The 100,071-nt window shown below is 67.5% G+C and carries 64 protein-coding genes; 34 read left to right on the forward strand and 30 right to left on the reverse strand.

The genetic code is table 11. From position 1 onward, the window contains the following. The 11 genes from IE126_RS20705 to IE126_RS20755 all read left to right on the forward strand — a co-directional run. Positions 1-4,815, forward strand: a 4,815-nt coding sequence (locus IE126_RS20705; protein ID WP_189382065.1) for a non-ribosomal peptide synthetase, incomplete at its 5' end; no start/stop codon positions are given. Next, positions 4,812-8,861, forward strand: coding sequence for a non-ribosomal peptide synthetase (locus IE126_RS20710; RefSeq protein WP_189382066.1), 4,050 nt, complete (start codon positions 4,812-4,814; stop codon positions 8,859-8,861). The genes IE126_RS20705 and IE126_RS20710, both read left to right, overlap by 4 nt. Further along, on the forward strand, positions 8,858-17,164 hold the full coding sequence (locus IE126_RS20715; RefSeq protein WP_189382067.1) for a non-ribosomal peptide synthetase: 8,307 nt from the start codon (positions 8,858-8,860) through the stop codon (positions 17,162-17,164). The genes IE126_RS20710 and IE126_RS20715 overlap by 4 nt, the downstream gene beginning before the upstream one ends. Continuing rightward, positions 17,161-18,429 (forward strand): class I SAM-dependent methyltransferase, encoded by a 1,269-nt coding sequence (locus IE126_RS20720; RefSeq protein WP_189382068.1) that lies wholly within the window; start codon positions 17,161-17,163, stop codon positions 18,427-18,429. Before IE126_RS20715 ends, IE126_RS20720 begins: the two co-directional genes overlap by 4 nt. Further along, a complete protein-coding gene (locus IE126_RS20725) occupies positions 18,426-19,097 on the forward strand; it encodes a 4'-phosphopantetheinyl transferase family protein (RefSeq protein ID WP_189382069.1) in 672 nt (223 codons plus the stop codon). Before IE126_RS20720 ends, IE126_RS20725 begins: the two co-directional genes overlap by 4 nt. Next, positions 19,094-20,695: a cyclic peptide export ABC transporter gene (locus IE126_RS20730; RefSeq protein WP_189382070.1), complete on the forward strand. Its 1,602-nt coding sequence runs from the start codon at positions 19,094-19,096 to the stop codon at positions 20,693-20,695. The genes IE126_RS20725 and IE126_RS20730 overlap by 4 nt, the downstream gene beginning before the upstream one ends. Then, entirely contained in the window at positions 20,695-21,426 is a 732-nt protein-coding gene (locus IE126_RS20735) for a thioesterase II family protein (protein ID WP_189382071.1), read from the forward strand. The genes IE126_RS20730 and IE126_RS20735 overlap by 1 nt, the downstream gene beginning before the upstream one ends. Beyond that, on the forward strand, positions 21,423-22,808 hold the full coding sequence (locus tag IE126_RS20740; protein WP_189382072.1) for an amidase: 1,386 nt from the start codon (positions 21,423-21,425) through the stop codon (positions 22,806-22,808). The genes IE126_RS20735 and IE126_RS20740 overlap by 4 nt, the downstream gene beginning before the upstream one ends. Before the next feature lies 1 nt (position 22,809). Next, complete coding sequence (locus tag IE126_RS20745) at positions 22,810-23,007, forward strand: MbtH family protein (protein WP_229825740.1); 198 nt, start codon at positions 22,810-22,812, stop codon at positions 23,005-23,007. A 121-nt stretch (positions 23,008-23,128) separates the two neighbouring features. Beyond that, a complete protein-coding gene (locus IE126_RS20750; protein ID WP_189382073.1) occupies positions 23,129-24,808 on the forward strand; it encodes a GMC family oxidoreductase in 1,680 nt (559 codons plus the stop codon). Further along, positions 24,793-26,418 carry a long-chain fatty acid--CoA ligase gene (locus IE126_RS20755; RefSeq protein WP_189382074.1) on the forward strand — a complete coding sequence of 542 codons (1,626 nt, stop codon included), beginning with the start codon at positions 24,793-24,795 and terminating at the stop codon, positions 26,416-26,418. The genes IE126_RS20750 and IE126_RS20755 overlap by 16 nt, the downstream gene beginning before the upstream one ends. A gap of 12 nt (positions 26,419-26,430) precedes the next feature. On the opposite strand, the gene IE126_RS20760 is transcribed toward IE126_RS20755, so the two are convergent. After that, entirely contained in the window at positions 26,431-26,874 is a 444-nt protein-coding gene (locus tag IE126_RS20760; RefSeq protein WP_189382075.1) for an RrF2 family transcriptional regulator, read from the reverse strand. A 53-nt stretch (positions 26,875-26,927) separates the two neighbouring features. On the opposite strand from IE126_RS20760, the gene IE126_RS20765 reads away from it, so the two are divergent. Further along, positions 26,928-27,992, forward strand: a complete 1,065-nt coding sequence (locus tag IE126_RS20765; protein WP_268245835.1) for an NAD(P)H-dependent flavin oxidoreductase — start codon at positions 26,928-26,930, stop codon at positions 27,990-27,992. Continuing rightward, positions 27,989-28,648, forward strand: coding sequence for a 5-formyltetrahydrofolate cyclo-ligase (locus IE126_RS20770; protein WP_054304412.1), 660 nt, complete (start codon positions 27,989-27,991; stop codon positions 28,646-28,648). The genes IE126_RS20765 and IE126_RS20770 overlap by 4 nt, the downstream gene beginning before the upstream one ends. Before the next feature lie 153 nt (positions 28,649-28,801). On the opposite strand, the gene IE126_RS20775 is transcribed toward IE126_RS20770, so the two are convergent. The 9 genes from IE126_RS20775 to lysA form a co-directional block, all read right to left on the reverse strand. After that, positions 28,802-30,370 carry a D-aminopeptidase gene (locus IE126_RS20775; RefSeq protein WP_189382077.1) on the reverse strand — a complete coding sequence of 523 codons (1,569 nt, stop codon included), beginning with the start codon at positions 30,368-30,370 and terminating at the stop codon, positions 28,802-28,804. 7 nt (positions 30,371-30,377) lie between these two features. Next, positions 30,378-30,893, reverse strand: a complete 516-nt coding sequence (locus IE126_RS20780) for a L,D-transpeptidase family protein (RefSeq protein WP_189382078.1) — start codon at positions 30,891-30,893, stop codon at positions 30,378-30,380. A gap of 13 nt (positions 30,894-30,906) precedes the next feature. Continuing rightward, positions 30,907-31,884: an ABC transporter ATP-binding protein gene (locus IE126_RS20785; protein WP_189382079.1), complete on the reverse strand. Its 978-nt coding sequence runs from the start codon at positions 31,882-31,884 to the stop codon at positions 30,907-30,909. After that, entirely contained in the window at positions 31,881-32,876 is a 996-nt protein-coding gene (locus IE126_RS20790; protein WP_189382080.1) for an ABC transporter ATP-binding protein, read from the reverse strand. The genes IE126_RS20785 and IE126_RS20790 overlap by 4 nt, the downstream gene beginning before the upstream one ends. Before the next feature lie 3 nt (positions 32,877-32,879). Further along, complete coding sequence (locus tag IE126_RS26070) at positions 32,880-33,386, reverse strand: ABC transporter permease (protein WP_229825752.1); 507 nt, start codon at positions 33,384-33,386, stop codon at positions 32,880-32,882. Beyond that, complete coding sequence (locus IE126_RS26075) at positions 33,296-33,742, reverse strand: ABC transporter permease (RefSeq protein WP_229825742.1); 447 nt, start codon at positions 33,740-33,742, stop codon at positions 33,296-33,298. Before IE126_RS26075 ends, IE126_RS26070 begins: the two co-directional genes overlap by 91 nt. After that, positions 33,742-34,677 (reverse strand): ABC transporter permease, encoded by a 936-nt coding sequence (locus tag IE126_RS20800; RefSeq protein WP_189382081.1) that lies wholly within the window; start codon positions 34,675-34,677, stop codon positions 33,742-33,744. The genes IE126_RS26075 and IE126_RS20800 overlap by 1 nt, the downstream gene beginning before the upstream one ends. 104 nt (positions 34,678-34,781) lie before the next feature. Next, positions 34,782-36,353, reverse strand: coding sequence for an ABC transporter substrate-binding protein (locus tag IE126_RS20805; protein WP_229825743.1), 1,572 nt, complete (start codon positions 36,351-36,353; stop codon positions 34,782-34,784). Between the two features lie 131 nt (positions 36,354-36,484). Then, entirely contained in the window at positions 36,485-37,801 is a 1,317-nt protein-coding gene (gene lysA / locus IE126_RS20810; RefSeq protein WP_189382083.1) for a diaminopimelate decarboxylase, read from the reverse strand. A 117-nt stretch (positions 37,802-37,918) separates the two neighbouring features. On the opposite strand from lysA, the gene IE126_RS20815 reads away from it, so the two are divergent. Continuing rightward, positions 37,919-38,851, forward strand: coding sequence for a LysR family transcriptional regulator (locus tag IE126_RS20815; RefSeq protein WP_189382084.1), 933 nt, complete (start codon positions 37,919-37,921; stop codon positions 38,849-38,851). Between the two features lie 18 nt (positions 38,852-38,869). On the opposite strand, the gene IE126_RS20820 is transcribed toward IE126_RS20815, so the two are convergent. From IE126_RS20820 to iolD, 9 genes are all read right to left on the reverse strand, one after another. Continuing rightward, on the reverse strand, positions 38,870-39,649 hold the full coding sequence (locus tag IE126_RS20820; RefSeq protein ID WP_054304404.1) for an ATP-binding cassette domain-containing protein: 780 nt from the start codon (positions 39,647-39,649) through the stop codon (positions 38,870-38,872). Continuing rightward, the gene (locus IE126_RS20825) at positions 39,649-40,770 is read right to left on the reverse strand and encodes an ABC transporter permease (protein WP_054304403.1); all 1,122 of its coding nucleotides are present in this window, start codon (positions 40,768-40,770) and stop codon (positions 39,649-39,651) included. Before IE126_RS20825 ends, IE126_RS20820 begins: the two co-directional genes overlap by 1 nt. Positions 40,771-40,852: 82 nt before the next feature. After that, positions 40,853-41,797, reverse strand: coding sequence for a sugar ABC transporter substrate-binding protein (locus IE126_RS20830; RefSeq protein WP_054304402.1), 945 nt, complete (start codon positions 41,795-41,797; stop codon positions 40,853-40,855). 61 nt (positions 41,798-41,858) lie between these two features. Continuing rightward, positions 41,859-42,968, reverse strand: coding sequence for a phytanoyl-CoA dioxygenase family protein (locus IE126_RS20835; RefSeq protein ID WP_189382085.1), 1,110 nt, complete (start codon positions 42,966-42,968; stop codon positions 41,859-41,861). A gap of 192 nt (positions 42,969-43,160) precedes the next feature. After that, complete coding sequence (locus IE126_RS20840) at positions 43,161-44,294, reverse strand: Gfo/Idh/MocA family protein (RefSeq protein ID WP_189382111.1); 1,134 nt, start codon at positions 44,292-44,294, stop codon at positions 43,161-43,163. A gap of 17 nt (positions 44,295-44,311) precedes the next feature. Next, complete coding sequence (locus tag IE126_RS20845) at positions 44,312-45,376, reverse strand: sugar phosphate isomerase/epimerase family protein (RefSeq protein ID WP_189382086.1); 1,065 nt, start codon at positions 45,374-45,376, stop codon at positions 44,312-44,314. A gap of 1 nt (position 45,377) precedes the next feature. Then, positions 45,378-46,190 carry an SDR family oxidoreductase gene (locus IE126_RS20850; RefSeq protein ID WP_189382087.1) on the reverse strand — a complete coding sequence of 271 codons (813 nt, stop codon included), beginning with the start codon at positions 46,188-46,190 and terminating at the stop codon, positions 45,378-45,380. Continuing rightward, positions 46,187-47,080 carry a myo-inosose-2 dehydratase gene (gene iolE, locus IE126_RS20855; protein WP_189382088.1) on the reverse strand — a complete coding sequence of 298 codons (894 nt, stop codon included), beginning with the start codon at positions 47,078-47,080 and terminating at the stop codon, positions 46,187-46,189. Before iolE ends, IE126_RS20850 begins: the two co-directional genes overlap by 4 nt. A 4-nt stretch (positions 47,081-47,084) precedes the next feature. After that, positions 47,085-48,956: a 3D-(3,5/4)-trihydroxycyclohexane-1,2-dione acylhydrolase (decyclizing) gene (iolD, locus tag IE126_RS20860; protein ID WP_189382089.1), complete on the reverse strand. Its 1,872-nt coding sequence runs from the start codon at positions 48,954-48,956 to the stop codon at positions 47,085-47,087. A 106-nt stretch (positions 48,957-49,062) separates the two neighbouring features. Here iolD and iolG point away from each other — a divergent pair, with 106 nt between their 5' ends. The 6 genes from iolG (at position 49,063) to IE126_RS20890 (ending at position 55,395) form a co-directional block, all read left to right on the forward strand. Next, positions 49,063-50,070 carry an inositol 2-dehydrogenase gene (gene iolG / locus IE126_RS20865; RefSeq protein WP_189382090.1) on the forward strand — a complete coding sequence of 336 codons (1,008 nt, stop codon included), beginning with the start codon at positions 49,063-49,065 and terminating at the stop codon, positions 50,068-50,070. 2 nt (positions 50,071-50,072) lie between these two features. Next, on the forward strand, positions 50,073-51,503 hold the full coding sequence (locus tag IE126_RS20870; protein ID WP_189382091.1) for an NAD-dependent succinate-semialdehyde dehydrogenase: 1,431 nt from the start codon (positions 50,073-50,075) through the stop codon (positions 51,501-51,503). Positions 51,504-51,513: 10 nt separating this feature from the next. Beyond that, positions 51,514-52,323, forward strand: coding sequence for an HpcH/HpaI aldolase family protein (locus IE126_RS20875; protein ID WP_189382092.1), 810 nt, complete (start codon positions 51,514-51,516; stop codon positions 52,321-52,323). After that, positions 52,323-53,288, forward strand: a complete 966-nt coding sequence (locus IE126_RS20880; protein ID WP_189382093.1) for a hydroxyacid dehydrogenase — start codon at positions 52,323-52,325, stop codon at positions 53,286-53,288. Before IE126_RS20875 ends, IE126_RS20880 begins: the two co-directional genes overlap by 1 nt. Then, positions 53,281-54,402: a Gfo/Idh/MocA family protein gene (locus IE126_RS20885; protein WP_189382094.1), complete on the forward strand. Its 1,122-nt coding sequence runs from the start codon at positions 53,281-53,283 to the stop codon at positions 54,400-54,402. The genes IE126_RS20880 and IE126_RS20885 overlap by 8 nt, the downstream gene beginning before the upstream one ends. A 117-nt stretch (positions 54,403-54,519) precedes the next feature. Next, positions 54,520-55,395 (forward strand): MurR/RpiR family transcriptional regulator, encoded by an 876-nt coding sequence (locus IE126_RS20890; protein WP_054304390.1) that lies wholly within the window; start codon positions 54,520-54,522, stop codon positions 55,393-55,395. 27 nt (positions 55,396-55,422) lie between these two features. On the opposite strand, the gene IE126_RS20895 is transcribed toward IE126_RS20890, so the two are convergent. Next, positions 55,423-56,142, reverse strand: a complete 720-nt coding sequence (locus IE126_RS20895) for an aspartate/glutamate racemase family protein (RefSeq protein ID WP_229825746.1) — start codon at positions 56,140-56,142, stop codon at positions 55,423-55,425. Next, positions 56,139-56,786: a flavin reductase family protein gene (locus IE126_RS20900; RefSeq protein ID WP_229825748.1), complete on the reverse strand. Its 648-nt coding sequence runs from the start codon at positions 56,784-56,786 to the stop codon at positions 56,139-56,141. Before IE126_RS20900 ends, IE126_RS20895 begins: the two co-directional genes overlap by 4 nt. Before the next feature lie 145 nt (positions 56,787-56,931). Here IE126_RS20900 and IE126_RS20905 point away from each other — a divergent pair, with 145 nt between their 5' ends. From IE126_RS20905 to IE126_RS20940, 8 genes are all read left to right on the forward strand, one after another. Then, positions 56,932-57,618, forward strand: a complete 687-nt coding sequence (locus IE126_RS20905) for a GntR family transcriptional regulator (protein ID WP_189382095.1) — start codon at positions 56,932-56,934, stop codon at positions 57,616-57,618. 255 nt (positions 57,619-57,873) lie between these two features. Continuing rightward, complete coding sequence (locus IE126_RS20910; RefSeq protein ID WP_189382096.1) at positions 57,874-59,439, forward strand: ABC transporter substrate-binding protein; 1,566 nt, start codon at positions 57,874-57,876, stop codon at positions 59,437-59,439. A gap of 67 nt (positions 59,440-59,506) precedes the next feature. Continuing rightward, a complete protein-coding gene (locus IE126_RS20915; protein WP_054304386.1) occupies positions 59,507-60,478 on the forward strand; it encodes an ABC transporter permease in 972 nt (323 codons plus the stop codon). A gap of 4 nt (positions 60,479-60,482) precedes the next feature. After that, a complete protein-coding gene (locus IE126_RS20920; protein WP_054304385.1) occupies positions 60,483-61,415 on the forward strand; it encodes an ABC transporter permease in 933 nt (310 codons plus the stop codon). A gap of 3 nt (positions 61,416-61,418) precedes the next feature. After that, positions 61,419-62,621: an amidohydrolase family protein gene (locus IE126_RS20925; protein ID WP_189382097.1), complete on the forward strand. Its 1,203-nt coding sequence runs from the start codon at positions 61,419-61,421 to the stop codon at positions 62,619-62,621. Beyond that, a complete protein-coding gene (locus IE126_RS20930) occupies positions 62,618-64,108 on the forward strand; it encodes an amidohydrolase family protein (protein ID WP_189382098.1) in 1,491 nt (496 codons plus the stop codon). Before IE126_RS20925 ends, IE126_RS20930 begins: the two co-directional genes overlap by 4 nt. Further along, the gene (locus IE126_RS20935) at positions 64,105-65,097 is read left to right on the forward strand and encodes an ABC transporter ATP-binding protein (RefSeq protein WP_054304382.1); all 993 of its coding nucleotides are present in this window, start codon (positions 64,105-64,107) and stop codon (positions 65,095-65,097) included. The genes IE126_RS20930 and IE126_RS20935 overlap by 4 nt, the downstream gene beginning before the upstream one ends. Next, positions 65,094-66,083: an ABC transporter ATP-binding protein gene (locus tag IE126_RS20940; protein WP_054304381.1), complete on the forward strand. Its 990-nt coding sequence runs from the start codon at positions 65,094-65,096 to the stop codon at positions 66,081-66,083. The genes IE126_RS20935 and IE126_RS20940 overlap by 4 nt, the downstream gene beginning before the upstream one ends. Before the next feature lie 244 nt (positions 66,084-66,327). Here IE126_RS20940 and IE126_RS20945 read toward each other — a convergent pair whose 3' ends face one another. Both IE126_RS20945 and IE126_RS20950 read right to left on the reverse strand, forming a co-directional pair. Next, entirely contained in the window at positions 66,328-67,416 is a 1,089-nt protein-coding gene (locus tag IE126_RS20945) for a ParB/RepB/Spo0J family partition protein (protein ID WP_189382099.1), read from the reverse strand. After that, positions 67,413-68,720: an AAA family ATPase gene (locus tag IE126_RS20950; protein ID WP_189382100.1), complete on the reverse strand. Its 1,308-nt coding sequence runs from the start codon at positions 68,718-68,720 to the stop codon at positions 67,413-67,415. The genes IE126_RS20945 and IE126_RS20950 overlap by 4 nt, the downstream gene beginning before the upstream one ends. A gap of 532 nt (positions 68,721-69,252) precedes the next feature. On the opposite strand from IE126_RS20950, the gene IE126_RS20955 reads away from it, so the two are divergent. Then, positions 69,253-69,927 (forward strand): hypothetical protein, encoded by a 675-nt coding sequence (locus tag IE126_RS20955; RefSeq protein WP_189382101.1) that lies wholly within the window; start codon positions 69,253-69,255, stop codon positions 69,925-69,927. 6 nt (positions 69,928-69,933) lie between these two features. On the opposite strand, the gene IE126_RS20960 is transcribed toward IE126_RS20955, so the two are convergent. Genes IE126_RS20960 through IE126_RS20970 form a run of 3 tightly spaced genes read right to left on the reverse strand, consistent with a single transcriptional unit; the run spans position 69,934 to position 73,735 of the window. Beyond that, complete coding sequence (locus tag IE126_RS20960; RefSeq protein ID WP_189382102.1) at positions 69,934-70,554, reverse strand: HAD family hydrolase; 621 nt, start codon at positions 70,552-70,554, stop codon at positions 69,934-69,936. Beyond that, a complete protein-coding gene (locus IE126_RS20965) occupies positions 70,551-73,010 on the reverse strand; it encodes an ATP-binding protein (RefSeq protein WP_189382103.1) in 2,460 nt (819 codons plus the stop codon). Before IE126_RS20965 ends, IE126_RS20960 begins: the two co-directional genes overlap by 4 nt. Further along, complete coding sequence (locus IE126_RS20970) at positions 73,007-73,735, reverse strand: response regulator (protein ID WP_054304375.1); 729 nt, start codon at positions 73,733-73,735, stop codon at positions 73,007-73,009. Before IE126_RS20970 ends, IE126_RS20965 begins: the two co-directional genes overlap by 4 nt. Positions 73,736-73,991: 256 nt before the next feature. Here IE126_RS20970 and IE126_RS20975 point away from each other — a divergent pair, with 256 nt between their 5' ends. Genes IE126_RS20975 through IE126_RS20985 form a run of 3 tightly spaced genes read left to right on the forward strand, consistent with a single transcriptional unit; the run spans position 73,992 to position 78,300 of the window. After that, entirely contained in the window at positions 73,992-75,023 is a 1,032-nt protein-coding gene (locus IE126_RS20975; protein WP_189382104.1) for an ABC transporter substrate-binding protein, read from the forward strand. A gap of 54 nt (positions 75,024-75,077) precedes the next feature. Then, entirely contained in the window at positions 75,078-77,231 is a 2,154-nt protein-coding gene (locus tag IE126_RS20980) for an ABC transporter permease (RefSeq protein ID WP_189382105.1), read from the forward strand. Between the two features lies 1 nt (position 77,232). Beyond that, on the forward strand, positions 77,233-78,300 hold the full coding sequence (locus tag IE126_RS20985) for an ABC transporter ATP-binding protein (protein WP_229825749.1): 1,068 nt from the start codon (positions 77,233-77,235) through the stop codon (positions 78,298-78,300). Position 78,301: 1 nt separating this feature from the next. Here IE126_RS20985 and IE126_RS20990 read toward each other — a convergent pair whose 3' ends face one another. The 4 genes from IE126_RS20990 to IE126_RS21005 all read right to left on the reverse strand — a co-directional run bounded on the left by IE126_RS20990 (position 78,302) and on the right by IE126_RS21005 (position 80,889). Then, on the reverse strand, positions 78,302-79,597 hold the full coding sequence (locus IE126_RS20990; RefSeq protein WP_189382106.1) for a type II toxin-antitoxin system HipA family toxin: 1,296 nt from the start codon (positions 79,595-79,597) through the stop codon (positions 78,302-78,304). Further along, on the reverse strand, positions 79,587-79,934 hold the full coding sequence (locus IE126_RS20995) for a helix-turn-helix transcriptional regulator (protein ID WP_229825750.1): 348 nt from the start codon (positions 79,932-79,934) through the stop codon (positions 79,587-79,589). Before IE126_RS20995 ends, IE126_RS20990 begins: the two co-directional genes overlap by 11 nt. Positions 79,935-80,056: 122 nt before the next feature. Beyond that, complete coding sequence (locus IE126_RS21000; RefSeq protein ID WP_189382107.1) at positions 80,057-80,350, reverse strand: DUF2218 domain-containing protein; 294 nt, start codon at positions 80,348-80,350, stop codon at positions 80,057-80,059. Positions 80,351-80,373: 23 nt separating this feature from the next. Beyond that, positions 80,374-80,889, reverse strand: coding sequence for a hypothetical protein (locus IE126_RS21005; RefSeq protein ID WP_189382108.1), 516 nt, complete (start codon positions 80,887-80,889; stop codon positions 80,374-80,376). Between the two features lie 410 nt (positions 80,890-81,299). On the opposite strand from IE126_RS21005, the gene IE126_RS21010 reads away from it, so the two are divergent. After that, complete coding sequence (locus tag IE126_RS21010) at positions 81,300-92,741, forward strand: non-ribosomal peptide synthetase (protein ID WP_189382109.1); 11,442 nt, start codon at positions 81,300-81,302, stop codon at positions 92,739-92,741. Further along, the coding region (locus tag IE126_RS21015; RefSeq protein WP_189382110.1) for a non-ribosomal peptide synthetase at positions 92,738-100,071 on the forward strand (7,334 nt) is incomplete at its 3' end. The genes IE126_RS21010 and IE126_RS21015, both read left to right, overlap by 4 nt.

The following is a 100,071-nucleotide window of genomic DNA, read 5'->3' on the forward strand; positions in this document are numbered from 1 at the left end:
CTGGTGCAGCTCGGCGTCGGCCCCGAGACGCGGGTGGGCCTGTGCTGCGAACGCTCGTTCGAGATGATCGTGGGGCTGCTCGCGGTGCTGAAGGCGGGCGGCGCCTATGTGCCGCTGGACCCCGAACACCCCGACGACCGGCTGGCCTATATGCTGGAAGACGCGGCGCCGGTGCTGGTGCTGGCCCAGAGCGCGCAGGCTGCCCGCCTGCAATCCCTGACCCCCGCCCCGGTGCTGACCCTCGCCACCCACCCCGATCCCGCCACCGGCGAGACCGAGGCCCGCTCCCTCCCCGAAACCCCGCCGGAAACCCGAACAACCCCCCAAAACGCCGCCTATGTCATCTACACCTCAGGCTCCACCGGAAAACCAAAGGGCGTCTGCGTCGAGCACAGGGCGGCAGTGCGGCTGTTCAGCACCACTGAACCGCTGTTCGGTTTCGATGAAACCGATGTCTGGACACTGTTCCATTCCTTCGCCTTCGACTTCTCGGTCTGGGAGGTATTCGGGGCGCTGGTTTATGGCGGGCGTCTGGTCATCGTGCCGCGCGTGGTGACACGCGATCCGGGTGCCTTTGCGGATCTGATGCTGCGCGAGGGGGTGACGGTGCTGAGCCAGACGCCCTCGGCCTTCCAGCAACTGACCGCGCATTGCGCGCGCCAGCCCGTGCCGCCGGCCTTTGCGCTGCGGCATGTGATCTTTGGCGGTGAGGCGCTGAACCGCGCCGCACTTGCGCCGTGGTTCGCGGCTTATGGCGACCGGCAGCCGAATCTGGTGAACATGTATGGCATCACCGAGACGACGGTGCATGTGACGCATCTGGAACTGAACGCCGATACGGGTCGGCCTTCTGACATTGGGGTGGCGCTGCCCGATTTGCAAATCCGGCTGCTGGATACTGCTTTGCAGCCGGTGCCGCCCGGTATTCCGGGCGAGATCTGCGTGGCCGGGCCGGGGGTGGCGCGCGGTTATCTGAACCGCGCCGATCTGACGGCCGATCGCTTCGTGCCCGATCCCTGGGGCGCGCCGGGCAGCCGGATGTATCGTTCGGGCGATGTGGCACGGCAGCGGGCGGATGGCGGCTTCGATTATGTCGGGCGGGCCGACGCGCAGGTGAAGCTGCGCGGCTTCCGTATCGAGACGGGCGAGATCGAGGCGGCGCTGGCGGCTTTGCCGGGCATCGCGGCGGCCTGTGTGCGGCTGCGGGGCGACCGGCTGGTGGCCTGGCTGGCGAGTGGCACGCCGCAAGAGCCGTTGGCCCTGCGCATGGCGCTGGCGCGGGATCTGCCGGATTACATGCTGCCCGCCGCCTTCGTGGTGCTGCCGGACCTGCCGCTGACCACCAATGGCAAGGTCAATGTGGCGGCGCTGCCGGACCCCGAGCCTGCGGCGGCAGAGCCGGATGTCGTGCCGCCAGAGGGTGCGGCGGAACAGGCTTTGGCCGCGATCTGGGCCGAGGTTCTGGGGCGCGACTCTGTGGGTGCGCTGGATAATTTCTTTGCCAGTGGCGGCGATTCCATGCGGGCGGTGACTCTGGCGGCCCGCGCGGCAGAGGCGGGGCTGCCCGTCACGGTCGAGGCGATCTTCCGTCACCAGACGCTGCGCGGGCTGGCGCGGGCGGTGGGCAGTGCGGCGCCGGTGGTGGAGCATCTGCCGCCCACCGATCTGCCCGCGCATCTGGAAACCGCATGGCCGATGACACGGCTGCAACTGGGGATGCTGTTCCATGGTGAGGTGGCGGCCGAGGCGGCGGTGTATCATGACGTCTTCAGCTTCCGCCTGAATCTGGATTGGGACGAGCCCGCTTTCCGCGCCGCGCTGGCGGCGCTTGCCGCGCGGCATCCGGTGTTGCGCAGCAGCTTTGACCTGCATGGGCCGGAGGGGCCGATGCAGCAGGTGCACCGGGAGGTCGCGCTGCCGCTGGCGGTCAGCGATCTGTCGGGCCTGTCGGAGCCTGACGCCGGGGCCGCGATTGCGGCGGATATTGCCGCCGAAAAGGCGCGGCCCTTCGCGATCGGCGCCCCGCCCCTGCTGCGCCTGATGGTGCATCTGCGGGGTGCTGCGGATGTGCAGATCACGCTCGGGTTCCACCATGCCATTCTGGACGGGTGGAGCGTGGCCGCCATGCAGGTGGAGCTGATGCAGCTTTGGCAGCAGGCGCGGGCCGGTCACATCGCAGGGCTGCCACCTCTGGCGGCGACCCCGGCGCTGGCGGCGGTGGCGGAACAGGCGGCGCTGCACGCGCCCGGGGCGCGGGCCTTCTGGGCGGCACTGCTGGAGGATGCCGAGGTGCTGCGCCTGCCGCCGCCCGCCGCTGACCTGCCGCCGCGCCGGGTGGGGCTGCGCTTCGGGCCTGAGGTTCTGGCTGATCTGCGCGCGCTGGCCGACCGGCTGGGTCTGCCGCTGCGCAGCCTGTTGCTGACCGCGCATCTGAAGATGCTGGCGCTTTGGGGGGGGACGGCGGATGTGGTGTCCGGCCTCGTGACCCATACACGGCCCGAGGCGCGCGATGCCGAAAAGATGCTGGGCCTGTTCCTCAATACCCTGCCGGTCCGGCTGCGGCTGGGGCAGGAAAGCTGGCAGGATCTGGCCCGCGCGACCTTTGCGGCCGAAGTGGATCTGGCGGCGCATCGCCATTACCCGCTGGCCGCCATCGTCGAGGCGAATGGCCATGTGCCGCCCTTCGATGTGATGTTCAACTTCATCCATTTCCATGTGCAGGACGCGCTGGCCGGAATGGCCGGGGCCGATGGCACGCCCGCGCTGCGCGGCATGACGGCTTTCGAGGCGACGAATTTCGCGCTCGGGGTGCATGCGGTGCTGGGAGGCGACGGGCTGGTGGTGGATTTCGCACATGATCCGGCGCGGCTTGACGCCGGTCTGGCGGGGCGGATGGCCGAAAGCTATGGCGCGATCCTGCAGGCCATGCTGGCCGATCCGGCCGCGCCGCATCGCGCGGCGGCGCTGATCCCGGCAGAGGACCGGGCGCTGCTGGCCCGGTGGAACCGGACCGAAACGCGCTATCCTCAGGCCGGGCAGACGCTGGTCGGGATCATCGAGGACCGGATTGCCGCAGAAGGCGACCGGATTGCGCTGCGGTTCGGGGGCGAAAGCCTCGGCTTTGCTGCGCTGAATGCGCGGGCAAACCGGCTGGCCCATGCCTTGCGGGCGCGGGGTGTCGGGCGGGACAGCCTCGTCGGGCTGGCGGTGGACCGTTCCTTCGAGATGATGGTGGCGGTGCTGGCGATCCTGAAGGCGGGCGGGGCCTGGGTGCCGCTGCCGCCCGATTATCCACCCGCGCGGCTGGCGATGATCCTTGAGGATGCGGCGCCGGTTCTTGTGCTGGCGCAGCCGCATCTGGCCGATCTGCCGGGGGTGGAGGTCATGCTGATCGGGCCGGAGCACGCGCCGCAAGACATGCCCGACCACAACCCCGAGCCGCTGGCCGGACCCGGGGATACCGCCTATGTCATCTTCACCTCCGGTTCCACCGGACGGCCCAAGGGGGTGGCGGTGCCGCATCGGGCCATCGTCAACCGGCTGCTGTGGATGGCGGCGGCCTATGACCTTGGCCCCGAAGACCGGGTGTTGCAGAAAACCCCGCTGGGCTTCGACGTCTCGGTATGGGAGCTGATCCTGCCGCTGATGACCGGGGCGGTCATGGTCATCGCGGAACCGGAAGGCCACCGCGACCCCGCCTATCTGGAGCGGGTGATCCGCGACGAGGCGGTGACCGCGCTGCATTTCGTGCCGCCGATGCTGGAGGCGTTCCTCGACCGTGCGGCGCCGCACGCGCTACCCTCGCTGCGCTGCGTGGTCTGTTCGGGGCAGGCGCTGCCGCGCGCGACGCAGGCCGCCTTCCACCGGGCGCATCCGGGGGTGGGGCTGCATAACCTTTATGGTCCGACCGAGGCGGCGGTGGATGTGACGGCCTGGACCTGTGCGGCCGGGGATGCGGGCGATCAGGTGCCGATCGGCCACGCCATCGCCAATGTGCGGATGTATGTGCTGGATGCCGCGCTGGACCCGGTGCCACCGGGGGTAGCGGGGCATCTCTATATCGGCGGGGTCGCGCTGGCGCGCGGCTATGTCGGGCGCCCCGATCTGACGGCGGCGGCCTTCCTGCCCGACCCCTTCGGCGCGCCCGGCGCGCGCATGTATCGCACCGGCGATCTGGCGCGCTTCCGCCCCGACGGGGCGCTGGATTACCTTGGCCGGGCCGACGATCAGGTGAAGATCCGCGGCTTCCGGGTGGAGCCGGGCGAGGTAGAGGCCGCCTTGCGCGCGGCGGGGGCCGATCAGGCGGTGGTTCTGACCGCGCCGGGGCCGGATGGCACGATGCGCCTGCTGGCCTGGGTGGCGGGGGAAGCACCACCTGACACCCTGCGCGCGGCGCTGGCGCGGCACCTGCCCGCGCATATGCTGCCCGAGGCGATCACGCCGCTGGCCGCGCTGCCGGTGACGGCCAATGGCAAGGTGGACCGCAAGGCCCTGCCCATGCCCGAGGCGGCTCCTGCTGCCCCGCGCATCGCCCCGCGCAGCCCCTCCGAAGCAACCATCGCCGCAATCTGGGCGCGGCTTCTGGGCCAGCCGCAGGTGGGTGTGACCGACAGCTTCTTTGCCATCGGCGGGCATTCCATCCTTGCCCTGCGCCTGCTGGCGGAGCTTCAGCGCGAAACCGGCGTTGTGCTGTCGCTGCGGCTGTTTCTGGCCGATCCCACAGTGGCGGGGCTGGCCGTTGCCATGGATGCCATGACGGGGCTGACCGCCCCGCCCGAAGACGACACTGCCGAGACGGAGACGATCCTGCTATGACCATCGCCGATATTCTGCGCGAGGCCCAAGGGGCCGGGGTCCGCCTCTGGCTGAAGGACGGCGCGCTGGCCGTGACGGCGCGCGGCGGTGTGCCGCCCGCGCTGCTGGAGCGGATTCGCGCCCAGAAAGGCCAGATCACCGACTGGCTGGCCCGGTTGGCCGAGGATGCCGCGGCGCAGGAAGAGGCCATCCTGCCCGGCCCCCCCGTGGCGGCGGAGCCGCTGGCCTTCTCGCAGTCGCGGCTCTGGGTGATCGAGCAGATGGAGGCGGCGGCGGGGCTTTACACCGTGCCCATGGTTCTGGCGGTGACCGGCGCGCTGGACCGTGCGGCCCTGGCCCGCGCGGTTTCGGCGCTGGTGGAGCGTCACCATGCACTGCGCACGGTGTTTCGCGAAAGCGATGCGGGCACGCTTCAGCACCTGTTGCCCGCCGCGCCGGTGGACCTGCACTTTACCGATCTGTCACAGGCGGTGGATGCGGCGGTGCAACTCGGTGCGCTGGGGCAGGCCGAGGCGCGGCACCGCTTCGACCTTGCAGCCGAGCCGATGCTGCGCGCCCGTCTGGTGCGTCTGGCGGCCGAGGAGCATGTGCTGTTCCTGACGCTGCATCACATCGCCACCGACGGCTGGTCGAACGCGATCCTGCTGGAGGAGCTGGCGCAGCTTTACGCAGGTCATGCGCTGCCCGCCCCTGCGGTGCAGTTTGCCGATTATGCCCGCTGGCAGCGCCGCCTGCTGGCACGGCGCGGCGCGGCACTGGCGGATTGGTGGGCCGAAACGCTGGCCGGGGTGCCGGATGTCCACGACCTGCCGACCGACAAGCCGCGCCCGCCGGTTTTGGGCAGCGCGGGCGCGCGGCTGGTGGAGAAGCTTGACCCCGATCTGGCGCTGCGCCTGCGGACCTTCGCGCGCGCCGAAGGTGTCAGCCTGTTCACCCTGCTGCATGCGGCCCATGCCGCGCTGCTGCACCGCTGGACGGGGGCCGACGATCTGGTGATCGGCACGCCGGTCGCCGGGCGGGAGCGGGCGGAACTGAAAGGCCTCGTGGGGTTTCTGGTCAATACCGTGCCCTTGCGTGCGCGCCCCGCGCCGGACCTGCCGTTCCGCGCCTTCCTGAAGGATTGTGCCCGCCGTGTGGCCGAGGCGTTTTCGCATCAGGATCTGCCCTTTGAACTGATCGTCGAGCGCCTGAACCCGCCGCGCAGCCTGTCCTGCGCGCCGCTGGTGCAACTGGCCTTCTCGCTCAGCCAGCCGGAGCCGGAGGTGCCTGCGCTGCCGCAGGGTCTGCATTTCCGCCCGCTGGATCCCGATCTGACCCCGGCGAAATACGAGGTGTCGCTGGCGGTGCTGGACGGGGCCGATACGATCCATCTGGACTGGACCTATGCCACCGACCTGTTCACCGCCGAAGGGATTTCCCGGCTGAACCGGGGCTTCCTGTCGCTGCTGGAAGGTGTGGCTTCCGCGCCGGAAACGCTCCTGGGCGATCTGCCGGTGGTTTCCCCGGCCGAGGCGGAGCGGCTGCTGGATCTGGGCCGGGGCGAGGTGATCGCTCTGGACGATCCCCCCGCGCCCTTCCGCCAGTTCGAACATTGGGCGGCCGAAACGCCCGGGGCGCTGGCGCTGATCGACGGCGATTGCCGCCTGACCTATGCCGAGGTGAACGCCGCCGCCAACCGGCTGGCGCGGCATCTGCACCGGCTGGGGCTTGGCCCGGACGATCCCGTCGGCGTGGCCACCGGGCGCTGTGCGGAAATGGTCATTGCCCTGCTGGCGGCGAACAAGGCCGGGGCCGCGCCCGCGCAACTGCCAGTCGATGCCCCGCCGGAACGTCTGCGCCGCATGATCGAGGATTGCGGGGCAAAGCTGGTGCTGACCATCCGTGCGCGGGCTGCGGAACTGGCGCTGCCCGATGCTCTGGCCGTGGACGACGATGCCGCATGGCAGGCAAACAGCCCCGAGAACCCCGAACTTCCGCAGGGCGAGATTGCCTATATCGTCTTTACCTCGGGCACAACGGGCCAGCCCAAGGGGGCGCTGAACACCCATCTGGGTCTGCATAACCTCTGTCTGTTCCAGACCCGGCTGAGCAGGATCACCCGCCGGTCGCTGCATACCGTTTCCGCCAATCCGGCCTTTGATGCGATCATCTGGGAAATCTGGCCCACGCTGACCGTGGGCGGCACGCTGGGCTTTCAGCCCGATGCGGTGCTGCGCGACCGTGATCTGTTGCAGGCGGCGACCGACCGGCTTCAGCCCACGCATTTCTGGCTGCCAACCGGGCTGATGGAGGCGATGTGCGCCGCCGGACTGGACCTGCCTGCCTCGGTTGAATGGGTTTCGACCGGCGGCGACCGGCTGCAAGGCTATTGCCTGCCGCGCGACCGGGGGTTGCCGCTGCTGAACATCTATGGCCCGTCCGAAGCCTCGGTCTTTACCGTGCATCATGTCCTGGGTCCGCAGGATATCGAGCCGCCGCCGATCGGGCGACCGAACAGCAATACCAACTGCTATATCCTCGATGCGCGCGGCCATCTGGTGCCCGAGGGCATCGTGGGCGAATTGTGCCTGTCCGGCCCCTATGTCGGGCCGGGCTATGCGAACCGGCCCGAACTGACGGCGGAACGCTATGTGCCCAATCCTTTCGCCACGCCGGGGCACGAGATCCTGTATCGCACCGGCGATCTGGCGCGCTGGCGGCCCGACGGGCTGATCGACTGCCTGGGCCGCAACGACTTTCAGGTGAAGATCCGGGGCTACCGGATCGAACCGCAGGAGGTGGCGGCCGAGTTGCTGCGCCAGCCGGGCATCCGCGCGGCCTTTGTCGATCTGGCAGTGCGCAGCGACAAACGGCTGGTGGCCTTCTGTGTGGCGGCACCGGGGCAGGACCGTCACAGCCTTCAGGAACGCGCGCAAGCCGCGCTGGCGCAGGTCTTGCCCAGCTACATGCTGCCCGACCGTTTCGTCTGGCTGGATGATCTGCCGCTGACCGAACGCGGCAAGGTGGATCGCCGCGCGCTGGCGGATCTGGATGGCGGCGGGCCGCGTCAGGTGAATACCGCCAGCCCGCGCGATGTGATCGAGCACCGGCTTTACGACATCTGGTCGGGGGTGCTGCTGCATCCCGACATCGGCCTGCGCGACAATTTCTTCGACATTGGCGGCAATTCCCTGTCGGCCATCAAGACCGTGCACCAGATCAACGCGGCTTTCGGCACGACGCTGGCCACGACCGAGATCATCGCACACCCCACCATCGAGGCGCTGGCCACCCTGATCCGGGGCGGCAAGGGGCGGTCACATTCGGTCAATCCGGTCTGCTTCCGGCCCGGCGACGGGCGGGCGAACGTGATCTGCATTCACCCGGCGGGCGGCACGGCCTACGGCTATCTGTCGCTGGCGCGGGTCTTGCCCGCACATCTGGGCGTCTGGGGCGTGCAGTCGGTCGGCGTGGACCCGGACGAGTCTTTCCTGCCCGACATCGGCGCCATGGCCGATCACTACATCAGGCTGGTCGAACATCTGCTGGACAGGCCCTGTGTGCTGACCGGCGCCTCTTTCGGCGGTTTCGTCGCCTATGAGATGGTGCGGCGGCTGGAACAGCGCGGCATCACCCATGTCACCGCCGTTTTGCTGGATGCGATGGGCACCGACGATCCTTCCGTGCGGGAGGATACCCGCACCTCGGATGCGGCAGAGTTCCGCCAGAAGCTGATCACCTATAACGGCATGTATCCGGGCATCGAGGATGCACAGGTCACGCAGTACCATGCGCTCTACAACCACAACACGCTATGTTCGCGTCAGTGGGAGTTCAGGCCGACGCGCGGGCGTGTCGTGCTGGTGCAGGCCATCGACGGGCGCAACCGGATGCAGCTGCGGCTGCTGCGGTTCTTCTGGCAGTTGCGGGCGCAGGGGCCGTTCCTGTTCAAGGTTACCGGCGGCGATCATTCCACCCTGCTGGAAGGTGCCGATGTGGAACGTATCGGGCGGATCATCGTGCAGGTTCTGGACGGGCGGCTGCTGCCGCCGGAGGGGATGAAATGAGCGCGCTGGTTCTTGCCTTCCGCGAAAACGTGGCCCGCGCGCCGGGGCATCCGGCCATTCTGGGCGGCCCGGATTATGCGGCGCTGGATGCGGCATCCGACAATTTCGCCCGTCATCTCTGCGCGGCAGGGCTGCGGCCGGGGCAGGTGGTGGCGCTGCGCATGGCGCGTTCCACCCGGCTGGTCATCGCCATTCTGGGCGTGCTGAAGGCGGGCGGCGTGGTCTTTCCGGTTGGCACCGCGCAGCCGCCCGCGCGGCTGGCGATGTTGCTGGAGGAAGCGGGCGCCGCGCTGGTGCTGACCGACGCCGGGCTGGCACCGTTGCCGAAAGGCGCCTGGCTAGGGATGGAAGCAGCGGACTTTGACGCGCCTGCCGGGGATCTGCCCCTGCCGGCGCTGACCCGCGATCCGGGGCAGGCGGCCTTCCTGTTTCACAGCTCCGGCACCACCGGGCGGCCCAAGGTCATGGCGATTGCCGAACCCGGCCTGCTGCGCATGGCGCGGCGACCGGAATATTGCGAAATCGGCCCGCAGTCGCGGGTGGCGCATCTGGCGAACCCCGCTTTCGACGCGCTGAGCTTCGAGATCTGGGGCGCGCTGCTGAACGGCGCGACGCTGGTGCCTTTCGACGCGGCCGAGGTGCTGGACCTCGACCGTTTCGCGGCGCGGCTGGTGGCGGACGGGGTGACGACGGCGTTCCTCACCACCTCGTATTTCAACCTTCTGGCCAGCGAAAAGCCCGAGGCTCTGCTGGGGCTGCGCGATGTGCTGTTCGGGGGCGAGCAGGCAAATGCCGGGCTGCTGCACCGGCTGCTGGTCGCACATCCTGCGACCGGATGCCGGTTGACCAATTGCTATGGCCCGACGGAATGCACCACTTTCGCGCTGTGGCACCGCATCGACCCGGCGCTTTGGGCGCGGGCGGATCATCCGGCCACAGTGCCGGTGGGGCGCCCGCTGCGCGAAACCACGGTTGCGATCCTGAACGACGCGGGCGCGCCGGTGCCGGAAGGGGACTGGGGCGAGATCTGGCTGGGCGGTTCGGGTCTGTCTCTGGGCTATCCTGGCCGGGCCGAGGAAACGGCGGCGCGGTTCCGGCCGGGGCCGGACGGCACGCGGCTGTTCCGCACCGGGGATCAGGGCCGGGTCATGGCGGGGGTTGTGGAATGCGGCGGGCGGCTGGACGATCAGGTGAAGCTGCGGGGCCAGCGGATCGAACTGCCGGAAATCGAGGCGCAGCTGCTGGCCCTGCCGGGGGTGGAACAGGCCGCCGTGCTGCTGGAGGATGCGCAGCTTGTGGCCCATGTCGCGGCCCCCGGTCAGACCGCCGCCGCGCTGCGGCTGGCGCTGGCCGAACGGCTGCCCGGCTATATGCTGCCCGCCCGGATTGCGTTGCATGACCGGCTGCCGCTGACCGAGAACGGCAAGACCGACCGCGCCGCCCTGCGCGCCCTGCCGCTGCCCGAGGGGCTCAGCTTCGTGGCGCAGGGCGGCGACAGCCTGTCGGCGGCGCGGCTGATGCTGCGCCTGCGGGCCGAGGGGCGGGCGGTTGACCTGTCCGACCTGTTGTCTGACCGCCCGCTGGAGGCGGTTCTGGCAGAGGCCCGCCCGGTCGAGGCGGAGCCGCTGCCCGCGCCGCAGGAGGATTACCCCGCCGCCGCGGAACAGCGCAGGCTCTGGCTGATGCAGCAGGTCTTGCCCGGCTCCACCGCCTATTCCATCCCGCTGCGGTTCGATTTCGCCGGGGCCATCGACGAACCGGCAATGCAGGCGGCGCTGAATGCGCTGCTGGCGCGCCATGCCGCGCTGCGTTCAGCCTTTGTCGAAACCGGCGCCGGGTTGCGTGTGCACATCGCGCCGCCGCGCGCCGTACCGCTGGAACAGGTGGCCGAGGCCGAGGCGTTCTTCGCCCGGCCCTTCGATCTGACCGAAGGCTGTCTGCTGCGCGCCGGGGTGACGGGGCAAAGCCTGCTGCTGTGCCTGCATCATATCGTGGTAGATGGTGCGGGGCTGAACCTGTTGCTCGCCAATCTGGCGGCGCTGTATCGCGGCGAGGAGCCTGAGGCGGCGCCGGGCGATTATTCCGCCTATCCGGCGCTTCAGGCCGCACGGCAGGCCAGCACGGCTTACGCCGCGATGCGCAAGGCGCGCGTGACCGACCTCTTGGCCGCGCCGGAACCCGAGGCCGATGCTTTCTATGCGCCCGAGGCTGCGACGGGCCGGATGCTGGGCTTCGATCTGTCGCCCGAACTGACCCACCGCCTGAAGACGCTGGCCGCGCGGCGGGGGCAAACGCTGTTTTCCCTGCTGCTGGCGGGCTTTGCCCTGTGCCAGTGGCGCATGGGGCTGGGGCGGCATCTGTCCATCGGCCTGCCGGTCGGCCTGCGCCCGCCGGGGTTTGACGCTACGGTGGGGATGTTCGTCAACACTCAGCTTTGCCGCTTTCGCATCGACCCCGAGGCCGCGACCGGCGACTGGCTCGCCTCGGTGGAGGCGGAGGTTGCGGCAATGCGCGCCGCGCATGACCTTGCCTATGACCATGTGGTCGAGGATCTGCGGGCGGCCGGGCAGCGTGGCGGGCTTTTCGACACGATGTTCGTGCTGGAAAACACCGAATACCGCCTGCCCGGCGTGCAGGCGCGCTTCCGTTACCCCGAAAAGGTGGTGCCGCGCTTCCCGTTGACCTTGTTCGTGACGCCCGAGGGCGCGGGGCTGTCGTGCCAGATCGAACACGATCTGACCCGCTTCGACCACGATTTCGCGCAGCAGATGGCGCAGGTCTATCCCGAGGTGCTGGCGGCGCTGGTGAACCTGCCCGCGCGGCTGGAGGATTTGCGGCCCGCGCAAGACCTGCTGGCCCGGATCGAGGCTGACCGCCGCGCCGATCCGCAGGCGATTGCCGCGACCCATGGGGGGGAACGGATCAGCCGCGCGGCGCTGGATCTGCGGGTGCAGGGGATTGCGGCACGGTTGCAGGCGGCAGGCGTGCGCCCCGGCGATCTGGTCGGCGTCTCGCTGCGGCCGGGGATCGGGCTGGTGGCGGCGGTTCTTGGCATCCTGCGCGCGGGCGCGGCCTATGTGCCGCTGGACCCGGATTATCCCGCCGACCGGCTGGCCATTGCCATCGAGGATACCGGCCTTGCCCATGTCATCACCGATGGCGCGGCGGCGCTGCCCGCCCATGTGACGCCCCACCCGCCCGAAGGCAGCGGCACCGCGCCGCTGCCCGCGTTCGACCCCGACCGCATCGCCTATGTCATCTTCACCTCGGGGTCTACCGGGCGGCCCAAGGGCGTGCCGATCCCGCATCGCGGGCTGGGCAATTACCTCGATCACGTCGCGGGGGCCTATTTCGGCTCTGGACCGCTGATGGCGGGGGTGGTCAGCACCTCGCTGAATTTCGACGCTACGGTGACCTCGCTTCTGGGGCCGCTGGCCGCCGGGCGGCGGGTCGACGTGCTGGCGGGGGAACTGATCCCGGCGCTGGCAGCGAAGGCCTTCGGCGCGGCGCCGCTGCTGTTCAAGGTCACGCCCGCCCATGTCGCCGCCCTGCTGGCGCACGGGCAAGGGCGACGGGCCGACACGCCGCATCTGTTCATCGTCGGGGGCGAGCAACTGCCCGCGCCGACGGTGGCGCGGCTGCTGGATCTGCTGCCGGCTGCGCGGGTGGTCAACGAATATGGGCCGACCGAAACCGTGGTGGGCTGTGCGGTGGCCTGGGCGGAAAGGGGCAGCCTCCCCGAACATGGCGGCGCCATGGTGATCGGCCGCGCCATCCGGGGCATGCGCCTGTCGGTGCGCCGCGCCGATGGCAGCCCGGCGGCATGGGGCGAAACCGGCGAGCTGGTGATTGGCGGGATCGGCGTCGCGCCGGGTTATCTGCACCGCCCGGACCTCAGCGCCGAACGCTTCCGCCCCGATGCGGCGGGCGAGATCAGCTATCATACCGGCGACCGGGCGCTGCGGCTGCCCTCGGGCGATCTGGTGTTTCTGGGCCGCAATGACGACCAGATCAAGCTCAAGGGCTACCGGATCGAGCCGGGCGAGATCGAGGCCGCGATCCTGCATCGCCCGGATGTCGCGGCGGCGGCTGTGGTGGTGCGGGGCGAGCATCTGCTGGCTTATATCGCGCCCGAAGGGGTGGATCGTGCGGCGCTGGAGGCGCATCTGGCGGCGACCCTTCCCGCGCATATGCGGCCTGCGCGTCTGATCGCCTGCCCGGCGCTGCCGCTGTCGCCCTCTGGCAAGGTGGACCGTGCGGCGCTGCCCGCGCCGGAGGTGGCGACACCTGCCGCCAAGGCGCCCGTCACGCAGACACTGGCGCATCTGTCACAGGTCTTTGCCGAGGTGCTGGGGCAGGAGATCCCGCCTGACCTGCATTTCTTCGATGCAGGTGCGGGGTCGCTGGCGCTGATGCGGGTGCATGGGCTTCTGCGGGATGTGGCGCCCGATCTGGCCATGGTGGATTTCTTCCGCTTCCCGACACTTGCGGACCTCGCCGCCCATATCGACCAGACGGCGGCGCCAGTGGCGCCCGCGCCGGTGCCGCGCGCGCGGGCCGAGGGACGTATCGCGATCATCGGCATGGCAGTCGGCCTGCCGGGTGCCGCCGACCTGGCCGCCTTTGCCGCGCTGATCCGCTCGGGCGCCGAGGCGATCCGTGTCACGCCGTCTGACCGGCCCGGCCATGTGAACGCGGTTTCCATGCTGGACCGCCCGGCCGGGTTCGATCCCGGCTGTTTCGGGCTGAGCCCGCGCGACGCCCTGTTGATGGACCCGCAGCAACGGCAGTTGCTGATGGGTGCGGTGCAGGCGCTGGATCATGCCGGGATCGACCCGGCCTTGGCCGGGCCTGTCGGGCTTGTGCTTTCCAGCAGCGAAAGCAGCTATTACCGCGCCCTGCTGCGCGATACGGCGCATGGCATCGGCGATGCGGCGCTGGCGATGATCCATGAAAAGGATTTCCTCGCCACCCGCATCGCGCATCTTCTGGGCCTGCATGGCCCGGCGCTGACCGTGCAGACCGCCTGTTCCAGCTCGCTTGTCGCGTTGCATCAGGCCTGTGGCCTGTTGCGCGATGGCGAGGCCGAGGTCTGCATCGCGGGCGGCGTGGCCGTCGATCTGGAGGCGGCGGCGGGCTATGCTTGGCAGGAGGGGCATATCCATTCTGCCGATGGCCATTGCGCGCCCTTCTCGGATCAGGCGAAGGGTACGGTTCCGGCAAGCGGCTGGGGCCTTCTGGTGCTGAAACCGCTGGCGGCGGCCGAGGCGGCGGGTGACCGCATCCTTGGCTTGATCGAGGGCAGCGCCATCAACAATGACGGGCGGCGCAAGGCCGGTTTCGCCGCGCCTTCGGTGCAGGGCCAGCAGGCGGTGATTGCGGCGGCACTGGCGGCGGCGGGGGCCGGGCCATCCGACATCGGCTATATCGAGGCGCATGGCACCGCCACAGCGCTTGGCGACCCGATCGAGGTCGAGGCGCTGGCGGGGGTGTTCACCGGACAACCGGCCGGGGCCATCGGTCTGGGTTCGGTCAAAAGCCAGATCGGCCATCTGGGGGCCGGGGCCGGGGTCGCGGGGCTGATCCGCGCGGTTCTGGGCCGGATGCAGGGCAGCCTGCCGCCGACCCATGGCTTTACCGCGCCGCATCCGGCGCTGGATTTCACGCGCCTGCCCTTTGCGGTGGCGCGTGATCTGCGCCCATGGCCAGCGGATCGCCCGCTGGCAGGGGTGTCAAGCTTTGGCATCGGCGGCACCAATGCGCATGTCGTACTTGGCCCGGCACCGGAGCGGCGATCCACTGTGCCGTCGCCCCTGCATCTGCTGTGCCTTGCCGCGCATTCCGAACCTGCGCTGCGGACGCGGATGATGGCTGTGGCCGATTACCTGGCTGAGGGTGGTGATCTGGCGGCCGTGGCGGCGGGGCTGCGGCGCGGGCTGCGCGATGGCCTGCCGTGGCGCGCGGCGGTCGTCGCGGATACGGCGGATGCCGCCGTGGCGGGGCTGGATCTGGCACAGCCCCGGCGCGTTACCGACTGGTCCGGCGCGGTGCCGCAGACGGTCGAAGCTCTGGCCCGCGCCTGGGTCGAGGGGATGCAGACCCGGCATCTGCCCCCGGCAGCGGGTATCCCGGCCTGGGATCTGCCGCCCTATGCTTTCGATCTGACGGATTACATCCATCCCGCGCTGACGGGCGAGGCCATGGCCGCGCGGCTGCCCTTTGACGATTGGTTCCTGCAACCCGTCTGGAGGCGCAGCGCCGCCGTGCCCGTCGCGGCAAAGCGGCCGGTTTACCGGCCGGGCACCCCGTTGCCCGAGGGGTCTGAACTGGTGCTGGATCTGCGCGACAGCCCCGATCCGGCATCGGCGCTGCTGGCCCTGCTGGGGGCCGAGGGACGGCGCTTGCGTGACGCGGGGGGAATGCTCTGGGTTCTGGTCAGCGGGGCTTTCGGGCCAGAGGGCACCACCGATCCCGATCGCGCGATGGTGGCCGGGCTGATGCGGGCGGCGGTTGCGGAACTGCCGGGGTTGCGGCTGGGTCTGGTGGATGGGGCGGCGCCCGATCTGCTGCCCCCCGCCGATCCCGCGCCATTCCGCCAGATCGCCCTGCGCGGGAGTCGCGTGTTCGAGGCGGCGCTGATGCCCGCCGAAACGCCACATGAAGCCGACCTGCCGCCGGGGCTTTATCTGATGACCGGCGGCAATGGCGGCATGGCCAGCGCCATGGCCGAGGCGCTGACGGCCGATCCGGGGCGCGAGGTCTGGCTGCTGTCGCGGCGTGGCACCGGGGTTCAGGGGCCGCGCATTCGTCATATTGCGGCGGATGTGACCGATGACACCGCCATGTCTGCGCTCGCCGCCGATCTGGCGGGGCAGGGGCGGCGCCTTGCCGGGGTGATCCATGCCGCCGGCCTGGCCGGGGGCCGCGCGCTGCCGCTGTTGCAGCCCGAGGCTTTCGCCGCGACGCTGGCGCCCAAACGTGACGGCGCGCGGGCGGTCCTGCTGCATCTGGCGCCGCTGACGGACGGGTTCATCCTGCTTTGCAGCTCGCTTTCCGCGCAGCGCCCCGCGCCGGGGCAGGCGGATTATGCCGCCGCGAATGCCTGGCTGGACGGGTTTGCCGACAGTCAGCCGGGTGGGGCGGGGCCAAAGGTGATCTCGGTCGGCTGGCCGGCCTGGCAGGGCACGGGCATGTCGGCGCGGCTGGAAGGTCGCATGGCCGATCTGGCCGGGCGGCTGGAGGCGGGGGCGATCTCGGCCGGGGAGGGCATGCAGGTGCTGCGCCGCGCCGTGGCGCTTGGCCTGACGCACCTGGTGGTGGCACCGCTGCCGCCCGACCTGCCCATGGTGCTGGACCCCGAGCCGCCGCGCGCGCCTGCCGCACCCGATCTGGCGCAGATCTTCGCCGGGTTCCTCGGGGTCGATAGCGTCGATCCCGATGCCTCTTTCTTCGATCTGGGTGGGGATTCGCTGCTGGCGCTCGATCTGCTGGACGCGGTGGAGCAACAATTGGGCATAAAGCCGCCCGCCGCGCTGCTGTCGGGGCGGTTGAGCCTGCGCGATCTGGCGGCGGCATTGGCCCCGGCGGCGGAAGCGGTAAAGGATGCCCCCATATGCCTGCGCCCCGGCGCGGCGCCGCCTTTGGTGCTGCTGCATCCGGTGGGGGGCGATGTCGCCTCTTACCGTGCACTGGCTCAGGCGATGCGGGGGGGCGCGGCGGTGCTGGCGCTGGATGATCCGGCTTTCCACGCCCCCGATTTGCCCGAAGCCACCCTGCGCGAACAGGCCAGCGCGTTGCTGGCGCGGCTGCCCGACGGGCCGGTCTGGCTGGGAGGCTGGTCCTATGGCGGGGTGCTGGCCTGCGAAATGGCGGCGCAGGCGCCTGACCGCGTGCTGGGCCTTGCCCTGATCGACCCGCCGTCCCCGCATCAGGCCGATCGGCCGGAGGAGGGCGATTTTCTGGCCGAGATCACCCATCGCCGTGCGCTTGGCCTCGCAGGCGGCGGAGAGCCCGCGGCGCAACCCTATCTTCAGGCACTGTCCCGCGTCTGGGCCCGCAATGTCCGGGCGCTGGCCAGCCATGTGCCGGAGGCGCCGCTGCATTGCCCGGCCCGTCTGTGGCTGGCGGAGGGGCAGGGCCAGATCGACCTGCGCCGCGCGGCGTGGGAGGCGCTGCTGCCCGGCCTTGCCACCACGGTCCTGCCCGGCGATCACTTCTCGGTTCTTCAGGGGGCAGGGGCCGTGACGCTGGCCGAAGGGATTGCGCAACTGATGACGACAGCCAGCAGGAGCGCAGCGGAATGACCGGGCATCTGTCCTTTAATGCGGCCGACAACCTAGATGCCGCTGAAATCGACCGGATCAATGCCGACTTCTACGGTCGCTTCAACTATCCCTGGCGCGCGCTGAGCCTGACGGGCCATGCCGACCCCACCTTCGCCCCGCGCTTACTCTGTCAGGAGGCCGGGGATTTCGACGGCGCGGCACTGCCCCCGGACGGCGAGATCTGGGTCGCGGGCTGCGGCACCAATCAGGCGGTGATCACTGCGCTCCGCTTTCCGGGCGCGCGGGTGCTGGGCACCGATCTTTCCGCGCGGTCGCTGGCGCTGGCCGAGGCGTCGGCCCGCGATCTGGGGCTGACCAACCTGTGGCTGGAACAGGCGAGCCTGAACGATGCCCCGCATGAGGCGCGCTTTGATCACGTCATCTGTACCGGCGTCATCCACCACAATGCCGAACCGGCGCAACCGCTGGCACGGCTGGCGCGCGCGCTGAAGCCGGGCGGCGTGATGGAGCTGATGGTCTACAACTACTATCACCGCATCCAGACCACCGCCTTTCAGAAGGCGATCCGCCTGCTTTCCGGGGCCGGGGGGCGCGGCGGGCTGATCGAGGCGGAACTGCCGATGGCGCAGGAAATGGTGACTGATTTTCCGCTGCCCGGCACCATGGCCGATTTCCTTGCCGCGCAGCGGGGTCTGCCGGAACCGGCGGTGGCGGATTCGCTGCTTCAGCCGGTGGAATTCAGTTATTCCGTCGAAACCCTTGCCGCGCTTTGTGCCGGGTCCGGGCTGGTGCTGTGGCAGCCTTGCGTGAACCAGTTCGACCGGCTGTCGGGCCAGTTCGGATGGGAGCCGCCGCTGACCGGCGCCTCTGCCGCCGCCTTCAACCGGCTGCCGGATCTGGAACGCTGGCAGGTGGCGAACCTGCTGATGCAGGAGCGGTCGCCGATGCTGTGGTTCTACATCGGCCACGGGCCGAAGCGCCGCACGCGGGCCGAGGTGAACGCCGATTTCCTGCGCCGCAGCTTTGCCCCGGCGCGGTGCGAAGTGGTGTCGCATGTGTTGGGGCCGGAGGGGCATTATCAGCCCAGCCCGCGCCGCGCCGCGCTGCCCGCCCCGGCGCTGCCCGCCGATCCGCAGGTGCGGGCGGTCTGTCAGGCCTGCGACGGCCATCGCAGCATGGCCGAGGTGCTGGCCGGTCTGGGGCCGATGCCCGACGAGGCGGGGCTGACCCGGCTGCGCCAGATGCTGACAACCCCGGCCTTTCCCTATCTGCTGGCCACATGACGCGCATTGCCCTTTCCTCCGACGCGCCCTTCGCGCTACCCCGTCTGATCTGGGCGGAACTGCCGCTGGATGCGCTGCCGCCCGATCCGCAGGGGCTGGCGGTCACCGCCGAACCGGGCGGGGCCTTCCGCATTGCGCTGCCAGACGACCTGCGGCCTGCCGTCGCCAGGCGGCGGCGCGAGTTTCTGGCCGGGCGGCTGGCGGCGGCGCAGGCGCTGCGGCGGCTTGGCGCACCGGAGCATGTCGGTCGTTCCGACCGCGCCCCGGTCTGGCCCCCCGGTGTCGCCGGGTCGATCAGCCATGATGACCGGCGGGCAGTGGCGGTCGCCTCGCGCCAGTATCGCCAATTGGGGGTGGATTGCGAACAGCCGATCCCCGAGGCCGAAGCGCCCGCGCTGGCCCGGCAGATCCTTGCCCCCGGCGATGCCGCCGCACGGCCTGCGGGCCTTGGCTTCGCCGCCTTCCTGACCCTCGTCTTTTCCGCCAAGGAAGCCTTTTACAAGGCGGTGGCGGCCGAGGTCGGCCGGATGCTCGAATTTCACGAGGTCACGGTGGCGGGCATGGCCGCCGACCGGCTGCATCTGGCCTTCGACGGCGATGTCAGCGATGTTCGGTGGCATCTGGGCCCTGCGGGCTGCACCACACTTTGCGCAAGGAACCCGGCATGAACCGCCTGCTGTCCACCCTGTTCCGCGCCGCGCCGGGCGGGGCCGCGCTTTCGGTGCTGGCAAGCCTTGCCAGCGGGGCCGGGGCCGCGATCATGGCCATCGTCATCAGCCGCGCGCTGGAGGCCGAAAGCCGCAGCCTTGCGCTTGCCGTCGCCTTCTTTACCGCCGCCGCCGTGCATTTCAGCCTGCGCGTGCTGTCCGAGGTCTGGCTGATCCGGCTGGCGCAGAAGGTGCTGCTGGACCTGCGGCTGACGCTGGCGCGGCGCCTGCTGGCCACCCCGCAGATCCGCTTGCAGGAAATCGGGCGGCAACCGCTGCTGACCATCCTGACCCGCGACATGGACAGTTTCGTGGGCGCGGTGCAGCTTGTGCCGCTGCTGATCGGCAACCTGCTGCTGATCCTGGGCTGCTTCGGCTATCTCGCCTGGGTGGACTGGCAGATCTGCGCGGCGGTCTTTGCCTGCCTTCTGGTCGGGGCCAGCCTGTTCAAACTGGCCGAGCGGCGCCCGATCGCCCGCATCTTCCGCCTGCGGGAGGAAATCGACCAGCTTTACATCCGCCAGCGCGCGCTGATCGAGGGCGCGAAGGAGCTGCAACTGAACAGCCCGCGCGGCGCGCATTACATCGACCGGGTGATCGGCCCCGCCGCCGCCGGGGTGGCGCGCAGCTATGTGGGGGCGATGTCGGCCTATATCTGGGTGGTGAACATCGGCAACAGCCTGTTCTATCTGGTTATCGGGGTCGTGCTGTTCCTGATGCCGGGGCTGACCGGGCGCGACATGCTGCCTGCCGTGCTGCTGATGCTCTATCTCGTGCGGCCGGTCAGCGAGGTGATGATCAGCCTGCCCGCCCTGCGTCAATCCGCCGTGGCACTGGAACGCATCGAACAGCTTTCCGCCGATCTGGACCCGGCGGCGACGCTTCCGCCGCCGATGCCGGTGCAGGATCACATCGCGCTGCGCGGTGTGACCCACAGCTATGCGCGGGACTCCGAAGACGGGGTGTTCACCCTCGGGCCCATCGACCTGACACTGCGGCGGGGCGAGGTGGTGTTTCTGGTCGGCGGCAACGGCAGCGGCAAGACCACGCTGGCGATGCTGCTGTGCGGGCTTTACCACCCCGAGGGTGGCGGCATCGCGGTGGATGGCGAGCCGGTGACCGAGGCCACGCTTGCCAGCTATCGGCAGGCGTTTTCGGCGGTCTTTGCCGATTTCCACCTGTTCGAGCAATTGCCGGGCAGCGACGACCCGGAAATGGAGGCGAAGGCCCGCAGCCTGATCGCGGATCTGCGGATGGCGCATAAGGTAACGGTGCGGAACGGATGCCTCAGCACCACCGATCTTTCGACGGGGCAGCGCAAGCGGCTTGCGCTGGTCTCGGCTTATCTGGAGGACCGGCCGGTCTATCTGTTCGACGAATGGGCCGCCGATCAGGACCCGGTGTTCAAGGCGGTATTCTATACCGAACTGCTGCCCGAGCTGAAGGCGCGCGGCAAGGCGGTGCTGGTCATCACCCATGACGACGCGTATTTCGGCTGCGCCGACCGGGTGGTGAAGCTGGCCGATGGCCGGATCGTCGCCGATGCGGAGGGCGCGTGATGGCCTCGCCCTGGCTTCTGGAGATTGCCAAGCCGCAGGCGCGGCGCAGGCTTTACCTCTTTCCCTATCTGGGTGGCAATCCGGCTGCTTTCGTCGGCTGGTCGGCGGCGCTGGGGCCTGACATCGCGCTTTCGGTGATCAACCTGCCGGGGCGCGGGCTGCGGCTGAAGGAGCCACCGCTGACCGAGATGCGCCCCGCCGCCATGCAGATCGCAGCCGCCATCGCAAGTGATGCGGGGGCGGCGGAGTTTGCCTTTTTCGGGCATTCCATGGGCGCGGTTCTGGCTTTCGAGGTCTTGCGCATCTGCACCATGATGCAGTTGCGCCGTCCCGGCCTGATGGTCGCCTCCGGCTGTCGCTGGCCCGGCGCGCTGGACCGCGACGACCTGCATCTGCTGGACGATGCGCAGTTCCGGGACCGGCTGGCCGGGCTGGGCGGCACCCCGCCCGAGGTGCTGGGCAATGCCGAGATGATGCGGCTGCTGACCCCGATGCTGCGCGCCGATTTCGCCATGCTGAACGGCTACAGCTACCGCGCCATGCCGCGCCTGCCGGTGCCGATCCATGCTTTCGCCGCGCCGGACGACCCGGAGGTGCCCGCCGAAACCGTGCCGCGCTGGCTGGAGGAAAGTACCGAGCCGGGCGCGGTGCACTGGTTTACCGGCGGGCATTTCTTTCTGCATGATGCCGACATGGCCGTCCCGGCCCGCCTGCGGGAGCTGTGGGGATGAACGGCGGCTTCGATCAACTGGCCACCTCGGCCCGCGCGGCAGGCGACCGGCTGCTGCATGCCCGGCCCATGGTGGCGCGGCAGGCGGGGCTGGCGCATCTGGTTGCGCTGGTCACGCCCGCACCGCCGGAGGGCGAAGGCCCCGATGGCCCGCTGTTCGGTGTGCCGGTCACGGTCAAGGACAGCTATGAAACCGCCGGGCTGCGCACCACGGCCAGCCATCCGCCGCTGGCCGGTCACATCCCCGCGCGCGACGCGGCGCTGGTGGCGCGGCTGCGCGCCAGCGGGGCGGTGATCCTTGGCAAGACCAACCTGTCGCAGCTTTGCGGCGACATCCAGTGCGCCAGCCCGGTTTTCGGCACCGCCCTGAACCCCTGGGACACGGCCCGTACCCCCGGCGGCAGCAGCGGGGGCGGGGCGGTCGCGGTGCTGACCGGCCTGTCGCGGCTGGATCTGGGCAGCGATCTGGCCGGATCGCTGCGCATTCCGGCGGCCTTTTGCGGGGTGGCCGCGCTGAGGGCGGGGCCGGAGGTCTTTGACATGGCGGGCCATATCCCGCCGCTGGAAGGCGCCGCGTCGCCGCCGTTCCAAAGCGGCGGTTTCCTTGCCCGCGATTGCGCCGATCTGGCCGCCGGTTTCGCCGCCCTGTCCGGCCATCCCGAGGCGCCCGCACCGCAAGGTCCACTGCGGCTGGGTCTGGTGACCGGCGCTCCGCTGCCGCTGTGCCCGCGGACGGAACAGGCGATGCACCGCGCGGCGGAATGGCTGGCGGAGGAGGGCGCGCAGACCCGCACCGCACCGCTGGATTTTCGCACCGCCTGGCAGGGCTATGGCGGGTTGCTCATGGCCGCCGCCTCGCCGCATCTGCGCGGCTGGCAAAGGCTGGCGCTGCGTCTGCTGGCACTGGCCGCGCCGCGCCGCCCGCTCCGGCAAGCCCTGTTGCGCGGGCTGGCCGGGATACCGCCGGGACAGGCCGAAGCCGCGCGCGAGGCCACGGTTGCCGCCATCGACCGGCATCTGGAAACCGCCGATGCGCTGCTGTGCCCGGTGACCGCCGTAACCGCCTTCGCGCATCTGCCGCCGCCGCGCCTGCCACTGGCGCAGCGCAGCATCCCGGCCGGGATGCATCGCATCCCCTATCAGGAGGCCGGTATCGGCTTCACCACGCCGTTCTCGCTGTCGGGTCATCCGGTCGTCGTGATCCCGGTCGATCTGGTCGATGGCCTGCCTGTCGGTCTCCAGATTATCGGCCGCCGGGGGGCCGAGGCTGCGCTGATCGCGCTGGCCGCCCGGATCGAGGCGGTGTTTGACCGGCACCGCCCGCCACTGTGGCAACAGTGGCAAACCCGTTTCCCATCCTTGAACCCGCATGGAGATGCCTGAAATGACGATTGAACCGCAATATCTGGTCGTGATGAACCATGAGGAGCAGTATTCGCTTTGGCCGCAGGGGCGGGAGTTGCCCGCAGGATGGACCGCGACGGGTTTTGGCGGCGACAAGCAGGCCTGTCTGGATCACATCAATGCCGTCTGGACCGACATGCGCCCGCTGTCGCTGCGCAAGGCCATGGGCGACGCCTGACGTGCAACCCGCCCCTGCGTCACCGTAACGCTGGGTCACACCGCGCCGAAGTATCTGGACAGGGGCCAGAAAATGTCCTGACCTTTTCCGCGGGCGAGGAGGCCCGGTCGGGAGGATGCGCATGCCGGGCACGGGCGGGGCCGCATATGATTATGTGATCGTGGGCGGCGGTTCCGCAGGCTGTGTTCTGGCGGCACGGCTGTCAGAAGATCCGACGCGCAGCGTCTGCCTGCTGGAGGCGGGCGGGCGCGGTGATCATCTGCTGATCCGGGCGCCTGCCGGAACGGTGGCCATGCTACCCGGATATGGCCGCATCTCGAACTGGGCTTACCAGACCGTCCCACAGCCGGGGCTGAATGGCCGCAGGGGCTATCAGCCGCGTGGCAAGGCTCTGGGCGGGTCCAGCGCGATCAATGCGATGCTGTATATCCGGGGGCATCGGGCGGATTACGATGGCTGGGCCGACGCGGGTTGCGACGGCTGGTCATGGGAGGACTGCCTTCCCTATTTCAAAAGGGCCGAGAACAATGCGGCAGGAGCCAGCGCGTTTCACGGTGACAATGGCCCGTTGCAGGTATCGGAGCAGAAAGCGCCGCGCCCGATCTCGCGTGCCTTTGTCCGGGCCGCAACGGAATGCCAGCACCGGGAAAGCCCCGATTTTAACACCGGCGACAATGAAGGGGTCGGGCTGTATCAGGTTACCCAGTTCCATGATGCGGCCCGCAATGGCGAGCGCTGTTCGGCGGCGGCGGCCTATCTGCATCCGGTTCTGGACAAGCGCGCTAATCTGACCGTCCTTACCGGAGCCCATGCGACACGGGTGCTGACCGAGGGGAAGCGCGCGACGGGCGTCGCTTACCGCAAGGGCGGGCAGGATCACCGGGTCTCGGCGCGGCAAGAGGTGATCCTTGCCGGAGGCGCCTTCAACTCGCCGCAACTTCTGATGCTGTCGGGCATCGGCCCGGCTGATGCGCTGCGTCCGCATGGTATCGGGATCGTCCATGACCTGCCGGGGGTGGGGCAGAACCTTCAGGATCATCTGGATTTCACCCTGGCCTTCCGCACGAAGGACACCGACACGTTCGGCATAGGGCTGACCGCGACGCGAAACCTGATCCGTCACGCGCGGAAATGGCGGCGCGACGGCAAGTCGATGATCGCCACCCCCTTTGCCGAGGGCGCCGCCTTCCTGAAAACCGACCCGGCGCTGGACAGGCCGGATATCCAGCTTCATTTTGTCATCGCACTGGCCGACGACCATGCGCGCAGGCTGCACCTCGGGTATGGGTTTTCCTGCCATGTCTGCGCCCTGCGGCCCCACAGCCGGGGCGAGGTTTTCCTGCAAAGCGCCGATCCGCTGGCGCCTCCGGGCATCGACCCGCGCTTCCTGTCCGATCCGCGCGATCTGGAGACCACGATCCAGGGGGCAAGGATGACGCGCGAGATCCTGATGGCCCCGGCTCTGGCGCGCTATCGTCAACGAGAGATGTTCGGCCTGACCGACGGAATGGGGGACCAGGACTGGGCGCGCCACATCAGGGCGCGGGCCGATACGATCTATCATCCGGTCGGCACCTGCAAGATGGGCAGCGATGACATGGCGGTGGTCGATCCGGCACTGCGGGTGCACGGGATGCAGGGGCTGCGCGTCGTCGATGCCTCGGTCATGCCGACGCTGATCGGCGGCAATACCAATGCCCCGACCATCATGATCGCCGAACGCGCGGCCGATCTGATCCGCGGAATCAAGACTGCCGGTCTGGCAGCACATGAAGGGGGGAAAGGATGTTCGGAACAATAATGTGGCAGGCGCTGACCACCGGGTCACTGATCGCGCATGCCGAAAAATACCATGGCGATACCGATGTCGTCTCGGTGGAGGGCGACGGCAGCCTGAGCCGCAGTTCCTGGCGAGAAGTCGGGGCCAATGCCCGGCGCATCAAATCGGCGCTGGATCGGCTCGGGGTGGCGGCGGGCGCGCGCTGCGCGACGATCGCCTGGAACAACCGGCGTCATCTCGAACTGTATTTCGGGATCGGCAGCGGCGGTCGGGTGACCCATACGATGAACCCCCGCCTGACGCCGGACCAGATGATCTATATTCTCGATCACGCCGCCGACGAGGTGTTGTTCTTCGACCGCAGCTTTCTGCCGGTGGTGGCGAAGCTGGTGCCGCATCTGCGCTCTGTCCGGCATTTCGTCCTGATGGGCCCGCGCGATGCAGAGGCGGCGGGTCTGATCACGGGGCTGCTGTTCCACGACGAATTGCTGGAAACCGGCGATCCCGCAACCGAATGGCCCGATCTGGATGAAACCGCCCCCGCCGCGCTGTGCTACACATCAGGCACCACCGGGCATCCGAAGGGCGTGCAATATTCGCACCGTTCGCTGGTGCTGCACAGCCTTGGTGGCAACCAGCCGGACGGGCTGGCAATTGCCGCGCGGGATACGGTGATGCCGGTCGTGCCAATGTTCCACGTCAACGCCTGGGGTGTGCCCTATATCGCAGCGGCAGTCGGGGCAAAGCTGGTGATGCCGGGCCCAAAGCTGGATGGCGAAAGCCTTGCCCGTCTGATCGAGGCCGAGCAGGTCACGCTGGCGCTTGGCGTGCCGACGATCTGGATGGGCCTGCTGGCCGGGCTGAAATCGACCGGCATCAAGCCCGTTTCTCTGAAAAGGACGGTGGTGGGTGGGTCAGCCTTGCCGCCCTCGATGCTGCGCGAGTTCCGCGAAACCTATGGCGTGGACCTGATCCATGCCTGGGGGATGACGGAGACCTCGCCGCTGGGCACGCTGAACCAGCTGTTGCAAAAGCACGGCACGCTGGAAGAAGGGGCCCGACACCGGCTGCGCGAATGTCAGGGCCGCCCGCCCTGGGGGGTAGACCTGCGTCTCGTGGACGAGGCCGGTCATGAACTGCCGCGGGATGGCAAGACCCAGGGGGAATTGCAGATCCGCGGGCACTGGATTGTCGAAAGCTATTTCGGGCAGGAGGAAACGGCCCTGACGCTGGATGGCTGGTTCGACACCGGCGATGTCGCGACGCTGGATGCCGACGGCTATCTGGTGATCCGGGATCGTTCCAAGGACATCATCAAATCCGGCGGTGAATGGATCTCGACGGTCGAGCTGGAAAACATCGCTATCGCGCATCCACAGATCGCCAATGCCGCCGCCATTGCCGCCCGGCACCTGAAATGGGATGAACGGCCCGTGGTGCTGGCCGTGCCCGTCGCCGGAGAAACGCCGGATGAACAGGACATCCGCGCCTTCTACGAAGGCAAGGTCGCGCATTGGCAGGTGCCGGATCGGGTGATCTTTGTCGAGGCCCTGCCGCTGGGGGCGACCGGCAAGGTGATGAAGGCCAAACTGCGCGAACTGTACGGCGATGTGCTTCTGCCCGAGGGCTGAGGCACGCCAGTGTCAGGCCAGCGCCTGATGCGCCGCCACGCCCCCGGCGGATTGCGGTGTAAAGGCAATGTCCGCAAGGGTGGCGCGGTCCAGATCGGCCAGAAATGCCGCTTCGGCCCGGCGCAGCCGGGATTTGAGCTTGCAGTGGCCATCCAGCGTACAATCGCTGCGGTCCGGGCCGAAACATTCGACAAGCGGCTGGTCCTGCTCCAGCAGTCGGACCAGCGCGCCCAGCCGGATATCGCCCGCAGGCCGGGCCAGCGTGACCCCGCCCCCCTGACCCCGGCGCGTCGTCACATGACCCGCCTGGGCCAGCCGGTGCAGGATCTTGGTCAGATGATGGCGCGACAGGCCGAACTCTGCCGCCAGCGCGGCGGTGGTAAAGCCGCGCTCCGGCTCTCCGGCCATGCGCATCAGCATCCGAAGCCCGTAATCGGTGAAAGAGGTCAGGCGCATCGCTTGGCTTTCAAATAAGTATTTACAATACCACTTATCAGTCCTAGACCAGATTGCAAGCGGGCGCCACGCCTTGCCCGCCGGGCGAGGACAAGATCATGCAAGATCGGACAATCCTGCGAACGCCGCTGTGCGACATGCTGGGCTGCGAGCTTCCCGTCCTGCTGGCGGGTATGGGCGGCGTGGCACGATGGGAACTCGCGGCCGCTGTTGCGCAGGCTGGCGGCTTTGCGATGCTGGGCATGGTGCGCGAAGATCCCGCCCTGATCGAGGCCGAGGTGACAGCGCTGCGGGCCGCAACCGACCGGCGCTTTGCGGTCAACCTGATCCCGGCAGCCACCGACCCCTTGTTGCTGGATGCCCAGATCGGCCGTTGCCTTGATCTCGGGGTCGATACCTTCACCTTCTTCTGGGATGTGATCCCGGCAGTGGTGCGGCGCATCAAACAGGCCGGTGGGCTGGTGCTGCATCAGGTAGGCAGCGCCGGGGCGGCACGGATGGCGGAAGAGGCGGGGGCGGATGTCCTTATCGCACAGGGGGTCGAGGCGGGGGGCCATGTGCACGGCCGCAGCGGTGCCTTCGCCCTTGCCGAAACCCTGCTTGCCGAGGCCGGGGTTCCCGTCGTCGTTTCGGGCGGCATTTCCACCGGACGCGGCCTTGCGGCAGCGCTGGCGGCGGGCGCGCAGGGTGTGCAATGCGGCACGGCCTTTCTGGCGACGGCAGAGTCCTTCGCGCATGACTATCACAAGGCGCGCGTGGTCGCGGCACGCGGCGAGGAAACCGTGCTGACCGATGTGTTCGTGCTGAACTGGCCGATGGGCGCAGCGGTGCGGGTGATCGGCAACAGCGTGACACAGGGGCTGGGCAATCGCCTGCTGGGCCATGATCCGGCCCGCCTGCCGCGCGAGGTAATCGCCGAAGACGGGGGCACGGCACTCATGCGCTTCAGCACGGATTCCCCGATGCGCCACACCACGGGCAATCTGGAGGCGATGGCGCTTTACGCCGGGCAGGGCGTGGGGGCGATCCGCGATATCGTTCCGGCGGCGCAGCGCCTGCACCTGATGGCGGATGAGGCGGCGGCCTGTCTGGCCCGTGCCGCAGGGAGCCGGGCATGACAGATGATCCGCAGGCCCGGCCGCCCGCCTCATCGCCCTGTCTTGCGGCAGATCTTGCACCCGCCGATGTCTCTGACCTGCCAGGCTGGCGCCGGGCCGAACGGGCCCGGCTGCGCGCCGCCCGCGATGCCCTGCGCGTCACCGAACGCCAGACCATCGGCACTGCGATATTTCGTCATCTCGCGGGGCTGGTGCCGGGCATGTTGCCGCCGGGCGGCGTGTTTTCCGCCTATTGGCCGATCAAGGGTGAACCCGATCTGAGGCCGTTGATGTTCACGCTGCACGAGGCGGGATTCCGCATCGCGCTGCCGGTGGTCGAAACCCGGTTCGCCCCGCTGGTGTTCCGGCACTGGACGCCCGAAACCCGGATGGAGCGTGGTGACTGGAACATCCCGGTTCCGCCCGCCGACAGCCTGCGCCTGATCCCGGACGTGGCGCTGGCGCCATTGGTCGGATGGGATGATGCCGCTTTCCGGCTTGGCTATGGCGGCGGTTATTTCGACCGCACGCTGGCCGCGCTGACCCCCGCGCCGCTGGTGATCGGTGTCGGGTTTCAGGCCGCGCGGCTCGATACGATTTGCCCGCAACCGCATGACATCCCGCTCGACCTGATCGTCACCGAGGCCGGTGTGCAGGCCAGCCGGCGCCCGCGCTGACGGCAGCCTGACGAGACCAGGCGGATGGCTCGCACTTAATATTATAACATAATATACCTTAGCCGACTCTTCGGAAACCCGCCCGCCCCGCCCAGATTCGCTCATTGATCAATATGCAGCGCATTTCTGCTTGCACCAAAATACCGGACACAATCAGCCGCCCAGCGGGCCGTCATACTGGATCTTGCGGGCCAGCCAGCAACCCAGCGTCAGCCCGGTGACGCGGCCATCGCTGCCCCGCCGGATACGCAGGGTCCATTCGCCGGGCGGGGCCGCATCCATGGCGCGACGGCAGGTCACCGACCACAGGTCGTGTGCCAGAGGATACATCCGCTCCATCGGACCCGGGCCGAACAGCCCTTCAAAACCGATATAGGCCGCGCCGTCCCGCGCCTCGATCACCAGACCGGCGTCGATGGCGCCCGCGTGATATTGCCCGGCGATATCCGCGGCATCGGCACGGTCCACCGGCTCCAGCGGTTCGGCCCGGACGATCAGGTTCTCGGCCGGGCGCTCCATGACCAGCGCCCCGCCCTCCCGCCGCAGCAGGATGCCGGGGGCCTCGGCCTGGCTGGCGCTGACCGGGGCCAGCAGCACAGGCGAGACCGCGTAATGCAGTCGCACCCCGCCAGGCGTATCGGTCGTGCGCAGGAACAGATCCGCCTCAGGGTCAAGCCACAGCCCGCCCCAGCCCTGCGCCGGAACCGGCGCAGCGGGCGCGGGCAGATCCAGCGCCGCCGCCAGCAGCGCCTCGGCCGCGCGCATCGCGCTGGCCTCGTGATTGAAGATCACCACCACCGAAAACCGCTCTGCCGCGACATGCAGCCGGTAAGAGCAAAAGCCGCGCAATCCGCCGCCATGGCCCGTCACCTCGTAACCCGCATGGCTGTAGCGGCGCAGGCCATAGGCATAGGGCGCGGGCGTGCCATCGGCGAAAGTGGCAGGCGCCGAAATGCGCCGGTAGAGCCCGGACGGATCATCGCGCGTCGCGTCGATATGGTGCTCCCACGCCAGCATATCGTCCAGCGAGGCCATGACACCGGCATCGCCAAACCATGTGATTGCAGTCTCGGCGGGCAGAAAGCCCACCTCGTCATTGCCTTCATAGCCCATCACACCATCGATGTGATCGCTTGTGTCGGCGCCCAAACAGGCGGTCGGCATCCCCGCGGGGCGCAGAATGCGTTCGGCCAGCAGTGCCCCGAAATCGCGGCCCGTCGCGCGCCGGATCAGTTCTGCCAGCAGGCGGAAGTTGCCGTTGCTGTAGGAATAATGCGCTCCCGGCGCAAAATGCCCGTCCCGCGCCGTCGCCAGCAGCTCCAGCCCCTGCGCCGCCGTGCAGCGGCCTTCCGGCGCCGCCCCTTGCAGAACGCTCAGGGCCCAGTAATCGCGCAATCCTGACTGGTTATGACAGAGCTGCGCGACGCTGGGCAGCGGCCCTTCAAATCGCGGCAGCAGATCGGGCAGCAGCGGCGCCAGTTCCTCGGGGTCGTCGAACAGATCCAGCAGCAGCGCACAGGTCATCTGTTTTGAGATCGAACAGATCGGCATGCGCAGCGTCGCGGTCATCGGCAGCCGCGCCGCCATATCGGCATAGCCCCAGGCCCGCCGCGCGATCACCTGCCCGTCCTTCACCACGCCCGCCACACCGGCAGGGCCGCGATACTGAACGGGCAGCAGATCAAGTGCGCGTTCCAGCGCCTGCATGTCGATCCCGCTCATGGCCGCCTCATTCGGTTTCGCGGAAACACAGCCGGGTATCCGGCCCGGCCAGTGCCAGAAACTCCAGCAGGTCGGCCCGGCTCAGCGCGGCGCATCCGGCGGTCGGGGTATAGCCCTCGCGCGCCAGATGCAGGAAGATCGCGCTGCCCGCGCCCGGAACCACCGGATCATCATTCTGCCCCAGCACGACAACGATGTCGTAAAGATCATCGGCCCGCCACATCTCTTCATGGCTGGCAGCGAAGGGGCGCTTCACAGGGCGGTTGTAATCCGGGTGATCGGGCGCATCGCACCAGCCGTCATCGGGCGCGATCCTGGCGGTCGGGAGCACGGTCACCGGCGCAGATCCCAGCTTGTCGGCCCGCCACAGCACGCGGCGGATCGGCCAGCAGCCGACCGGGCTGATCCCGTCACCCTCGGCCTGTTTCACCGCGATACCGCCCCGGCCCACCGCAGCCCGCCAGATCCTGTCGCCGAAGCGGGCCTGCCAGCCCGCCCCCTGCCCGCTCACGATCAGATCCAAAGGTCTCTCCTTCTCAACCATCCAGCGGGAAGTGACAGGCCACCGCCCGCCCATCCCGGTCTTGCAGTGCCGGATCTTCCGTCCGGCAAATCTCGCGCGCGAAGGGGCAGCGGGTGTGAAACCGGCATCCCGAGGGCAGATTCATCGGGCTTGGAATCTCGCCCTGCATCATCGGCCTGTCCCGCCCGCGCAGGCGGGGATCAGGGCGCGGCACCGCCGCCATCAGAAGCATCGTATAGGGATGCAACGGCCGGGCAAACATCTCTTCCGTCGTGCCGACCTCGACCACGCGCCCCAGAAACATAACCCCCACCCGATCCGCGAACTGCCGCACCACGGCAAGATCATGGGTGATGAACAGATAGGTCAGGCTGAGCTGGTCCTGAAGCTCGGCCAGCAGGTTCAGAACCTGCGCCTGAATCGACACATCCAGCGCCGAGACGGATTCGTCGCAAACCACGAAATCAGGCCGGTTCGCCAATGCCCGCGCGATGCCGATACGCTGACGCTGGCCGCCCGAGAACTGATGCGGATAGTTGCGCAGGTATTGCCGGCGCAGCCCCACCATCTCCAGCAGTTCGGCGCAGCGGTCACGAATCTCATCCGCCGTGCCGAAACCATGGCTGCGCAGCGGCTCTGACAGGATTTCACCGACCCGCATCCGCGGGTTGAGCGAGGCATAAGGGTCCTGGAATACGATCTGCAATTTCTTGCGCAGCCCGTTCATCGTGGCCTCGTCCAGGCCGGTCAGATCGGTGCCGCGATAGGCCACCGTTCCCGAACTCGGTTCTTGCAGACGCAGCATCACCCGGCCCAGCGTGGTCTTGCCGCAGCCGCTTTCGCCCACCAGCGCAAAGGTTTCGCGCGCGCGGATGTCCAGCGTGACACCGTCGACCGCCCGGACCACCCGTGCCGGCCCGCCCATAAATCCGCCGCCGACATGGAAATGCCGGGTCAGGTCGCGGGTGGAAATCACCACATCCTCGGTCATGTCCGGTCTCCGTTCGGGCTGTGCAGCCAGCAGCGCGCGGCATGGCCGGGGGCGATGCCGGTCAGGACGGGGTCGCGTTGCAGGCAGACCGGCATGGCGGCGCCGCAGCGCGGGTTGAAGCGGCAACCGGGCGGCAACCGGGCAAGGTTCGGCACCATACCGGGGATCGAGGGCATCCGCCGCCCGGCCCGTGGCTCCGTCGCGCGCGGGATCGAGGCCAGCAGGCCGCGCGTGTAGGGATGCGAGGGCGTCTCGAACAGGCTGAACACATCGGCCTGTTCCACCAGTTGCCCGGCATACATCACGTTCACCTCGTCGCACATTTCGGCGATGATCCCCAGATCATGCGTGATGAGGATGATCGAGGTGCCCACCCGATCGCGCAGGTCGCGCATCAGATGCAGGATCTGCGATTGCGTGGTCACATCCAGCGCCGTGGTCGGCTCGTCCGCGATCAGAAGCTTCGGCTCACAGATCAGACCCATCGCGATCATGGCCCGCTGCCGCAGCCCGCCCGAAAGCTGATGCGGATAGGCGTCCAGCCGGGTCTGGGGTTCGGGAATGCCGACCAGTTCGAACATCTCAAGCACGCGGGCGCGGATGGCGCGGCGGCCAAGCCCGTGGTGGATCGCCAGCGGTTCACCCACCTGTTCCCACACCCGCCGCACGGGGTTGAGCGAGGTCATCGGCTCCTGGAACACCATGGCGATGTCGCGGCCCCGGATGCCCCGCATCCCGGCGGGACCGAGGCGGGTGATATCGCGACCGTCGAGTGTGATCGACCGGGCGCTGACCCGCCCCTGCGGCTGCGGCACCAGCCCCATAAGTGACAGCGCCGTCATGCTTTTGCCCGAACCGGATTCGCCGACGACCCCGACGATCCGGCCCCGGCCCACATCAAAGGACACGTCGTCCAGCACCCGCACATTGCCGCGGTCGCCGCTGAAATCGGTACACAGGCCGCGCACGGAAAGAATGGTTTCTGCCGTCATCGCTCAGTCCTTCATCGAAGGGTCAAGCGCGTCGCGCAGCCCGTCGCCGATGAAATTGAAGGCCAGCACCGTCAGCAGGATCGCCACGCCGGGGGCAATGGCCACGGTGGGGGCCTGGAACATGTATTCCTTACCCTTGGCCACCAGCAGACCCCAGCTTGCCTCCGGTGGCTGCACGCCGACCCCCAGAAAGCTGAGGCTCGATTCCCACATGATCGCCTCGGGGATGGCGAGGGTGAACAGCACGATCAGCGTCGGAATGACGTTCGGAAAGATGTGCCGCAGCATCACGGTAACTCTCGCCGTGCCGTTGGCGCGCGCCGCTTCGATGAATTCCTTCTCGCGCAGCGCCAGCGTCTGCGACCGCACCACCCGCGCGACCGAAGCCCAGCCGACAAGCGCCAGCGCAAGGAAGATGTTCAGCAGGTTCGCACCCAGCGTATAGACGGGAAGGCGATCATCATGTCGGCCAGCCGCATGATGACAAAATCGGTACGCCCGCCCAGATATCCGCTGAGAATGCCCATCATCGTGCCGATGCTCAGCGAGATCAGGCTTGGCACGATCCCCACCACCAGCGAGATGCGCGCGCCGTAAAGGATGCGTGTCAGCACGTCCCGGCCGAAATTGTCGGTGCCCAGCCAATAGGTTGTCGAGGCGGGCAGCAACTGTTCGTCCAGCGCCACGCGGTAGGGATCATGCGGGCTGATCCAGGGCGCGAAGATGGCGCCCAGGACAAGCAGCAGCACGAAGCCAAGGCCCAGCATGGCCATGCGGTTCCTGCGGAAGGCCCGGAGGGTATCACGCAGGAAGCTTGCTTCCTCCAGCGCCTCAGGCGCGTCGGTCAGGTCGGAAGAACGTGACATCACACCTCTTTCCTCATCTGCGCCCGGATGCGGGGATCAAGGACGGAATACAGGATGTCGGCCACCAGATTGCCGAAGATCACCAGAACCGTGGCAAACAGCACCGCGCCCTGCAAAAGCGGCATATCGCGCGAGGATATGGCGCTGACCGTGATGCGCCCGACGCCGGGAATCGAAAAGATCGCCTCGGTGATGACCGCGCCCGACAGCAGCCCCGCGACCTGGATCGCCATGATCGTGACCACCGGGATCAGCGCATTCTTCAGCGCATGCCGGGTGATGACGCCGGTTTCGCGCAGGCCCTTGGCGCGCGCGGTGCGGATGTAATCCAGCCGCATCACCTCCAGCAGGCTCGACCGCATCAGACGCGCGATCACCCCGGCCGAGGACCAGCCCAGCACCACGGCGGGCAGGATCATGTATTGCCAGCCATAGAAGCCCGACACCGGCAGCAGCTTCAGCTTCATCGCGAAGATATATTGCAGCAGCAGCGCCGACCAGAAGATCGGCATCGACACGCCCAGCAGCGAGAAACCCATGAAGAAGCGGTCAATGAAACTGTCGCGCCGGACCGCCGACAGGATGCCCACCGGAATGCCGATGACCCAGGACACCAGCGCGGCCGAAACCGCCAGCATCAGCGTATTGGGAAAGGCCTTGAGGATCAGGTCAGTGACCGGACGGTTGAGCTTGATCGAATTGCCCAGATCGCCATGCAGCGCATCCCACAGGAACCTGAGATAACGGGTGATCAGCGGGTCATCGAGACGCATCTGCGTCCGCACCCGCTCGATCACATCGGCACTGGCGTGTTCCTTCATCATCAGCGCGATGGGATCGCCGGGCACGACGTTCAGCATGATGAACAGGATCAGCGTAATGCCGATCAGGACCGGAATGGACACAAGGATGCGTCGGAGCGCGAACATCAACATCGGGAAAGGCTCTTTCTGCGGCACCCGCGCAGGGCGGGGGCGAAGCGGAAGGATGAAATGCCTGGGCCGGGGTGCGCGGTTCCGCGCACCCCGTCAAGGTACTCTTACTCGACGTCCACCTTGTAATAGTTCATGTCGCTCCAGCCGTTCCACGGCACGACGAAGTTCTTCACCCGCGGCTGCACCACATAGCTGTGGTCCAGACTGAACAGCGGCACCCAGGCGGCATCGGTATCGACGATGCGGGCCGTCAGTTCCTGATACAGCTTGCAGCGCGCCTCCTGATCGGTCATGCCGCGCGCCTTTTCGATGGCGGCAAAGACCTCGGGGTCATTGTTGTTGTAGCCCCTGACCTTGGTCCCGGATTCCGAGAAGAAGGTGTAGAAGAAATTGTCCGGGTCGTTGAAATCGGCGGACCAGACCTGGGTATAAGCCTCGGCATCGCCCGCCTTGCGCGCGGCGAGGAAGGCGGCCTCGTCGGTGGTGACGATATTGGCCTTGAACCCGGCCTCGGCCACCTGCGCCTGGATGATCTGGTTCATGTCAGACCATTTCGTCGACCAGCTCGACACCTGTTGCAGATTGATCTCCACCCCGTCCGGGTAACCCGCCTCGGCCAGCAGTTCCTTCGCCCTGGCCGGGTTGTATTCGATGGGCGTCGCGGGGGTATAGCAGGCCAGGCCGCGCGGCATCACGCCGTCTTCCAGCTTGCCCTTGCCGTAGAAGTTCTTGTCCAGAATGGTCTGCCGGTCGATCGACATCTGGAACGCCTTGCGCACGCGCGCATCGTCGAACGGCTTTTTCAGCTGGTTGATGTTGTAATAATAGATCCCCACCCGCGGACCGGAACGGACCTGATCCTTCCACTGGTCGCTGCCATAGAAATATGGGGTCTGGGTTGGCGCGTAATCCAGATCGAACACGTCCAGTTCGTCGGATTCGAACAGCATCCGCAGCGTTTCGGAATCCGACACCACGCGCACCAGCAGCCGGTCAAGCTTCGGGCGACCACGCCAGTAATTGTCGTTCGCCTCAAGCATCTGGCTGTCGTTCAGCGTATAGTCGCGCAGAATGAACGGGCCGGTGCCATTCGTGGTTTCCGCCGTCAGACCGAACTGATCGCCCGCAGCTTCGGTAAAGGCGCGGTTGTAGATCGAGGCGCCGGGCGAGGCCAGCAGCGCAAGGAAGGCCGCATAGGGTTTCGACAGGGTGATCTGGACCGTGTGCTCGTCCAGCGCCTTCAGCCCCGACACACTGTCGGCCTTGCCATCCAGCCGGTCCTCGGCCCCGGCAATGAAGGTCAGGATATCGGTGTTCAGCGCCTTGGTTGCCGGGTTCAGCATCCGGTCAAAGGTATAGACCACATCATCGGCGGTCAGCGCCGCGCCGTCATGGAAGGTCACCCCCTCACGGAGGTGGAACGTGTAGGTCAGGCCGTCCTCCGACACATCCCAGCTTTCGGCCAGCCCCGGCACCAGCGCCGACTGGCCCGGCGCCGTCGTCTCGGATTCCACCAGCCGGTCGAAGATATTCAGCGGAAGTGTATAGGCATCCGTCGTCATCTGCACGTCGGCGGTCTTGGGGTCTTCGGGATAGGACACGCGCAGCATGTTCTCGGCCAGCGCCGGCGACATCAGCACAAGGCTGGTAAGGCCGGTGGCCAGAAGCAGTTTCATCTTCTTGTTCATCTTGTACCTCGCTCTGTCGGTTTGGCCGCTGTTGATCGGGAGCACCCTGCGACCGCTGTTATCGGCGACCCTTGTTTCCGGGCGGGCCTGTCGCACGGCACCCCCCTTTGCTTCCCCCTTTACCCGGCGCGCTGCCACGGTCCGGGCTGTTCCAGTTGCAGCGCCTCGTCGATACCGACCCGGCGACGGATCACACGGAACTGCGCACCATCCACCAGAACCTCGGGAATCAGATCCCGCGAATTATAGGTTGAGGACATGGCCGCGCCGTAGGCTCCCGCGTCGCGGAAGGCCAGAAGGTCCCCGGCCTGAAGCGGGCCAAGTCCCTGATATGTCCCGAAATCGTCCGAGCTTTCACAGATCGGGCCAACAAGCCGGCAAGGGGTCGTGGCCCCCACCTGACGCGGCGGGGCCAGCGGCTCTACCGCATGCCGGGCGTCATACAGCGCCGGGCGCATCAGATCGTTCATCGCCGCGTCGACAATGGCGAAATCCGCGCCGTCACCGGGTTTGGTATAGATCACCCGGGCCACCATGACCCCGGCCCGGGCGCAGAGCCAGCGCCCCGGCTCCACATTCAGCGCCAGCCCCATGCCGCCCACCGTATCCGCGATGATCCGGGCATATTCGGCCAGATCGGGGCCGGAGTGGCCGTCGCCCCCTACCCCGAGCCCGCCACCCAGATCCAGCCGTCCGACCTGCTGCCCCGCCGCCCGCAGATCGCGGACCAGACCGGCCATTGCGGCCCAGGCCCGGCGGAACGGCGCAAGATCAAGGATCTGCGACCCGATATGCACCGCCAGCCCGACCATGTTCAGTTCGGGCCGCATCGCGGCGGCGGCATAAAGCGCGGGGATCTCACCGATGGCGATACCGAATTTGCTGTCCTTGCGCGCGGTGGTGATCTTGGCATGGGTCAGGGCATCGACATCGGGATTGACCCGCAGCGCCACCGGGGCGCTCTGGCCCAGATCGCGCGCGACCGCCGCCACCACCTCCAGCTCCGCCGGGCTTTCGACGTTGATCTGATGCAGGCCCGCCAGCAGCGCCGCCCGGATTTCCGCCTCGGTCTTGCCGACACCGGAAAAGATGATCCGCTCCGCAGGCACCCCGGCGGCCAGCGCGCGCGCCATCTCGCCACCCGAGACGATGTCCATACCGCATCCCAGCCGGGCAAATTCCGACAGGACGTGAATGTTGCTGTTGGCCTTCACCGCAAAGCAGACATCCACCCCGTGCGGCGCGACTGCGCCCGACAACGCGGTGTATCCCGCCCGCAGCGCCTGCGCCGAATAGGCGTAGAACGGCGTGCCCACCGCCTCGGCGATGCGGGTCAGCGGCACGCCTTCCATGCGCAGCGCGCCGTCGCGGCGATGCAGCAGATCCGGCGCGGGGTCATCGACAGGGGCCGGGGCCAGGGCAATGGTCTGGGACATGACGACCCTTTGTCTGTTCTGGGTTTCCGCCACCTTCCCAGATGTTTTCATGCAAATGAAATACTTCATGGGCATTTCTTATTCATTTCTGATATGCAAAAGGAAAAGGGGATCACCATGAAACTGAACCAGCGCCAGATTGACGTCTTCAACGCGGTCATGGTGAACAAGAGCATTACCGCCGCCGCTGCCAAACTGGGCAGTTCACAGCCCACGCTGAGCCGCGAGATCCGCGAGATCGAAAGCCGTCTTGGCTTTGACCTGTTCCTGCGTTTCGGCAAGCGGCTGACACCCACGCAGCAGGCGATCCTGCTGCATGAGGTGGTGCTGCGCTCTTTTGTCGGGCTGGATGAGATCAGCCGCGCCGCCTCGGCCATCCGCACCCACAATGCCGCAAACTTCCGCATCGCCAGCATTCCGGCCTATGCGGAATCCATCATCCCCCGCGTCATCCAGCGCTTTCTGAAAACCCGCCGCGATGTGCATTTTTCGATCCACTCGCACGAGGAGCCCTCGCTGCGGCATGAAATGACAACTCAGGTTTTCGACCTGTGTCTGGCTGAAAACCTGTCAGAGCGGGAAAATGCGACCGGCGAATCCGTCTTTGTGGGGGATATGGTCTGCGTCCTGCCGCAGGGGCATCCGCTGACCGCGCGCAATGTGCTGACCCCGGCCGATTTCGCGAACCAGCCCTTCATCTATTTCAGCCAGAACGACCCCTACCGGCACAAGCTGGATGTGGTGTTTCACGAGGCCGATGTCTCGCGCGACTATGCCGCAGAAACGACCACCGCCGCCAGCGTCTGCGCCATGGTGGCGGCGGGGGTCGGTCTGTCGGTGATCAACCCGCTGACGGCGGCCAGCCATGCGGGCGGGCCGGTCGCGCTGCGGCGGCTGTCGGTTTCGGTGCCGTATCGGGTGGCGCTGTGGCATCCGCAGCGCAGCACCCGGATCGCGCAGGTCCGGCGCTTCATCGCCGTCCTGCACGAGGTGGCCGCAGAAATGGCCGCCGGGCTGGATCAGCACCTTCTCCCGCAGCAAGGGGAGTAAGGTCTGACCCGCCCCGCCTCAGATCGTGCCGCCCAGCGAGCTTTCCAGATCCGCCAGTTCCTGCCCGCCGGCCATCATGTCCTGCAAGCCCGGCGCATCCACCTCGCCGCGCAAGGCTGTCCCCAGCGTCTGTCCCCGATTCAGCACGGTGAACCGGTCACCGACCGCCATCGCATGCCGCACGTTATGGGTGATGAACACCACACCGATCCCCTGCTTGCGCACCCGGTCAATCGTGCCCAGCACATTCGCCGTCTGCCGCACACCCAGAGCCGAGGTCGGCTCGTCCAGGATCAGCACCTTGGCGCCGAAATAGACGGCACGGGCAATGGCGACGGTCTGCCGTTCTCCCCCCGACAGGGTGCCGACCGCCTGATCGGGGCCACGCAGGTTGATGCCCATTTTCCGCATCTCGCTCATGGTGATGGCGTCGGCCTTGGCCAGATCCAGTGTGCGCAGCGGCCAGATGCCCTTTTCCGGCTCGCGCCCCATCCAGAAATTGCGGCTGACGCTCATCAGCGGGATCATCGCCAGATCCTGATACACAGTGGCAATCCCCGCCGTCATGGCGTCGCGCGGGCTTTCAAAGACAACCGGCCTGCCCTCCACCCGCATCTCACCCGCGCTGGGGCGGAACACGCCCGACATGGTCTTGATGAAAGTCGATTTCCCGGCGCCGTTGTCGCCCAGCAGGCAATGGCATTCCCCGGCGCGCACATCGAAGGACACCCCGTTCAGCGCGATCACATGGCCGAAATGTTTCTTGATGTCGCGCATGTCGACGATGGGCGTGGTCATCAGCGTTCCCCCGTGATGATGCGGCGGATGTAGGTGTTCATGATGACCGCGATCAGCAGAATCATCCCGAGGAACACCCGGAAAAGCGAGCTTTCGGCATTGGCGAAGAACAGACCCTGCTGCACCACGCCGAAGATCACCGCCCCCAGCGCCGCCCCGATGACCGAGCCGTAACCGCCAGTCAGCAGCGCGCCGCCGATCACCACGCAAATGATCGCCTCGAACTCCTTCAGCAGGCCCCGGTCGGCTGCGGCCGAGCCGAACTCCATCACCTGACACATCGAAAAGACGCAGGCACAGAAGGCCGAGAACATGAACATCAGGATCTTCACCCGGTTCACCGGCACACCGACATAGCGCGCCGCCTGCGCATCGCCACCGCTGGCGAAGACCCAGTTGCCGAATTTGGTACGCGTCAGCAGCCAGTGGCCGAAGATCACCAGCGCGAGGGCCCAGACCACCAGCATGGGGATGCCGTCCACCACCGGCTGCCCTGCACGGTTGCCGCGCGTGAAAGTGGCGATCCAGCCCGCATCGCCCATCCATTGAAACAGGCCCGTCAGGATCTTGCCACCGAAGACCGGCGCCAGCCAGTCGCCCTGCGCCCGGTCGGCCACGCCGCCGATGATGGTCTGCCGGGTGAAATAGACCGATCCCCAGATCGTCAGCCCGCGCAGGATGTATAGGAAGGCCAGCGTCACGATGAACGAGGGCAGTCCGGTGCGGATCACCAGCCAGCCATTCAGCGCCCCGATGGCGATACAGAAAGCAAAGGTTGCCAGAATGGCCAGCCACAGCGGCCAGCCCATCTGCACCGACAGGATCGCCATCAGCACCCCGGAAAACCCGATCATCGAGCCGGTGGACAGGTCGAACTCGCCCGCGATCATCAGCAGGCAGGCCCCGACCGCGATGACCATGAATTGTGCCGAAACCACCGTCCAGTTCATCACTCCTTCGGCGGCGAACATGCCGCTGTCCCCGGCGATCAGCCCGAACAGGATGAAGACCAGGATGGTGCCGCAGATCCCGCCCAGTTCCGGGCGGATCAGCATACGGCGCAGCGGAGAGACATCTTTTATGCGTTCGTCACCGGCCGGGCCGGAGGTGGTGTCGGTCATTCTTGGCCTCGTTGAGATCAGAGGAAAGGCGTGCGGGTGGGGAGCATTCACCCGCACGCTGGCCCCGTAGGGGCGGGGTCGCTCAGCGGAACTCGCCCGCCAGCGATTCAACCAGTTCGATATTGTCCTTGGTCACGAAGCCCGGGCCGGTAAAGATCGAATTGGCCGGGGCAACGCCGTAGCGCACATAATTGGTCAGCACCTGGATCGGCACCGAGCCTTGCAGGAAGGGCTGCTGGTCGATGGCAAAGTTGATGGTGCCATCCTTGATCCCGGCCGAGATTTCCGAAGACAGGTCGAAGGTGCCGAAATAAATCTCGCCATCCAGCCCCATATCCTTCACCGCACGGATCGAGGGCTCGGCCGAATTGGGCCCAAGCGTCAGGATCGCGCCGGTATCGGGGTTGGCGGTCAGATAGGCCTTCACCTTGTTCTGCACCTCCGACGGGTCGATGCCGGAATCGATCATCTGGCTGCCCAGATCAACGCCAAGCGCATCGGCAAAGCCGCGGCAGCGCTCAACCGAAGCCGGGTTGGTGATATAGTGGTTCACGCACAGGAACGAGCTGATCCCGGCCTCTTTCGCGCGCTTGCCCGCACCCAGACCCGCCTCGTATTCCGGCTGGCCGACATGCATCAGGGCGCCAAGCTTCTGGCTTTCCTCGACGGTACCCGAGTTCACGGTGACCACCGGGATGCCCTTGGCAACGGCATCCTTGATCGGGCCTTCCAGCACATTGTAATCGGCGATGGTGACGATGATCCCGTCCACGCCCGCGGCCGAGGCCTGCTGCACGATCCGCGCCATATCGGCCAGATCGCCGGTCGGCGGATTGCGGTATTCGGTTTCCACGCCCATCTGCTCGTTCGTGACCTTGATTGCATTCTTGATCACGTTGAACCAGCTGTCGCTGTCCGGGCCATGGCTGATCCAGACGAATTTCTCGCCCTCCGCATGGGCAGCCCCGGCCAGGGCCGTGGTCGCAAGCAAGGCCGCTGCGGCCACGGTGTGCAGCATTTTCTTCATAGGTTTCTCCTCCCTTTGGTCGTTATCTTGCGGCGCCGGATTCCCCCGGAACTGTCGCCGCTCAGGCCCGGCGTTTGCGGGCCTGTTCCTCCAGCGCGGTCTCCAGCCGCGCCTGATCCCACCCTTCGGCAACCGCACGGGCCAGCAGATCCTGCTGGCTTTCGGGAGCAAGCCCCCCGATCGGCGGATCGGTGTCCAGATTGGTCGGGAAAGGATAGCCGTCCGCCGTCGCCGCGATGACGGCGCGCCGCCCCTCGGGTGAAAGCGCGGCCAGATGCGGGTAGACCGCGCGCACCATCGCGGTGCGGTCAAGGTTTTCCATATGCCGCGCAAAGGCCGAGGCGGTCTGGATCAGGTTCACCATCCGCACCACATCGGCCGTCCGGTTCTCGCCCGCCGCATGGAACAGCGCCGGGCTGAAGAAGATCGCATCGCCCTTTTCCAGAGGCAACTGGACGTGATGCGCCTCGAAATAATCGCGGAACTCGGGGCGGGTCGCGGCGATATAGCCATGCAGGTAGCGCTGCGAATGCGGCAGAAGCTTGGTCGTGCCGCTTTCCACCGGCATGTCGCAATGCGCCACGCCGCCTTGCAGGATCAGCGTCGGCCCCGTGGCATGGATGTGATCGGGGTACTGCGCCATCTGGTCGGGCGACATGAAACCCAGATGATAGTCGCGGTGCGGCGCCTGTGCCTTGCCACCGGGACGCACCTGATTGACCTGGGTCGCCAGCTGATAGCCGGGGCCAAGCCAGGCGCGGCAGGCAATGTCGATCACCGGATTGGCCATATAGCGCGCATAGACCGCCGGATCATGCAGACACAGCTTTTGCAGGCTGTTCCAGATCCGGTCATTCGCACCCGCCTTGGCGAAATGATCCCCCGCTGCAATCCCTTCCGCCCGCTCCTGCGCGATGATGGCGCGGAAGGCGTCGCTGGCGCGGTCGATGGCGCCCAGATCGGCGAAGGCGCGCTTGATGACAAAGACGCCCGGCCCCTGCCCGATGACCCCCGCCCATTCCGGCGCAATCGCCTCGGTTACGCTGGCCCCGTCATAGATCGGGATGTTCTTTTCGATGACCATGGCCGAAGGGCACATTGCCGGCGTCGTCGTGGTTTCGGCTTCAGCGCGAAACGCCTCAAGGCTGATGCCGGATACGAAGTCCTTCATGCTCTCTCCTCCCGGATCGCACAGGCGATCTTGCGACAGGGCAGCCCGCAGCCTCCCCAGCCGCGAACCCCGTGAAGTCAGTTGAAAAATTGCAAATTTACCCGTGTTGCAATGAGTATTGCAGTCTTATTGCAGGAGTCAACAGATATTTCCGTCACGCCCTGCCGTGCAGACCATTGCACCGCCCGGAAGCTATACTGCCACCGGCCGCAACCAGGGCTGATCCGCCGCCTCGGCGCTGTCCACCACCGCCTCAACGAAAGCCACGCCCTTCAGCCCGTCCCATGCCGTCGGCAGGTTGCGCCCGATGGCATCAGGTTCGCGCCCCTCGGCCCGCGCCCGGATCGCCTCGGCAAAGCCCGCGTAAAGATTGGCGAAAGCCTCCAGATACCCTTCGGGATGGCCCGGCGGGGTGCGGGTGCGCGCCTGCGCATCCTCCGACAGATCCGGCGCGCCGCGTTTCACCACCTGCACCCGGCCTTCCAGCGGCGTCAGGATCAGCTCGTTCGGCTGTTCCTGATACCATTGCAGCGAGCCCGTCCCGCCAAAGACCCGCAGCCGCACGCCGTTGGAATGGCCGATGGCGACCTGCGACGACCACAAAAGTCCGCGCGCGCCGCCCTGATAGCGCAGCATCACATGCGCGTTGTCATCCAGCGCCCGACCGCTCACGAATGTCGCCAGATCGGCGGTCAGGCTGTCCAGCGTCAACCCGCTGACAAACCCCGCCAGATGATAGGCATGGGTGCCGATGTCGCCGATGGACCCGCCGCGCCCATTCTTCACCGGATCGGTGCGCCATACCGCCTGCGCATTGCCCTGCTGTTCGATGGCGGTGGCCATCCATTCCAGCGGATATTCCACCTGCACCGTGCGCACCGCGCCGATTTCGCCCGCCGCGACCCGCACGCGCGCCTCGTGCACCATCGGGTAACCCGAATAGGTATAGGTCACCCCGACAAAGCGCCCGCTGTCCCGCGCCAGTTGTTCCAGCGCCACCGCATCCGCCAGTGTGGCGGTCAGCGGCTTTTCACAGATCACGTCGAACCCCGCCTCGATCAGCGCCTTCGCGATCGGGTAATGGGTGAAATTCGGCGTGCAGATCGCCACCGCCTCCATCCGGTCGGGCCGCGCGGCCTCTGCCGCGATCATCTCCTGCCATGTCCCGTAGCTGCGCGCGGGGTCAAGCCCCTGCGAAAGCGCGAAGGCGCGGCCGCGCTCCGGGTCCACATCGAAGGCGCCCGCCACAAGCTGCCACTGGCCATCCAGCCGCGCCGCAAGGCGATGGATATTGCCGATATAGGCGCCCTGCCCGCCGCCCACCATGCCAAGCCGCAAGGGTCTCATGCCTCATCCTCCAGACCGAGCATCGCCCGGTTGGCGCGGCGATCCGCGCCGGATTTCACGAAATCATCGAAGGCGCGATCCGACACGCCGATGATGTGATCCGCGATGAACTGCGCACCTTCGCGGGCGCCGTCCTCGGGGTTCTTGACGAAACATTCCCATTCCAGCACCGCCCAGCCGTCATAGCCATGCGTTGTCAGCCTGGTGAAGATCGCGCCGAAATCCACCTGTCCGTCGCCGGGACTGCGGAAGCGGCCCGCGCGCTTCGCCCAGGGCATATAACCGCCATAGGCGCCGGATTTGCCATCGGGGCGGAACTCGGCATCCTTCACATGGAAGGCGCGGATGCGGTCGTGGTAATGGTCGATGAAGGCCAGATAATCCAGCGACTGAAGCACGAAATGGCTGGGATCATACATCAGGTTGGCGCGGGGGTGGCCCTTCACCTTCTCAAGGAAATACTCCCACGAATGGCCGTCGTGCAGATCCTCGCAAGGGTGGATCTCATAGCAGACATCCACGCCATGCGCGTCGAAATCGTTCAGGATCGGGGTCCAGCGTTTCGCCAGTTCGTCAAACCCCTCCTCCACCAGCCCCTCGGGCCATTGCGGATAGGGGTAAAGATAGGGCCAGAGCAGCGCGCCCGAAAAGGTCACATGCCGGTCAATGCCCAGCCGGGCCGAGGCACGCGCGGCAAAGCGCAACTGCTCCTCCGCCCAGGCCCGTCGCGCCTTCGGGTTCCCCCGCACCGGCGCGGGCGCGAAACTGTCCATCACCGCATCATGCGCCGGATGCACTGCCACCAGTTGCCCGGTGATATGCGAGGCGAATTCGGTGATCTGCAAACCATGGTCGGCCAGCATCCCGCGCAACGCATCGCAATAGGCGTCGCTTTCAGCGGCGAGCCGCATGTCGATCAGCCGGGTATCCCATGTCGGGATCTGCACCCCCTTGAACCCCTTGCCCGCCGCCCATGCGGCCAAACCCGGCAGGCTGTCGTAAGGCGCCTGATCCGCCGCAAACTGGGCCAGGAACACCCCCGGCCCCTTGATGGTGCGCATGTCAGCCCTCCAGCTTTGCCGCTGGCACCGGCGCCTCGTCAAAGCCACCATAGACCGACTGGTCGAAGGGGATGACGGTGCCGGTCATCATCCCGCTGTCGTCCGAAGCCATCCACAGCACCGCACGCGCCACCTCGGCCGGGTCGAGGATACGGCCAAAGGGCTTTTCGGCGGCCTTGCGGTCGATGAAGGTCGGATCACCCGTCTCCGACAGCACCAGCTTGCGCTCGTGGTCCGAGTTCATCCAGCCGATGTCGAGCTGATTGACATGGATCCGGTTGCGCATCAGTGCGAAACCCGCGTGCCGGGTCAGCGTGGCCAGCGCCCCTTTCGAGGTCGCATAGGGCGCAAGGAACGGCTGCCCCGCCAGACCGGAAACCGATCCGATATTGACGATGCGCCCCTCGATCCCCTCACGGATCATCACTTTCGCCGCGTCCTGAATCAGGAAGAAGGGCGCGCGGGTATTGACGGCGATCATGCGGTCAAACAACTCGGGGCTGGTGTTCAGCATATTGCCCCGATCGGTCAGCCCGGCGGCATTGACCAGAATATCCACCCGGCCAAAACGGCGGTCGGCGGCGGCGACAATGCCGCGCACATCGTCCATGTTGCCCAGATCGGCGGCCAGCATCTCGACCGGAACGCCGGTCGCGGCGGTGATGTCTTTCGCCACAGCGCGGCCCTTTTCCAGCCCGCGCCCGACGATCACGATGCCACCCGCCCCGGCCGCCGCAAAGACCCGCGCGATGGCCGCGCCCAGCCCCTGCGTGCCGCCCGTGACAATGGCGATCTTGCCGTCGATGCGGTTCATGGCATGACCTCGTATCCCGCCGCGGCCATGACGCGCAGCAGCTCCGCATGCCCTTTCTTCGCCATCTCCAGCGGGGGCGAGACCCTGGGGTCTTGCTCTGCCTCGACGACGAACCAGCCCTCATAGCCTTTCGCCGCCAGCGCCTTCACGATGGCCTCGAAATCCAGACTGCCATCGCCCGGCACGGTAAAGGCACCCTTCACCACCGCATCAAGGAAGCTTTCGCGCGTGCGGTCCAGCGCATCGATCACCGGGCGGCGGATGTCCTTTGTATGAACATGCGTGATGCGGGCATGATGGTTTTCGATCACCCGCATCACATCGCCCCCGGCAAAGGCCATATGTCCCGCATCGAACAACAGCGGCACCGAGGAATGCTGCATCAGCAGATCCAGTTCCGCCTCGGTCTCGATCACCGCCGCCATGTGGTGATGGTAGGAAACCGGCATCCCCTGCCCCGCGCACCAATCCGCAAAATCGCTCATCATGCGGCCATAGGCGGCAATCTCCGCCTCGGTCAGCTTCGGCTTCGTCGCCAGCGGCGCCGATTTCACGCCCTGAATGCTGCGCGCGGTTTCGCCATAGACGATGCAGGGCGCCCCCGCCGCCTTGAAGAAGGCAAGTTGCTGCGCGATCCGCTCCTTTTCCACCTCGATATCGCCATCCAGCAGCAGGCCGGAGAACCAGCCGCCACAGACCGAAATCCCGTATTTCGCCAGAACCGGCCCCAGCGCGCCCATGTCCATCGGGAACCGGCGCCCCGTCTCCATCCCGGTATAGCCGGCAACCAAGGCCTGCCGCAGGCATTCCTCAAGGCTCACATCATCGCTCAGCTCGGCCAGATCGTCGTTCCACCACGCAATCGGCGCAATGCCCAGTCTTGCCTTCATTCCCTTACACTCCAACGCGCTGGTTCGCGCGAATTGCATCCTGTGCCGCGCGGGCCGCGCGCACCTTTTCAAAGCTGGAAACCTCGGGCACGCCGACATCCCAGTCGGCATCGCCCGGCACCCAGGCAAAGGCGTCCGACACGATGGAGATGACGGTCGGCCCTTCGTTCTGCAACGCCCATTTCACCGCCTCTTCCAGATCGGCGAGGCTGTCCACCTTGCGCGCCTTTGCACCCATCGCCTCGGCATGTCTGGCGAAATCGACATGCAGCGGCGCATCCCGGTTCTGCACCCGGCAATCCGTCAGCAGGTTGTTGAACCCCGGCACGCCCTTGAACTGTTGCAGGCGGTTGATGACCGCATAGCCGCCATTGTCGCACACCACGACGACCATGCGATGCCCGGTCAGCGCGGCGGAATAGATGTCGGAATTCATCATCATGTAGGTGCCGTCGCCCAGCATCACGATGGGCGTGCCGCCGGTGGCACCGGGGCCTTCCTGCGCCATGGCACAGCCCCAGCCCGCCGCGATTTCATAGCCCATGCAGGAAAAGCCAAACTCGCAATCGAAAGTATTGGGGTTCTTCACCCGCCAGCCCTTCGTCACCTCGCCCGGCGTGCCGCCTGCTGCCGCGATCAGCGTGTCATCCGGCCCGGCCACCCTGTTCAGCACCCCCACCACCTGTGCATAGGACGGCACGGCGGCATTGGTCGGGCGCTGATGATCGTCCACAAGTGCGTTCCATTCGGCAAACAGCCGTTGCGCGCGGGCCATCAGACCGGCCTCTGCCGACCAATCGCCAAGCGCCGCATCCAGATCGGCCAGCGCCTCTTTCGCATCGCCCACCACCGGCAGAGCCCGGTGCTTCACCGCATCGAACCGCGCCGCATTGACCGAGATGAACTTCGCATCCTGCGCAAAGGCGGTCCACGACCCGGTGGTGAAATCCTGAAGCCGCGTGCCGATGGCAAGGATCACATCGGCCTCTTTCGCCAGCACATTGGCCGAGGTGGACCCCACGATCCCGATGGGCCCGGCATGGACCGGATGGTGATGCGTCAGCGCCCCCTTTCCCGCGATGGTTTCCACCACCGGAATCCCGCGCCGCGCCGCGAAATCGGCCAGCTCTGCCTCGGCCAGCGAATAGCGCACCCCGCCGCCCGAGATGATCAGTGGTTTCTTCGCCCCCTTCAGCAGCGCCGCCGCCTCGGCCACCGCATCCCGGTCAGGCCGCGGACGCGGGATTTTCCAGACCTTCGGCTCAAAGAACACTTCCGGGTAATCGAAGGCCTTCTCCTGCGTGTCCTGTGCCAGCCCGATGAAGGCCGGGCCGCAATCGGCGGGGTCCAGCATGGTGGCAATCGCCTGCGGCAGCGAGGTGATGATCTGTTCGGGCAGCGTGATCCGGTCCCAGTAACGCACTACCGGCTTGAAGGCATCGTTCACCGTCACCGTCGGGTCGCCGAAATGTTCCACCTGCTGCAACACCGGGTCGGGCAGCCGGTTGGCGAAGGTATCGCCCGCCAGCAACAGCACCGGCAGCCGGTTGGTCATCGCCACACCCGCCGCCGTCACCATATTCGCCGCCCCCGGCCCGATCGAGGTCGCCGCCACCATGATCTGCCGCCGCCGCTTGGCCTTGGCGAAGCCGATGGCCGCCAGTGCCATGCTTTGTTCGTTCTGACCGCGCCATGTCGGCAACTGGTCCTGCACCTGCTCCAGCGCTTCGGACAGGCATGTCACATTGCCATGGCCGAAGATGCCGAACACCCCCGCGAAAAGCGGAACGCGGGTGCCGTCGATCTCGGTGAACTGGTTGCACAGATAGCGCACAAGGGCCTGGGACATGGTCAGGCGCACGGTGGTCCGGGTCATCTCGCCTCCTCCTGCGGATGGGTTTGGCGAGAGACTACGGAATGCCCATTGACATTGCAATAGTTCTGCAATGATTATTGCAAATCGCTTTCGGGAGGAGAACGAAATGCTCAGGATCGCCGTCCTTGGCTGTGGTCGCATCGGGCGCATGCATGCCGAAAACATCGCCCGCCATCCGCGCGCGGCGCTTGCCGGGGTCTATGACACCCACGAACCGGCGGCTGTCGAAGTATCGGAAAAGCTGGGCGTGCCGCGCTTCGAATCGGCGGAAGCCGTGCTGGCCTCACAGGCGGTGGATGCCGTGCTGATTGCCACCTCCACCGCCACCCATGCCGATTACATCGAACAGGCGGTTGCGGCGGGCAAACCCATCCTGTGCGAAAAACCCATCGACCTGTCGCTGGACCGGGTGAACGCCTGCGCCGCCCGCATCGCGGGAACCGATCTGCCCATCATGCTGGGCTTCGTGCGTCGCTTCGATACCGGCCACGCCGCTGTGCGCCGCGCCATTACCGATGGCACGCTGGGCGAGGTGCACCAGATCGTCATCACCTCGCGCGATCCGGGCATGGCACCCGATGCCTATGTCGAGGTTTCGGGCGGCATCTTCCGCGACATGACCATCCATGATTTCGACATGGCCCGCTTCATGCTGGGCGAGGAAGTGACAGCTGTCACCGCCACCGGCGCCCGCCTCGTCGATCCGGCGCTGATGGAACGCTGCAACGATTACGACACCGTCACCGTCGTGCTGACCACCGCCAGCGGCAAACAGGCCGTCATCGTGAACTCGCGTCGCGCCGTCTATGGCTATGACCAGCGGGTCGAGGCATTCGGCTCGGGCGGCATGGCCATCTCTGAAAACCGCCGCATGAACAACATGCAGCTTTTCGGAGCAGATTTCACGGCACAGGGCGCGGTGCTGCAAAACTTCTTCATCGACCGCTATGCCGAGGCTTTCGCAGCAGAGATCGACGCCTTCGTCGATGCGGTAGAATCGGGCACCCCGGTCGCCGTTGGTTTCGAGGATGGCCGCCTGGCGCTGTTGCTGGCCGAGGCCGCGATCCGTTCGGTCGCCGAGGGCCGGACGGTCCGCACCAGCGAACTGGCCTGACCATGTACCAGCCGTTCGGATTGTTCCTTGACGGCGCATGGCACAGGCCCGTCGCGACGGTGCCGGTGATTTCGCCCGTGACCGAAAAGTCGCTGGGCGAGGCCCCCGCCGCCACCCTGGCCGAAACGCAGGCTGCGCTGGATGCCGCCGCCCGCGCCCTGCCCGCCCTGCGCGCCATGGGCGGTTTTGCCCGCGCCGAGGCGCTGCACCGTGCCGCCGACGAAATGCTGCGCCGCGCCGAGGAAGGCGCGCGCATGATCACCACCGAAACCGGCAAGCCCCTTGCGCAGGCCGGACGGGAATGGGCGCTCGCCTGTGACCAGTTCCGCTGGTATGCCGAGGAAGCCCGCCGCATCTATGGCCGTATTGTCGAAAGCCGCGTGCCCGGCGGCCGGTTCGAGGTGACACGGGAACCCGTCGGCGTGGTTGGCGCCTTCACCGCCTGGAACTTCCCTGCCGCCCTGCCCGCCCGCAAGCTCGCCCCCGCGCTGGCGGCAGGCTGCCCGGTGGTGCTGCGCCCCTCGTCGCAGACGCCCGGCGTCGCCATGGTCATGGTGGATTGCCTGCGCGCCGCCGGCCTGCCCGATGGCGCCGTGAACCTTGTCATCGGCTCGACCGCCACCACCTATGACCCGATCATGGCCGACACGCGCGTCCGCAAGGTCAGCCTCACCGGATCGACCCGCGTGGGCCAGCAGATGATCCGCGACGCCGCCGCCACGGTCAAGAAAGTGTCCATGGAACTGGGTGGCAACGCCCCCGTCATCATCCAAGACGATGCCGATCTGGACGCCGCGCTGGATCTTTGCGTGCCGACGAAATTCGCCAATTGCGGCCAGGTCTGCGTGACGCCCGACAGGTTCTTCGTGCATGACAGCCTGCATGATGCCTTCGTCGAAGGCTTCGTTGCCCGCGCCGCGAAAATCCGGCTGGGCGACGGGCTGGACCCGGAAACCGGCATGGGCCCGCTTATCAACGCCCGCCGCCTGACCGAAATCGACGCCGTGGTGCAAGAGGCCGTGGCCGCAGGCGCCACGCTGGCGCATGGCGGCAGGCGTGCCCCGGAACACAACAGCGGCTTCTTCTACCAACCGACCGTCCTGACCGGCGTGACCGACGACATGCGGGTCTTTGCCGAGGAAAACTTCGGCCCCGTCGCCGCCATCACCCGTTTCACGACCGAGGACGAGGCGCTGAACCGCGCCAATGCCAGCGACATGGGCCTGTCGGCCTATGCCTTCACCCGCTCGCCCGACCGCGCGCGGCGCATGGTGACGGGGCTGAAAGCCGGGATGGTGGGGATCAACAGCTTTGCCCTCGCCGCTTCCGAGGCCCCCTTCGGCGGCACCAACCATTCCGGCATGGGCCGCGAGGGCGGCAGCGAGGGGATCGGCGATTACCTCGACACCAAGCTGGCGCAGATCGTGTTCTAGGGAGGGAACGATGCAGAACAGGCTGAAACAGATCTGGGCCGCAGGCCGCCCCGCCCTGAACGGCTGGCTGTCCATCGGCAACAGCTTCACCGCCGAGATCATGGCGGCGCAGGGCTATGACAGTCTCACCGTCGATCTTCAGCACGGTGCGCTGGATTACAGCGCGCTGCTGCCGATGTTGCAGGCGATGCGCGGTTCGGGTGTGGTGCCGCTGGCGCGGGTGCCATGGCGCGAACCCGGCATCGTGATGAAGGCGCTGGACGCGGGCGCCATGGGCATTATCTGCCCCATGATCAATTCCGGCGCTGAAGCCGCGGAATTTGTCAGCTACCTGCGCTATCCGCCGCTGGGACAGCGCAGCTATGGCCCCACCCGCGCGGCAGTGGCCCATGGCGGCTACGGCCCCGCCGTCAATGACCAGATCCTTGCCCTTGCAATGATCGAAACTCAGGCGGGCGTCGACAATCTGGAAGACATCGCCGCGACGCCGGGCCTCGACGGTCTCTATATCGGCCCGGCCGATCTGACACTGGGCACCCAGAATGGCCGCCTGCCCCCCGGCTTTGACCGGGAAGAGCCGGAAATGGTGGCGCTGATCCAGCGTATCCTCGCCGCCTGCAAGGCCAATGGCATCCGCGCCTGCCTCCATTGCGGAACCCCCGCCTATGCTGCGAAAGCCATCGGCTGGGGCTTCGACCTGACCACCGTGTCGGGCGATTCCCGCCTGCTGGCAGGGGCCGCCGCCGCCTCGGTCCGCGACTGGCGGCAACTGACCGGCGCCGCACCGCTGGCCGGGACGGAGCAGAAAGGGGGCTACTGATGCCGCATCTTCTGATCGCCGGAAAGCTGCACCCCTCGGGCGAGGCGATGCTGCACAGGCTTCAGGCGCAGGGTCTGGGGGTGGATTATGTCGAGGAGGTCTCGGAACCTTCCTACGCGCCGCTGATCCACAAGGCCGATGCGCTGGTGATCCGCACCCAGCCGCTGACCGCCGCGACCGTGGCGCAGGCGGAAAAGCTGCGCGTGGTGTCGCGCCATGGTGTCGGGTATGATTCCGTCGATCTGGCGGCCCTGAATGCACGCGGCATCGCGCTGACCATCGTGGGCGATGTCAATTCCGTTTCGGTGGCCGAACATGCCATGATGCAGCTTCTGGCCGGTGCGAAACGCGCCCTGCGCGCCGACCGCGCCGTGCGCGACCCGGCAGGCTGGGGCTGGCGCAACCGCATGGAAGCACAGGAGATTTCGGGCAAGAACCTCCTGATCCTCGGCTATGGCCGGATCGGGCGGCATCTGGCGCGGATGGCGGCGGGCTTTCACATGCAGGTGCGCGCCCATGACCCCTATCTGGAACAGGCGGGCTGGCCGGACGGTCCGGTGCATCCCGTGCCGCTGGACGAGGGCCTGGCCTGGGCGGACTGCATCTCGGTCCATATCCCGAAAGGCGACCGGCCCATCCTCGGCGCCGCCGAGATTGCCCGCATGAAACATGGCGCGATCCTTGCCAATACCGCCCGTGGCGGCGTGGTGGATGAAACCGCGCTGGCCCGCGCGCTGGCCTCCGGCCAGATTGCCGCCGCCGGGGTGGATGTGTTCGAGACAGAGCCGCCCGCCGCAAGCCCGCTTCTGGCACAGGACAATGCGATCCTGTCGCCGCATATCGCCGGGCTGACCGCCGACTGCGGCGAACGCATGGCCATTGCCGCCATCCAGAATGCTCTGGCCTGTCTGGATGGCTCCATCGACCCCGACCTGATCGTCAACCGGAACATCCTTCATGTCTGACAAACCGAAACTGCGCATCGGCCTGATCGGCACCGGCTTCATGGGCAAGACCCATGTCTTCGGCTTCGCCACCGCCGCCAAGGTCTTCGACCTGCCCTTCGAGGTGGAACTGCACACCGTCGCCGATGTGACGGAAAGCGCGGCCCGCAAGGCGGCCGAGGCCTGGGGCTTTGCCCATGCCACAACCGACTGGCGGCAAATGGTGGCCGATCCGGCGATTGATCTGGTGGACATCACCGCCCCCAACGCGCTGCACAAGGACGTGGCGCTGGCCGCGATCCGGGCGGGCAAGCATGTCTATTGCGAAAAGCCGCTCGCCCCCCTGGCCGCCGATGCGCAGGAAATGGCCCTCGCAGCCGAGGCGGCAGGCGTGCGCACGCAGGTCGGCTTCAACTATCTCTGCAACCCGATGCTCCATCTCGCGCGCGAGATGATCGCGGCGGGGGAGCTGGGCGAGATTCGCGCCTACCGCGGTGTCCATGCCGAGGATTACATGGCGGATGCTTCCGGCCCCTTCACCTTCCGGCACGATCCGGCGGGCGGAGGGGCGCTGGCCGACATCGGCAGCCACGCGCTCGCCACCGCCGAATTCCTGCTGGGTCCGATTACCCGCGTGATGGGCGATTGCGTCACCATGATCGGCAGCCGCACCGGCAGCGATGGCCAGCCCCGCCCCGTCGAGGTCGATGACATCGGCCGCGCCTTCCTGCGGTTCGCCAATGGCGCCTCGGGCAGTATCGAGGCGAACTGGATCGCCACCGGCCGCAAGATGCAGCATGATTTCGAGGTCTATGGCTCGAAAGGCGCGCTGGTGTTCAGCCAGGAACGTTTCAACGAGCTGCATTTCTACTCCACTGCCGATGCGGCAGGGCGGCGCGGCTTCCGCCGGATCGAGGCGGCGCCGGATCACGCGCCTTATGGCGCCTTCTGCGTGGCACCCGGCCATCAGCTTGGCTTCAACGATCTGAAGGCCATCGAGGTGGCGGGCTATCTGGCCGCCATCGCGGGCAGGCAGGCCGAACCGTTCGGGTTCCGCGCGGGCTGGCGCATTCAGACCCTGATCGAGACGATCCAGACCTCGGCCCGCAGCGGCGGCTGGCAGGATGTTCCCTGACCCCCGCCCGTCCCCGGACGCCCGCTGGAATGCGGGCGGACCGATCTGCAATATTCATTGCAGGCCCTGGCACCCCATGCCAGATTGCAACGACATATGTGCGAGGGAGGCCAGCGCATGGCACTGACCGGGGCCGAACCCCCAAAGGACTATGAATCGCTTATCCGGCTGATCCACGAGCGCCACGACAGGATGAGCAAGACCTATCAGCAGATCTCGGTCTATCTGACCCAGAACCCCAATGACGTGGCGGTGCAATCGGTGAATGCCATCGCCGAACGCTGCGGCATCCACGCCTCCAGCTTCGTGCGGTTCGCACAATCCCTCGGCTACAAGGGGTTCAAAGAGCTTCAGCTTCTGTTCCAGAAACGGCTTTCCACCGCCGCGCCGGGGTTCGAGGCGCGGGTGAAGGCCCTGGAAGAGGAGTTGCAGGGCCGCGAGGATGCCTCCGATTACGGCTTCCTGCGCGATCTGGTGGTGCGTGACATCGCCTCCCTTCAAAGCCTGCTGGATGACATCCCGCCCGAAAGCCTCGCCAGTGCCGCAGACCTGCTGCACAAGGCCGAGGTGGTGTATCTGCTGGGCCAGTTGCGCTCCGCCCCGGTGGTGGAACTGCTACGCTATGTCTTCACCATGCTGGGCAAGCGCTGCGTGCTTCTGGACAGCGGCGGCGGCCTCGCCACCCATATGGCGCGCACCATCACCGAACGGGATCTGCTGCTGGCGGTCTCGTTCCGGTTCTACGCCAATGAGGTGGTGAACATCGTCGAGGAAGCGGGCGCCCGCAAGGTGCCCATCGTCGCAGTGTCGGACAGCACGCTCAGCCCGCTGGCCAAATCGGCACGGGTGCTGTTTGCCGTGCCGGAACATGATTATTCCTTTTCGCGGTCGCTCGCGGCGCCGATGTGTCTGGTCCAGGCCCTGGCGGTGGCGCTGGCCTCCCGCGTGCAGCGCGACGACACCCCCCGTATCCCCACGGTCACCGGCACCTGACGGCGGCGCGGCCCGAGGCGCCGGGCCTCAGCCCGCCGCCTGCGGAAACTTGACCCGCGGAAAATCATAGGCCCCGATCTTCGAGGTCAGGTAACGCCCGCCCACCAAGCCTTCGGCCAGTTTCACCGCCGCGCTGACCCCGTCGATCACCGGCATCCCGGTCAGCGCCTGCAACCGTTCGCACATGTCCGACATGCCGGCGCAGCCCAGCAGAACCGCCTCGGCCCCGTCCTGTTCGCGCGCGGCGCGGATCTCGTGCAGCAGGCGCAGTTCGCAGGTTTCCGGCTCCTGCTCCAGCGCCAGAACCGGCATGTTCACCGCCCGCACATTGCGGCAGCGCCCCGTTGCCCCGTAACCCGCCACCAGATCCTCGATGATCGGCACAGAACGCGGCAGCGTCGTCACGATGGAAAAGCGGCTGGCGATGGTCGAGGCCACCTGCACCCCGGCCTGACAGATGCCGATGACCGGCCCGCGCGCCACCTCGCGCGCCGCCGCCAGCCCCGGATCGTCGAAACAGGCGATGACATGGGCGTCAAAACCCCGCGCCTCGCCCGCGCGGATCAGATCCAGCATCGCGGGCACCGCCAGCGCCTCGTCGGCATGGCCCTCGATGCTCGCCGGGGTGTCGCGGGGGTTCACCGTCTCGATCACCGTGCCGGGAAAGGCGGCGCGACGCGCACTTTCACCGATCTGCACCGTCATTGAGGCGGTGGAATTGGGGTTGATGACCAGAATGCGCATCATTTCACCTCGGCGGCGGGGCGGATTTCGGCAGGCATCGGCGGCGTCGGCATCACGAACTGCCGGTCCGAGGTGATGTAATTGTCGGCATGCAGCCGCGCGATGGGCTGATAGACCTCGGGGTTCACATAGCGCCCCGCCGCGTCCATACAGTCGCGCCGCACATGCATCTGCACCACTTCGCCGATGACCAGAAGCCGCCGCCCGTATTCCAGCAGCCGGTCCACCCGGCATTCCATGGCGCAGGGGCTTTCGACGATGCGCCGCGCGCGGATATGGGCACAGGGCGCCGAACTCAGCCCGGCCAGCGCCACCTCGTCCACATCCTCAGCCACGCCCAGCCCGCAGACCAGCATGGCCTGCGACAGCGCCATGTCGACCATGTTCACCACAAACTCCCCCTCACGGCGGATATTGCGCACGGTGTCTTTCTCCTGCCCGTCAGGGCGGGTCTGGATGCCCAGCACCACAAGCGCGGGGTCATGCGAGAATACGTTGAAAAAGCTCATGGGCGCTGCATTGTCCTGCCCGCCTTCCGACCGGGTGGACACCAGCGCGATAGGGCGCGGCCCGATGAAGTTGGTCAGCAGGCGATAGCGGTCCTGCGGGTCCAGGCGCGTGAAATCGAACTCCATGGTCTGTGGCATTGTCGTCCTGTCCCTCTGGATTACGGGCCGGGAACCCGCTATTATCTTCAACATGATTGTCGACATTTTTGTTGTCAATAAAAACCTGCCGCCGATTGACATTCGGTTGAAGGCGGCAAGAATGCCGTAGTGAAAGGGGGTTCTGATGTATCAGAACAAAGAAGCCACGCCCGGCCCGGCAGCGGAAATCTGCGAAAGGATCTGGCTTTCCATCGCCGAACGCAAGCTGCGCCCCGGCACCCGCCTCAAGGAAGAACAGCTGGCCGAGGTGTTCGAGGTCAGCCGCGCACGGGTGCGTCAGGCGCTGGCCATGCTGGAAAGCGACGGGCTGGTGACGATCCTGCCGAATCGGGGGGCCTTCGTTTCGGAACCCGGCGTCGACGAGGCGCGCGATGTCTTTCACTTCCGCCGCCAGGTCGAGGCGCGCGTGCTGGAACGGCTGATGGCCAATATCGCCGATACGGCAATCCCGCAGCTTGAGGCGCATCTGGCGCTGGAGCGCGAGGCCGATGCCCGCGGCGATACCACCGCCACCATCCGCCTGTCGGGCGGCTTTCATCTGCTGCTGGCAGAGCTTTCGGGCTCCAGCTTCCTCACCTCCACCCTGCGCGACCTCATCTCGCGCTCGACGCTGATCACCACCATGTATCGCCGCCATTCGCATCACAACTGCGGGCCGGACGAACATGCCGGGCTGATTGCCCGCATCCGCGCCCGCGACCTGCCCGGCGCGCTGCGGCTGATGGAGGATCACCTGCGCCATGTCGAGGACGAGCTTGACCTGACCGAGGATGTCCCGGTGCTGCGCGATCTGCGCGACGCGCTGGTCTGACCCCCTGGCCTTTCCGAGGCACTGCCCCGCCCCGGCGGGCAGCGATGATTTTCGTCCGGCCTGAATTTCGGGCATTTTCGCCCTGAAACCCGGCGCGGAAAGATACCAGACAAAATTGTCGACAAAATTATTGACAGAAAAGTCGTCACCCCGCACTCTGGACTGGTCCACCGCCGGAATCGGACGGAAGACCTTTGCAACCGCCGGAGAAGCCCGCATCAGACGGACAGGCCGGCACCTTGACAGGGATAGACCATGACCAGCCTCAAAGCCTCGCTTCTTTCCTGCGTCGCGCTTGCCTGCTTCGCGGGCGACGCCTCGGCCCAGACGCTCCGCTGGGGTGCGGCGCGCGATATCAACTCGCTCGATCCCTATTCCTACGGATCGACCTTCACCATCAGCTTCCTGAACCACGTCTACGAAGGACTTGTGCGCTACAACGACAAGCTGGAAATCGAACCGGCGCTGGCGACCGAATGGGAAGTGCTGCCCGGCAATGTCTGGCGCTTCAAGCTGCGGCAGGGCGTCAAATTCCATGATGGCGCCGAGTTCACCGCCGATGATGTGGTCGCCTCGCTGACCCGCGTCAGCCACCCGGATTCGCCCCTGCGCGGCAACCTGCCCGCCTATGTTTCCTCCGCCAAGGTCGATGATTATACCGTCGACATCACGGTGAACGGCACCTACCCGCTGCTGCTCAACGACCTGACCAACATCCATATGTTCGATGCGGGTTGGCTGAAGGACCACAATGCCGAAGTCCCGACCGACGTCGCCAAGAAGGTCGAGGGTTACCCGACCTTCAACGCCAATGGCACCGGCCCGTTCAGCGTCGAAAGCCGCGTGCCCGACAGCAAGACCGTTCTCGTCGTGAACGAAGGCTGGTGGGATACGCCGCAGCACAACCTCAAGCGCATCGAGTTCACCCCCATCGCCTCGGATGCCACCCGCGTCGCCGCACTGCTGTCGGGAGAGATCGACTTTACCGAAAAGGCCCCGATCCAGGATCTGCCGCGCCTCGAATCCACACCCACCGTCAAGGTGCTGGAAGGCAGCGAGTTGCGCACCATCATGTTCGGCTTCACCTTTGCCGACAAGCTGCACAACGGCCAGCCCAACCTGTTCAAGGACAAGAAGATGCGTGAGGCCGTCGCCGCCGCCATCGACCTTGACCTGATCCAGAAGAAGGTGATGCGCGGCAAGTCGCGCAACGCGGGCACCGTGGTCGCCCCGGCGATCCCCGGCTATGACGCGGCGCTGGATACGCCCAATGCCTATGATCCCGAAAAGGCCGCCGCGCTGATCAAGGAACTGGGCGCCGAAGGTTATGAATTCGAGATCGTCTGCGCCAACGATGTCTGGCTGAACGAAGAGGAAATCTGCAACGCGCTGGTGTCCATGCTGACCCGCGCCGGGCTGAAGCCCACGCTGTCCATCGGTCCGAATGCGGTGCAGCAGATCAAGCAGACCAATGGCGAGGCCGATATGTTCAGCTTCGGCTGGGCCAACGAGCCGATGCTCGACAGCTACTCGATCCTGCTTCAGGTGTTCCACTCGAAATCCGACAATGCGGGCGTGTTCAACTGGGGCGGCTGGGTCTATCCTGACCTCGACAAGCTGGTCGATGCCGCCTCGACCGAACTGGACCGCGCCAAACGCCTCGCCATGCAGACCGAGGCGCTGAAGATCGTGAAGGACGAGCTGATCATGCTGCCCTTCCACCAGCAGCCGATGGCCTGGGCCACGTCGGACAAGGTGGAAAGCGTCGTGCAGCTTTCCGACAACAAGGGCCGTCACTGGATGACCCGCATGGCGGAATGACCCTTGCGGCACGGCCCCCGCTGCGGGGCCGTGCCGTGACGCGCATCCGCAACAAGGGGGCCTCGCCTTGATCGTATTTCTCATAAAACGTCTGGCCAATGCGGCGCTGGTCATGCTGGCCGTGGCGCTCATGGCCTTCCTGATCTTCCGCTTCGTCGGCGATCCCGTGCAGCTGATGGTCAACGAACAGACCACGCAGGCCGAAAAGGACGCGCTGCGCGAAAACCTCGGCCTGAATGATCCCGTCGCGGTGCAGTTCCTGCGCTTTGTCGGCAATGCGGTGCAGGGGGATTTCGGTGTCTCCTACCGCAACCAGCAAGAGGTGATGAGCCTCATCGCCGAACGTTTCCCCGCCACGATCGAGCTTGTTCTGCTGGCCACCATCATCTCGCTGGTCGTCGGCGTGCCGCTCGGCGTCTATACCGCGATCCATCGCGGCAGCTGGGCCAGCGAGGGCTTGCAGTTCCTGTCGATCATCGGCGTCTCGCTGCCAAGTTTCGTCATCGGCATCCTGCTGATCCTCGTCTTTTCGGTCATGCTCAACATCGCACCGGCCTTCGGGCGGGGCGAGGTGGTCAGCATCGGCTGGTGGACCACGGGCCTTCTGACCCCCTCGGGCCGGGCCGCGCTGATCCTGCCCTCGGTCGCATTGTCGCTGTACCAGATCACGCTGGTGATGCGTCTGGTCCGCGCCGAGATGATGGAGGTTCTGCGCTCGGATTTCGTGAAATTCGCGCGGGCCCGCGGCGTCCCGCGCTGGCGCATCCACTATGTCCATGCCCTGCGCAACTGCCTGATGCCGGTGGTGACAATGACCGCCATGAACATCGGCTCGCTGATCGCCTTCGCCCTGATCACGGAAACGGTGTTCCAGTGGCCGGGCATGGGGATGCTGTTCATCCAGGCGGTGACCTTCGTCGATATCCCGGTGATGGCGGCCTATCTCTGCATCGTTTCCTTCATCTTCGTGGCGCTGAACACGCTGGTCGACATCACCTATGCTCTGATCGACCCGCGCCTGCGCATGGCAAGAGGCTGAGCCCATGACCGCGCGTCCCCTCCCCCCCTCGCGGCTGTCCCGCCTGCGCCAGAGCGACCTGTGGTGGTCCTTCACCCATCATCGCGGCGCCATGATCGCGGCCGCCCTGCTGTTTGTGCTGATCTTCAGCGCCTTCACCGCGCCGCTTTATGTGCCGCAGAACCCGTTCGACCCCGCGCAGCTTGACCTGCTGAATGCCGAATACCCGCCGATCTGGACCGAGGGCGGGCAATGGCCCTACCTTCTGGGCACCGATACCCAGGGCCGCGACATCCTGTCGGCCATCCTTTACGGCTCGCGCATTTCCATCCTGATCGGCCTCGCCTCGGTATTCTTCGCCCTGGTGGTGGGCATCGGCACCGGGCTGGTGGCGGGTTATTACGGCGGGCTGATCGAAAACCTGCTGATGCGCTTTGGCGACATCCTGCTGTCGATCCCCACCATCCTGATCGCCATTCTGGTCAGCGCCATCGTGCGCGAACTGCTGCCCCCCTCGCTGCGCGAGGTAGGCGCGGGCGGCGTGCTGGTGCTGGCCATCGTGCTGTCAGGCTGGGTGCAATATGCCCGCACCGTGCGGGCGCAGACAGCCGTAGAACGCGGCAAGGAATATGTGCAGGCGGCACAACTGCTCAGGGTGCCCGCGCGGCGCATCATGTTCCGCCACATCCTGCCCAATACGCTCACCCCGATCCTCGTTGCCGCCACGCTGAACTTCGGCATGGCGATCCTGACCGAAGCCACGCTGTCCTTCCTCGGCATCGGGATGCCCGCCAGCCAGCCCAGCCTCGGCACGCTGATCCGGCTGGGCAATCAGTTCCTGTTCTCCGGCATGTGGTGGATCACCGTCTTCCCCGTGCTGCAACTCTGCCTGCTGGTCGTCGCCGTCAACATCCTCGGGGATTGGCTGCGGGACGCCCTGAACCCGAAACTGAGGTAAGCCATGCAAGATCTGCTGATCCGCAACATCCGCCCGATGGGGGCCGAAGCGCAGGACATCCTGATCCGCGCGGGCCGCATCGCCGCCATCGGCAAGGGCCTCGCCGCCGAAGGCGCAACGGTCGAGGATGGCGCGGGCGCCATCGCCATTCCGACGCTGGCCGACACCCATACCCATCTCGACAAGACCACCTGGGGCATGCCCTGGTATCCGGGCCGCAAGGGCGGCAGCCTTCAGGATCTGATCGACAACGAAAGGAACAGCCGCATTCCGCTGGGCCTGGATGTCCACCGCCAGTCGATGCGTCACGCCATCCAGCTTGTCGAAAACGGCACCGGCCATATTCGCAGTCATGTCGACATCGACACCGATCACGGGCTGAGCCTGCTGGAAGGCAAGCTCGCCACCCGCACGGCACTGGCGGACGCGGTTGACATGCAGATCGTCGCCTTCCCGCAATCGGGCCTGATGAAACGCCCCGGCACCTACGAGCTGATGGACGAGGCGCTGGCCATGGGGGCGGATGTGGTCGGCGGGCTGGACCCGTCCTCGATGGACCGCGACCCGAAAGGCTCGCTGGATGCCATCTTCCGGCTGGCCGAAAAGCACGGCAAGCCCATCGACATCCACCTGCACGAATATGGCGAACTGGGCGCCTTCACGCTGGAGGAAATCATCGCCCGCACCCATGCCCTCGGGATGCAGGGTCTGGTCGGCGTCTCGCATTGCTTCTGTCTGGGCATGCCCGATCCGCTGCGCGTCGGCCCGTTGATGGAGGAGGTGGCGAAAGCCGACATCCGCATCTTCACCACCGGCCACCCTTCGGCAGAGGTGCCCAGCCTGCAGGACATGCGCGCGGCGGGGATCAGGGTCGGGCTGGGCTGCGACGGTATCCGTGACACCTGGGGGCCGTGGGGCCAGCCCGACATGCTGCACCGCGCCCGCATCGTCGGCATGAAGAACCGCATGCGCCGCGATGATGAACTGGAGCTGCTGCTGGACGCCGCCTCGCGCGGCGGGGTCGAGGCGATGGGGCTGGAGGCGATGGGGCTGGTGCCCGGCGCCCCCGGCGACCTGACGCTGGTCGCGGGTGAAACGCTGGCCCATGCCGTTGTCGAGGAAGCGCCGCGCCCGCTGGTGGTGAAACGCGGGCGGGTCGTGGCGCGCGCGGGCCGGATTGCCCTGCCCGGCGTGGTGATGCCATGATCCGGCTGACGGATCTGCCGCTTGGCACCACCCTGCCCGGCCGCACCGCGCTGACCGCGCAATGGGTGCTGGGCCATGCCGGGGGGCAGCATTGCCTGATCCCCGGTGGCGAGGTGGTGTTCGAGGCGGGCCGCATCCTGCATGTCGGACCGCGCTTTCCGGGTGAGGTCGCACGGCGCATCGACCTGGGCCGCGCGCTGATCTCGCCGGGGCTGATCGACCTTGACGCGCTGTCCGACCTCGACACCACCGTGCTGGCCATCGACCACCAGCCCGGCTGGGCCAAGGGCCGGGTCTGGCCGCGCAGCTATGTCGACCGTGGCCCCTACGAGATGTATGCGCCCGAGGAACTGTCCTTCCAGAAGCGCTTTGCCTTCGCGCAACTGCTGCTGAACGGCATCACCACCGCCGCGCCCATCGCCTCGCTGTTCTACCGCGAATGGGGCGAGACGGTCGCCGAATTTTCCGCCGCCGCCGACGCGGCGGGCGAGATGGGTCTGCGGGTCTATCTGTCGCCCGCCTATCGCTCGGGCGGCATGGTTCTGGAAGGCCCCGGCCAGATGGAGCCGGTGTTTGACGAGCCGCGCGGCATGGAAGGGCTGGAGGCCGCCATCGCCTTCATCACCGCACAGGAGGGCCGCCATGGCGGTCTGGTGCGCGGCATGCTGGCACCCGACCGGGTGGAAACCTGCACCCTGCCGCTGCTGCGCCGAACCATGGACGCCGCCGCCGATCTGGGATGCAAGGTGCGCCTGCATATGGCGCAGGGCGAGATGGAGGTGCAGACCGTCCGCCGCCTGCACGGCACCACCGCGCCCGACTGGCTGGCGCAGGCCGGGCTGCTCAGCGACCGGCTGATCGCGCCCCATGCCACCAATGCCACCGAAACCGATCTTGCGCATTACGCGGCCCATGGGGTCAGCGTCGTGCATTGCCCGCTGGTCTCGGCCCGTTTCGGGTCTGCCCTGCGCAGCTTCGGGCGGCTGAAGGCGGCGGGGATCAACCTGTGCATGGGCACCGATACCGTTCCCGCCGACATGCTGATGAACCTGATGGCGGGCCTTCTGGCCGCGCGCCTTGCCGATCCGGGGGCGCCGCACCAGTCCAGCGCCGATTTCTGGGATGCGGCCACGCTGGGCGGTGCCCGCGCGCTGAATCGCGACGATCTGGGGCGGCTTGCCCCCGGCGCATGCGCCGATATGGCGGTCTTCCGGCTGGATGATGCGGTGATGACCCCGGCCATCGACCCGATCACCACGCTGGTCGCGGGCGGCACCGGCCGCGTCACGCAGGCCACCTTCGTCGACGGGCGCCTGTCGATGTGCGAGGGCCGCGTGGCCGGCATCGACCTTGCCGCCGCACAATCCCGCGCGCAGGCCCAGTTCGACGGGCTGGTCGCCAAATACCCCGAACGGAGCTGGCAGCATCCGCCCGTCTCCGACCTTTTCCCCCCCAGCTACCCCATCCGCGAGGAAGCCATCCCATGACCGAGCAGCCGACGCTTGATGTCCGCAATCTGCGGGTGGAATTTCCGGGCCGTCATGGCACGGTCACCGCGCTGGACGATGTGAGCCTTACCATCCGTCCGGGCGAGATTCTGGGGGTCGTGGGCGAATCCGGTGCGGGCAAGTCAATGACCGGCCTCGCCGTGCAGCGCCTGCTGGAGCCGCCAGGCCATATCGCGGGGGGTGAGGTCTGGCTGAACGGCCGCCGCATCGACCAGTTGCCCGAACCGCAGATGGAAAAGATCCGGGGCCGCGAGATCGGCGCGATCTTTCAGGACCCGCTGACCTCGCTCAACCCGCTGTTTTCGGTCGGGCGGCAGCTGGTCGAAACCATCCGCCTGCACAGCGACCTGTCAAAGCCCGCCGCCCGCGCCCGCGCGGTGGACCTGCTGGCCGAAGTCGGCATCCCCGCCCCTGCCGAACGGGTGGATCATTTCCCCCACCAGTTCTCCGGCGGTATGCGGCAGCGGGTGGTCATCGCCCTCGCCCTCGCCGCGCGGCCCAGGCTGGTCATCGCGGATGAACCGACCACCGCGCTTGATGTCTCGATCCAGGCACAGATCACTGCGCTCTTGCGCAAGCTCTGCAAGGATCACGGCACGGCGGTGATGCTGGTGACACATGACATGGGCGTCATCGCCGAAACTGCCGACCGGGTGGCGGTGATGTATGCGGGCCGTCTGGTCGAGATCGGCCCGGTGGCCGAGGTCGTGGCCCGCCCCTCGCATCCCTACACGCGCGGGCTGATGGGCTCGATCCCCACCCTGGGCGCCCGTGTGCCGCGTCTGGCGCAGATCGACGGCGCCATGCCGCGTCTGGATGCCATCCCGACCGGCTGCGCCTTCAACCCGCGCTGCCCGCTGGTGCAGGACCGCTGCCGCCGCGACCGCCCCGACCTGCGCCCGATGGGCGCGGGCCTTGCCGCCTGCTGGATCGACCCCGCCGCTGCCGCCACGGAGACCGCCGCATGATCCCCCACACCGCCCCCTCCGCCCTGACCGTCAGCGCCATGACCCGGCGGTTCGACGTCTCCGCCCCCTGGCTGAACCGCGTCATCGAACGCAAGCCCCGCCTCTTCGTCCGCGCCGTCGACGATGTCAGCTTCGAGGTGCCGAAGGGCGGCTGCCTCAGCCTTGTGGGCGAATCCGGCTGCGGCAAATCCACCGTGGCGCGGCTGGTCACCGGGCTTTACGCCCCGTCCGAAGGCAGCATCGCCTTCGCCCCCGGCGCCGATGGCCGCCCGCTGTCGGTGCAGATGATCTTTCAGGACCCCTACGCCAGCCTCAACCCGCGCTGGCGGGTGTTCGACATCATCGCCGAACCCCTGCGCGAGTTGAAACTGCGCGAGACCGAGGCCGAAATCGCCGACCGTGTGGCGGAACTTCTGAAAACCGTGGGGCTGACCGCCAGCGACGGTCGCAAGTTCCCGCATGAGTTTTCCGGCGGGCAGCGGCAACGCATTTCCATCGCCCGCGCCCTCGCCTCCGAGCCGGATTTCCTCGTCTGCGACGAACCGACCTCGGCGCTGGATGTGTCGGTGCAGGCCCAGATCCTCAACCTGATGCGCCGTCTTCAGGATGAGATGGGCCTGACCTATCTGTTCATCAGCCATGACATGAGCGTGGTGCGCCACATGTCGGATCAGATTGCAGTGATGTATCTGGGCCGCATCGTCGAACAGGCGCCAACCGAGGTGCTGTTTGCCCATCCGCGCCATCCCTATACGCAGCTGCTGCTGGAAACGATCCCCAATGTCACCGCCCCGCGCCGGGATCGCGAGCCGCAGGCGGGCGAGGTTCCCAGCCCGCTGAAACCGCCTTCCGGCTGCACCTTCCACCCGCGCTGCCCGCAGGCCGACAGCCGCTGTTCCGCCGAACGGCCCGAGATGACGGCCATGCCGGACGGCAGCCGCGTCGCCTGCCATCGGGTCGAAGAGATGCTGGCCCGGATGGCCTGAGCCACCCGGCCACAGCTTTTCTGGCGGTTCCGGCGTGGCTGGCACCGCCAGAAAAGGTATTCAAACACCCCCCTGCCCTTCTGCCTCGCGCGCCTTTCTTCAGGACGCGCGGGCATTTTCACAGCAAGGATCAATTTTAATTTATTGATTTTCATACATAAAATTCTATAACTCTCCCGAAAAGAAAGCCCGAAACCCGCTTCCGCAGGCTCCGGGCTTTCCCCAACCTTCCCCGCGGGGAAGATCAGGCGATATCGGTCAGCAGCCGCGCCAGCGCCGCCTCCAGCTTGCGCCGGTCCAGCGCCGAGAAATCGCGGTCCAGCCGGATCTCCAGCCGCCCGTTCGCCGCCGTGCATTTCGCGGCCCCCGAGGGCGTCGGCACCTGAAAGGTGGTCTTGGCCCGCGCCGTGGCCTTTGCCGCCCCCTCGCCCGCCGCAGCAGGCTTCACCGCGCCCTCCTCCCCCTCGTCGCCGATGGCCTTGCGCAACACGTCGATCTCGTCCGTGACGGAACGGTTGTCCCAGTCGCGCAGAACGGCCCGGATCTGCGGCACCAGTTCTGGCCGCTCGTCGATGGCTGCCGCCAGCCGCAACCCCAGGGCACGCGGGATATGCGGTGCAAAGCGCAGGTCATCGCCCAGCCGGTCCATCACCCGGATGAACTGCCGGATGTAGCTGCGCTTCTGATAGCCCGCCGATTTGAACAACTCCGCCACCGCGCGGTCGGCATCATTCTCGGCGGTCTGGGGGTCGCGGGCATAGTTCAGTGCCAGCATCGCCATTTCGGCAAAAGAGATGTCCTTGCGCACAAGGTTCTCGTCCACCATCCGGCGATACAGCGCCTCCAGATCTTCCCCGCGGGGAAGAATGCCCGCCGGGATGCGGCCCCAGCTTTCGGTGTCGCCCGTCTCTTCCAGAAGCTGCCGATAGGCCGCCAGACGGCGGAAACCCTGCACCAGTTCAAACCTGCCATCCGCCCGCGCCTCGACCCGGATCGGGTTCGACAGGCCCAGATCGCGGATCGAGGCGACCAGCTCGGCCAGCTCCATGTCGTCGCCCTTGGCACGGTCGCGCACCAGCTTCCAGGTCTCAACCGCGTCCAGATCAACCAGATCGACGATCAGACCCAGCTTTTTCATCCGCACATGTTCGGCCGCCAGCGCGTCATTCTCGGCGCGAATCTGCGCCTCCACGGCCCGGCGGTCACGCAGCGCATCGGCATTCTCCGAAATCGCCGTCGCCATGGGCGACCGGCGCGGCGCGGCCGTCTCCGCGCGCGGCGCCGTCTCCTCGGCCTCCGGCAGGTCGATATCGAAGGTGCGGCGCTTCTTCATTGCTCATCCTCCATCTTCGCCCAGGCATCCAGAAAACAGGCGCGGAATTCTTCGTAGGCGCGATCAAACGAGGCGCGGGCGCGGCGCCAGGTCTCGCGCGTCATGGTGCGGTAGTCGATTTCATAGACCGACGACAGGAAGCGCCCGGATTGTTCGACCGCGCGGGTCATCTCGATCGGTTCGTTGCAAACCGTATCGCCGAACACCTTGCGGAACGCCTCCAGCATCGCGCGGTGCAATTCATTGCCCGGCTCGTAGCGCGTCATCAGGAAGCGCAGGTCCAGGAAGGCTTTCGGCAGCCGCATCTTCCCCGCGGGGAAGGTTCCGTCGAACCCATGCGCCAGATCCTCCAGCGCCTCCGACAATTGCCCGATGAAGGATGTGGTGCTGTCATATTCCCAATAGCCGGGGCCGGAGGGGATATACAGCACATCCGCCGCGAAGACCGCGTTCATCGACTGATAGCCAATGGCGGGCGGGCAATCGAACAGGATCAGGTCATAGGCATCGGCAGACAGCGCATCCAAATAGCGCGACACGGCGGCAAAGAACGACCAGTCGGGATTGAGATGCCGGTATTGCGCACTGGCAAATTCCACAAAGGCGGCATTGGCGCAGCTTGGCACGATGTCGATGGTGGGCCAGGCGGTCGGCCGGATGAAATCGGTCACGCGCAGATCGCCCAGGCCCAGATCGCGGACCGAGGCGGGCAGGCGGCGCTGGGGCAGGGCGGTGCCGCTTTCGGCGGCCTGCGGCATGGCATTCATCCGGTCCGTCTCGCGCACCAGATCGCGGGCGATGATGCCCCAGACCGTCAGATCCTCGCTGACGTCATGCAGGCCCATCGAATGCGTCAGCGTGGCCTGCGGGTCGAAATCGACCACGAGCACCCGATAGCCGTCCAGCGCAGCGGCATGGGCCATGTGCAGCGCCACGGTGGACTTGCCGGCCCCGCCCTTGAAGTTGGAAATCGCCACCCGGATCGCCCGTTTTCCCGCCGGGCGCTTCGGCATCAGCGAGGTGCGGTTGATCTTCATCTTGCGGCGCAGTTCGTTGATCTCGGTCAGCGAGAACCAGCGCTGGCGCCCGTCCTCCTCAACTTCCCCGCCGGGAAGGTCGGGGTCTGCGGCAAGGCGGCCGCGGAAGGTGGACTGGTTGATCCTGAAGATCAGTTCCGCCACCTCCCAGGACGAAAAGCGCCGCAGGGTCTTTTCATGCTCGGGCGAGAAGGTCTGACGGCGGATGAAGCCCTGCATCTTCAGCGATTGAGCCTGAAGGGCGGCGAGATCCTCGTGGGTATACATGCTCGGTTCCGTTGACTGGACGTAGATTATTGATGAATTCAGAAATACGCCGGATTTGCAAAAATCGCAAAAGCTAAGTTATGCTGTGATCCAGAAAACGCGAGTGCGCCAGATCCGCGAAATTCCTTAGTCCTTTCAAACGCCCCACCGATTCGGACGCCTGTTGCAAACCCTGCGCCCATCCCCGATGCGACCGCGCGGATGACACAAAACCTGGGGGGACATTTTCGATCCTCACGCCACCCGTTGAGGGGACATTGCGGACGGGATAGGGTGACAGCCAACATGTCCCCCAATACCAGAAGAACCATTTCTTTTTTGAACGCTGATCGGGAAATGCCAGGGTTTCCGGCCGAGAGGACAAGGCGGCCCTTGACAGAATCGGACTACAGGACGCTAATGCCGACAACGAAATGAAAAACGCCGGGCAGAAGCGGGCGACCTCCACAGACAACGTTCTTTGGCCCGGTCCCCGGAATAACACTGTAGCTGCCGGTCAAGAAACGGTTGGGGCATACCCCGGAGGCCAGGCATGTTGATGAAGAAGGCGGTTGGCCGGGGCGGCAGCACGCGCAAATACGACCTGCTGACCATTCTTGGCGTTCATGCGCTTGCACAGGGCAAGACCCTGCAACGCCAGACGCTGCGGCTTCTGTGCCTCATCACCGCGCGCTACAACTGGCAGAGCGACCAGCTTTCGGTGGGGCAGGCCGAAATCGCGCGGCTCTGGTCCGTCGATACCCGCACGGTCAAGCGCGAGATGGCGGCACTGCGCGACCGGGGCTGGCTGGTCGAGAAACGCCCGGCGGCGCGGGGGCGGGTCACGCTCTACGGGCTGGGGATTGCGCAGATCCTGCACGACACCCGCGCAAGCTGGGACATGGTGGGCCCCGATCTGGTGGCACGGCTGGATGCGCCCGAGGCCCCGCCGGAACCGGAGGCAGGGGGCAAGGTGATCCCCTTCCCGCAGGTGCCCATGCCGGAAGGGGAGGGGGCCTGGCCCCGCATTGCGCGGCGATTGCAACAAAGCGATGCTGGCCTCTACCGGTTGTGGTTCGCCATGCTGGACGGCACCGAAAGCGGGCATGAGTTGCAGATCAGCGCGCCCTCCGCCTTCCATGCCGCCTATGTGCAGACGCATCACCTGCCGCTGCTGGAACGCGCCTTGCGGCAGGAGGCGCCAGAGTTGAGCCTGCGCTTCGTCTGAGGCGGCTCAGACCGGGGCGGCGAGGCTGCGGGTCAGCTGTTCCACTTTCGCCAGCGCCGGTGCCTCGCGCACGTCCAGCGCGGGAATACCGGCGCGGCGGGCGGCCTCCATCCCCTGTGCGCTGTCCTCCAGCACTAGGCAATCGGCCGGGGCGGTGCCGAGGTGGGCGGCGGCCAGCAGGAACATCGCCGGATCGGGCTTCGCGGCCGGAACGTCGTTCAGCGTCACCACGGTATCAAACAGGGCACGCAGCCCGGCGCCATGCAGGATGGCATTGACCACCGGCGCCTCGCCGTTGGAGGCGACGGCCGAGGGCCGCGCGCCCCAGGCGCGGGCCAGTGCCGCAACCGGCGGATTGGGGGCGCATTGTCCAGTGCGGGCAAGCTTTGCCGCCGCGTCAATACTGTCGCGCACGGCACGGTCGATGTCGAGCGGGCTGCCGCTGTCAGCCACCCAGTCCGCGATCAGTTCGCGGCGCGCAAGCCCGCCGCGGGCGTGATAGAAGGCCAGGTCCAGCGCATCGCCCTGCAAGGCAAAGGCCTCGGTGAAGGCGGCGAAATGCAGATCGCCGGTCAGCACCAGCGTGCCGTCGCAATCGAAGATCAGGGCCTTGGGCATCGGAGTCATGTCGTTCGGTTTCCTTGCAGGCAGGCGGACAGCGCCGCCGTATCGAGCGGTTTGGGCAGGCGGAACAGCCTGCCGGGAAAGCGGGCGCCCAGCGGGTCGGCATCGGGCAGGTGGCCGGAGGTGACGATGACGCGCGTGCCCTCGGCCCGGCGCAGCGCCGCCTCGGCGATGGCCCAGCCGGAGGCGTCGCCGTCGAGGTGCAGATCGGTCAGCACGAGGTCGAAGGGCGGGCTGGCTGCGATCAGGCGCTGCGCCTCGGCCGCAGTGGCGGCCTCGGTCAGATCGGCCCCGGCCAGCAGGCGGCGGGCATGGGCGGCGTCCGGCGCGGCATCCTCGACCAGCAGCACGCGGCCCAGCGGGGGCAGAGCGGGTTCGGCGCTGGTGGCCAGCGGCAGCAGCAGGCGCACGCTGGTGCCCTTGCCGGGTTCGGACCGGATGTCGATATCGCCGCCCGACTGGCGGATGAAGCCGCAGACCATGGCAAGGCCCAGCCCGGTGCCGGTGCCATCGGGACGGGCGGTGAAGAACGGCTCCATCGCCATGGCCAGCACCTCGGGCGTCATGCCGCGCCCGGTGTCGCTGACCTCGACCAGCGCGCGGCCCGAGGGGGCGGGGGCCAGCGTGACGGTAATCGCCCCTGCGCCGTCAATCGCCTGTGCGGCGTTGAGGCAGAGGTTCAGCAGCGCGCTTTCCATCTGGCCCGGGTCGATCCGCACCGCCAGCGGGCAGGCGGAAGGGCAGAGGGTCAGGGCGATGCGGTCGTCGAGCGCAAGCGCGATCAGATCCTCCATTCCCTCGACCAGCGCGTTCAGGTCCACCACTTCCGGGTCCAGATGCAGGCGGCGGGCAAAGGCCAGCAGGCGCTGGGTCAGCGCGGTGCCCAGATCCAGCGCGGCGGCCAGCGTCTGATGCAGGCCGCCCGCACGCTCGGGCGGCGCGGTTTCCAGAAGGTGCAGGCTGGTTGAAATGGTCGAGAGGATATTGCCGAAATCATGCGCGACCTCGCCCGCGATCTTGCCAAGCGCCTCGGTCCGCTGCACCTGTTGCAGCCGGTCCTCCAGCGCGCGGCGGGCGGAGACATCAGTCAGCAGCATGACGGTGCCGCCGGTGGCGAGGCGGCTTTGGCGCAGATCGACCACGCGGCCATCGGCGTGATGCAGCTCGGCAAAACCTTCGGGGCCGGGGATGCGCTGCCAGCCCGCGCCCGCCAGCAGCGCGGCCATGTCGGGACGACCGTTGAAAGCCCCGGCGGGCAGGCCCAGAACCGGGGCAAGGTGGCGGTTGTGGGCCACCAGCGCGCCGGCGTCCGACAGGATGGCCAGACCGTCGGACATGCCATCGAACAGGTTTTCGAACAGGGCATTGCGCTGTGCAAGCTGCCGGTTGGAACGGTCGAGCCGCAGGGTATTGGCGCGGAAGGCACGGAAGGCATGGAACAGCTTGCCGATCTCGTCGCCCGCATGTTCGCCGCGCGGCAGGCGCGAGGAGCGGTCGCCTACCGCCAGCCGCATCATCGCATCCGAAATGGCACGCAGATTGGCGGTGACATAGCCGGAAACGAACAGCGCCGCCGACAGTGCGACGAGGGCGCTGCCGATGCTGACGAGCACGATGATGCTGCGTGCATAGGCGATGGCCGACAGGGTGCGCGCCCGTTCGGCGGCGATATCGGCCTGGGTACGCGCGGTCACTTCGGCAGCATGCAGGCTGACCGCCTCGGCCCCGCGGCGGATGCGGGCGAGCGCGGCCTCGGCGGCGATCTGGCGGGCGAGTTCGAGGCGGCGCAGTTCCAACAGCCCTTCGGGGCCTTCGGCGAGGGCGCGCATCTCGTCCAGATAGGGGCGGTTGGCGGGGGTGGTGGCGATGGCGCGGATCAGGCGGAAATATTCGCGATGATGTTCGCCCACGCTGACCAGATTGCTGGCCCGCCCCGCGCCCAGCAGCGCGCGGGTGATGCGTTGCAGGGTCAGCCAGTCCTGCGCGAAGGGCTCGGCCGCGGCGCGGGCGACCAGCTGGCGCTCTATCCCGGCGGTGCGGGCGTTGAGACGCAGGATCTGGTCGGTGTACCCCGCGCGGGCGGAGGCGGCGGCGACCAGATCCAGCACGGCGGCATCCATGCCGCGCAGGGTGGCGGCCAGCGCCGCCTCGCCGGGCGCAAGGCTTCCGGCGATGCCCGCGATCAGGGCGCGGGCGGTCTCGGCCTCTTGCCGGATGCGGAACGGGCTTTGCAGGGTCAGGAGCCAGGGCGCCCCCGTCGCAAGGTCCGAGGCGCGGCGCGACAGCGTCAGCGCCTGATCCACGGCGGTCAGCGTTTCGTCATGCAGCCGGTCCAGCCGGGCGGTGGCCTGATGCAGCGTGACCCAGCTTGTCGCGCCCACGATCAGCGTCGCGGTCGCCAGCGCCGCCAGCGCCCCCCACATCCGGGCGCGCACGCTGGGGCGGGGCCAGGGCGTCATGGCGCGGTGACGAAAATGTAACCCTGCCCGCGCCGGGTTTGCAGATGCGCCGGTTTCGAGGGCACGGGTTCGATCTTGCGGCGCAGGCGCAGGATCAGCACGTCGATGGTGCGGTCCATGTAAAGCGACAGGTCATTGCCCAGCTCGCGCAGCAGGTCCGACCGGGGGATGATGCGGTCAGGGTGGCGCAGGAAGTAATCAAGCAGCCGGTATTCGGCATTGGTCAGCGGAATTTCGGTGCCATCCGGCCCCAGCAGTTCGCGCCGCGTCTGATCCAGCCGCAGGACGCCGAAGCTGCGCATCCGGCTCTGGCTGCGGTCGGGCGTCGCGAGGGCAGGGTGGCCGGAACGGCGCAGCACGGCGCGCAACCGCGCCACCAGTTCGCGCGGGTTGAAGGGCTTCATCATGTAATCGTCGGCGCCGGTTTCAAGCCCGATGATCTTGTCGGTTTCATCGCCGCGCCCGGTCAGCATGACAATGGGCAGGCCCATCGTCTCGCGGATGCGGATGGCGAGGGTCTGGCCGCTTTCGCCCGCCAGCCGCAGGTCGATCAGGGCAAGGTCCACCGGCCCGGCAGCAGCGGCGGCAAAGAAGCCCGCGCTGTCGGGCACGGCGACGGGGGCAAAGCCGTTCTCGGCGAGAAGCGCCGCCAGGCTGGCGCGCAGGTCTGCATCGTCATCTACAATGACGACGACGGGCCCCCGGGGTGGTGCCGCGCTGGTCATGGTTCCTCCGTCTTGCCGCGCCCTCCCGCCCGGCCTGACTATGATGCCTTGTGGCCCGGTTCGCGGGGAGAGGGTTTCGGGTTTCATTTGTGACCCGTTCGGCGGGGTTTTGTAATATTGTTCATCAAAAACCCGGTCCGGTGCAGTGCTGTTCATTCTTCCGGGGGTCGCTTGCCCCCGGCTTTGCGTGGCAGGCTTGGGGCAATCCGGCCCATCCGCCCGAGGAAGCGGCAGGCCGGAGCAACGGGAGGATACCATGACCAACAAGCTTTTCATCAGCGCGCTGGCGCTGTCTGCCGCCATGTCCGCCACCTCGGCCATGTCCGATGAACTGAACGTCGTCTGTTCCAACGAACAGACTTGGTGCGATCTGATGGCGCAGAATTTCGAGGCCGCGACCGGCATTGATGTCGCCATGGTGCGCAAGTCGACCGGCGAGGTTCTGGCGCAGCTGCGCGCCGAAAAGGGCAATCCGAAGGTCGATGTGTGGTGGGGCGGCACGGGCGATCCCCATATCATCGCCGCCAGCGAGGGCCTGACCCATGCGACCGGCGTCGATGTTTCCGGCCTGCTGGGCTGGGCGCAGAACATGACGAAGATGACCGAGGGCCGCGCCGTCGGCGTGCATGTGGGCCTTCTGGGATTCATCTACAACACCGAGGTGCTGGCCGAAAAGAACCTGCCCGCCCCGGCCTGCTGGCGTGATCTGGCCAAGCCCGAATACAAGGGCGAGATCCAGGTGGCGAACCCCAATTCCTCGGGCACGGCCTATACGGAACTGGCGACGCTGGTGCAGCTGTTCGGCGAGGACGAGGCCTTCAAGCTGCTGGCCGAAATCGGCGCCAATGTGAACCAGTATACCAAATCCGGCTCGGCGCCGGTGAAGGCCACCGCGCGGGGCGAAACGACCATCGGCATCGGTTTCATGCATGACATGGTGAAGCTGAAGAAAGAGGGGTTCCCGGTGGAACTGGTCGCCCCCTGCGAAGGCACAGGCTACGAGCTGGGTGCGGTGTCGGTGGTCGAGGGTACGCCGCATCTGGAAGCGGCGAAGAAGTGGGTGGAATATGTCACCTCGGCCGAAGGGCAGTCGCCGGGGCTTGAGGTCGGGGTCTACAACATCCCGTCGAACCCCGGTGCAGCGACCGACCCGGAAGCGCCCGACATGGCCTCGATCAAGCTGATTGATTACGATTTCGCCACCTATGGCGCATCGGCCACCCGCGAACGCCTGCTGGCACGCTGGGAGAAGGATGTGAAGGGCGCCGGCGGCGCGATTGAAGAGTAACCCAACCGGCCCGCGCCTGACCGGCGCGGGCCCTTCCGTTCAGGGACGATCACGATGACGCGCACCGCAAGGCTATGGAGCCTGGTGGGGTTGGCGGGCTTTGTCCTGCTGCCCTGGTATATGGTGCCGAAGGGCTTTCTGTCCTTCGGCTGGATGGCTGATCCCGCGGGGCAGGGGGCTTCGGGTCTTGTCTCGGTGCTGGAAGGGCGGTTCTGGCTGATCGGGCCGGGGCTGGCGCTTCTGGCGGCGCTGGTGCTGAGCCTAGGCGGGCGGGAGGCCACGGTCCGGGCGAAGGGCTGGGTGATCTGCGGCTCCGCCGGGCTGGCGTTGCTGGCCGGGCAGGGGCTGCTGATCCTCGGCTCTGGCCCGCGGCTGGCCGTTCTGGGCGATGCGGCGCAGCCCGGCATGGGGCTGGGCGCCTTTGTCACCGCGCTGGCGCTGCTGTTCGTCACCACCACCGGCATTTCGGCTGGCGGCAAGGGCAGGGGGGACGCCTTCGTCACCGGGCTGGTCGGGCTGATCGTCGCGCTTGTGGGTGTGTTCGTCTTCTATCCGATGGCTTTCATCCTGATCCGCGCCTTCGAACTGAAGGGCGGGGCGGGGTTCGGCGTTTCGGAGTTCCTGCCGCGCTTTCTGTCCTCCGACACCTGGTCGCTGGCCTGTCTGGCAGGGCGGGGTTATTGCGGCCCGGCTGTCAATTCGCTGGTGCTGGCGCTGGCGACGGGGCTTGGCACGACCTGCCTTGGCCTTGCCTTCGCGCTGATCTTCACCCGCACCGATTTCGCCGCGAAAAAGCTGCTGCGGGTGCTGACCATCCTGCCGATCATCACGCCGCCCTTCGTGATCGGCCTTGCGCTGATCCTTCTGTTCGGGCGGTCGGGTACGATCACCGAGTTTTTCGCCTGGGCCTTCGGCATGGAAAAGACCCGCTGGCTTTACGGCTTCTGGGGGGTGTGGCTGGCGCAGATGCTGTCGTTCACGCCCATTGCCTTTCTGGTGCTGATCGGCGTGGTCGAGGGCATCAGCCCCTCGATGGAGGAAGCGAGCCAGACGCTGGACGCCGACCGCTGGCAGACCTTCCGCCGCGTCTCGTTGCCGCTGATGCGGCCGGGCCTGGCCAATGCCTTTCTGCTGGGTTTCATCGAAAGCCTTGCCGATTTCGGCAATCCGCTGGTGCTGGGAGGCAATTTCAACGTGCTGTCGACCGAGATCTACTTTGCCATCGTGGGCACCGTCGCCGATCCGGCCAAGGCCGCGATCCTGTCGATGATCCTGCTGGCGATGACGCTGGGCGCCTTTCTGGTGCAGCGGCGCTGGCTGGGTCGCAAAAGCTATGCCACGGTCACGGGCAAGGCCGACAATGGCCAGCATGCCAGCCTGAATCCGGGGCTGAAATGGGCCTGCTATGCCACCGCGCTGCCCTGGGCGGCCTTCACGCTGATCCTTTATGCGCTGATCGTCTTCGGCAGTTTCGTGAAGCTCTGGGGCTATAATCACAGCTTCACGCTGGCGCACTACAAGCAGGCTTTCGCCATATCGTTCCGCAATGGCGTGCATTTCACCGGCTCAGCCTGGGACAGCTATTTTTCCACGCTGGGGATCGCGGCGATTTCCGCGCCGCTGACGGCGATGGTGGGGCTGGCGACGGCCTATCTGCTGGTGCGGCAGAAATTCGCGGGCAAGGATGCGTTCGAGTTTTCCACCATGCTCAGCTTTGCCATTCCCGGCACGGTGATCGGGGTTGCCTATGTCATGGCCTTCAACTTCCCGCCGATCGAGCTGACGGGAACGGCGATCATCCTGATCCTCGTCTTTGTCTTCCGCAACATGCCGGTGGGTGTGCGCGGCGGTATCGCGGCGATGAGCCAGCTGGACAAGTCGCTGGACGAGGCCTCGATCATGCTGGGGGCGAACAGCTTTACCACGCTGCGCCGGGTGATCCTGCCCTTGATGGGCCCCGCGATCCTGGCGGCCATCACCTATAGTTTCGTGCGGGCGATCACCTCGGTTTCCGCCGTGATCTTCCTCGTCTCCGCCCGGCACAACATGGCCACCAGCTTTATCGTCGGCCGGGTCGAGAACAACGAATACGGCATCGCCATCGCCTATTCGACGGTGCTGATCATCACGATGCTGGCTGCCATCCTTGCTTTGCAGGCCGTCATCGGCCGCCGCCGCCTGCGCCGGTCTGACCGCGTGGCGGCATGACATGAAAGGTTCCGAGATGACCAAGGGTTCCGTCCGTTTCGAGAATGTCACCAAGCGCTATGGCGAGGTGACGGCGCTGAAGCCGCTGACGCTGGATATCCAGCCCGGCACGCTCTGCACGCTGCTGGGGCCGTCGGGCTGCGGCAAGACCACGACGCTGCGGCTGATCGCGGGGCTGGAAAGCGCCAGTGAGGGGCGCATCCTGATCGGCGGGCAGGATGTGACGCATCTGTCGGCGACCTATCGGCGGGTATCGATGGTGTTCCAGTCCTACGCGCTGTTCCCGCATATGACGGTGCTGGAAAACGTGGCCTATGGGCTGAGCGTCAAGCGGATGCCGAAAGCCGAGGCCGAAGCCCGTGCCGAGGCGGGGCTGGAGATGGTGGGGCTGAAGGGTTTCGGGGCGCGTCTGCCGTCGGAACTTTCCGGTGGGCAGCAGCAGCGGGTCGCGGTGGCCCGCGCCATCGTGCTGGAGCCGGAGGTTCTGTTGCTGGATGAGCCGCTGTCGAACCTCGACGCCAAGCTGCGTCGCCATGTCCGCGAGGAGATCCGCCAGATCCAGCAGCGGCTGGGCCTGACGGCGATCTATGTGACCCATGATCAGGAAGAGGCGATGGCAGTTTCCGACCGCATCATCGTGATGAAGAATGCCGAGATCGCACAGGAAGGCACGCCGCACGATCTGTATGAACGTCCGGCTTCCGCCTTTATCGCGGATTTCATCGGTGATGCGAACCTGCTGGATGTCGAGGTGACGGAAAGCGGCGCGGCCACGCGGCTGCGTCTTCTGGGGCAGGATTATGCGCTGCCGCTGGCCAGCACGGCGAAAGGCGCGGCGAAGCTGGTCCTGCGTCCGCATCAGGTGCGGCTGTCAGCCGGGCCGGTGCCGGGCGGCATCCCTGCCGAAGTCAGCTATGCCGCCTATCTGGGCAATTCGATCCAGTATACGCTGGCAACCCCGGCGGGCGAGGTCTTTGCCATCCTGCCGCCTTCGGCGCATCCCTTTGCCAAGGGTGACAGCGTGGTGCTGACGTGGCAGCCCGAGGATGTGCGGCTGGTCGCGGCCTGAGCTAGAGCGGGCCGTCCAGCGCGGCAAGCTCCTGTGGGGCGTCCTCGAACGCATAGGGGTTGAGGATGGCGCGGCCTGCCAGAAGATCGGCCCCGGGCCGGGTCAGCCCTGCCGCCTCGGTCAGCGGGCGGAACCGGGCGCGGATGGTTTCGATCTGCTGGCGGGCGAGGGCAATGGCTTCGTCCTGCCGCAACCCGAACTCGCCTGCCGCGGCAAGGGCGGTGGCGATGCGGGCGCGGCGGTCATTGCCCTGCACGGCCATGGCCTGATTGGCCTCGCGCCCCAGACGGGGCCGGGGGTCGATGTCATAGGCGGGCGTCAGCCGGATCGCGTGGCCATCCCAGAAACAGGCATGGTTGCGGGCGTGATCGTCGGTATTGCCGACAAGGATGTTGAACAGCATCCGTGACCAAAGCGCGCGACAATCCGCGACCGGGCTGCCCGAGCGGTGGCGCAGCACCGTGGCCAGTGCCGGATAGCTGGCATAGCGGGCGGCGGTTTCATCCAGCCCTTGCAGGGTAAGGGCCGAAACCATTGCGCGGCGCAGGAAGCCTGCGCCCTGTGCCACGCGGTCGAAGCGTTCGACCAGCAGGACATCCTTGCCCTCGACCTGCGCGCATTGGACTTCGGCCACTTCCAGCCCTGCTTCGCGGGCGAGGCACATCGCCAGAAACTCACCCCTCACCACGTTGTGCTGATCGCGCGAGGATGAGAATTTGGCGATCAGCTTGCGATGGCCATCAGTCAGTTGCGCCTTGGGCCGCGCGCCACCGATCGACGTGCCGTGCCGCAGCGCCTCGTCCAGTTCGGGCGACAGGGGGGTGCCGCGCTCCACTGCGTCGGCGGCGTTCAGCAGATCCTGCAACCGGGCTTCGCCTTGCAGGCGGGGGCGGTAGTCGGTGGCGGAGGTCTGGAAATCCAGCGCGCCGATCCGGTCGGAGCCGGAGAGCAGCAGATAGTTCAGCTCGTCCAGTTCGGCGGTATCGACATCCTTGCCCCGGCGGCGGAACTGCCGGTTCAGCACGACCCGGCGGCCCCATTGATCGGGCGCGGCATCGCGCAGCGCGCCGGCGATGACATGCGGTGCCTCGGGCAGGATCACCCGGTTCACCAAGGGCAGTTCCGGCAGCCAGACCGGGATGGCATCGGGCCTGGCCAGGTAGCTGCGGCCATAGGTGAAGCGGTTGATGCCGTCCACAAGGTCGATCCGGCCGCAGACCACAGGGTCGGTGGCGCCGGGCAGCCAGATCCAGACGAAGGCGGATTGCGCCGGGCGCAGCAGGGGGTCAGAAGTCATTGTCGGGCTTCGACTGGCTGGCCTGGAAGGCGCGTTTCGGCAGCAGGGCGTTCAGGGCGCGTCTCTGGTCCAGAAACGTGCCAAGCTGGTCGGCCGGCACGTCGAACAGCGGAATGCCAAGGATCACCGCCGCCTCGAAAGCGGTGCCGATGGCGGTGCCCGGCTCGCCCGCCTCAAGCCGCTGGATGACCCCGCGCGACACTCCGACCCGTGCGCCAAGTTCAGCGGCGGTCATGCCGCGCTGCATCCGTGCCGCGCGGATCATCGCGGCGAGAATGCCAAGCGCCTCTTGCGCCGGGGGGGATATGGTCTGGTCCTTGCGCATCGGATGATCCATGAACGGGGCTCATACGCCGGGTATGATCGTTATATGGATCATCATGCTGGATTTCAACCGCGATGATCTGTTTATAGGCCTCAAATACGGTCTGGGGTTCATAAACGGATCATAAATGGTCCTCAGGCTGGATCAAGCTGCCAGTCGAGGCCGGTAAATCCTTCCCGGTAGGCGAAATTCACCAGATGGCTGTCAATGACATACCGCGCCTGGATCAGCGCCTTGGCGTCCTCGGCGGTGACGCGAAGGGTCAGCCCCTCGGGGTCGGCGGTCATCTCCGCCGGGCCGGAGGACAGCGCGACGCGGCCCTGCGTGGCGTCGAAGCTGACCTCGACCTTGTGGGCGAAATGCTTGCACAGCTGTTGCAGATATTTCGAGCCATGGGCGGTGGGATAGCGGGCGGTCGAAACGAGCATGGGGGTTCCTTCAGGGGGGCGGGTCAGTGAACCAGCCGCAGGTGACGCGGGGCCGGTGCGGATGTCTCGGCCGGGGTGAAGGTCTGCGCATCCGGCCCGGCGGGGTGGCGGGCCGCAAAGGCCAGCGCGGCGCGGATCAGGCCGGGGTCCATGGTGCCTTCGGTCAGCCGCAGCACAGCGGGGCGGGCGAGATCGGTGCGGTCGCGGCGCATGGCCTGGATCATCGCCAGGAAGGCAACTTCGGAGCCGGTGGCCCAGGTCCGGCAGGTGCGGCACAGCGGATTGGCAAAATCGAACGGTCCCCGTCGGGCGCCGCGCAGCGTTTGCAGCACCGACAGCAGGCCCATGGCGATCTGCGGACCGCGCGCCTGACCCCAGCGTTCGGCCGCAATCTGGAAGGCGGCCTGCCAGCTTTGCGAGCCAGGATGGGCATAGGCGGTCAGGAAATGCCGCAGCACCGCCAGAAGGCCGGTTTCGAAAGTATCGAGCCGGAGCGTATCCACCGGAACGGCATCGGCGGAGGGCAGATGGCGGGTCATCGGGTGCCCCCTGTCTACAAGGCTGCGGCGCGGGGGATGTCGGGGAGCATGCTATATCCTTTCCACCTGATTCGATCTGGCGGCAGGCTTGATCGCGTATTTCTTATTGTTTTAGTCAGAATACTGCAAGGCCCTGCTTCTGTCACCGGAGAACGGCTGTTGAAGGCGCCTCAGAAAAACAATTTTCTTGACGCAACAAATTTTTTCTTTCGTAATGGTTGTAAGAAAAATGGCGAACAGCCAGTCAGTTTCAGGGTGAGGATGTGACCATGATGTCAGGACCGGCGGGCCGGGCCCCGCAGGCGCGACCTGTGTTCCTCTGTCCCTGCCAGTTCCTGTCCCGTCCTCAATAAACGCGCCGTTCCGGATGCTGGCTTTAATTCATTCAACGTTTGCAATGGCTTGGTAAGATGACAGAGTTTGCGACCTTTTCCGATCTGCTGCTTGCCAGATTTCGGGACGATGCCGAAAAGCCTGCGTTCACCTTCCTGGATCAGGACCGGCAGGAGCTTCTGAGCTTTGGCGGTCTTGGTGATCTGGCGCGGGGGGTGGCGGGCCGCATCCAGGCGCAGGCGGCGGCGGGGGACCGCGTGCTGATCGTCTTGCCACCGGGACGCGACTATGTGGTTGCGGTGGTGGCCTGTGCGCTTGCGGGGGTGGTGGCGGTGCCCGCGCTGTCGCCCGCCTCGGTCAAGGGGTTGCCGCGTCTGGCGCGGATCGCGGAAGACGCCGGGGCGGTGCTGCTGCTGACCGGCGCCGCGCAGGGTGAAAAGCTTGCGGCGGAGCCGGCGCTGGCCGCGCTGCCGCGCCTGCTGGTCGAAGGGGAAGCGCCTGCGGACTGGGTTGCCCCCGCGCTGTCGCCCGATGATCTGTTGTTCCTGCAATATACCTCTGGCTCGACCGGCACGCCCAAGGGGGTGATGATCAGCCATCGCAACGCGCTGGCCAATCTGGGGCTGAGCCGCGACACATTCGGGATGAGCGCGCGGGATGTCATCGTGTCCTGGCTGCCACCGCATCACGATTTCGGGCTGGTGGGTGGCATCTTCTCGGCGCTGTTCAACGGCTGCCATGCGGTGCATCTGACGCCGCTGGCCTTCCTGACCCGGCCGCGTCGCTGGCCTCAGGCAATCAGCGATTTCCGCGCGACCATCACCGGGGCGCCGAATTTCGCCTGGGATCTGTGCGTGTCGCGGATCGGGGCAGAGGATCGCGCCGGGCTGGACCTGTCGTCGCTGCGGGTGGCGATCAACGGGGCGGAGCGGGTGCGGCCCGAGACGCTGACCGCCTTCTGCACGGCCTTCGCGGATTGCGGCTTCGACCCGGCGGCGGTGACGCCGGCCTATGGGCTGGCGGAAACCACGCTTCTGGTGGCGGCGCCGCGCCTGCATGTGGCGGGGCAATTGCCGCGCATGATCGCCGGTCCGAATGCTTCGGGCGACGAGGCGGCGCTGGCGCAGGGGCAGCTTGTCGGGCATGGCGTGGCGCCGGGCACGGTGATCGTGGGGCCGGAGGGCGCGGTGCTGCCCGAGGGTCAGCCGGGCGAGATCTGGGTCAGCGGCCCTTCGGTCGCGCGCGGCTACTGGCGCAACCCGGCGGAAACGCAGGCGGCCTTCGGTCATCGCCTGCCGGGGCAGGAGGGCGCGTTCTTCAGGACCGGCGACATCGGCCTGATCGACGGGGGCGAGCTGTTCATCGCCGGGCGCAGCAAGGAAATGATGATCCTCGCCGGGCGCAACCTGTTCCCGCAGGATATCGAACCGGATGTCGAGGCGCTGAGCCCGGCGTTCCGGCGCAGCGGGGCGGCCGTCTTTACGGTGGAGGACGGGCGCGAGACCCGGCTGGTGGTGGTGCAGGAGGTGCTGGACCGCCGCGCGCTGAAAACCGAGGGGCTGGCCGAACAGTTGCGCGCCATGCTGGCCGAACGGCATGACATCGCGGATCTGGCGGCCTTCCTGCTGGTCAGGACCGGCGATCTGCCGCGCACGACCTCGGGCAAGATCCAGCGCTTCCGCTGCGCGCGGCTGTTCGCGGAACAGGGGTTCCGGCCGCTGTGGTCGTGGCAGGCCGGGGCGGCGGTGCAAAGCGATTTCGTGGCGCCGCGCAGCGCGACCGAGATCGAGCTTGCCGCGCTGTGGCGCGATCTGCTGGGCGGTGAGGATATCTCGATCCGCGACAATTTTCTGGAACTGGCGGGCAATTCGCTGCTGGCGACGCAGATCATCTCGGCGCTGGACCAGCGGTTCGGGGTGGATGTCTCGCTGACCGCGCTGTTCGAGAATCCGACGATCGAGATGCTTGCGGTGGAGATCGACCATGCGCTTGCCCGCCGGGTGGTGGTGGCCGAGGATATTCAGCCCCGCCCGGTGTCGCCCTTGCAGGCGCGGCTGTTTTATCTGGACCAGTTCGCGCCGGGGGATCCGATTTATACGGTCAGCCAGGGGCTGCGGCTGGAGGGGACGGTTGATACCGGCGCGCTGGAACGGGCTGCCGCTGCGCTTGCGGCACGGCACGAGGTGCTGCGTTATCGCTTCGCGCTGGAAGAGGGCCGCCCGGTGGCGCAACTTCTGCCAGCGCTCGACGGGCTGACCGACTGCCGGGTGGTGGATGATGTGGAAGCTGCCGCCGATGCGCTGCGGGCGGCGCCCTTCGATCTGCTGGCGGGCGGGTTGCTGCGGATCGCGCTGCTGACTTCGGCGGCGGATGACGAGATGCATCGCCTGATCCTGTGCGCCCATCGTATCGTGGTTGATGACCTGTCGGCGGAGCGGATGCTGGCGGAACTGGCCGCGCTTTATTCGGCCGAGGTAGCGGGGCTGGCCCCGCGTCTGCCCGCCGCGCGGCAACATGCGGCGCTGGCCGAGGCGCAACTGGGCTGGATGGCCTCGGACAATGGCCGCGCCGATCTGGACTGGTGGCGCGATGCCTTGCAGGATGCGCCCGCGCTGCTGGCGCTGCCGACCGACCGGCCACGGCCTGCGGTGCAGGATCACAGCGGCGCGCGGCATGGCTTCTTCCTGTCGCTGGCGGCGGCAAGCGCGGCAGAGGCCGCCGATCTGGCCGCCACCGCCTTTGCCGTGCTGCTGCATCGCTACAGCGGGCAGGGCGATCTGTGCATCGGTCTGCCGCATCGGGTGCCGACCGGCGAAGTCGGCCCGCTGACCGACATGCTGCCGCTGCGGCTGGCGGTTTCGGGCGAGATGCGGTTTGGCGATCTGCGGCACCGCCTGGCGGCCAGCCGCGCCGCCGCCGAGACGCGCGGCGCCGTGCCCTTCGATGCCATGGTGGAGGCGGTGCAGCCCGAGCGGCATCTGGGCCATGCCCCGGTGTTTCAGGTCGCGCTGGAAATTGCGGGGGCGGCCCCGGTGCTGCCCGCGATGCGCGGGCTGGAGGTGCAGGCCGAGCCTGCGCGCGCGCCCCATGCGATGTATGACCTGACGCTGCGGCTGCGCCCGGCGCAAGGTGGCTTTGACGCGGAGATCGACTATGCCACCGCCTTGTTCGATGCGGAAACCATTGCTTCGATGGGGCGGCATCTTCAGCGCGTGCTGGACCAGCGCACGGCACCCATGCTGCTGGCCGAGCCGCTGCCGGATGCGGCAGAGCAGGCTCGCATCCTGCGCGACTGGAACACGACCGGGGCGGATTACCCCGAAGCCGCGCCGCTGGCCGAGATGTTCGCCCGTCAGGTGACGCTGCGCCCCGAGGCTGCCTGCGTGGTGGCCGAGGATGGGGAACTGAGCTTTGCCGAGCTGAACCGCTGCGCCAACCGGCTGGCCCATGCGCTGATCGCGGCAGGGGTGGGGCCGGACGATCTGGTGGGCCTTTGTGCCGAGCGCGGCGCCGCGATGATGGTGGCGCTGCTGGCGATCCTGAAGGCCGGGGCGGGCTATCTGCCCCTGGACCCGGCGCTGCCGGAGGCGCGGCTGGAGTATATGATCCGCGACGCGCGGCCGCGTGCGATTGTCACGCTGGCGCATCTGACCGGCGCGTTGCCCGCCGCCGCCTGCCCGGTGCTGCTGGCCGATGATGCCGCCGCCGTCGCCGAGCGGCCCGAAACCGACCCGGCGCCGCGCGGCACGATGCAGACGCTGGCCTATTGCATCTATACCTCCGGCTCGACCGGCAACCCCAAGGGCGTGATGGTGGCGCAGGCCGGGGTCGTGAACCGGCTCTGCTGGATGACCCGCGCCTATGGCGTGGCGCCGGGCGAGCGGCTGTTGCAGAAGACGCCCTACAGTTTCGACGTTTCGGTATGGGAGCTGTTCTGGCCGCTGATCGCGGGGGCGACGCTGGTGATGGCCCGGCCCGGCGGGCATCAGGACGTGGCCTATCTGGCCGGGGTGATCCGCGACCAGCGCATCACGACGGTGCATTTCGTGCCGCCGATGCTGGAATTCTTCATCGACTATGGCGATCTTTCGGGCTGCGGCAGCCTGCGGCAGATTCTTTGTTCCGGGCAGGCGCTGCCGGTTGCCTTGCAGAACCGCGTGCTGGCGGCGTTGCCGCATGTGGCGCTGCGCAACCTTTACGGCCCGACCGAGGCCTCCATCGAAGTGTCGCACTGGGATTGCCTGCCGCGCGCGGGGCAGGCCTCGGTGCCGATCGGCCATCCGATCGGGAATATCCGGCTTTATGTTCTGGATGCAGCATTGAACCCGGTGCCGGCGGGTGTGGCGGGCGAGCTGTTTCTGGCGGGTATCGGTCTGGCGCGGGGCTATCTGAACCGCCCCGATCTGACGGCTGCGGCTTTCGTGCCCGATCCCTTCGGCCCGCCGGGGGAACGGATGTATCGTTCAGGCGATCTGGCGCGGCATCTGTCCGATGGCGCGGTGGAATATCTGGGCCGGATCGACGATCAGGTGAAGATCCGGGGCTTCCGCATTGAACTGGGTGAGATCGAGGCGCGGTTGACCGATTTGCCCGCGATCCGCGAGGCGCTGGTGGTGGCAACCGATCCCGGCGCGGGCGAACGCAGCCTGATCGCCTATCTGGTGGCCGAACCGGGGGCCGAAGCGGACGAGCGCGCGGTGAAAGCCGCGCTGCTGGACCGGCTGCCCGATTACATGGTGCCCGCGTGGTTCGTCTGGCTGCCCGCCTTCCCGGTGACGGCGAATGGCAAGATCGACCGCCGCGCGCTGCCGAAACCCGATGCGCGCCGGGGCGACGACGGTTTCGTCACGCCCGAGGGCGAGACGCAGATCGCCATGGCCGCGATCTGGGCCGAACTGCTGGGCCGGGATCGCGTGGGGGCGCAGGATCGTTTCTTCGATCTGGGGGGGCATTCGCTGCTGGCGACACAGGCCATTTCCAAGATCCGGCTGCGGTTCGGCGTGGATGTGCCGTTGCGCGCGGTGCTGTTCGACCGGCCCACGGTGGCTGAACTGGCGGCCGAGGTCGATGCCCTGCGCGCCGACAACCGCCAGACCGGGATGACCGCGATCCGCCCGGCGCCGCGCGATGGCGACCTGCCGCTGTCCTTCTCGCAAAAGCGGCTGTGGTTCCTTGACCAGCTTGAGCCGGGCAATCCGTTCTACAACATCCCGGCGCCGACGCGGCTGCGCGGGCCGCTGGATGTGGCGGCGCTGCGGCAGGCGATCAACACCATTGTTGCGCGGCATGACAGTCTGCGCACCACCTTCCTCGACCGCGATGGCGCGCCGGTGCAGGTCATCGCCCCGGCGCTGGAACTGGAGATCCCGCTGACCGATCTGAGCGCGCTGCCCGACCCCGAGGCAGAGGCCCGGCGTCTGGCGGTGGAAGATGCGCAGACCGCGTTCCGGCTGGACCTGTCGCCGCTGGTGCGGGCGCGTCTGTTGCGGCTGGGGGACGAGGATCATGTGATCCTGTTCAACATGCACCACATCATCTCTGACGGCTGGTCGATGGGGGTGCTGGTCACCGAATTCGTGGCGCTGTATCGCGCGGCGGTCGAGGGGCGGCCCGATCCGCTGCCGCCGCTGGCGATCCAGTATCTCGATTTCGCGATCTGGCAGCGCGACTGGTTGCAGGGCGAGACGCTGCAAAGCCAGCTTGATTACTGGCGCGACCGGCTGGCCGGGGCGCCGCCGGTGCTGCCCCTGCCCACCGACCGCCCGCGCCCGCCCGCGCAAAGCTATCGCGGCGCCACTTTCGACGTGACCCTGCCCGCTGATCTGACGGCAGAGCTTTATGCGCTGGGGGCGCGGCACCAAAGCACGCTGTTCATGGTGCTGCTCTCGGCCTTCAACATCCTGCTGGCACGGCACGCGCGGGTGCAGGATCTGTGCGTCGGCACCTATATCGCCAACCGCAACCGGGCCGAGATCGAGAACCTGATCGGCTTCTTCGTCAACATGCTGGTGCTGCGCAGCGAAGTGGCGCCGGAAGCCAGCTTCGAAACCCTGCTGCAACAGGTGCGGCGCAATGCGCTGGATGCCTATGCCAATCAGGATCTGCCGTTTGAATATCTGGTCGAGGAGCTGCGCCCCGAGCGGCATCTGAGCCATTCGCCGCTGTTTCAGGTGGTCTTCGTGCTTCAGAACACGCCGATGGACGATCTGGATGCCTCGGGCCTGCGGACCGAACCGCTGGCGGTGGAAAGCCATGTGTCGAAGTTCGATCTGACGCTGCGGCTGACGGAAAAGGCCGGGGCGCTGCATGGCTGTTTCGAATATGCGACCGACCTGTTCGACGAAAGCAGCATCGCCGCCATGGCGGGGCAGTTCGACCATCTGTTGCGCGACATCGTGCGCCGCCCCGATGCGGCGCTGGCCGATCTGACGCTCGGCGCGGCCGAGGCCCCGGCCGAGGCGCCCGCGCCGCTGCCACAGGTGCCGGTGCTGGTGGCTTTCGCCGCCCGCGTGGCCGAGGCGCCGGATCATCCGGCGGTCACGGGCCCCGGCGGCCTGAGTTATGCGGCGCTGGATCGCGCCTCGGACCGGCTGGCGCATCGGCTGCGGGCTGCGGGTGTGGCGCATGGCGCGCCGGTCGGCCTTTGCCTTGACCGGGGCGCCGGTCTGGTGACCGCGATCCTGGCCTGCATCAAGGCAGGGGTGGCCTGGCTGCCGCTGGACCCGGCAATGCCGCCCGCGCGGCAGGCGCTGATCCTGTCAGAGGCGCGGCCCGCGCTGGTGCTGGCCCCGGTAGCCCGGCATGCCGGTTTGCAGGCGGCGGGTGCGGCGCATCTGCTGGACCCCGAAACCGCGGGCGAGGCGCCTGAAGGCCCGCTGCCCGGCTGTGGGCCGGACGACCCCGCCTATATCCTCTACACCTCCGGCACCACCGGGCGGCCCAAGGGTGTGGTCATCCCGCATCGCGGCGTGATGAACCATGCGGCGCATCACATTGCTCTCTGCGGTCTTGGCCCGCAGGACCGCGTGCTGCAATTCGCAACCCCGGCTTTTGATACCTCGGTCGAGGAAATACTGCCGACGCTGATGGCGGGCGCCGCGCTGGTCCCGCGCCCCGAGGGCTTTCTGGATACCGGCGCCGCCTTCGCCGATTTCCTCGCCCGCGAGGGGGTGACAGTGCTCGACCTGCCGACGCGGTTCTGGCAGCTCTGGGCCGAGGACAGCGCGCCGATCCCCGAAGCTTTGCGGCTGGTGATCCTCGGCGGCGAGAAGGTGACGCCTTCGCAGCTTGCAACCTGGAGCCGGCGGCCCGAGGCCGCGCGCATCCGGCTGGTCAATACCTATGGCCCGACCGAGGCGACGATCATCGCCACCGCCTGCGACGTGCCGCCCGATCCGGCGCCCGCGCGCGAAATCCCCATCGGCCGGCCGATCCCCGGCATGGTGCTGCGGCTTCTGGACCCGGCACTGCGCCCGGTGCCGCAGGGCATGGCGGGCGAAATCTGGCTGGGTGGCGCGGGGCTGGCGCTTGGCTATCTCAATCAGCCGCACCTGACGGCAGATCGTTTCCGCGCCGATCCCTACGGGGTCCCCGGTGCGCGGCTTTACCGCACCGGCGATCTGGGCCGGATGCGCGCCGATGGCCAGATCGAGTTTCTGGGCCGGGTGGACGACCAGATCAAGCTGCGCGGCTACCGGATCGAGCCTGCCGAGATCGAGGCGGTGTTGCTGGCGGCGGGCGCGACACAGGCGCTGGTGCTGCTGGATGAAAGTGCCGGGCAGCCGCGTCTGCTGGCCTATGCGACCGGGGCCGATGAGGCGGTGCTGCGCCGGGCGGCGGAGGCCAGCCTTCCGTCCTACATGTTGCCGTCGTCGATCATGGTGTTGTCTGGGTTTCCGTTGAGTCTGAACGGGAAGGTGGATCGTCGGGCCTTGCCTTTGCCGGTGGTTCAGGGGGGGGCGGTTGTGGTCCGGGCCGGGGTCGAGGCGGAGCTGGCGGGGCTTTGGGCGGAGGTTCTGGGGCTTTCGGCGGACCGGATCGGGGCGGGGGAGACGTTCTTTGCGCTTGGCGGGCATTCGCTTCTGGCGACGCAGCTGATCGCGCGGGTGCGGCGGCGCTGGGGGATCGAGCTGTCGCTGCGGGCGCTGTTCGAGCATCCGACGCTGGAGGGGCTGGCGCCGGTGGTGGCGGCGGCCATCGCGGGCAAGGATGCGGTGCAGGACGGGGGCAGCTTGCAGGACGGGGGCGCGCCCGTGCTGCCCGATCCCGTGCTGCCCGATCCGGCGCCGCGCGGGCCGGGGCCGGTTCCGCTGTCCTTCGCGCAGCAGCGGCTGTGGTTCCTCGACCAGCTGTCGCCGGGCGACACGGCCTATAACCAGCCGGTCGCGCTGCGGCTGACCGGGCGGCTGGAGCCGGACGCGCTGGCGCAGGCGCTGACCGGGCTGGTGGCGCGGCACGAGGCGTTGCGCACGGTCTTTGCCACCGATCAGGCGCTGCCGGTGCAGGTGATCCTGCCGCCCGGCCCGGTCGATCTGCCGCTGGAGGATCTGTCGGATGAGGCCGATCCGATGGCCGCCGCCGGGGCGCGGCTGGCCGTTCTGGCGGCCGAACCCTTCGATCTGGCGCGGGGTCCGCTGCTGCGGGCGCGGGTGATCCGGCTGGGGCCGGAGGATCACCTCGCGGCGCTGGTGCTGCATCACATCGTCTCGGACGGCTGGTCGCTGGGGGTGTTCCTGCGCGAACTGGCGGCGCTTTACGAGGCGGCGCTGGCGGGGCGGGCGGCGGATCTGCCGCCGCTGCCGCTGCAATACGGCGATTACGCGGCCTGGCAGCGGGCGCATCTGCAGGGGCCGGAGCTGGAGCGGCAGCTGGCCTACTGGCGCGCCCGGCTGGCCGGGATGCCCGACCGGCTGGCGCTGCCGACCGACCGGCCGCGCCCGGCGGTGCAAAGCCATGCCGGGGCGGTGATGCCCTTCGATCTGCCCGCCGGTCTGACCCGCGCGCTGGAGGCGCTGGCGCGGCGCACCGGGACCAGCCTGCACATGGTGCTGGTGGCGGTGCTGTCGGTGCTGCTGGCGCGGTGGAGCGGGCAGGAGGACATCGCCATCGGCACGCCGGTGGCGGGGCGGCGGCATGCGGCGCTGGAGGGGCTGATCGGCTTCTTCGTCAATACTTTGGTGCTGCGCGCCGGGGTGGATGCGGCCGAGCCGTTCTCGGCGCTGCTGGGGCGGCTGCGCGAGGATGCGCTGGCGGCGCAGGCGCATCAGGATCTGCCCTTCGACCAGCTGGTCGAGGCGCTGCAACCGGCCCGCGACCTGAGCCATGCGCCGCTGTTCCAGGTGATGCTGGCGCTGCAGAACGCGCCGCTGGGAGCGATGGCCTTCGGCGGGCTGCGGCTGGAACCGGCGGGCGTGGCGGTGACGGCGACGAAGTTCGACCTGACCTTCAGTTTGCAGGAAGTGCCGGGCAGTTTGCAGGACCTGCCGGGGCAGGGCGGGCTGACCGGGGCCATCGAATATGCGACCGACCTGTTCGATGCGGCGACCATCGCGCGGCTGGCGGCGCAGTTCCGCCATCTGGCGGCGGCCTGCGCGGCGGCGCCGGAGACACGGATCGGGGCGCTGCCGCTGATGGATGCAGCGGAACGCGCGGCGGTGGTGGCGGGCTGGGCGCCCGCCCCGCCGCCGGCGGCGCGGGAAGCCGAAACGGTAACCGGGCGGCTGGACACGCTGGTCAGTGCCGCCGCCGCGCGGCACCCGGACCGGATCGCGCTGCGCTACGAGGGCATCAGCCTGACCTATGCCGCGCTGGAGGCGCGCGCCAACCGGCTGGCGCATCGTCTGGTGCAGCTCGGCGTCGGCCCCGAGACGCGGGTGGGCCTGTGCTGCGAACGCTCGTTCGAGATGATCGTGGGGCTGCTCGCGGTGCTGAAGGCGGGCGGCGCTTATGTGCCGCTGGACCCCGAACACCCCGACGACCGGCTGGCCTATATGCTGGACGATGCGGCGCCGGTGCTGGTGCTGGCCCAGAGCGCGCAGGCCAGCCGCCTGCAATCCCTGACCCCCGCCCCGGTTCTGACCCTCGCCACCCACCCCGATCCCGAAACGGGCGAGACCGAGGCCCGCTCCCTCCCCGAAACCCCGCCGGAAACCCGAACAACCCCCCAAAACGCCGCCTATGTCATCTACACCTCAGGCTCCACTGGAAAACCAAAGGGCGTATGCGTCGAGCACAGGGCCATCGTGAACCGGGTGCTGTGGCTGCATCATGCCTTTGCGGTGCAGCCCGGGGACCGGATGGTGCAGAAGACGCCCTTCGGTTTCGACGTGTCGGTGGGCGAGATCTTCCTGCCGCTGGTGGCCGGGGGGATGCTGGTCATCGCGCGGCCGCGCGGCCATGTCGACGTCGCCTATCTGGCGCGGCTGGTGCGGGAAGAGGCGATCACGCTGATCCATTTCGTGCCGCCGATGGTGGAAGCCTCGCTGGGGCAGGCCGACCCGTCGGATTACGCCTCGCTGCGCGGCGTGCTGTGTTCGGGGCAGGCGCTGCCGCGCGCGGTGCAGGACCGGCTGGCAGAGTTTGTGCCGCATGTGCGGCTGCACAACCTCTATGGCCCGACCGAGGCGGCGGTGGAGGTCACGCATTGGCCCTGCGCGCCGGAAGATCCGCGCTTCGGTCCGGGGGTGCCCATCGGGCGGCCCATCGACAATGTGGCGATGTATGTGCTGGACGATGATATGGAGCCGGTTCCCGTGGGTGTGCCAGGGCATCTGTTCATCGCCGGGGTTGCGCTGGCGCGTGGTTATGTGAACCGTCCCGACCTGACGGCGGGGGCCTTTATCCCCGATCCGCTGGGGCCGCCCGGCAGCCGGATGTATCGCACCGGCGACCGGGCGCGCTATCTGCCGAACGGTGCCATCGACTTCCTTGGCCGGGCAGATGACCAGCTGAAGATCCGAGGCGTGCGGATCGAGCCGGGCGAGGTGGAGGCGGCGATCATGGCCTGCGGTATCCGCGAGGCGGTGGTGGTGGCCGGGCCGGATGCCAGCGGCGAACTGGGGCTGATCGCCTATGTCGTGGCGCGGTCCTTCGACGAGGCGGATCTGCGCGAGCAACTGGCGGGCCGCGTGCCCGACTTCATGATGCCCACAGCTTTCGTGGTGCTGGAGGCGGTGCCGCTGACACCAAATGGCAAGGTGAACCGCAAGGCGCTGCCGGCGCCCGATTTCACCAAGGCGGTGGCCTTCGTCGCCCCCCGGACCGAGACCGAGGCGCGTATCGCCGCGATCTGGGCCGAGGTTCTGGGCCGCGGGGAAGTCGGTGTGACCGACAATTTCTTCCGGCTGGGCGGTCATTCGCTGCGGGCGGTGACGGCGCTGAACCGGCTGGGCGAGGCTTTCGGAATCGAGATCGGGCTGGAAAAGGCCTTCGCGCTGCAAACCGTGGAATCGCTGGCCCGGCATATCGACAGCCTGCGCGGCCCCGCGCCGGAGACCCCGAAGAAGAAGATGCGGATATGACGGCAGCGGTTCTGTGGCGGCGGCTGGCCGCGCTTGGCATCACGGTTTCGGCGGATGACGGCGATCTGGAGCTGGAGGGCGATCTGGAGGCGCTGGACGAGGCTCTGATCGCCGAGATCCGGGCGGCGAAGCCTGCGCTGCTGGACTGGATCGCGGCGCGGGAAATCCGGCCGCGCCGGGCGGCGTCGGCGGATTATCCGCTGTCGGGCCAGCAACAGCGATTGTGGTTCGTGCAGACGCTGGACCCCGAAAGCGCGGCCTATAACCTGCCCGCGGCCTTCCGGCTGAGCGGTGCGCTGGATGTCGCGCGGCTGGAAGCGGTGCTGCACCGGATCATGGAGCGGCATGCCGCGCTGCGCACCCGCTTCGTGGCGGTGAACGGCCTGCCGCGTCAGGTGGTGCTGCCATCGGAGGCGGCGCGGATCACGCTCGACGTCACGGATCTGACGGGCGTTCCGGCTCAGGCCCGGCTGGAGGACGCGCGGCGCCTCGGGGCGGCCGAAGCGGCACGGCCCTTCGATCTGTCGGTGGCCCCCCTGATCCGGGCGGCGCTGTTCCGGCTGGGCGAGGGTGATCATCTGCTGGTCATCACCCTGCATCATATCGTGGCCGATGGCTGGTCCATCGCGCTGCTGATGCGCGAGGTGGCCTTGCTGTGGCATGGCGAAAGCCTGCCCGCCCTGAGGCTGGACTATGCCGATTACGCGCTGTGGCAGAACGGCCCCGGCGCGCCGGTTCAGGACGAGGCACTGGACTGGTGGAAGGCGGCGCTGGCCGATCTGCCGCCGGTCTCGACCTTCCCCGCCGATTTCGCGCGCCCGGCGCTGCCCTCGGGGCAGGGCGGCGCGGTCGATCTGGAGCTTGCGGCGCCGGTCGTGGCCGGGTTGCGGCGGCTGGCCGCGCAACAGGGCACGACGCTGTTCACCCTGTTGCTGGCGGGGCAGGGGGCCTTGCTGGCCCGCTATGCCCGGCAGGAGGACATCTGCATCGGCAGCCCGGTTGCCAATCGCGCACGGGCCGAGGTCGAGGGGATCTTCGGCTTCTTCGTCAACATGGTCGCGCTGCGCTGCCAGCCCCGGCCTGACCTGCCGCTGGGGGATTACCTGCGCGCGGTGCGCGAACAGGTGGAGGCGGCCTTTGCCCATCAATCCGCCCCGTTCGAGCGGGTGGTGGAGGCGACGGGTGCCGCGCGCCGTCTGGATCAGGCGCCCTTGTTCCAGACGGTGCTGGTCTTGCAGAATGCCGCCGGGCAGGCGGTGCATCTGCCGGGGCTGGAGGTCGCGCCCTTCGCGTTGCCCGCCGCACCGCCGAAATTCGATCTGACGGTGACGGCGGTGGAACTGCCCGAAGGCGGGCTGAGCCTGCAACTCGCCTATGATGCCGGGCTGTTCCGGCCGGATACGGCGGCGCGGATCGGGCGCAACCTGACCGCGCTGCTTCAGGCCATGGCGGCGGCCGATCTGTCGTTGCCGCTGGGTGATCTGCCGATCCTGGGGATCGAGGAGCAGGCGCTGCTGACGGTGACGCTGGCGCGCGGGCCGCGCAGCGAGGGGATGGCCGATCCGGTGGCGCGGCTGGCGGCGCTGGCGGTCGAAGCGCCGGATCATCCGGCCATCGTTTGCGGGGCGGCGGGGTTGAGCCGGCAGGGGCTGGACCTGCTGGCGCGGCGCTTTGCCACCGCCTTGCGGGCGCGGGGGATCGGGCCGGGGGATCTGGTGGCGATCCATGCCGAGGCCGAACCCTGGCGGGTGGCGGCGATGCTGGCGGTGCTGCGCTGCGGTGCGGCCTATCTGCCGCTGGAGCCGTCTTACCCGGCAGAGCGACTGGCCTATATGCTGGAAGATGCGGCCCCGGCGCTGGTGATCGGCGGGCGGGCGTCCTTTGCGGGCGGATTGCCCTGCCTTGACCCGGCCGATGTGGCCGGGTTGCCGCCCGATGACAGCGCCCCGCTTGCCGCCCCGGCCGAGGCGGCGGCCTATGTGATCTATACCTCCGGCTCCACCGGGCGGCCCAAGGGTGTGGTGGTGCCACATCGCGGCCTGCGCAATCTGTGCAACTGGATGGCGGGCTATCTGTCCTTCGGCCCGGACAGCCGCTTCGTTGCCACCATGCGCTTCGGCTTTGACGGTTCGGCGGCCGAGACATGGCCGATCCTTGCCGCGGGCGGCACGCTGGTCATGACGCCGCAGCCGGTGCAGGACGACCCGGCGCATCTGCTGGACTGGCTGGCCGATCAGCAGGCAGACGCCTGTTTCCTGACCACGCCGCTGGCCGAACTGGGCATGGCGGGCGGGCAGCTTGACCGCGCGGGCATGGCGGTGATGACCGGCGGTGACCGGCTGCGCCAACGCCCGGCCGAGGGCGCGGGCTGGGTTTTGCACAACAATTACGGCCCGACCGAGACGACGGTGATCGCCACGGCGGGCGCGGTGGCGCCGGGGGCGGGCGATGATCCGGCGATCGGTCAGCCCATCGGCAATACCCGCATCTACCTGCTGGACGCCCGGCTGAACCCGGTGCCGCTGGGCGCGGTGGGGGAGCTGTGGATCGCGGGCGAGGGCGTGGCACAGGGCTATCTGAACCAGCCGGGCCAGACGGCGGCGGCCTTCCTGCCCGATCCTTTCGGGCCACCCGGCGCGCGGATGTATCGCTCGGGCGATCTGGCGCGGCGGCGGGCAGATGGCGCGCTGCACCATCTGGGCCGGGTCGATGCGCAGATCAGCCTGCGCGGCTACCGGATCGAGCCGGGCGAGATCGAACAGGCGCTGACCCGGCAGCCGGGGGTCGAACAGGCACTGGTTCTGGCGCGCGCGGGGAGGCTGCTGGCCTGGGTGATCGCGGCGGAAGGCGCTGCCGATCCGGCGGCGCTGCGCCGGGCGCTGGCGCGCGACCTGCCCGAACATATGGTTCCTGCGGCCATTCTGCCGCTGGAACGCTGGCCGATGACGGCCAATGGCAAGATCGACCGCGCCGCCCTGCCGCAGCCGGAGGTGCAGGCGGGCAGCTTCACCCCGCCGCAGGGCGAGACCGAGCTTTGGCTGGCGGGCATCTGGCAGGATCTGCTGGGCGTCGCGCAGGTCGGGCGCGAGGATAATTTCTTTGCGCTTGGCGGCCATTCGCTGCTGACGACACAGGCGGCCTCGCGCATCCGGGCGGAACGGGGGGCCGACCTGCCGCTGCGGCTGTTCTTCGAGGTGCCGACGCTGGCCGATCTGGCGGCGGCACTGGACGAACGGGCGGCGACAGGCGCGCGGGGCCTGCCGGTCCTGCATCCGCGCGCGGCGGGGCGGGATGATCTGCCCCTGTCCTTTGCCCAGCAAAGGCTGTGGTTCCTTGACCAGCTTGAACCGGGCAATCCGTTCTACAACATCCCCGGCGCGCTGCGGCTGCAAGGACGGCTGGAGCACGGGCTGTTGCAGCAGACGTTGGACCGGCTGATTGCGCGGCACGAGACGCTGCGCACCCATTTCCCCACCGTGCAGGGCGTGCCCCGGCAGGTGGTGCGGCCCCGGCTGGACTTGACCTTGCAGGTGACCGACCTCTCCGCCCATGACGCCGCCACCCGCGACCGGCTGGCGCGCGATCTGGTGGCGGCGGATGCCCGCGCGCCCTTCGATCTGACGACCGGCCCGCTGCTGCGGGCGCATCTGGTGGTTCTGGCCCCCGAGGATCACCTGCTGCTGGTAAACCTGCACCACATCATTGCCGACGGCTGGTCAATGGGTGTGCTGATGCGCGAGGTCGCGGCGATCTATGCCGCGCTTCAGGCGGGCGAGGGGGCGGACCCGCTGCCGCCCCTGCCGGTGCAATACGGCGATTTCGCGCTGTGGCAGCGCGACTGGCTGTCGGGCGAGGAACTGGCGCGGCAAGAGGGCTACTGGCTGGCGCGGCTGGCCGATCTGCCCGCGACGCCGCTGTCCCTCCCACTGGATCACCCGCGCCCTGCGGCGCAAAGCCACCGGGGCGCGACCCACAGTTTCCACATCGGCGCCGGTCTGGCCGCGCGGCTGAAGGCGCTGGCCTCGGGGCAGGGCGCCACGCTGTTCATGGTGCTGAACGCGGTCTATGCCGTGTTGCTCGCGCGGTATTCCGGGCAGACTGACATTCCGGTGGGCAGCCCGATCGCCAATCGCCGCTCGGCCCAGGTCGAGGGGATGATCGGCTTCTTCGTCAATACCATCGTGCTGCGCCATGCGGTCGAACCGGGGCAGAGCTTTGCCGGATTCCTGTCGCAGGTGCGTCGCACCGCGCTGGAAGCCTTCGATCATCAGGATCTGCCGTTCGAACAACTCATTGATCTGCTGAACCCCGAACGCAGCCTTGCCCATGCGCCGGTGTTTCAGGTCAGCTTCGCGCTGCAAAACGCACCCGCGACGGCGGCGGATCTGCCGGGGCTGCGGTTGCTGTCGGTCGAGGCCGAGGCGGTGACCGCCAAGTTCGACCTGACGCTGACCGGTTTTGAAACCGGGACGGGCCTGCATTTCGATTGCGAATATGCCACCGACCTGTTCGATGCGACGACCATCGAGCGGTTTTGCCACGATTATGCCGCGCTGCTGGGGGCGGTGGTGGCGGCGCCCGACACGGCGCTGCATGCGCTGCCGCTGGTGACAGCGGAAGATCGCACCCGGCTGGCGGGCTGGAACGACACCGCCGCGCCGATGCCCGCCGAAAGCGCGCTGGCGGCCTTCGAGGCACAGGCGCAGCTCCGGCCCGATGCCGTGGCGCTAAGCTGGAATGACGAAGACCTGACTTATGCCGCGCTGGACCACCGGGCCAACCGGCTGGCCCATGCGCTGATCGCGGCGGGGCTGCGGCCCGGCGATGCGGTGGGTCTGGGTTGCGGACGTGGCCCTGATCATATCGTGGCCATGCTGGCGGCGAACAAGGCGGGGGCGGTCTATGTGATGCTGCCGCTGGATGCGCCGGATGAGCGTATCGGCTTCATCCTCCGCGATACCGGGATGCGCCATGTGATCGGCCGACCGGAGCCACGCTGGGGCGATGCCATCGTCATCGCGCCCGAGGCCGAAGGCAAGCCGGGGAGGCCGCCCGCTGTGGCCCGCCCCGACCGCGCCTATATCGTTTATACCTCGGGCACGACCGGGGCGCCCAAAGGCTCGATCAATACCCACAGCGGCCTTGCAAACATGAGCCGCTGGTATGCCGACCTGTGCGAACTCGGCCCCGGCACGGCGGTTTCGGTGGTGGCCAATATCGCCTTCGACGGCATCCTGCCGGAAATCTGGCCCGCGCTGATGGTCGGGGCCCGGCTGGTTCTGGTGCCGGACGAGGTGCTGCGCGATGCCTGGGCGCTGGCCGATCATCTGGCCCGCGCGCGGGTCGAGGTGCTGTATCTGCCGATGGGCTATCTGGAGACGCTGGCCGCCACCGGCTTCGACTGGCCGCAGAGCCTGACGCGGGTGGTGGCGGGCGGCGACCGGATGAAGCGCTATGTGCTGCCGCCCGAACGCGGCCTGCCACTGATCAATATCTATGGCCCCTCCGAGACGCAGAGTATTTCCACCGCCGAGACGGTTCTGCCCGGCCATGACGGGCCGATCACCATTGGCCGTCCGATCCCGAATGTGCGCATCCATATCCTCGATGCGATGCTGAATGATCTGCCGCCCGGTGCGGTCGGGGAAATCTGCATCGCGGGCGCCGGGGTGGGCGAGGGCTATCTGGCGCGGCCCGGCCTGACGGCGGAACGCTTCGTTCCTGATCCTTCCGGCCCGCCCGGTGCGCGGATGTATCGCAGCGGCGACATGGGGCGCTTTCTGCCCGATGGCCGCATCGACTATCTGGGCCGTGGTGACGGGCAGCTGAAGATCCGGGGCTTCCGGGTAGAGACCGGCGAGGTGGAGGCCGCGCTGCTGGCCCAGCCCGGCATCGCCGAGGCGCTGGTGCTGGCGAAGCCCGATCCGGTGGCAGGTGCGCGTCTGCTCGCCTGGGTGGTCCCCGAGGCCGAGAGCCGCGAGAGCACGCATTGGGAAAGCACCTTCGACCAGATCTATGCCGAGGAAGCGGCGGACGAGACCCCGGCGGACAGCGGCTTTGACATCACCGGCTGGACCGACAGCTATTCCGGCGCCGCGATCCCGGCGCCGGAAATGGCCGAATGGCTGGAGGAAACCATTGCCCGCATCTCGGGGCTGTCGCCCCGGCATGTGCTGGAAATCGGCTGCGGCACCGGCATGATCCTGCATCGCATCGCCGGGCAGGCCGAAACCTATACCGGCACCGATCTGTCACAGACCGTGCTGACCCGGCTGGCGCGCAGCCTGCCGCGCGATCATGCTGTGCGCCTGCTGCATGCCCCCGCCGATGACTGGTCGCAACTGGGCGACCGGCGGTTCGATACGGTGATCCTCAATTCCGTGGCGCAGTATTTCCCCGGTCTGGCCTATCTGTCGGACTGGCTGGCCGGGGCGGTGGCCCGCGTCGAAACCGGCACGATCTTCCTGGGTGATCTGCGCAATTTCGCGCTGGCGGAGGCGTTCCAGACCTCGGTCGCGCTGCATCATGCGGGCGCGTCGGCGACGGTTGCCGATCTGCGGCAGGATGTGGCGCGGCGCCTTGCGGCCGAACCGGAATTGCTGGTCGATCCGGTCTGGTTCCATGCCTTCGCCGCCAGCCAGCCGCGCATCCGCTGCGTCGATGTGCTGCCCAAGGAAGGTGCCGCCCGGAACGAGCTGATGCGCTTCCGCTATGACGTGCTGTTGCATGTCGGCCCGGTGGCGGCGCAGGTGCCTGAAGACTGGCAGCCCGCCCCGCTGCCCGAGGCGCTGCCCGATCTGCTGGCGGCGGCTGCGCCGCGTCTGGCGCTGCGCGACCTGCCCTTCGCCCCGCCTGCCGGGCCGCTCGCCTCGGCGCGGCTGCTGCATGAACTGCCCGATGCCGCCCCTGCCAGCGCCGTGCGGGTGCCGGAGCCTGCGGGTTTTGACGCGCGCAGCCTGCGCGATCTGGCGGCGGCGCATGGCTATCATCTCGATCTCGGGCTGGCCTCCGGCACCGGGCATGTGCATGCGGTGTTCCGCCGCGAGGATGCATCCCCGGCGCATTGGCCGAGCCTCTGGTCCAAACCACCGCGCCTGTCGCCGCGTCTGGCCAATACGCCGCATATCCCCGAGCGCGACACCACCCTGTCACGCCGGTTGACCGAGGGGCTGGGGCAGAGCCTTCCGTCCTACATGTTGCCGTCGTCGATCATGGTGTTGTCTGGATTTCCGTTGAGTCTGAACGGGAAGGTGGATCGTCGGGCCTTGCCTTTGCCGGTGGTTCAGGGGGGGGCGGTTGTGGTCCGGGCCGGGGTCGAGGCGGAGCTGGC

This window comes from Gemmobacter nanjingensis, assembly GCF_014652195.1.
GTDB classification, from domain to species: Bacteria; Pseudomonadota; Alphaproteobacteria; order Rhodobacterales; family Rhodobacteraceae; genus Gemmobacter; species Gemmobacter caeni.

Coding starts and splice junctions, on each gene's coding strand:
- IE126_RS20710 (WP_189382066.1), top strand. CDS start 4,812: ATGACCATCGCCGATATTCTGCGCGAGGCCCAAGGGGCCGGGGTCCGC.
- IE126_RS20715 (WP_189382067.1), top strand. CDS start 8,858: ATGAGCGCGCTGGTTCTTGCCTTCCGCGAAAACGTGGCCCGCGCGCCG.
- IE126_RS20720 (WP_189382068.1), top strand. CDS start 17,161: ATGACCGGGCATCTGTCCTTTAATGCGGCCGACAACCTAGATGCCGCT.
- IE126_RS20725 (WP_189382069.1), top strand. CDS start 18,426: ATGACGCGCATTGCCCTTTCCTCCGACGCGCCCTTCGCGCTACCCCGT.
- IE126_RS20730 (WP_189382070.1), top strand. CDS start 19,094: ATGAACCGCCTGCTGTCCACCCTGTTCCGCGCCGCGCCGGGCGGGGCC.
- IE126_RS20735 (WP_189382071.1), top strand. CDS start 20,695: ATGGCCTCGCCCTGGCTTCTGGAGATTGCCAAGCCGCAGGCGCGGCGC.
- IE126_RS20740 (WP_189382072.1), top strand. CDS start 21,423: ATGAACGGCGGCTTCGATCAACTGGCCACCTCGGCCCGCGCGGCAGGC.
- IE126_RS20745 (WP_229825740.1), top strand. CDS start 22,810: ATGACGATTGAACCGCAATATCTGGTCGTGATGAACCATGAGGAGCAG.
- IE126_RS20750 (WP_189382073.1), top strand. CDS start 23,129: ATGCCGGGCACGGGCGGGGCCGCATATGATTATGTGATCGTGGGCGGC.
- IE126_RS20755 (WP_189382074.1), top strand. CDS start 24,793: ATGTTCGGAACAATAATGTGGCAGGCGCTGACCACCGGGTCACTGATC.
- IE126_RS20760 (WP_189382075.1), bottom strand. CDS start 26,874: ATGCGCCTGACCTCTTTCACCGATTACGGGCTTCGGATGCTGATGCGC.
- IE126_RS20770 (WP_054304412.1), top strand. CDS start 27,989: ATGACAGATGATCCGCAGGCCCGGCCGCCCGCCTCATCGCCCTGTCTT.
- IE126_RS20775 (WP_189382077.1), bottom strand. CDS start 30,370: ATGAGCGGGATCGACATGCAGGCGCTGGAACGCGCACTTGATCTGCTG.
- IE126_RS20785 (WP_189382079.1), bottom strand. CDS start 31,884: ATGACCGAGGATGTGGTGATTTCCACCCGCGACCTGACCCGGCATTTC.
- IE126_RS20790 (WP_189382080.1), bottom strand. CDS start 32,876: ATGACGGCAGAAACCATTCTTTCCGTGCGCGGCCTGTGTACCGATTTC.
- IE126_RS26075 (WP_229825742.1), bottom strand. CDS start 33,742: ATGTCACGTTCTTCCGACCTGACCGACGCGCCTGAGGCGCTGGAGGAA.
- IE126_RS20800 (WP_189382081.1), bottom strand. CDS start 34,677: ATGTTGATGTTCGCGCTCCGACGCATCCTTGTGTCCATTCCGGTCCTG.
- IE126_RS20805 (WP_229825743.1), bottom strand. CDS start 36,353: ATGAAACTGCTTCTGGCCACCGGCCTTACCAGCCTTGTGCTGATGTCG.
- lysA (WP_189382083.1), bottom strand. CDS start 37,801: ATGTCCCAGACCATTGCCCTGGCCCCGGCCCCTGTCGATGACCCCGCG.
- IE126_RS20815 (WP_189382084.1), top strand. CDS start 37,919: ATGAAACTGAACCAGCGCCAGATTGACGTCTTCAACGCGGTCATGGTG.
- IE126_RS20820 (WP_054304404.1), bottom strand. CDS start 39,649: ATGACCACGCCCATCGTCGACATGCGCGACATCAAGAAACATTTCGGC.
- IE126_RS20825 (WP_054304403.1), bottom strand. CDS start 40,770: ATGACCGACACCACCTCCGGCCCGGCCGGTGACGAACGCATAAAAGAT.
- IE126_RS20830 (WP_054304402.1), bottom strand. CDS start 41,797: ATGAAGAAAATGCTGCACACCGTGGCCGCAGCGGCCTTGCTTGCGACC.
- IE126_RS20835 (WP_189382085.1), bottom strand. CDS start 42,968: ATGAAGGACTTCGTATCCGGCATCAGCCTTGAGGCGTTTCGCGCTGAA.
- IE126_RS20840 (WP_189382111.1), bottom strand. CDS start 44,294: ATGGTGGGCGGCGGGCAGGGCGCCTATATCGGCAATATCCATCGCCTT.
- IE126_RS20845 (WP_189382086.1), bottom strand. CDS start 45,376: ATGCGCACCATCAAGGGGCCGGGGGTGTTCCTGGCCCAGTTTGCGGCG.
- IE126_RS20850 (WP_189382087.1), bottom strand. CDS start 46,190: ATGAACCGCATCGACGGCAAGATCGCCATTGTCACGGGCGGCACGCAG.
- iolE (WP_189382088.1), bottom strand. CDS start 47,080: ATGAAGGCAAGACTGGGCATTGCGCCGATTGCGTGGTGGAACGACGAT.
- iolD (WP_189382089.1), bottom strand. CDS start 48,956: ATGACCCGGACCACCGTGCGCCTGACCATGTCCCAGGCCCTTGTGCGC.
- iolG (WP_189382090.1), top strand. CDS start 49,063: ATGCTCAGGATCGCCGTCCTTGGCTGTGGTCGCATCGGGCGCATGCAT.
- IE126_RS20870 (WP_189382091.1), top strand. CDS start 50,073: ATGTACCAGCCGTTCGGATTGTTCCTTGACGGCGCATGGCACAGGCCC.
- IE126_RS20875 (WP_189382092.1), top strand. CDS start 51,514: ATGCAGAACAGGCTGAAACAGATCTGGGCCGCAGGCCGCCCCGCCCTG.
- IE126_RS20880 (WP_189382093.1), top strand. CDS start 52,323: ATGCCGCATCTTCTGATCGCCGGAAAGCTGCACCCCTCGGGCGAGGCG.
- IE126_RS20885 (WP_189382094.1), top strand. CDS start 53,281: ATGTCTGACAAACCGAAACTGCGCATCGGCCTGATCGGCACCGGCTTC.
- IE126_RS20890 (WP_054304390.1), top strand. CDS start 54,520: ATGGCACTGACCGGGGCCGAACCCCCAAAGGACTATGAATCGCTTATC.
- IE126_RS20895 (WP_229825746.1), bottom strand. CDS start 56,142: ATGATGCGCATTCTGGTCATCAACCCCAATTCCACCGCCTCAATGACG.
- IE126_RS20900 (WP_229825748.1), bottom strand. CDS start 56,786: ATGCCACAGACCATGGAGTTCGATTTCACGCGCCTGGACCCGCAGGAC.
- IE126_RS20905 (WP_189382095.1), top strand. CDS start 56,932: ATGTATCAGAACAAAGAAGCCACGCCCGGCCCGGCAGCGGAAATCTGC.
- IE126_RS20910 (WP_189382096.1), top strand. CDS start 57,874: ATGACCAGCCTCAAAGCCTCGCTTCTTTCCTGCGTCGCGCTTGCCTGC.
- IE126_RS20920 (WP_054304385.1), top strand. CDS start 60,483: ATGACCGCGCGTCCCCTCCCCCCCTCGCGGCTGTCCCGCCTGCGCCAG.
- IE126_RS20925 (WP_189382097.1), top strand. CDS start 61,419: ATGCAAGATCTGCTGATCCGCAACATCCGCCCGATGGGGGCCGAAGCG.
- IE126_RS20930 (WP_189382098.1), top strand. CDS start 62,618: ATGATCCGGCTGACGGATCTGCCGCTTGGCACCACCCTGCCCGGCCGC.
- IE126_RS20935 (WP_054304382.1), top strand. CDS start 64,105: ATGACCGAGCAGCCGACGCTTGATGTCCGCAATCTGCGGGTGGAATTT.
- IE126_RS20940 (WP_054304381.1), top strand. CDS start 65,094: ATGATCCCCCACACCGCCCCCTCCGCCCTGACCGTCAGCGCCATGACC.
- IE126_RS20945 (WP_189382099.1), bottom strand. CDS start 67,416: ATGAAGAAGCGCCGCACCTTCGATATCGACCTGCCGGAGGCCGAGGAG.
- IE126_RS20950 (WP_189382100.1), bottom strand. CDS start 68,720: ATGTATACCCACGAGGATCTCGCCGCCCTTCAGGCTCAATCGCTGAAG.
- IE126_RS20955 (WP_189382101.1), top strand. CDS start 69,253: ATGTTGATGAAGAAGGCGGTTGGCCGGGGCGGCAGCACGCGCAAATAC.
- IE126_RS20960 (WP_189382102.1), bottom strand. CDS start 70,554: ATGACTCCGATGCCCAAGGCCCTGATCTTCGATTGCGACGGCACGCTG.
- IE126_RS20965 (WP_189382103.1), bottom strand. CDS start 73,010: ATGACGCCCTGGCCCCGCCCCAGCGTGCGCGCCCGGATGTGGGGGGCG.
- IE126_RS20970 (WP_054304375.1), bottom strand. CDS start 73,735: ATGACCAGCGCGGCACCACCCCGGGGGCCCGTCGTCGTCATTGTAGAT.
- IE126_RS20975 (WP_189382104.1), top strand. CDS start 73,992: ATGACCAACAAGCTTTTCATCAGCGCGCTGGCGCTGTCTGCCGCCATG.
- IE126_RS20980 (WP_189382105.1), top strand. CDS start 75,078: ATGACGCGCACCGCAAGGCTATGGAGCCTGGTGGGGTTGGCGGGCTTT.
- IE126_RS20985 (WP_229825749.1), top strand. CDS start 77,233: ATGAAAGGTTCCGAGATGACCAAGGGTTCCGTCCGTTTCGAGAATGTC.
- IE126_RS20990 (WP_189382106.1), bottom strand. CDS start 79,597: ATGACTTCTGACCCCCTGCTGCGCCCGGCGCAATCCGCCTTCGTCTGG.
- IE126_RS20995 (WP_229825750.1), bottom strand. CDS start 79,934: ATGGATCATCCGATGCGCAAGGACCAGACCATATCCCCCCCGGCGCAA.
- IE126_RS21000 (WP_189382107.1), bottom strand. CDS start 80,350: ATGCTCGTTTCGACCGCCCGCTATCCCACCGCCCATGGCTCGAAATAT.
- IE126_RS21005 (WP_189382108.1), bottom strand. CDS start 80,889: ATGACCCGCCATCTGCCCTCCGCCGATGCCGTTCCGGTGGATACGCTC.
- IE126_RS21010 (WP_189382109.1), top strand. CDS start 81,300: ATGACAGAGTTTGCGACCTTTTCCGATCTGCTGCTTGCCAGATTTCGG.